The following is a 113,124-nucleotide window of genomic DNA, read 5'->3' as shown; positions in this document are numbered from 1 at the left end:
GGTGGACCTGAGACCAGCCGGCTATGACGCCGCGGAGGGACAAAACATGACCAGACTGCTCATCATCGGGCCGCCCGGATCGGGAAAAGGCACCCAGGCGGTGCACATTGCGCGGCATTTCAGCATCCCCACGGTGTCCACGGGCGATATCTTCCGGACCAACGTCAGCCAGGAGACGCCGCTGGGGGTGGAGGCTGCCAGGTACCTGGACGACGGCGCCTTTGTTCCGGACGAGCTCACCAACGCGCTGGTCAAGGACCGGCTCCAGGAGTCAGACCTGGAGCCCGGGTTCCTGCTCGACGGGTACCCCCGGACTGCCACCCAGGTTACGGAACTGGACAACATGCTTTCCTCCCGGAGCCAGCGGCTCGACGCCGTCGTGGAGCTCCGCGCACCTGATTCCGAACTCGAGCAAAGGATGCTCAAGCGGGCCAAGGAACAGGGCCGGAAGGACGACACCCTCGAGGTGTTCCGGCACCGGCTGGACCTTTATCACCGCGAAACACACGAGGTTGTTGCCGTCTACGCCGGCCGCGGCATGCTGGTCTCGGTTGACGGCAGCGGAGACCCAGATGCCATCACTGAACGGGCCATTGCGGCCGTCGAAAAGTTACTTGCAGAAGGAGTGGCACCATGAGGATTGCAGTGACCGGCGGAAGCGGAAAACTGGGGCGTCACGTGGTCCGCAGGCTCACCGAGGACGGCCACCAGGTTATGAACCTGGACCGCGCGGGGGACCGGAGCCCCGGACTGGTGGTGGTGGACCTGCGTAACTACGGCCAGGTCCTGGATGTCCTGCTGGGCGTGGACGACCGGCACGCTGGGTTCGACGCCGTCGTCCACCTGGGGGCCATCCCCGCACCTGGCATCATCCCTGACGCCGCCACCTTCGAGAACAACATGCTCTCCACCTACAACGTCTTCCAGGCGTGCAGGCGGGCAGGCATCAAGAAGGTGGTCTACGCCTCCAGCGAGACGGTGCTGGGACTCCCGTTCGACAGCGATCCGCCGTACATTCCCGTGGATGAGGAATACGCGGCCCGGCCCGAGAGCACCTACTCGCTGGTGAAGCACCTCGAGGAGCAGATGGCCATCCAGCTGACCCGGTGGGATCCTGAGCTAAGCATCACTGGTCTGCGGTTCTCCAACGTGATGGACGCCGGGGATTACGAACGGTTCCCGTCCTTCGATGCGGACGCCCGGGGGCGCAAGTGGAACCTTTGGGGCTACATCGACGGAAGGGACGGCGCGCAGGCGGTGGCCCGCGCCCTTGAAAATGCGCAGCCCGGTTTCGAGGCGTTCATCGTCGCGAACGCGGACACCGTCATGAGCCGTTCCAGCGCCAGCCTGGCCGCCGAAGTGTTCCCCAACGCCAAGGTGACCAAGGAGCTGGGCGAGCACGAGACCATGCTGTCCATCGACAAGGCGAGGCGCCTGCTGGGATTCGAACCCGAGCACACCTGGCGGACGTACCACTCGAACCGGACCACGCCCACGGAGGACTGAGCCGCTTTCGCAAGGCATTCCCGCAACTGGCCAAGGGTTTCCGCAGGATCCGGGCAGATTCCGTCATTGGCGGGTGGGGGCTCCTAAGCTTTTTGCAGGAGCGGTGTACCAGTTCCGCCCAGCCCCCTCTGCCCCGCTAGGACTCCCATGCGCACCCGACGTTTTGTGCTGCCCCGTGTAGCGCTGCCCGCAGTCATCACACCCCTCATTGCCGCCGTCATTCTTTCGGCGTCTGCCCTGCCGGCAGCGGCCGTTGACCGCTCCGGGAACGACGGCGGGGCAAAGAACCGCTACATCGTCCAGTACGCCGGGGAAGCCGATGTCCCTGCCGAGGTGGCGCGCTTGAAGTCCCAGGGCATCGGCGTCGGCCGGTCCTATTCACACGCCCTCCGTGGTGCCCAGGTCATGGCGACGCCGGCCCAGGCCGCGGCACTGTCCCGCTCCGCCGGCGTCGTGGCGGTGGAGATCGATGCTCCGGTCAGGATCACCGGGACTCAGCAGCCTGCACCGTGGGGACTGGACCGGGTGGACCAGCGGCCGCTGCCGCTCACTGGTACCTACACGTGGACGGCGGCGGGAGCCGGGACCAGCGTCTACGTGGTGGACACCGGGGTTCTGGCCGCCCACTCCGAGTTTGCCGGCCGGATTGCCGGTGGTTGGACTGCCGTGCCGGACGGACGCGGATCCGGGGACTGCAACGGCCATGGCACCCACGTTGCCGGGACCGTCGCCGGATCAACCTACGGGGTGGCCAAGGGTGCCACGATTGTCCCGGTGCGGGTGCTCGACTGCACCGGCTCCGGCTTCAACTCCGATGTGGTGGCCGGCCTGGACTGGATCGCTGCCAATCATGCTGCCGGAGCGCCCGCAGTGGTTAACCTCAGCCTGGGCGGAGCCGCCAGCGCCGCCGTGGACACCGCCCTGCAGGGAGTCATCAACGACGGCGTCACTGCAGTGGTCGCGGCAGGCAACTCCGCGGTGGACGCCTGCGCCGGCTCCCCGGCGCGGCTCCCCGCCGCCGTCACGGTAGCGGCCAGCGATTCCGCCGACCGCCAGGCGTCCTTCTCCAACTTCGGTACATGCGTGGACCTCTACGCGCCGGGCGTCGGCATCACCTCCGCTTCCTGGGCGTCAGCAACCGCAACCGCCTCCATGTCCGGGACGTCCATGGCATCCCCGCACGCAGCAGGGGCAGCAGCTGTCCTGCTGTCCCAAAACCCATTGCTAGCGCCCGCTCAGGTTGCGGCGGCGCTGAACTCGAACGCCACAACCGGCGTCGTCAGCGGTGCAGGAGCCGGAACCGCGAACCGGCTGCTCTACTCGGGAGGAACGGCGCCGGTTGTGCCGGCACTGCCGGCGCCCACTGTGACGTCCCGGACACCCGGTGCGAACGCGACGGCGGTGCCCGTGGGGACCAACGTGACAGCAACTTTCAGCGCCGCCGTCCAGGGGGTTGGCGCCGGAACCTTTGTGCTCCGGAACGCGGCCGGCACCGCCATTCCCGCCACCGTCAGCTACAACGCAACCACCAAAACGGCCACCCTCGATCCGGCCTCAGCGCTGGCCTCTGACGGCACCTTCACGGCTACCCTGGTGGGCGGCAGTTCGGCAATCCGGGATACCGCGGGCACCGCACTGGCGAGCACCAGCTGGACATTCCGCACCGGTCCGGCGCCGACAGTCACAGCCTTCACCCCTGGCAGCAACGCCCTCCTGGTCCGGCGGAACAACAACATTTCCGTCTCCTTCAGCGAGGCAGTCCAAGGTGTTGGCACCGCTACGTTTACGGTCAGGAACGCCGTCACCGGGGCAGTGGTTCCTGCCGCCGTGTTCCGCAACGGCACCACCAACCAGTGGATCCTTGACCCGCAGCAGACCTTGGCCGCCAAGACCAAATACACGGTCACGGTCACCGGCGGTCCCGCGGCGATCCGCGACCTCACCGGCAATCAGCTGGCCACCAGGACCTGGCAGTTCACCACCGGTTCGTTCTAGCGGACCAGTTCCGAAGGGCCAGGCAGGGAGTTCGACGGCGGCAGTTGGGGGGCGTCGTCGGACTTTCCCGGCTGCCGCGCTGGTGCGTCCTTGGCACCGACCGGGTGGTGCTCAGACCAGATGGTGCCCACTTCCTCAGCGAACTGTTCCACAATCCTGCTCATCGCCGCGTGTGCGGCGGCGGCCTCGCCGCGCTGGATGGCGCTGGCCACGTCCACGTGCAGCTGCAGTGCCTGGTGGTCCGGCAGGTGGGGCATCAGTCCATGCTGCGCGCGGCCGGTGAGGACCTCGGCCACCAGGTTCTGCAGCTGGGCAAACATGGCGTTGCCCGACGCCTTCAGGACAGCGGCGTGGAATTCGACGTCCAACCGGAGGAATTCCTCCTGGTCGCCGCGCTGGCCTGCCGCCCACAGCCGGGCCGCATGGGATACGAGGTCGCTGCCGGCATCCCAGGAGGCGCGTTCCGCCGCGAGGCGGGCGGCCTGCGGCTCAATCGCGCCACGGAGTTCATTGAGAGACTGAAGCTGTTCGAGCCGGCGGGAGGAAGCAAGCCGCCACCGGATCACCTGAGGGTCGTAGAGATTCCAGGCTTCCTCGGGCTGCACCACGGTGCCGAACCGACGGCGGGAGGCCAGCATGCCTTTGGACGCCAGCACCCGGGCTGCCTCCCGGACCACGGACCGGGACACCTTGTGCTGCGCCTCCAGCTCGTCCAGCCTCAGGACCGAATTCGGAGCGAAGTGGCCCTCAGCAATCGAGAGTCCCAGACTCTGCACCAGCGAACCGTGAAGGTCGGTTGGCGGCAGCGTCTTGGGGATTTTCATACATAAATCATACGGCTTAGCAAAAAGGGTTGTATATGTCTGCCTTATTTACCTATGATCGCTTCCAGAGCAGATGTAAAGATGCATTTGTATGCGGCTGGACAGTGACGTCAGCCCTGAAATGAGGGAGTCGTAATGAAGCGACGTTCAATAGTGAAGTACGCGGCAGCCGCCGCGGTGCTTTCGCTCGGGCTGACCGCCTGCAGCGGCAGCGGCAGCGAGGACGCCAAGGAATCCGGCACAGTCCGGGTCACGCTGGCTAACCACGTCTGGACTGAAGGCATCAAGGCAGCCATCCCGGAATTCGAGCAGTCCAGCGGCCTGAAGGTTGAACTGACCCAGCTCGGCGAAGACCAGCTCTCCGATCAGTACAACGTCAAGCTGAACGCCGGCAGCGACGAAATCGACGTCATGATGTACCGCCCGCTCCAGGAGGGCAAGGCGTTCGCGAAGAACGGCTACCTCGCTGACCTGACCGGCAAGGTTTCATCTGACGCCGCCTGGGACTGGAAGGACTACCAGGAGGGCCCCGTCAAGGCCACCACCGTTGACGGGAAGGTGGTGGGCGTCCCCATCATCACCGAACGCGAAGTGCTCTATTACCGCAAGGACCTCCTGCAGGCCGCCGGTCTCCAGGTGCCCAAGACCATGGAAGAGCTTGAGGCTGCGGCGAAGGCCATCAAGGCTTCTTCGCCGGACACCGCCGGCTTTGTGGCCCGCACCGGCAAGTCCGCCGCAGTCACCCAGTTCTCCAGCTTCCTCTTCAGCTTCGGCGGCGACTTCACCGATGCCAGCGGCAAGTCCACCGTCAATTCCGCTGCTGCCAAGGAGGCCTACGCCTTCTACGGCGGCCTGATCAAGAATTACGGCCCGGCCAACGTCAGCACGGACATGAGCTGGCCCGAGGCCATGGCAATCTTCACCCAGGGCAAGGCTGCCTTCTACACGGAGGCCGACTCGCTCTACAAGAACGCCACTGACCCGGCCAAGTCCAAGGTTGCCGACACTGTCGGTTTCGCGGCCCTGCCCGCCGGCCCGGCAGGTTCAAAGCCGTACAACATCCCGTCGTGGGGCCTGGCAGTGAACGAGGCCTCGGGCAACCAGGACAACGCCTGGAAGTTCATCCAGTGGGCCACCAGTAAGGAACGGACCCTGGCGGCGCAGAAGGCGGGCGTCCCAGGGCCCCGCGCCTCGGTCTGGGCGAACTCCGAAGGAACCTCCACCTACCCGAAGGACCTCGCCGAGGCCATTGCGGTTAGCGCCAAGAACGGTGTGGGCCATGACCGCCCGGAGGTTGTCACCGTAGGCAAGGCCCGCGAAATCGTGGGTGAGCCGATCGTTGCCTCCATCACCGGCGGGGATGCATCAGCCGCTGCTGACAGCGCCCACCAGGCCTTCCAGGAGTTCCTGGACAGCGAAAAGAAATAGTGCTGCAGGTGCCTCGGCGCCCCAGTGCATAGCCCGGCGGGACGGCATTGACTATGCCGTCCCGCCGCGGCCCCACTTCACCCCCCAACTCCTTAGGTGAACATGTCTGTAATGAACGCTCCCCGCAGCGCTCCTGCGCGCAGCGCCGGCCGCCCACCCAGCATGCGTGGGAACTTCTCCAACTGGTCCAACCGGCACCGCAAGTGGCTTTTTGCGGCCCCTGCGATGATCTTCGTCGGGGTCCTGATCGTCTTCCCCCTGGCCTGGACCCTCTACCTGAGCCTCACCGATTCGCAAGGGTCCGTCCGTGCCGCCACCGAGTTCATCGGCCTGCAGAACTACCTCACGGTCCTCTCCGACACTGAACGCTTCTGGCCCGCCGTCGGCCGTACCCTGTCCTTCACCGGCGTCGCGCTGGTGTGCGAGGTGGTGCTCGGCATGGGCATCGCGCTTCTTCTCTGGCGCCCCTTCCGTGGCGAAAAGTGGGTCCGGGTGGCCATCCTCCTTCCGCTGGTTGCCACTCCGGTAGCCGTGGGCATGATGTGGCGGCTGATCTTCGATCCCAACATCGGCTTCGCCAACCAGCTGCTGGGCATGATCGGAATCCCGCCACAGCCATGGCTCTCCGGCCAGGACACCGCGCTGGGGACCACCATCTTCATGGACGTGTGGCAGTGGACCCCGATGGTGGTGCTGATCCTGCTTGCCGGCCTGACCTCCCTCTCCGAAGAACCTGACGAGGCGGCCCGGGTGGATGGCGCCAGCGCGTTCCAGCGCTTCTTCTACATCACCCTTCCGCTCATGATGCCCACCGTGATTGTGGCCATCCTCCTCCGGGGCATTGACGCCCTGAAGACTTTCGACATCCTTTACGCCACCAAGGGCAAAGGCGGCGGTTCCTTCCACGAAGTGGAGACCCTGAACGTCTACGCCTACGGCCTGAGCTTTGACTACAACCAGTACGGGCTGTCCTCTGCGGTACTGATCCTCTTCTTCATGATCATCATCGGCACCATGTGGCTGCTGACCATGCGCAAGAAAGCGGTAAGCAAATGACCGTCCTGACCCCAGACCAGACCTCCGCCGGACAGCCCCAGGTGATCCGCCGCCGTCGGAAGCCCCTGGCCACACGCGCCTACAAGGTCTTCCGCGTCATAGCCCTGATCGCGGTGGTGCTTTTCCTGATTGCCCCGCTGGCCTGGATGCTGCTGGCCTCCTTCAAGACCAACGTGGACATCTACGACACCGGCAAGGCGCTGTTCTTCGCCCCGACGGGCGAGAACTACGCCAACGTGCTGCAGCGGAACAACTACTTCGTCTTCATCTTCAACAGCTTCTGGGTGGCCTTCGTCTCCACCGCGCTGTCCCTCATTCTCGGCGTACCGGCCGCCTATGCCATGAGCCGCTTCACCATGCACCGCTCGGCCCTGGTGGTCCTGATGGCCCGCGTCATCCCCGGCGTCTCCCTGCTGGTGCCGTGGTACTACGTGTTCTCCAACCTGCGGATGGTGGGGCGGTTCGAAGTACTGATCCTCAGCCACATGTTCGTTGCGCTTCCCCTGATCGTGTACATCATGATGAGCTACTTCGATTCCCTGCCGCTGGAGCTGGAGGAGTCGGCCCAGGTGGACGGACTCACCCCGATCGGCGCGTTCCGGCTCATTACGCTGCCGCTGTCCATCGCCGGAATGGCCACCGCCGGCATCCTGTCGTTTATCTTTTCGTGGAACAACTTCATGTTCGCCCTGGTGCTTTCCGGTTCCCGGACCAAGACGCTGCCCGTGGCCATCTTCGACTTCGTCTCGTACGCCAGCATCGACTGGGGCGGCCTCATGGCGGCCGCCACAGTGGTCACCGTCCCCATCATGATCATTGCGCTCTTCACGCAGAAATACATCGTCTCCGGCATGACTGCCGGCGCTACCAAGGGCTAGCCGGCATGACACTTATCAGCAGGATCGAAACCTTCCTCGTCGCACCGCGGTGGCTGTTTGTCCGGATCGAAACCGAGAGCGGGATCGTCGGCTGGGGCGAGGCAACCTGCGAGGGCCGCAGCGAAACGGTCCGCACCGCCGTCGAGCAGCTCTCCGAGGTGCTGATCGGCAATGACGCGCTCCGGATCGAGGACCACTGGCAGGTGATGACCAAGGGCTCCTTCTACCGCGGCGGCCCCATCCTGGCCAGTGCCGTCTCAGGCCTGGACCAGGCCCTCTGGGACATTGCCGGCAAGCACTTCAACACGCCCGTCCACCAGCTGCTCGGCGGACACGTCCGGGACCGGATCCGCATGTACGGCTGGGTGGGCGGGGACGAACCCAATGAGGTGGCGGACCAGATCAGCGCCCAGCTGGAGGTGGGACTCACCGCCGTCAAAATGAACGCGAGCGGCCGGATGAGCCCCATCGCCTCGGTGGCAGAGCTCGACGGCGTGGTCCGCCGGGTTGCCGCTGCCCGCGAGGTCCTCGGGGAACACCGGGACGTTGCGGTGGACTTCCACGGCCGCTTCAGCCTCGCCAACGCCCGCCGGGTGGCGCCGCTGCTGGAACCGTACCGCCTCTTCTTCCTGGAGGAACCGCTGGTCCCGGAAAATACGCACCTGCTGCGCGAACTGACCTCCTCCACCACCACGCCGGTATCCACCGGGGAACGGCTGTACAGCAGGCAGGAATTCCTGCCCGCACTGCAAGCCGGCATCGCCGTGGCCCAGCCCGACCTGTCCCACGCGGGCGGCATCACCGAGGTGCGGAAAATCGCCTCGCTGGCGGAAATCTACGAAGTCCAGCTTGCCCCGCACTGCCCGCTCGGTCCGCTGGCCCTGGCCGCGTGCCTGCAGGTGGGCTTTGCCACCCCCAACTTCCTCATCCAGGAGCAAAGCATCGGCATCCACTACAACAAGGGTGCCGAAGTCCTGGACTACGTGGTGGACAAATCCCCACTGAAGTTCGTGGACGGCCACATCGAGCGGCTGACCGGTCCCGGCCTGGGCATCGAAATCGATGAGGCCGTTGTGCGTGCGGCGGACAAGCGCGGCCACGCCTGGCGGGGGCCGGTTTGGCGCCACCCGGATGGAGCGTTCGCAGAATGGTGAACAACATGACTGACAGCACTGACGTGACGCCCGAAGGACTGCTGGCCGGAATCCGGGAGTCCCGCCTCGTGGGAATCGTACGCGGCACGGACGGGGCGGCCGCGGCGCAAGCGGCCCTGGCTGCGATGGACGAAGGATTTCGCTTCGTCGAGATCGCCCTGACCACGCCAGGAGCGCTGGCGGCGATCCGCGAGGTCCGCGCCGCCGCGCCTGCAGGTTGCTACGTTGGAGCGGGAACCGTGATGACGGTCCAGGACGTGGACAACGTGGTGGCGGCCGGCGGGCAGTTTATGGTCACGCCCTCGCTCGCCGAGTCCATCAAAGAATCAGCCGGGCGGAGTATCCCCGTTCTGGCCGGCGCCCTGACGCCCAGCGAGGCCTACGAGGCGATGAACCGCGGCGCCACCGCCGTCAAGTTGTTCCCGGCTTCCATTGGCGGGCCCGGCTACCTGAAAGCACTGCGCGATCCCTTTCCCGCCATCCCCTTCATCGCGGTGGGCGGGGTGGGCCTTGACGAAGCAGCCGGCTACTGGGAAGCCGGGGCAATCGCCGTCGGGCTCGGCGGGCCACTGTTCGGCGATGCCGGCTCCGGCGGTGACCTTGCCCCCATGCGCGGGCGGGCCCGCTCCTTTGTGGACCTGGCGGATTCCTTTGCCCGGCGGACCGCCGCGACGGGCGCGAGGTGAGCGCCGCCGTCGACCTCCTGACCTTCGGTGAGTCCATGGTTTCGCTCCGGTCAGGGGGCCCGCTGTCCGCAGGCGGCCGCCTGGACATGCATGTCGCCGGCGCGGAATCCAACGTTTCCGTGGGCGTAGCCCGTTTGGGCCACAGCGTCACGTGGGCAGGGGTTGTAGGCGCGGATCCGCACGGCGAATACATCCTGCGGCAGCTTCGCTCAGAGCGGATCGCCACGCAGCACCGCGTGGATGCCACCCGCCCTACCGGAGTTATGTTCCTGGAGCGCAGGACGGCGGACATCACCCGGGCGTTCTACTACCGTGCCGGTTCCGCAGGTTCCACGCTCAGCCGGGAGGACGTGGACCGGGCGTTAGCGGCCGGCCCGCGCGTGCTGCACCTGACCGGCATCACCGCCGCCCTCAGTCCGGAAGCCCGGCAGGCCGTCGAATATGCCGCTGAGCGGGCCGCTGCCAAGGGCATTGTGGTCTCGCTCGACGTCAATTACCGCAGCCGGCTGTGGTCGCGGGATGAGGCCCGGGCCGTGCTTCAACCCCTCGCACTGCACGCCAACATCCTGATAGCGTCCGACGACGAACTGGACCTTGTGGCCGCTGAGCCCCTCGGTGAAGGCAGCTCCGACGACGCCGAATCCACGATTGCCGCCTCGCTGCTGGAGCAGGGGGTCGGGGAAGTGGTGGTCAAGCGGGGTGCTGCCGGCGCCGTCGTCCACACCGCCGACGGCCGGATCGAGGCTCCCGCCGTCGCGGTGACCAGTATCGATACGGTCGGCGCCGGAGACGCCTTCACCGCCGGCTACCTTTCGGCACTGCTCGACGGCGGGGACGTTGCCTGCCGCCTGCAGCGCGCCGCCGTCCTGGGGGCTTTCGCCGTCAGCACCGCCGGCGACTGGGAAGGCCTGCCCAACAGGGACGAACTGTCCATGCTGGACACCACCGCCAGCGGGACCACGCAGCGCTAGCTGCCGGCTGGGTGCTGCCGGGTCAAGCCTGCACCTCAGCAAGTCTTGGCCATTGGCCTGCTCCAGGGTCCGGCGGGGGATAGGCTCTGTTTACTATTCGCTTGGGGGAGGACGGTCCAGTGCCAGTGCAACAGAGCCGGAACGTTGCCATTTTCCTTGACATGGAGAACCTGTTCGGCGGCTACGGCAATGATGTCGCGGCCGTTCCGCTCGCCCAAGTGATGCGCGATATCGAAGCTGAAGTGGCCCGCAGCGGGCTCGGGGGCGGAACAGCCCTTGCCCGGGCATACGCCAACTGGGCCAGGCCGGACATGGCCGGGTACCGGAGCCAGCTCCTGGCCGGCAACATCAAGCCGGTCCAGGTCTTCTCCTTCGACCACAGCAGCAAGAACGCCGCTGACATTGAACTTGTGGTTGACGCCCTGGAAGTTGCGGCAGACATGCCGTGGATCGAACTGTTTGTGATCGTCAGTGGCGACGGCGATTTTGTGCCGCTGATCCGCCGGCTCCACGCCCTGGGGAAGCGGTCCTTCGTGGCCACCACGTCCCAGCCGGCAGCGGGCATCGTCAACAGACTGCTGCCATCGGTGGCAGATTACTTCCACCGCATCGAGGTACCCCCGGCGCCCGCGGCAAACATCATTCCGGCGGTTGTCCAGGCAACTCCCAAGTCCTCAAAGGCAGCGGCCGCCAAGAAGACACCCGCCACGAAACCACCACCGGCCAAGAAAGCCCCAGCGGCCACGAAAAGCCCGTCGGCCAAGAAAGTTCCGGCCGCCCACCCCGAGCTCAAGCTGTACCAGGCCAGCGTCCACGACTTCGTGAAGAAGGACCCAACCTTGTGGGTCAACGGCCAGGTGAACGCCCAGCGACTCGGTACCCTGCTGCGCAAGCGATGGCCGGACATCACCTACAAGACGTTCGGCTTCGCCACGCTCACACGGTTTGTCGAGGAATCCTGCGGGTTAAAAACAATCAAGCCGGCGGCTGCGGGCGCCAGCAAGTAACGGCGACCAGCCGGCGCCGTAACGCAGAGCCTGCTCCCGGCTCAGACCTGCACCTGGAACTCCGTGTGCCCGTGCCGGATCCCGTTGATCTGCAGCTCAAGGGCGTGGACCCCGGCATGGTGCACCCTGGTGGTCATCTGCCGGAAGGCATGGCGCTTGGTCACAGAGCGGGTCTCACCGGCGGCAAGGGTCAGCGCCCCGATCTTGAAGACCTTGGGCGAGGTGGTGCCGTTGGCCTTCATGTAGTGGACCACGTAGTCCACCGCCAGCCTGGCATCCGCGGCTCCGGTATTGGAGATCTCGAAGTCGAACGCCAGCTCACCGGGCAGTGCCACCGAGTTCCGGTCCAGCCGCGGTCCGTTAACAGCCAGCGACGCAGGGGCGAACCCCAGCAGCGCCAGCGCACCGGGGTGGGCGTTCTTGATCATGGTCCGGAGGCCGTGCCTGACCACCGAGGCGGTGTTGCCGTCCGGGGCGGCAAGCCAGCGCTCCGCAGTGGCCACCACCAGGGCGGGGGCGTGCCGCGCCACGTCATTCAGATGGTTCGCCACAGAGCGCCGGACGAAATCCGAGGGATCGCGGTACAGGGCATCAAGCACCGGAATGGTGGACGCAGGAGCCAGGACGATTCCCGGAACCCGCACGGCCCAGGGCAGGTAGGGCCGCGTCCCCTCACTCGCCAGCCTGCGGACATGCTCATCGGGATGCCCGGTCCAGCCCTGGATCACCCGCAGTGAACGCACCAGGTCCCGGTCCAGCAGCCGCCGGATGGCGAATTCGCCGGTCAGCCTGGGAGTCAGCTCCGCCAGGAGGGCCAGGCAGTCTTCAAAAGCGCCGGCGGAGTCCGGCCCGGCACCTGTTTCCAGGGCAAGTGTGACAGCGGTTTCGGATACCGGCCAGATGATCCAACCCGTGAAACCCGCTGAGGCGAGGGCCGTCCGGAAGGTGCGTGCCGCCGTCGGGAATCCCGGCTCCGGCAGCAGCCGGATGTCCGCGAGCAGTGCGGCGCTGATCTTGTCCGTACGGGCGCGGAGGCTGAGCTCGTCCAACTCGGCGGCGGCAGCCGCAACATGCCCCCAGTGAGATCCCGGAGCGGCTTCGGCGAGCAACCGCGCCAGCATTTCCACATTTTGCCGGTTGATCAATTCATTCATCACGCCCATTCAGTCAGGCTACCCCGCAGGTTGGGAGGCCAATTCCGCGCAGACGGGATAATCTTCACCCTAAGCAAATCCTCAATGGTGCACGGAGCGGAAAAACACAGTGACAGAGCAGGCAGGACCACGCACGTCTGGCGATTCCGGAAAGAAGAATGCCCTCTGGCGTATCTTCCACAACAAGTTCGTCGTGGAGGAACGCTACATGGAACCGGCCGCGAGGAGCGGTCTGTACCGGACCTCGGTGATCCTGGTAGCCGTAGGTGTCCTGATGTTCATCGCCACGCTGGTGGGCGTGCTGGCCAGCAACACGGCGCCCTGGACCTTTGATGAATCGGCCCGCAACTGGCTGCTTTCGGTCAGGTCCGAGACGGTGACGGCCGTGATGATCTTCCTGGCCGTGGTGTTCGGTCCCGTGGCACTTCCCATCATTGTGCTGGTGGTGACAGTGGCCTGGGGGTTTGCTGCGAAACACGCGTGGCGCCCTATCCTCCTGGCTGCGGCCATGCTCACGGGCGTGGTGATTTCCCAGATCATCCTGCAGATCGTCCGGCGCTCGCGGCCGCCGGTGGAACAGATGCTCTTCGGCGCCGACCACACCTTCTCGTTTCCCTCGGGCCACGTGCTGGGGGCCTGTGACTTCCTGCTGGTGACAGCTTTCCTGGTTTTTTCCCGGCGCGAAAACCCCAAGGCTGCCGTTGTTGGCTTCGTGGGCGCGGGCGTCGGCATTATCCTGGCCGCGCTGAGCCGGCTCTACCTTGGCTACCACTGGACGAGCGACGCCCTCGCCTCGGTATCGCTGTCCCTGATGATCCTCGGTGGCGTCATTGCGCTGGATACGTGGCGGACCGCACGGATTCCGGGGGAGCGCATCACCGGCGAACTCTCCAAAGCGGACGCGCCGGGGGACTGAATGGCAACCGAGGCGGACGTCCGGAGGTTGTGCCTGGCCCAGCCCGGCGTGACCGAGCGAACCAGTTGGGACCAGCCTGCCTGGTTCGCCAAGACGCTGATGGCGCGCATCTGGGAGGAGGGCGTGCTGACGGTCAAGACTGCCGAGCGTGAGGCCCTGGCCGGCACTGATCCGGACACCTTCTTTTGGACGCCCCACCATGACAGATCGCCCCAGCTGGTGCTGGTCCGGCTGGCCAAGGTCACCGTTGAGGAACTTGGCGAACTGCTGGAGGACTCCTACCGGCTGGCCGGTGGCCGGGGCGCCTGAGGCCCCGGCGTGACCGGCCCGGGCCTGACCGCGGTCCGCGCTACTCCTCCGGCAGGGACCGCGCACGTCTGAGGGCGCGGTGCAGCCTGGCATTGGCGGCCTCAAGTTCCAGGACCCGGGCGACGCCGGCGAGGTTGAGCCCCTGTTCAAGCAGTTCCCCGATGTGCAGCAGCAGGGCGATGTCCTCATCGCTGTACCGGCGCGTGCCGCCGGAAGTACGGGTGGGAGTGAGCAAGCCACGGGTTTCGTAGAGCCGGATGTTCTGCTGGCCGGTCCCCGCCAACTGGGCCGCCACAGAGATGGCATACACCGGCCGGGCCGCCCGGGCTTGGGCTGTCCGGTCTGAAATCCCACGAACTGTGTCCACTCCAAATTCCTTCCCTGTGATGTTGCATCAGTCTCTCACGGGTGCTATAAAAAATCTATATCCACCACCATAGATAAGTGGTGTGGATATGGATACTGGATCAAAACTTCTACAAGAGGAGTGGAAAGATGATGTTGATGCGTACGGACCCGTTCCGTGAGCTGGACCGGCTCACCCAGCAGGTCTTCGGGACCGTTGCCCGGCCGGCTGCCATGCCCATGGACGCCTGGCAGGAAAACGGCGAATTCGTGGTGGCGTTCGATCTTCCGGGCGTCAAGCTGGATTCCGTGGACCTGAATGTGGAACGCAACGTGCTGACTGTCCGGGCGGAGCGCCAGGATCCCACCCAGCCCAATGTCGAGCTGGTGGCCTCCGAGCGTCCGCGGGGTGTCTTCAGCCGCCAGTTGATTCTGGGTGAGGCGCTGGATACGGACAACATCAAGGCCAGTTACGATCAGGGCGTCCTCACGCTCCGGATCCCGGTTGCGGAGCAGGCCAAGCCGCGCAAGATCGAGATCGAAACCAAGCAGGGATCCATGCACGAGATCCGTTCGTAGGTCCCGGACGCCGGGGCGCAGGCAGCCCGGGCTGCCTGCGCCCCGGGCCGTTACAGCACGGAACGTACCCCATGACCACCCAGCCCGACTACTACGCCGCCCTGCGGTTGAATCCCGCCGCTACGCAGCAGGAGATTTCCCGTGCTTACCGCGCGCTGATGCGGACCCACCACCCGGATGTCGACGCCGGAACCGCCGCGGGTGCGGATACCGGAACGGCAGCGGACCGCATCACACGGGACGCCGAACTGCTCCGGATCATGCAGGCCTTTGCCGTCCTGCGCGATCCCGTGCGGCGGGCTGCCTACGACAGCACCCTCGCGGGAGGGGCGGCAAGCGAGGGACGGGCGGCAAGCGCGGGAGGGGCCGCAACTGCCGGACCCCCACGCGAGGGCGGAGCCGCGATCGACATCCCGGTCCGAAAGGTGCACACCAGGGCAGCGCCCGCCGGGACCACCATCCGGATCATGCCGGTGCGCTGGGAAAGCGGTCCATGGATCTGAGCGTAAACCTGAGGCGGACTCCTAAGACACCAACAACACCGAGGAGGCGGACAAATAAAATGAGCGAGTGGCGCCGCTACGATTCCCACCTTATTCCGGCGTTCCATGAACGGTTCGAGCAGCGCTGGGGCACCGGCACGGCCCCGTTCCTGGACCCGGAAGCCCACGAGGAGCCGCTTCCCCGTGCCCAGTGGATCAACCCCGTCACCGGTGCTGCCCTGGCCGTTGTTCCCGTGTGGACAGCCGAGGAGAGGCAGCAGCGGTCCTTTGGGGTGTTTTACCTTCCGCCCGCCGGTGACATCTGGGTCCTCCGTCCCGGTTACACCGGTTACCTGGAACCGGCCGACGGCGAACCGGAACACCTGGTCACGCTGCGGAACGATGCCTACCGCAAGGCAGTGGCACACGCCAAGGAGTTCCTCTTCGGCTCGCAGTGACGGCTCGCAGTGACACCCGCAGTGACGGCTCGCAGTGACACCCAGTGACACTGGTGACGCTTCCGGTTCTGTCGCTTGCCGGAAACGCTCTTGCCGGACACGCGGGGGTCCTCCGCGAAGGAATTATGGGAGGATATGGACCTGATAAACCCGTGGTTTATGCACCCTGCGGGAAACGTTCCCTCCGTCATTAAGGGCTGACTTCATGCACATTACCGCCAAGGACCTGGCTGCCCGGATCCCCGCCGACTTCACCTTGGGGGTTGCCACCGCGGCCTTTCAGATCGAGGGCGCGCTGGACGAGGACGGCCGCGGCCAAGCCGGGTGGGATGTGTTCGCTGCCAAGCCCGGCGCCATAGTCGACGATCACAGCCCGGCAATCGCCTGCGACCATTACCACCGGATGCCCAGTGACGTTGCCCTGCTGAAACAGCTGGGTGTGGACTCCTACCGGTTCTCCGTTTCCTGGGCACGGATCCAGCCCACGGGCAGCGGAGCCGTGAACCAAAAAGGGTTGGACTTCTACGACCGGCTCCTGGACGAGCTGCTCGCCAACGGGATTTCGCCCATGCTGACGCTCTATCACTGGGATACACCGAAGGCGCTGGATGACGCCGGCGGCTGGATGAACCGGGATACCGCCTACCGGCTGGGCGAATTTGCCGCCATCGCCGCCGAAGCCTACGGGGACAGGGTGGCCCGGTGGTGCACCATCAATGAACCAGCCACCGTTACCACCAACGGCTACACCCTGGGGCTGCATGCTCCGGGCGAGGCCCTCCTGCTCAACGCCCTGCCCACCGTGCACCACCAACTGCTGGGGCACGGCCTGGCCGTGCAGGCGCTCCGGGCTGCCGGGGTTCCCGGCGGTATCGGCATAACCAACGTCTACTCGCCCATGGTCCCGAACTCGATCAACCCCCTTGACCGGATCAGTGCAGGCCTGATGGATCTGGCCCAGAACCGGCTCTATGCGGACCCCGTGCTGACGGGTAAGTACCCGGACCTTATCCGCGCCGCGAAGTTCTTCAGCTCCTTCGACCACCCGGACGAGGACATGGAGATCATCTCCCAGCCGCTGGATTTTTACGGACTGAACTACTACATGCCCACCAAAGTCGCCGTGGGGCCGGGCGAGGGTGCGGTGCCGGCAAGCATGGCCGAGGCCATGGGAAGCGACCTGTCCGCCGCCGGCAGCGGCGGGACGCCCTTCCACGTGGAGACCTGGCCTGAAGCGGACATCACCTCCTACGGCTGGCCGGTGAAGCCCGAGTACATGCGCGTGGCCCTGAAGGAGATGGCGGAGCGGTATCCGAACCTGCCGCCGGTGATCATCACGGAGGGCGGGGCGAGCTTCGAGGACATCACTGTGCGCGACAAGTCCACCAACACCACCTTCATCCCTGACGAGCGGCGACTGAAGTACCTTTCGGACCACATCGAAGCTGCCCTGGCGGCCACCGCTCCCGGCGGTGAGGCGGAGTCCATTGAGCTGCAGGGCTACTACGTGTGGTCGCTGATGGACAATTTCGAGTGGTCCGCGGGCTACAAGCAGCCGTTCGGCCTGCTCCACGTGGATTTCGAGACCCTCGAGCGGACGCCGAAGGCATCCTTCTTCTGGTACCAGGAGCTCATCGAGGAACGGAACCTCGCGGAAGCGGCGAACATCGCCCTCGCGCAGGCCATGGTGCCGGATGCGGGCGACCAAGAGGACACGGACCTGCCCGACGGCGACGTGACCGCCTTGGGTGCCACCGCCTAGTTAGGCGGCGGCAGCTGGGAGGGGCCTCCTAAAGGAGGTCCAGGACCTTGAGCTGCTTGGCCATGCCGGCGCCATCCGTCGAGTAGATCCACGGAACCATGGAAGTGGTGTGGTCTCCGTCCTCGGAGTGGCCGCCGGCGAAGACGGACTCGCTGACGGAGAGCTGCCGGATGGCGATGGCTGCCACCTTGTCCGCGTGCTCCAGGGCAAAACCGTTGTAGATCTGCTCGTCGTGCTGGCCGTTGTCGCCAATGAGCAGCCACCGCATGTCCGGGAATTCCTTCGCGAGGCGCTCAAGATTCTTGTGCTTGTGCTCCTGCCCGCTGCGGAACCAGCGGTCATGGGTCAGGCCCCAGTCCGTCAGCAGGAGTGCGCCGGCCGGGTACATGTTCCGGCCAAGGAAACGCGCAAGGGTGGGCGCGGCGTTCCACGGGCCCGTGGACAGGTAAATGACCGGCGCTTCCGGGTGTTCGATGGTCAGCCGGTCCAGCAGGACCGCCATGCCGGGCGTGGCCATGCGGGCCCGTTCGCTGAGCACAAACGTGTTCCACAACGCCAGGAACGGCCTCGGCAGGGCAGTCACCATGACGGTGTCGTCAATGTCGGACACAATTCCAAACTTGGCGTCGCTGTCGATGACCTGGATCAGCGTCTCCACGGGTTCTGTCCCCTCAGCACGCAGGAGCGCCGTATGCCAGCCGGGGGAGAGCTGAACGTCCACCACGGTATCGATGAGCCCGCCCCGGTCCGCCTTGACCCGGGCCACCACGCCGCCGATGGTGATCTCCACGTCCGTGTACTGGAGGGGGACGCCGGTAAAGGCCCGCCACCCGCGGACGTTCTGGGTGCCGTTGCGGGCTGCATGTTCGGCCTGACTGCCAGGTGCAGGCTTCTTTGTCAGCAGGACCCTGCCGAGCACGCGCACCCAGCTCGTGGAGCCGTAGCCCTGGTAGGCCACGGTTTGGGGCGCAAAGTTCCAACGTTTGGCCAGCCGGATGCGGACGCCGTTGACGACGTCGGAGATCCGGTGTGCCAGCCGGAACAGCTGGGTGCCGGTTGGCTGTGCCGTGTGCGGAAGGTTGTGCGGTGCGTTCTGGGGAGCCCTGTCCATGCTTACCACTCTGCCACAGCCAAGACGCTGGGCGGCAGGACGGCGGCATCCGCCTCCTTCCGTGACGTCAGCCGGCGCCGAGGATCCAGCGCAGGGTCTCGGCGTTCCGCACGGCGTTCCCGCCGCCGTCGTTATTGAAATACACGTAGACGTTCTGACCGGCGTTGGCCCACTCGCGGATGCGGTCCGCCCACCAGTGCAGGTCCGTGTCCGAGTAGGAGCCGCCGTACAGGTGCTGGTGGTCGGGGCCGTGCAGCCGGACGTAGACGAACGGCGCCGTGGTGCGCAGGATGCACGGCAGGTTGGCGCCGCTCATGATGCAGTAGGCAGCCTGGTGGCGTTCGAGCAGGGAATAGACGTCCTGATGGTCCCAACTGGGGTGCCGGAATTCCACGGCAACCGGGATCCACCACGGAAGTGCCGCAAGGAAGTAGTCCAGCCGGGCGTCGTCGCGCGCCATCTGGGGAGGGAGCTGGACCAGCAGCACCGCCCGTTTGTCGCCGAGTTCGTGCCAGCAGCGGGCAATACGCTCGATCCATACTTCCGGTGCGTACAGCTTCTTGCCGTGGGTCAGTCCACGGGGCGCTTTGACGGACAGCTGAAAACCGTCGGGCAGCCTGCGCCGCCAGCTGGCGAATGAGGTATCCCGCGGCCAGCGGTAGAAGCTGGCATTTAACTCAACAGTGCTGAAACGCGCAACGTAATGCTGGAGCCTGTCCCGGGCGGGAAGGCCGGGCGGGTACAGGACGTTCTCCCAATGGTCGTAGCTCCAGCCGGAGGTGCCGATGTGAATCGCCACGGTCAGCAGGGGTCCGGCGGCGTTGCGTGCTTCATGGTGTCTCCGGTGGTCAGGGCCGGCAATCAATTCAGGCTACACCGCCGGAGTTCACCATCCGGGGCACTCCATGTGGCACTGTATTGGAATGGCGCGGATAGAAGATTACGCAGTTGTAGGCGACCTCCACACCGGCGCACTGATCAGCACGGAGGGATCCATCGACTGGCTGTGCCTGCCGCGGTTTGACTCGCCGGCCTGCTTCAACGCCCTGGTGGATACCCCGGAGGCCGGGCGCTGGCTGCTGGCGCCGGAGGGCGGCGGCACCTGCACCAGGCGCTCGTACCGGGAGGGGACCCTGGTGCTGGAAACAGAGTGGGAAACGCCCGAGGGCACCGTCCGGGTCATCGACTTCATGCCGCCACGGGACGAGGTGGCGGACATCGTGCGGATCGTGGAGGGCGTGAGCGGCAGCGTCAGGATGCACGGCGAACTGACCTTGAGGTTCGACTACGGGCACATTGTTCCCTGGGTCCGGCGGGACAAGCACGGACTCCACGCCATCGCGGGACCGGACGCCGTCTACTTTGTCACCGATGCGCCTTTGCGCGGGGAAAACCTGCACTCCGTCAGCGACTTCACCGTGCAGGCGGGGGAGCGCGTTCCGTTCGTCCTGACGTGGGCTCCCAGCCACGTGGGCCGCCCCCACACCGTGGCAGCCGAGGAGGTGCTGAGCACCACGCTTGCCTTCTGGCGGGGCTGGGCTTCGCAGTGCACGGTCAAGGGTAAATACCAGGACGCCGTGGCACGTTCGCTGATCACACTCAAAGCCCTGACCTATGCTCCCACCGGCGGCATCGTCGCCGCCGTGACCACGTCCCTCCCGGAACAGATCGGCGGTCCGCGCAACTGGGACTACCGCTACTGCTGGCTGCGGGACGCCACCATGACGCTGCAGGCACTGTTGGCTGCGGGCTACACGGCGGAGGCGGCCGCCTGGCGTGACTGGCTGCTCCGTGCCGTGGCAGGGGACCCGGCCGATCTCCAGATCATGTACGGGATCCACGGCGAACGCCGGCTGCCGGAGATGGAGCTGCCGTGGCTTGCAGGGTACGAGAACTCCAAACCTGTGCGGATTGGCAACGGCGCCGCGGAGCAGCTTCAGCTGGACGTCTGGGGCGAGGTGCTGGACTGCCTGGCACTGACCCGGCACTCCCTGTTGAAGCACACGGACGAATCCTGGGATCTGCAGGTGACGTTGATGGAACACCTGGAAACGGTCTGGGACCAGCCGGACAACGGGCTCTGGGAGATGCGCGGGCCACGGCGCCATTTCACCCATTCCAAAGTGATGGCCTGGGTGGCCGCCGACCGCATGGTGAAGGGTGTGCGCGAGTTTGGGCTTCCGGGCCCGGCCGAACGCTGGGAGGCGCTCCGCGATACCATCCACCGGGAAGTGATGGCCAATGGCTTTGACTCCGTGCGCAACACCTTCACCCAGTCCTACGGGCGGCCGGAACTTGACGCCAGCCTGCTGCTGATTCCGCGGGTGGGCTTCCTCCCGGCTGATGATCCCCGGGTGCTCGGAACAATCGATGCGATCCAGCGTGAGCTTACGGAGGATGGCTTTGTCCTGCGCTACCGTCCCGCCGAAAGCGACGACGGCCTCCCGGGGGATGAGGGCGTGTTCCTCGCGTGTTCCTTCTGGCTGGTGGAGGCATTGTTGGGCGCAGGGCGTTCGGAGGAATCCGCAGCACTGTTCGAACGGCTGCTCGAACTCCGCAACGATGTGGGGCTCCTCAGTGAGGAATGGGGCGTGAAAGCAGGCCGGCAGCTGGGCAACACACCCCAGGCCTTCAGCCACTTTGCCCTGGTCACAAGCGCCCTTGAACTGCATCAGGATACGGTTCGCAGGAGCGATACCCCTATCCCCCCGGAGACGGAAAGGGTCGGGCAGTAAGGGTCTTGGGCCGAAGGGCCCTACTGCTCCGCGCAGGAAGTAAGTATACTTACTAAGACTGACGGGAAGCGCTCCAAAGAAGGCACAGCGCAGTGACTGATAGGGGTAAGTGCAATGGCCGGATATTTTGAACTGGTGGATGCGCCTGACGGCGGCTACAGGGTGAGAATGATGGATGGTTCCGGGAATTTGATGGCCATCTCTGTGACTTTTCCAACCAAGCGGGCGGCCGTAAAAGGTGTCGAACTGGCCCGCGAGATCGCTGGCACGGGCCTGATCAGGGATTGCAGCAGCAACGGCGCTGGAACTGTTATTCGGGATCGGGTCCGTCCGGCTTCCCCGAAGGACAAGGCTGCCGCACGCAGTAAGAAGCTTTCCGCCCGGGCTGCTGTCGGGTGACGGCCCAGCCGGGGATGCGACGGGCTATCCTCTTTGATGTTGACGGGACCCTGGTTGACTCCGCCTACCTGCATACGTTGGCCTGGTGGCAGGCTTTCCGGATGCGGGATTTTGACATTCCCATGGCGGCCATCCACCGGTGCGTCGGCATGACAGGCAGCCTCCTTGTTGACACCCTCCTTCCGCCGGACCGTAACCGGGATGCGGACGCCGAAATCCTCAGCAGCCACTCGGCGCTCTTCGCTTTGAACTGGCCGTCGCTGCGCGCATTGGACGGCGCAAAGGAACTGCTCGCAGAATGCCACGCCCGCGGGCTGGCAGTCGCCCTGGCGTCATCGGCCCGCGAGCCGGACCTTGCGGCTGCGCGGAAGGCGCTGGGTGCCGATGCGTTCATTGACGCCGCCACAGGCCCCGCTGACGCGAAGGCGAGCAAGCCTGCTCCGGACCTCCTGATTGCCGCGCTCAAGGCCGTTGGGGGCTCGGCGGCCGGCGCCGTCTACGTCGGGGACGCAGTGTGGGACATGAAGGCTGCCGTGGCCCTAGGGGTGCCGGCCATCGGAGTCACCTGTGGCGGCACCAGCGCGGCCGAGCTCCGGGAGGCCGGTGCGGCAGAGGTGTTCGCCGGTCCACGGGAGATCCTCGAAAACCTGGAGGGCAGTGCCATCGGCGCCCTGCTTGCACAGGCCTTCCCTACGCCACGCTGACGTTAGTCCTGCTTCCGGAAAATTCATCAGCCTACTTACGTTTTCTCACCGGACGGGTTAGCGTCGGACTACGGATAACCACCCCAACCCCATGGAAGGCAGGCTCATGAAGGCCCTCACCTGGCAAGGCAAACGTTCAGTCCGCGTGGAAGAAGTCCCGGATCCGGTGATCCAGGAACCCACGGATGCGATAGTGCGGATCACGTCCACAGCAATCTGCGGCTCGGATCTCCACCTCTACGAGGTGCTCGGTCCTTACATGCACAAAGGCGACGTGATCGGACACGAACCCATGGGCATTGTGGAGGAAGTGGGCAGCGGCGTCACCAACCTCCGCAAGGGTGACCGGGTGGTGGTTCCCTTCAACATCTCCTGTGGCCACTGCTACATGTGCAGCCAGGGCCTGCAGTCCCAGTGCGAGACAACCCAGGTCAAGGACAAGGGCTCAGGCGCCGCCCTGTTGGGTTTCTCAGAGCTGTACGGTTCCGTTCCCGGCGGGCAGGCAGAGTACCTTCGCGTGCCGCACGCGGACTACGGCCCGGTGAAGGTCGGGGCCGAGCTGCCGGACGAGCGGTACCTGTTCCTCTCCGACATCCTGCCCACCGCCTGGCAGGGAGTGGAGTACGCGGATGTCCCGCCCGGCGGCACCCTGGCGGTCTTCGGCCTGGGGCCGGTGGGCCAGTTCGCCGCACGGATCGGTGTCCACCGCGGTCTGCGGGTCATCGGTGTGGACCCGGTGCCCGAGCGGCGCGCCATGGCCGCCCGGCACGGCGTGGAAACGCTGGACTACAGCAAGGGCGTTGCCGACGAACTACGGGAGATGACGGCCGGCCGCGGTCCGGATGCGGTGGTTGACGCCGTCGGCATGGAAGCGCACGGCTCCCCTGTGGCCGGGTTCGCCCATCAGGCGCTCGGCCTGCTGCCGGACAAACTGGCCCAGAAGGCCATGGAGACGGCCGGCGTGGACCGCCTCGCTGCACTGCATACTGCCGTGGACGCGGTCCGGCGGGGCGGCACCCTTTCCCTCAGCGGCGTCTACGGCGGGCAGGCAAGCCCCATGCCGTTGCTGACCATGTTCGACAAGCAGCTCCAGGTGCGGATGGGGCAGTGCAACGTGCGGCGCTGGACGGATGATCTCCTGCCACTGGTGGAGGACGACGCCGATCCGCTGGGTGTCATGGATCTGGTCACCCACCGCTCGGGGCTTGATGGCGCCCCCGCGCTCTACGAGAAGTTCCAGAAGAAAGAGGACGGCTGCATCAAGGTGGTCCTCAACCCCGGGCAGTAGCGCAACAGATAGCGGCGGGTCAGAGCGGCAGCAGTGAAGACAGGTCCGCACGCAGGCCTGATGCTGCCACTTTGCCCGCCGCCACAGCCTCTGCCCAACCTAACTGGCCGGTGACCATCCCCAGCCAGGTGGCGGCGTCGCACTCAATCACGTTCGGCGGCGTGCCGCGGGTGTGCCGGGGACCCTCAACGCACTGGGTGACGCCGAACGGCGGCACCCGGACCTCCACGGAGTTCCCCGGTGCCCGCGAGGTGACTTCTTCGAGGGTGTACCGGACCGCCGTCGCGGTGACAGCCCGGGGGACTGCGCCCGACGGCGAGCCGGCAGCTTCCTGCCACGCGGCAAGCGCCGCTTTGCCCTCTTCGATGCCGATACGACGGCGCGCTATGGCCATGCGGGCGGAGTCCCCTTCCGGAAACAATCTCAGTAATCACTTGTGCAAACGCGAGTACTCCGGACGGAAGAAGTCGGGTAGCCGCGAAGTCAATTAGGGTAGCGCGAATACTGGCGGCGGAGTAATCCGTCCGGGCATTGTGGTTACAAGGCTCATCGCAGAGTCGGCAGCAGTGAATAGCCCGGCCCCCACAGTAGGGGCGATCCAACCAGGGCTTCCGCCACCGATTCGATGTGGCGGTCAGGACTGGCCGCCGGCGTCTCCGCCCGGCAGTCCCTCACTGACATCCACAACAGTAAGGGCCGCTCATGCCTCCCCTTCCCCTGGACTTCAACGATGCCTTCCGCAGCCTCACCGGCGGCAGCTTCAGCGAGTTCTACGCCGAAATTTCACCCTACTTTCCACTTGCAGTTGCCGGCATGATCGTCTGGGGCCTGTGGCTTTACAGGTTCATCCTCTCCCACCGCGCCGGCCCGATCGTCACAGACTTCCGCGCCTCGACGTCGGTGGTGGTGCCGTCCTTCCATGAGGATCCGGACATCCTGATGAGCGCCCTGGAGTCCTGGCGGGCCCAGAAGCCGGACGAAATCATCGTGGTCCTGGACGTCGAGGACCTGGACGCCTACCACCGGATCACCGCCCTGGGGGACGAGACCATCCGTCCGGTCCTGTTCCACCACGTGGGCAAGCGGTCCGCGCTGGGAGTGGGCATGCGGATGGCCCGGTTCGAGATCCTGGTGCTCACCGACTCGGACACGTGGTGGCAGCCGGGCCTGCTGGAGAACGTCCAGATGCCCTTCGAGGACCCCACCGTGGGGGCAGTGGGAACCCATCAGACCGTCTACCAGCGGGACACCAGCGTGTGGCGGCGGATAGCGGACTGGCTGGTCAACGTCCGGTACCTCGATTACGTCCCGGCGATGGGCCGCGCCGGTGCGGTGCCCTGCATCTCCGGCCGCACAGCCGTTTACCGGCGGAGTGCCGTCATGGGGCTCATCGAGCACCTGGAGAACGAATACTTCATGGGAAAGCGCTGCATTTCCGGCGACGACGGACGGCTCACCTGGCTGGTGCTGGCCTCCGGCTACAAGACCGTCCACCAGTCCTCAGCCCGGGCACTGTCCATGTTCCCCGCCAGTTTCCGGGCATTCATGAAGCAGCGCATCCGCTGGAGCCGGAACTCGTACCGGTGCTACCTCACCGCCATTGCCAAAGGGTGGCTCTGGCGGGTCCCGTTCGTGACCAAGGTGACCGTCCTCCAGATCATCCTCACTCCGCTGACCATGGGCCTAACCATGTTCTACCTCATCTTCAACCGGCTGGACCCCACACCCTTCGGCGTGGCAGCGGCAGCGTGCTGGCTCCTGCTGGGCCGGGGGATCCGGGGGATTTCGCACCTGCGCCGGCACCCCAAGGACATCCTGATCCTTCCCGTCCTGGCGGTCACCGTGATCCTGGTGGCTCTCCCCATCAAGCTCTACGCCTTCGCCACCATGAACAAACAGGGCTGGCTGACCCGCCATGCGGACCAGCTGGGCGGGGACGGGCAGGACGCTGCGAGCCTGACCACGGGTGAGGTGGCAGCATGAGGGCGGGCCGCGCGCTGGTGGTTGTTGCACTCACCGCCGCGTTGGCCACCGCAGGCTTCATCTACGCCGGAAACATCGGCAAGGGTGAAGCTGTGGATGCGGTGGGCCGCAACGAGATCGCGGACAACGGCAACGTCCAGGGGGTGCTGTATCCGGGCGATCCCGCCTCCGAGGCGCGCCTCGTGGAGCAGGAAGACGAACGCCTGGTGTACGTGCGGACCGTCGCGTCGGCAGCCCGCTGGCGGGTGGAAGGCCTGGAGGGTGCCTACCGGATCCGGACAGGTTCGAGCTACACGCTGGTCCTGCCCGCCCGGAACGAGGCCTACACCCTGGCCGACCTGCTGGCATTGGCGCCGCACGCGTTCCGCCTGCAGGATGGCGGGTCTTACCTGCTTTCCGAGAGCGTTGCTGTGCTGGCCGGCGCCACCCTCACCCTGGCTTCGCCGGACCCGGCCCGGGGCCTGGACATCCGGCTCGAAAGCGGCGCCCAGGGGTTCGCCTCCGTGGTGGCGCTGGGCGGGTCCCTCACCTTGGGCGGCTCTGAAGCCGCCAAGGTTTCCATCACCAGCTGGGACAGCACCAAGGGTGGCCCGGACAAGACCACCGAGGACGGGCGGGCCTACATCCGCGTGGTCGGCGGCCACGCGTCCTTCGCCCACTCGGACGTCTCCTATCTGGGATTCTGGAGCGGAAACACCGGCGGGCTGTCCCTCACCGGAACGGACGCCGTCGGGTCCTTCGGCGAGCAGCAGCCGGCGGCGGCACAGGCCCCGGAGGCAGACGGCGGAGCCCGGCTACTGCCGGAGGCCGAGCTGCAAAACCTCACCCAGGAATCGGCCCAGGACTACAGCGTGGTCACGGCGGGCATTGAAAACCTCCGGGTCGAAAACAACGCCTTCGGTCTTTTCGTGACCAACGCCCGGGATGTGGTGGTTAGGGACACCGTCATCTACGGAAGCCTGGTGGACGGCCTGGTCCTCCACCGGTTTGTCTCCAACGCCACCATCACCGGGACGTCCTCCTCCGGGAACGCGGTGGACGGGTTCAGCATCGGACGGTCCACCGAAAGCATCAGTTTCGAAAACATCCAGGCGAGGGAGAACGGCCGCAACGGGCTCTCCATGGACGGACGGCCGCTCGCCGACGGGCCTAACGCCGTAGGAACCGCCGTCGACGGCTACGGCGGCAACCAGGTCAGCGGCGGTTCATTCGACGAAAATGCCCGCTACGGGATCGAGGTGGTGGGCGGGGCTGGCCTGACCGTCCGGAACAACAGGCTCGCACGGAACGAGGTGGGCATTGTGGCAACGGACGGGGCCACGGACGTGACCATCGCCAACAACATCCTCCTGGACCAGACCAGGCAAGCCGTAGCGGTTCGGGAGGCCGGATCAAGGGCAGAGGTCACTGGCAACACCATCACCGGTGGGGATACTGGTATTTACGTCCGGGATGCAGGAGCCGTGGTGAAGGAGAACACCCTGAACAACATTTCCAATCACGGCATCACCTTGCTGGGCGATGTCAATGAAACCAATGTCGAGGGCAACTACGTCGCGGGCAACGGGTCCACAGCAATCTGGGCTGAAGATTCGGCAGGCGCCCTGCTGGGAGAAAATGACATCCTGGCCTGGGTGCCGGCCTACACGGTGGAGCGCGTGGTGAAGTCCGTCTTCCAGCCGCTGACCTTCATCTGGTTCCTGCTGGGGGCACTGTTGTTGGTGACCGCCGTGGCCCGCGGCAAGAACGCCGAACGTGTCCTCCGCAGCCCTTACGCCGACCACGTCCCGCTGACCTCGCTCAGCAGGGGAGTGGTGACGTATGACGACGTGAGGCAGCTGCAGTGACGGGCCGCCGGTTGGAGCCCCGCGTCTGGATCGCCCTCGTCTCCATGGTGCTGGTCATGCTGGTGGTTGTCTTCGCGGTGGTCAGTTTCCAGAACGCTGCGCCAAGGACTGATACTGCCCCTTCTCCGGGCCAGCAGGGGACGGCGGTCCCCTCGGGCGCAGCCGGCGGACCGGCGGCTGTTTCACCGGGCTGCCCGGCAGCGGGCGTGACAGTGACCACGGCGGCCGAACTGACGGCAGCCCTGGCTTCCCCGCAGCCCGGCGCCGTCATTCTCCTGGCAGACGGCGTCTACGTGGGCAACTTCGTGGGAACCGGGACCGGGACGGCAGAGCAGCCCATCACGCTGTGCGGTGGAAAGGGAGCAGTGCTCGACGGCGGCGGGCCGGAGGACGGTTACGTCCTGCACCTGGACCGGGTTGCCTATTGGACGCTACAGGGATTCACGGTCCGGAACGGGCAAAAAGGGGTGATGCTCGATGCGGCCACCCAGTCGGTCATCCAGGGCCTGGCGGTAGAAGGCACCGGTGACGAAGCAATCCACCTGCGCAGGTTCAGTTCGGACAACCGGGTGGTGGGCAACACCATAACCGGTGCCGGACTGCGGAAACCCAAGTTCGGCGAGGGCATCTACATCGGCACGGCCGAGAGCAACTGGTGCGACATCACAGCGTGTGAACCGGACAGGAGCGACCGCAACGAAATCCGGGAAAACACCATCTCCGGCACCACCGCGGAAAGCGTCGACATCAAGGAAGGGACCTCGGACGGGGCCCTGATCGGCAACAACTTTGAAGGTTCATCCATCCAGGAGGCCGACTCCTGGGTTGATGTCAAAGGCAAGGGCTGGCGGATAGAAAGGAACACAGGCAAGAACTCGCCCTTGGATGGGTTCCAAACACACGAGATCCTCGACGGCTGGGGCACCGGGAACGTCTTCCGGGAGAACACCGCCGAAGTCAACGGTCCCGGGTTTGGCTACTCATTGAAACCGGTGCGCGACAACGTGGTCGAGTGCAGCAACACTGCCTCCCAGGCGGAGCAGGGACTCTCCAACCTGCCCTGCACCAACTAGGGAACGTCCCCGGAAACCCGGAATTCTGCTCAATCCTCGCCTGACAAATAAGGAACGAGAAACCAATGCACACCATAGAGTCCTCCAGCGCGCCCAAAATCACGGTGATCGGTACCGGGTACCTCGGCGCAACGCACGCAATCTGCATGGCGATCATGGGCTTCGATGTCCTGGGCTTCGACGTCGACCACCACAAAATAGACCAGCTCCGGGCAGGCAAGGTGCCCTTTTTTGAACCCGGACTTCCGGAAAAGCTCGAGGAGGCACTGGCCTCCGGCCGGCTGAGGTTCACCACCGATCTGGATGATGTGGCCGAATTCGGCGATGTTCACTTCATCTGCGTGGGCACCCCGCAGGCTCCCAACTCGTCCGCGGCAAACCTCAGCTACGTGGAGTCTGCGTTCTCCGGGCTCGCTGCCCGCATCGGGCGCAAGGCACTGCTGGTGGGGAAGTCCACGGTCCCTATCGGCACGGCTGAGCGGCTCACGAGGATGGTTGCGGACATCTCCCCGCTGGGCGCCGAACTCGAACTCGCCTGGAACCCGGAATTCCTCCGGGAAGGTTTCGCGGTCCAGGACACCCTGCACCCGGACCGCCTGGTGTTCGGTGTGACATCGCCGTGGGCCGAAGAAATGCTGCGGCGTGCTTTCAAGCCACTGCTCGACGACGGGACACCCCTGATCGTTGCGGACCTCGCCACCGCGGAACTGGTCAAAGTGGCTGCCAATTCCTTCCTGGCCACCAAGATCTCCTTCATCAACGCCATGGCTGAAGTCTGTGAGGCCACCTCCGCGGATGTCAGCCTGCTGGCGTCCGCCCTGAGCCTGGATGACCGGATCGGCGGCAGGTTCCTCAAACCAGGGCTTGGTTTCGGTGGCGGGTGCCTCCCCAAGGACATCCGTGCCTTCAAACACCGCGCCGAGGAGCTCGGAGTGGGGCAGGCCGTCAGCTTCCTGGGCGAGGTGGACTCCATCAACAACCGCCGCCGCGTCCGCACGGTGGACCTGGTGCGGGAGCTCGCCGGCGGGAACCTCGAGGGGGTAAAGATCGCCGCCCTCGGAGCTGCCTTCAAACCCAATTCAGATGATGTCCGCGATGCCCCGGCCCTGGACGTGGCGCGGATGCTCTACCTCGAGGGGGCCATCGTTTCTGTCTACGATCCGGAAGCAAACGCCAACGCCCACCGGCTGTACCCGGACCTTAACTATGTGGGCAGCCTGGCTGCCGCCGTTGAGCAGGCGGACGTGGTGGCACTGCTGACCGAATGGGAGGAGTTCCGCGCGGCGGACCCGGACGATCTGGGGGTCCTGGTGCGCCACCGCCGCATTGTGGACGGACGGCACGCGCTCGATCCTGAGCGCTACACGTCGCGGGGCTGGGAATACCGGGCACTGGGGCGTCCTTACCAGCCGAGCATGGCTGCCGCCGTCGCGCCCATCCAGGACAGCGCGGCGTAACGGGCGCCTCAAACGGGGCCCACAGGAGGTCCGGGCCGCTGGCGGCGCGCAGTGGGCGCGTCGTCCAGTGGTCCGGGCGCCCTGCGGCTTAGCGGGCGCCCTGCGGTTTTTCGGGCGGCGTTCAGTCGGGCGGAGTTCAGCAGTCGGGCAGAGCTCAGTCGAGCGGCTTCAGTCGAGCAGGGCGGACACGGCCGGGCCCAGGCGGATCCTGCCCACCGGCTGGCCGCCGCCCATCACCGGGCTGACCACTTTTTCCAGGACGCTGGAGACACCGGGGATGTCCACCGCTCCGGCGGCGGCGAGCATGGTCAGTCCCACCAGGGACGTGGCTCGGATGTTGCCGTCCAGAATTTTCACGGCCACTGACACGCCCTGCGGGGTGGCCATGGCCAGCACACCTTCGGCTCCGATCTTGGCGAGGATTCCGAGCTCGTCCATGACCACGGTGTTATCCTCGCCGCGGCCCTGGACCGCCCACGGGTAGTCCAGCATGGATGTGGCGATGGTGGCCGCGCGGGCGTTGGAGTTCTTGTCGCCCGGCGCTTTGGCCAGCATGGAGAAGGCGCGTGCCAGGCCGGTCAGGGATACGGCAGCTACCGGGGCGCCGCAGCCGTCAATCCCCAGGTGCGCGATGCGTTCTCCGGTGTACTCCTCGATCACGCTGCGCACCCGTTGCTGCAGGGGATGGTTTGGCTCGAGGTAACTGTGCGTGTCCCAGCCGTTTTCGGTACAGGCCCACAGGAACGCCGCGTGTTTCCCGGAGCAGTTAAAGGCCAGTTTCGACTTGCCCCGTTCGGAGCGCACCAGCCAGTTGCGGGCTGTTTCGTCGTACGGCCAGGCAGCCGGGCACTGGAGGTGTTCCTCGGTGACGCCAGCGGCTTTCAGCATTCCCTCCGCAACGTCCATGTGGTCCAGGGATCCCGAGTGGCTGCCGCACGCCAAGGCAACCTGGGCGCCGCGCAACGGAACACCTGACTGCATGGAAGCCAGTGCCTGCAGCGGCTTCAGCGCTGACCTGGCAAAGATGGGGGTGGTGATGTCACCCAGTTCGGTCACCACCGTGCCGTCCGCTGCCAGCAGCACCGCGGAGCCGATATGCCGGGACTCCACAAACCCGCTGCGTTCGATGACGGCCAGTTCGACGGCGGAGTCCACGGTGAACGTGGCATGGGGGTTGTGCGGCATGAAGCCAGTCTAGGGGCCGGACCGCCCAATCCCCGGCTACTCCACGGTGACCATGACCGACTGCCAGCCGGACGCGCCGTCGGGCACCGGATCGGCCCGCTGGTCGGTCTGGACTTCGCCGGTGCCGTCCGTGGCGCGGACCTTGATGTAGTGCGGTCCGGGGGTGGCCTCCCAGGCGAAGGACCACTGGCGCCAGGTGATGAGGGACGCCTCGGTGGACAGGACTGCTTCGGCCCAGGGGTTGTTGTCGATCTGGACTTCAACCTTGGTGATGCCTCGGGTCTGGGCCCATGCCGTGCCGCCGATCGCCACGCGCCCGGCCGGCACCTTGGCGAAGGACTTCGGGACCTCCACCCGGGCCATCGTCTTGATCGGGCCGCGCTCGGACCAGCCTCGCTGCGTCCAGTAAGCCTTGCTGTCCGCGAACCGTGTGACTTCCAGGTCCACCACCCACTTGGTGGCGGAAACGAACCCGTACAGCCCGGGCACCACCATGCGCACCGGGTACCCGTGCTCCAGCGGGAGGGGCTCGCCGTTCATGCCGATCGCCAGCATGGCGTCGCGGTCATCCTGCAGTACTTCCAGCGGTGTGGAAGCGCTGAAGCCGTCGATCGACGTCGAGAGCACCATGTCCGCCCCGTCTTTGGGGCGGGCCCGCTTGAGGACCTCACGGATCGGCAGGCCGAGCCAGCGCGCATTTCCGGCCAGATTCCCGCCCACCGGGTTGGACACGCAGGTGAGCGTCACGTGCGATTCGATGAGATCGGCGTCGAGCAGGTCCTGGAAGGTGAGGCGGACCTCCTCCTCCACCAGGCCGTGGACCCGGAGCTCCCAGTCATCCACGTTGATTTCGGGAACGCTCAGGGCGGTGTCGATCCGGTAGAAGTCGCCGTTGGGGGTGATCCACGGCGTGACGCCGGGGGCGGGGGACTGGACGCCGGCGGGAACGGCCGCGGCCGGCTTCACCGGGGTGGGCAGCTGCAGGGCCTCCCGGGCCTGGGCGATGTTGCTGCGCGCGGCACTCAGGAGGCGTCCGCCGGTGGCAGCGATCCCGGCAGCGATGGCGGTGACTCCGGCGGCCGCGAAGAAGCGGCGCCGGCTGGTGGCTGGACGGCCGGGTTCCTTGGCGCCCGTGTCAGCAGGCGCTTCCGGCCAAGCCTTCAGCCGCCAGAGCGGGGCGATCAGCAGCCGGAGGACCACGAGCCCGGCCACCGTTCCCAGAACGGTGGGGACGGCGTCGAGCGGTTTGACGCTTGCCCGCGTGACCACGCTGGCCACGATCACCGCCCCCATGAACAGGACACCCGCCACGCCCAGCGCCCACTTCCGGTAGGCCGCCACGCCCAGCACGCAGGCCAGCAGGAAGATGGTCAGCCCCATGCCCACGAACAGCGCGGCCTTGTCATTGGTGCCGAACGTTGCGATGGCAAAATCCTTCATCCACGGCGGCGTGAAATCGATGAAGGTGGACCCCAGCGCGATCACGGGAGTGGCCCGCGCCGTAAAGAACGCCCCGATCAGCTCCGCGACGGAAAGTACGACGGCGGCCGCCACCACGCCGGCCAGCGCGGCCATGGCGGTGGGACCCTTGAGCCAGTTCTGAAGCTTCTTCATGCCTTGGGTTCGTAGCCGATGCCGCAAACGATCGCCGGGCAGGGACACAGCTTAGGAGCGGGCAGGGTGCACAAAGTACCCTTGGAGACTGTGAAGGTACTCGTCATCGGCCCCGGAGGCCGCGAACACGCCATTGTCCGCTCCCTGCTCGCCGACCCCAACGTGTCCGAGGTCCACTCTGCTCCCGGCAACGCCGGCATCAGCAAACTGGTCCCCACCCACAAGGTCGACGGGAATGATCCCGACGCCGTCGCGGCGCTGGCCACCAGGCTCGGCGTCGACCTCGTGGTGGTGGGCCCCGAAGCCCCGCTCGCTGCCGGGGTATCGGATGCAGTCCGTGAGGCCGGTATTCCTGTCTTCGGGCCCAGCAAGGCCGCGGCCCAGCTCGAAGCCTCCAAGGCATTCGCCAAGGAAATCATGGCCGAAGCCGGCGTGCCCACGGCCATGGCACTGGTGGCCACGAACGCGGAGGAAGCAGCCTCGGCGCTGGACACCTTCGGTGCACCGTATGTGGTGAAGGATGACGGCCTGGCAGCAGGCAAGGGCGTTGTGGTCACCAAGAATCGCGACGAAGCACTGGCACACGCCCAGGCCTGCTTCGACGCCGGCGGAACCGTGGTCATCGAGGAATTCCTGGACGGCCCCGAGGTCTCTGTCTTCGTGCTGTGCGATGGCCGCAACACCGTGGCGCTTTCCCCGGCGCAGGACTTCAAGCGCATCTTCGACAACGACGAAGGCCCCAACACCGGCGGCATGGGCGCGTACACCCCGCTCGAATGGGCGCCCGCCGGACTGGTGGACGAAGTCATCGATCGCGTCGCCCAGCCCACCGTCAAGGAGATGGCCCACCGCGGTACCCCGTTCGTGGGTGTGCTGTTCGTTGGCCTGGCCCTGACCTCGCGCGGCACCCGGGTCATCGAGTTCAACGTCCGCTTCGGCGATCCCGAAACGCAGGCGGTCCTGGCCCGGCTCAAGACCCCGCTCGGTGCGCTGCTCCTGGCAGCCGCGAAGGGCGAACTGGATAAAGCGGCGGAGCTGCGCTGGTCCAAGGAGACCGCCGTCGCCGTCGTCGTCGCGTCCGAAAACTACCCGGACAAGCCGCGCACCGGCGACCGCATCCGCGGCCTCAAGAAGGCGGAAGCCCTTGAGGGCGTGCACGTGATCCATGCGGGTACCGCGCTCGACGACGAAGGCAAGGTGGTCTCCGCTGGCGGCCGGGTGCTTGCGGTTGTTGCGCTCGGCACGGACCTCGTGGAGGCCCGGGAACGGGCGTACGACGGCGTGGAACTGGTTCAGCTCGAAGGCTCCCAGTTCCGGACCGACATTGGACGGAAGGCGGCCCGCGGCGAGATCAAGGTTGCGTCCACGGCAACCACATCGCTGCCCGTGACGAAGGCGAAGGCATAGCATGACCGAAAATATCCCGCAGCGCGGCTTCAACACCCCCACCCTGGATCTGCCGGGCTGGACGCACATCTACTCCGGCAAAGTCCGTGACCTCTACGAGCCGGCCGACGAAGCCATCCGCCAGCAGGTGGGGCAGGATTGCGTCCTGGTGGTGGCCAGCGACCGTATCAGCGCCTTCGATCACGTCCTGGAGAGCGAGATCCCGGACAAGGGCCGCATCCTCACCCAGCTGAGCCTCTGGTGGTTCGATCAGCTTGTCGTGGTCCACCACGTGCTGGGGTCCACCGTTGCGGACGGCGTGCCCGCGGCCGTGGAGGGCCGCGCAATGATCTGCAAGAAGCTGGACATGTTCCCCGTGGAGTGCATCGCCCGCGGCTACCTCACCGGGTCCGGGTTGCTGGAGTACAACGCCCACGGGACGGTCTGCGAAATCCCGTTGCCCGAGGGCCTGGTGGACGGGTCACGGCTGGAACAGGCCATCTTCACGCCCTCAGCCAAGGCCGAGGTGGGGGAGCACGACGAGAACATCTCCTATGACGACGTTGTGGCCATGGTGGGCGACGACATCGCCGGGCGGCTCAGTGAGCTGACCCTGAAGATCTACACGGCGGCCGAGAAAATTGCCCGCGAACGCGGCATCCTCCTGGCCGACACCAAAGTGGAATTCGGCTACGACGCAGTGTCCGGCGCCATCACCCTGGGCGATGAAGTCCTTACCCCGGATTCCTCCCGCTTCTGGGATGCAGCCACCTATGAGCCGGGCAAAGCCCAGCCGTCATATGACAAGCAGTATGTCCGCGACTGGCTGACCTCGGCCGAGTCCGGCTGGGACAGGAACTCGGACACCCCACCGCCAGCGTTGCCCGCGGACGTTGTGGCCCGCACCCGCAGCCGCTACGTAGAAGCTTACGAGAAGCTGACCGGCAAGGCTTTTTCCTAGCCGTCTTTTGAGTTGGCCGACCTTCGCGTCAGCCTGCTCCGGTCAGCTTGCTTTGGCGTTTTTCGCCGCGGCGGCCGACCGCTCCTGGGCGAGCCGGATCTCCAGGATCGAGTCCAGTGCCTGCTGGACCCTGTCCTGGGCCCCGGCTGAGCTGAAGTCCTTCTGAGCTTCGTGAAGATACACGAGGGCTTCGTCAGGTTCGCCGGCTGCCTTGAGGGATTTGCCCAGCAGGAGAGCTACCTCGCCCGCGGTGTGCTTGGCCAGCGAATCGGCCTCGGCATGGATCTCGCGCAACTTCTGGATGGCGGCGACGATATCCCCGGTGAGGTACAGCCAGCGGGCGCGGATGAAGGCGACCTCCAGCTCATCGCCTTTGGTGCCGTTGACGATGGAAAAGGCAAGTTCCGCTCGTTCAATGGAAGCCAATGTCTCCGGCTCCACAATCCCGGCTGAGAGCCGCACAGTTGCCGAGGCCTTGTTGAAGCGTGCCCACAGTTCAATGTCATTGGCTGGTGACAACAGTTTGGCCGCACGCTCGTGGTGTTTGACACCCTCGGTGTAGTCGTGGCGAATAAATGCGACGTTGCCGATCACCCAGGCCACTTCGCCCGCGAGTTGGGCCATCGCATTTTCGTCCACGTGCTCCGCCAGAACCTGGCAGTAGCGCCACGCCTCGTCCAGCCGGCCGCTCTCTGCCAGTGCACCGATGAGGATGCGGTGTGCCCCGATGGAGACCGTCGAACTTTGGGGCAGTTGGGATGAAAGGTTCACGGCTTCAAGTGCATGGTCTACTGCGAGGGACAGTTGGCCCTGGCGGTGGAACACTGCAGCAAGCATCTGCCGGGCCCTTACGCCGAGGCCCGCTGACTCCCTTGCCATGGGATGCTCCAGCAACCGCTCCACGATCTGCTGGCACTCCTGGAGGTCGCCGTGCTTGAGCAAGCATTCTGCTTGCATGTAGGTCATGTTCCACCAGGCGCTGGTGTTTTTCCCTTCGAGGGCAATTTGGGCCGCGTTGGCTGCATGGCTGGCGGCGAGCGGGTAATCTCTCAGGTCCCAAGCCTGCCGCGCGTAGAGGCCTGCCAGTACATACTCGGCGTCACTGACGGTGATTGGCTGGCTCCAGGCTTCCAGGGCTTTCGGCGCGAGTTCCAACCGGCGGGCCAGTTCCTCGATGACCTCGGCCGTAGGCTCCCTGCGGCCGGTTTCCAGGAGAGAAATGTAGCTCGGGGAATAGAGGTCCCTACCCAGTTCGGCCTGGGTCAGCCCACGTTCGAGCCGCTCTGCTCGGAGCTTCTCCCCGAATCCGTTGCCCACGGGAAATCCTCCTTATTCTGGACAGCATATGTACACAAAGCTTGACAGTCCCTGTGGAAGACATTTTACAATAGGTGTCAACAAGGACGTGCTGACTTTGTAACGAATCCGACTCGTATTGAGGACTACATATGTTTAAGAAGATAGCTGCGGCTGCCGTCCTGGCAGGCGCCTTGGCATTCTCCGCAGCGGCCCCGGCCGTCCTGTCCGCAGGTTCCGTATCTGACTCCTCAGGTGTATCGGCAGCAACCGGCATCTGGCCGGACCCGGCTTCCTCGAAGGCCGATAAGAAGGGCAAGGGCACTGCTTACACCACCTACACCGGCATCTGGCCCGACCCGGCCTAAGTAACCACTCAACAGGAGAAGCCCCGGTGCACGAGTCCCAAGCACCGGGGCTTTTCTGTGCCCTGACCGATGCGAAAAAGTGACAAAAAAGAGGGTCTTCCCGGGGAGACCCTCTTTCCTTTGGTCGGGATGACAGGATTTGAACCTGCGACCTCGTCGTCCCGAACGACGCGCGCTACCAAGCTGCGCCACATCCCGATCCGCTGCAAAAGCAACTTTACAAGAATAGCCGACGCCGGGCCTGGATGCGAAATCGGCGGCGCTGGTGTTCCCCCGCTTTGCCCAGCGACAGCGCGTATCCGACGGTGAACCGCCGACGTCGCCCCTCAAAGATGGGGAAACCCGGCGGGCACGGGGGACCGGATCCCTAGACCAGGGAGTCCTTCCAGGCGCCATGGAGGTCTGCGAACCGTCCGCCGCCGCCGATCAGGTCAGCCGGTGTGCCGTCCTCCACAATGCGTCCGTCGTGGACCACCAGGACGCGGTCAGCCGTTTCCACGGTGGAAAGCCGGTGCGCGATGATCAGCGCAGTCCGGCCGCCGGCTGTGGTGGATTCAGAACCCTCAGCCGACGCGGTGCCGCCGGCAGTAGGGCCAGGACCGACGGTGGACCGCAGCAGGCGCGCCAGGCCACTCTGGACCAGCCGCTCGGAAGGGATGTCCAGGGATGACGTGGCTTCGTCCAGGATCAGCACCGCAGGACGGGCCAGGAAGGCGCGGGCGAAACTGATGAGCTGCCGTTGACCTGAGGAGACCCTGCCACCGCGCTTGTTGACATCGGTGTCATATCCTTCCGGCAGTTCCGTGATGAATTCGTGGGCCCCCACGGCACGGGCGGCGTCTTCGATTTCTTCGCGGGAAGCTTCAGGCCGGCCAAGGGCGATGTTGTCCGCCACGGAGCCGCTGAACAGGAACGCCTCCTGGGTGACCATCACGATGTTCCGGCGCAGATCGGTGGTGCTGAGGTTCCGTAGGTCCACGCCGTCCAGCGTCAGGGAGCCCGCTGTGACGTCGTAGAAACGGGCAATGAGCTTAGCCAGCGTGGACTTGCCGGCGCCGGTCTGACCGACCAGGGCGACGGTCTGGCCGGCGACGATGTGCAGGTCCATGCTGGGAATGATGATGGGGCCATCGCCGTAGCGGAATTCCACGCTCTTGAAGTCGATGGTGCCCCGGGCATGCTGGAGGGTCACAGGATTTTTGGGCGGCCTGACCGTGGGAACCTCCTCCAACAGGCCGGACACCTTCTCCAGGGCAGCCTGGGCACTTTGGAAGGAGTTGTAGAACATGGCCATCTGGTCCACCGGCTGGAAGAACCGCTTGGTGGACAGGATGAGGGCCAGCAGGACGCCGACGGCCAGATCCCCGCCGAGTACCCGGAAGCCGCCGAACAGGAGCACCACGGCCACGCAGACGTTGCCGATCAGCACCAGGCCCGGCTGGAAGATGCCGTTCAGGTTGATGGACCGTACGGTGACCCGCCGGTAGTCATCCGAGTATTTGCCGAACTGTTCGGCGTTCTCGCGTTCCTTGCGGAAGGCCTTCACAGCACGGATCCCGGTCATGGTTTCCACGAAGTGCACGATCAGGCGCGCTGAAACCACCCGTGATTCGCGGAAAGCGATCTGGGAGTGCTTTTGGTACCAGCGGGCCAGGAAGTACATGGGTACGCCCGCTGCGAGCACCAGCAGTCCACTGCGCCAGTCGAGCGCGAAGACGGTGATGGCAGTGAAGACCATAAACAGCATGCCCGAGGCCAATGAGCTGACGCCGGAATCGAGGAGTTCGCGCAGGGCCTCCAGGTCCGAGGTCTGCCGGGCAATGATCCTGCCTGAGGTGTACTTTTCGTGGAATTCGAGGCTGAGCCGCTGGGTGTGCTGGAAGACCCGGACCCGCAGGTCCAGCAACATGGCCTGGCTGAGCCGTGCGGTGGCGGTGACGTACAAAGCGGTGAGTCCCGCCGTCGCGATAGCGGCAAGCAGGTACGCGACGCCGGTGAGCACCAGCGGCACGTTGTCCCCGGCACGCAGGGCCGGGAGGGCGCGGTCGATGCCGAACGCGATCAGCGCCGGCCCGGCGACGCGGGCGGCCTGCGAGAGGACCACCATGGCGATCGTCAGCCAGAACTTGAGGCGCACGGGACGGATCAGCACGGCAAGCAGGGCGAGCGACCGCCGTCGTACGGTCTTACTGTCGCTCTTGCTGAGGTGGGCGTTGTCCTCGTTGGCGGTGCCGAAGGTGGTGGTGGTCATCGCGTGATTTCCTCTGACTTTGAATCTGCCTCTTCCTCAAGCTCCGAAAGTTCCGAATCCAGGTCACGTGGTTCCCGGTCCAGGCTGGCGATGACGTAGCGGTAGTGGGGGCTGTTTGCCAACAGTTCGGTGTGGGTTCCGACGGCGGCGATCCGGCCGCCCTCGAGCAACGCCACCCGGTCGGCCAGGGCAACAGTGGACGGGCGGTGCGCCACGATCAGGGTGGTGGTGTCCTTCAGGACCGCTCGGAGCCGCGTTTCCACCAACTCCTCGGTGTGGACGTCAAGGGCGGACAGCGGATCATCCAGCACCAGGACGCGAGGCCGTGCTGCGATGGCACGGGCCAGGGCGAGCCGCTGGCGCTGGCCGCCGGACAGGCTCAGGCCCTCCTCGCCGATCAGGGTGTCCACACCCTCCGGGAGCGAGTACGCAAAGTGCGCCTGCGCCACGTCCAGGGCCTCGTCCAGGGCTTCATCGGTGCGGTCCTGCGCGCCCAGCAGCACGTTGTCGCGCACAGAACTTGAGAACAGCGTGGTGTCCTCGAAAGCTACGGCAACCAGGCGGCGGAGCTGCTCGACGTCGAACTCGCGCAGGTCCACGCCGTCGATGGTGATGGAACCGGCGGTGACGTCGTACAGCCGGGGCACCAGTTGGATCAGTGCGCTCTTGCCGCTTCCGGTGATGCCCACCAGCGCCATGGTTTCGCCTGGCCGGACGTCCAGGTTGATGTCCTTGAGGATGGGCTTGTCCGGGGCATCCTCAAAGGCGAAAGTGGCGTTGTTGAAGCTGAGGGCGCCCCTGAGCTGCGCGGGCTTTCGCGGCGACGCCGGGCTGGTGATGGTGTTTGCCGTGTCCATGACCTCGAAGTGCCGGTCCAGGGCTGTTTTGGCCGTGAGCGCCATGGCCAGCAGCATGCCGGAGAACTCCACCGGTGTGGCCATGACTGCGGCAGTGGCGAAGAAGGCCACCAGGGCGCCGATGCTCAGCTCGCCGCTGGCTACCAGCATCACACCGACCACCAGGCCTGCGCCGAGGGCCAGTTCGGGCAGCAGGGTGACCACCATGGTGAACGTGGCCTGATGCCGGGCTTTGGCGATCTCGGTCTGGCGGAGTTCCTCCGCCTGTTCGTTGAAATTCTCCAGGGCCTCGCGGCTCCGGCCGAACGCCTTCAGGACCCGGATGCCGTGGACAGATTCCTCCACCGTGGTGGCGAGATCGCCCGCCTGGTCCTGGCTGCGGCGGGCCACCTTGCTGAAGCGGGTACGGAAACGGAAGCTGAACGCCATGATTGGCACAGCTGCGGCCAGGAAGATCAAGGCCAGTTGCCAGCTCATGGAGAACATGACGGCGATGCCGATGATCACGGTCAGTGTGGTGACCACCAGCATGATGGCCCCGAACGCCATCCAGCGGCGCAGGAAGTTCAGATCCGTCATGGCGCGGGAGAGCAACTGCCCCGAACCCCACCGGTCATGGAAGGACACCGTCAGGTCCTGCAGATGCCCATACAAGGTCACCCGCATGTTCGTCTCCACGGTGGTGGCCGGGTTGATCACGAACTGCCGGCGGAGCGCCACGAGGACCGCCTCGGTGATACCAAGGGCAAGGATGACGACGGCGGCCATCCACACCGCGCTCGAGGCGCCGCCCGGTTTGAGCGACTCATTGACCAGGACACGGAGCACCTGGGGGATGGTCAGCGCAACGATGCTCGCCAGCAACGCACAGACAAGCCCCAGCACCAGGCGGGGGATAATCGGCTTGACGTGGGGGTAAAGACGGCTGATGGATCTAAAAAATGAGGTCTGCTTGGCCATGCCCGCTTCTCATACTCTAAAACGAATGTAGTTTCCCGTAGCAACTACCCTATGCCATGGAGTGAGAGGACTCACTCGCTACGGGATTATTCGCGTGAAGTAAGTGTCAGCAGGACAGCTTCGGGCTTGCAGGCGATGCGGATGGGAGCGAAACGGGAGGTGCCGATACCGCCCGAGACGTTCACCGGCGTCGTACGTCCGTTGCTTTCCCAGTCGTTCAGGCCCTTGGCCCGCCACGTGGGGAGATCGCAGTTGGACACCAGTGCGCCGTAGCCCGGGATGCAGAGCTGGCCGCCATGGGTGTGGCCGGCGAGGAGCAGGTCCGCGCCGTCCTGGGTGAAGTGGTCCAGCACACGCTGATACGGGGCGTGGATGACGGCGACGCGGAGGTGGGCGTTTTGGTCCTGGTTGCGGGTGCCCCGGGGCCAGCCGGCGTAGCGCTCCCGCTTCAGGTGCGGATCGTCCACGCCGGAGAAATCGAACCGGATCCCGTTGAGCACTATCGACTGGTGCCGGTTGGTGAGGTCAACCCAGCCGCCCATGCCGAACCCCGAGCGCAGCCGCGGCCAGTCCAGCTCGACCGGGTTGTGCTTCGCCCTGGACGGACCCAGCAGGTAGGTGGCGGGATTCTTCAAGGTAGGGGCGTAGTAGTCGTTGGAGCCCGGAACGAACACGCCGGGAAATTCCAGCAGCGGGCGCAGTGCCTTCAGCAGCGGGTCAACGCCCTTGGCATGGCTGAGGTTGTCTCCGGTGTTGACCACCAGGTCCGGCTTCAGCGAGGCCAGCGATTCGAGCCATTGCGCCTTGGTGTCCTGCCCGGGAACAAAATGGATGTCGCTCAGGTGCAGGACCCTGAACGGTGCCTGGCCCGCGGGCAGGATGGGCAGCGTTTCCTCACGCAGGACAAACTGGTTTTTCTCCCAGAGCCCGTAGCCGAACGCGGCGAGGCCGGCCGTGGTTCCGGCGGCGGCGGTGACGGCAAAGCCGCGCCCGATGTTCCGGGCGCGGCTGGCCAAAGCAGGGCTGAATGCCATCAGCGGCTAGTCCTTCTTTTCGCTGTTGCCCGGAGCAGGATCCGCCGAAGGCGCAGTGGTGGGCGCCGGTGCAGGGGCCGGCGCCGTGGCCGGTGATGACGGCGTGTTCGGTGTTGTCCTGGCCGGTGTCCCGTTCAGCATGTTGGAGGGCGGCGCAGTGAACGGATTCGTGCCGTACGCCGGTGCCACCTGGGCCATGTACTTGGAGAACATGGGCCCGGCGATCATGTAGCCGTCAATAGCCTTGTAGAACTTGCCGTTGATTGTCAGGTTCCGGCCCGGGCGGAGCTGGTCAGCCAGCGGGTCGCCGAACCACGCCGCGGTGGACACGCCGGTGGTGTAACCGACCACCCAGGTGGAGCCGTTGGAGTCGTTGGTGCCGGTCTTGGCAGCCACCGGGAAGTTGGTCTTGGTGGACAGGCGGGGCTGGATCAGGGAACCCGAGCCTCCGTTGAGCACCTCCTGCATCGCGTAGGCGACGCCTCGGGCAACCTCGGGCTTGACGGCGTCCCGGCAGCTGGTGGACTGCGCCGGAAGCTGCGCGCCGGTCTGGTCCGTGACCGAGGTGATGGCGATGGGCTCGCAGTACTTGCCGTCATTGGCGAACGTGGCGAATGCAGAGGCCATGGTCAGCGGGGCTGTCTGGGTGGAACCGATCAGGTTGGCCAGGGTGGTCATCTTGACCTTGGGGTTGGGGTCCTCAGCCGTGGGCAGGCCACCGTGGATACCCACGGCATCCACGATCTTCTGGATACCGCAGAGGTCAACCTGTGCCGCGGACGCGAACGTTGCGGTGTTGATCGAGTTCATCAGGCCGTAGAGGACGGTCATGTTCCGGTAGTAGCCCTCGTCGGAGTTCTGCAGGTCGAAGCTGCCGGAAACCCTGGCGTCATACCAGCCCACGGTGGGCTCCGGGCAGGTGTTCTTCCACGGGAAGTTCTGTGGATACCGGCGCACGGAAGCGTTGATGTTCGCGTTGATGGTCTTGCCCTCGTTCAGCCATTGGGCGAACGTAAAGGGCTTCATGGTGGAACCGGGCTGGAAACCGCCCAGGCCGTTGAGGTCGTTGCCGTCCTTGTCCAGTTTGTCCACGTTGAAGTTCTGGGTCTGGTTGAACTTGCCCTCAACCGGCAGGAAGGACGTGTTCTGCGCCATGTTCAGGATCTTGCCGCTGTTGGGCTGCACGGAGACGATCGAGGCGCCCCAGTTGTCCGGGTTGGCGCCGGCAGCAGCGTCCGATTCAGCCTGGGCAACGTTCTGCGCGTTGACGTCCAGCGTGGTGGTGATGGTCAGGCCGCCGCGGAACACAGCATTGGTGCGCTCTTCGAGGTCGGCACCATAGGCCGGGTTGTTCAGCAGGAGGTGGAGCACGTAATCACAGAAGTACGGCGCTGTGGTGGCGTAGGCGCAGCCCTGGCGGGAGGGTGTGACCTTCGTTTCCACCGGCGTGGCCACGGCGGCGTCGTAATCGGCCTGGGTGATCTTCTGCTGGTCCAGCATCAGGCTCAGTACCAGGTCGCGGCGCTGTTGGGCGTTCTCCGGGTTGTTGATGGGATCAAAGGCGGAGGGGCTGTTGACGAGGCCTGCCAGGAGGGCGGCCTGCGGAAGCGTCAGGTCCTTGGCGGTGGTGCTGAAGAAGAACTTGGACGCGGCTTCAATGCCGTAGGCGTCGCGGTTGAAGAAGACGATGTTCAGGTAACCCTCAAGGATCTGGTCCTTGCTGAATTCCTTCTCCAGGGCGATGGCGAGCTTCATCTCGCGGAGTTTGTCGCCCACGCCCTTGTTGACACCGTTGAGCTTGATGTCCTCGTCCTTGCCGGCCGCGGCGAGGTTGGAGTTCAGGACGTTGTTCACGTACTGCTGGGTGATGGTGGAGGCACCCTGCTTGTTCCCGCGGGCCGTGCTCACAAGGGCGCGGAGGATGCCCGTGGTGTCCACGCCGCCGTGCTCGGTGAACCGGCTGTCCTCGACAGCGATGACGGCGTCCTTCATGAACGGCGAGATCTGGTCCAGGGCTACCTTGGTGCGGTTTTCCTCGTAGAGGTTCGCGATCAGGCTGCCGTCCGCGGCGAGGATCTTGGTTGACTGGCTCGGCGGGTCAACCTGCAGCTCAGCCGGAAGGGTGTCGAAGAACTCGATCGAACCGCTTGCTGCACTGCCGGAGACGGCCGCAGCCGGAACCAGCAGGCCAGCCACCAGGACACCGCAAATAGCGCTCACGCCAAGGAAGACTAAAATCTTTCCGAGGGTAGTGGCTGTGTCGAAAATGGGGTTCTTACGAGTCACCATGTTTTCCACTTTACCGGCAAGGACTAGTCTTTCTTTCATGACCAAATGGGAGTACGCCACGATTCCGCTCATTATTCACGCCACAAAGCAGATCCTGGACCAGTGGGGAGAGGACGGCTGGGAGCTTGTGCAGGTCGTCACCGGACCTGACGGCAACGGCCTGGTTGCTTACCTTAAGAGGGAGAAGCAGTAGCAATGAGCACCCCCGCAGAAACCACTTCGGGCTCTACAGATTCACAGGATTCAACCCCGGTTGCAACGCCCGTTTCGGCCGTCGAGCAACGCCTCGCCGAACTGGGACTGACCCTGCCGGAGGTTGCAGCTCCGGTAGCCGCCTACGTACCTGCCGTGATTTCCGGCAACCACGTCTACACCTCCGGCCAGTTGCCGTTTGTGAACGGCAAACTTGAGGCCACGGGCAAGGTGTCCACCGGTACCGAAGGCTACGCCGAGGAGCCCACAGTGTCGCCCGAGGACGCCCAGCGCTTCGCAGCCATCTGCGCCGTGAACGCGCTGGCGGCCGTGAAAAGCGTCATCGGCGACCTCGACAGGATTACCCGGATCGTCAAGGTTGTGGGATTCGTCTCCTCCGATCCCACCTTCACCGGGCAGCCCGGTGTCATCAACGGTGCCTCCGACCTCCTGGGACGCGTCTTGGGCGAGGCGGGGCAGCACGCCCGTTCCGCCGTCGGCGTGGCAGTTTTGCCCCTCGACTCGCCGGTCGAGGTCGAACTGATCGCCGAATTCAGCTAGGACCGGTCGCTTCCTTTGCCTCAGCTCGCCCGACGCCTGTTTGTCCTCCCGCCAGATCTTGAAGGGGCGGCACGAAGCTGGATAGACCACGGTGAGCGGACCCCGCGTGCCGCCCGCTACGCTTCCTCCGTCATCCTGCTGCGCGATTCTCCGACGGGTCTGGAAACGTGGCTCGGCTACCGGCCGGGTTCCTCGCCGCTGGGGGTGCTTGCCTTCCCCGGCGGCTCGCTGGACGCGTCCGACGACGACGCCATCGGCTGGCTGGGCCCCTCACCCCAGTACTGGGCTGAGCAGATGGGAACGGCCGACGTCGGGCTGGCGCGGCGGCACGTGGTGGGCGCCATCCGCGAACTGTTCGAGGAAACCGGGGTGCTGCTGGCCGGTCCTGACATGTCCAGCACCGTGGAAGCCACGTCAAGCCAGGAGTGGATGCGTGCCCGCGTGGCCGTAGCCGATCAGGAGAAGACGTTCAGCGAGTTGCTGTCCAAGCGCGGATTGTATTTACGGACCGACCTGCTCAAGCCGCTGGTCAACTGGCGCAGCCCGGACTTCGCGCACCACCGGTTCGACACCCGCTACTTCGCCGCCACGGTGCCCATGAACCAGCAGCCCACGCTGCTGGAAAACAAGGGCGTGTGGGGCCGCTGGGTGTGCGCCACGAAGGTGATCGCCGAACGGGACACCACCAACCTCGGCGATGAAGTGGGCCAGGAAAACACCGTTGGCCTGACCCTGAGCCAACTCCTGGTGCCCGGGTCCGAGATCATGCTCGAGAAGATGGCCGCTGCGAACGGCTGCATCGCCTACCTCAGCTACAAGCGCAAGCCGCACGTCTACCAGCCGGCGCTCGTGGAAGAGGACGGCAAGCTGATGCTCGAAGTCGAAGCCGCGAAAACCGTAGCCGGCGATCCCCAGCGCGACCGCTAACCCCGGTCACCCAGTCTGTCGGCTGTCCGTCAGCCTTCCGCCGTCGCTTAGACACGACCCATAGGGGAACCTTCGGTCGCTGAGCGACCTCTGGATCCCGATGCGCTCCTACGCGAAAGACTGCCGCCCAGCGCAAACGCTCTGACTTAATTTTATGCCCGCCTTGGCCGCGCGCCCTGGGCAGCGGACGCAGAAAGGCCCGAGGTCCGGCATCCGGAAGCGTGCGTCAAAGCGACGAAGGAGCAGCACGCGGAGGATGTCGGCCTCGGGCCGGCAGACTAGCTCGTTTAGCGGGAGCGCTGGCGGAGGCGCTGCATGTCCAGGATGACCACGGCGCGGGCCTCGAGACGGAGCCAGCCGCGCTGCACGAACTCGGCCAGGGCCTTGTTGACCGTCTCGCGGGACGCGCCCACCAGCTGGGCCAGCTCTTCCTGCGTGAGCTCGTGGGCCACCAGGACGCCGTCAGTTGCCGGGCGGCCGAAGCGGTCGGCGAGGTCCAAAAGCGCTTTGGCAACGCGGCCGGGAACATCGGAGAAGACCAGATCGGACAGGGAGTCGTTGGTGCGGCGGAGGCGGCGGGCCAGGGCCTGCAGCAGCTGGGCCGAGACCTCCGGGCGGGTGCGCAGGAGGGCGTTGAGGCTCTCGTTCTTCAGGCCGGCCAGGCGGGTTTCGGAGACGGCCGTTGCAGTGGCCGTGCGGGGGCTGGGGTCAAACAGTGCCATTTCGCCGAACAGTTCACCCGGGCCCAGGATGGCGAGGAGGGATTCCCTGCCGTCGGGGGAGGTACGGCCAAGCTTCACCTTGCCGGAGACGATGAAGTAGAGCTGGTCCCCTTGATCGCCCTCGCGGAACACTGAGGCGCCGCGGGAAAGGTCCACCTCGGTCAGCTCATCCGTCAGCAAACGGAACGCTTCGTCGTCGAGCGTGGCGAAAAGGGGCGCTCGGCGCAGTACCTCGATGTCCATAAAATCTCCTGAATAAAAGTTTCGGCTGTGGCGCTTGTGCCATTGTTTCAGAATTTTGGCGGTTCTGTGACGTACTTGGCAGCCGATTCGCCGTGAAGCGCCGGTCCGGAGGCCTGTTTGAACTGCCGGAGGACGCTTACCTCACACTGCGTGGGCTTTTACGTAGGGCTGGCCCCGGTGCGGCGGGAATCCACAGAATAATGTCAGCCAGCGCCACTAGAATTGGGAGTCAACCGTAAATAAGGAGCCTTGGTGTTTGGCTTGACCGTTCTGGACCTGGTGCTGATCCTGGCCCTGCTGTCGTACCTGATCTATGGCCTGCGCAACGGGTTTCTGGTGACACTGGGCGGAATTGTGGGTTTTGCCGCAGGCGCCGTGGCCGCCTTTTTTGCCGTTCCGCTGGTCAGCGACTTTGTGGACGACTCCGGCTGGAGGCTCACCGCAATCGTGGCCGCCGCCGTCGTACTGATGGCCGTGGGGCACGGCACGGGGACCATGATCGGGCGGAAAATCCGCGGCGCCGTGCGGATCCGGCCGCTGCGCGCAGCGGACCGGCTTATAGGCGGCGCAGCCAATGTGGTGGTCTCGGCCTTGGTCATGTCCATGCTGGCTTTCAGCATCAGCTCCCTGGGCGTTCCGTTTGTTTCCCAGCAGCTGGCTGAGTCCAAGGTCATCCGGTACATCGACGGCCTGACCCCTGTTCCGCTGAAGGCCACCATGGCCCAGCTGCGTTCAACGGTGATTGGCAACGGAATTCCCACGCTGATCGAGGGGCTGGACCAGGCCCCGCAGGTAGCAGTACCGAACGCCAGCACCGATACCGCGGCACTGAACCGGGCCGCTGAATCCGTCCTGAAAATCGCGGGAACCGCCTACCAGTGCGGCCAGAACCAGACGGGCACGGGCTTTGTGGTTTCGCCGGGCCGGGTGGTCACCAACGCGCATGTGGTGGCGGGCGTGTCGGAGCCGGTTGTCGAGCTGGCCGGCGGCGGGGCGATGCCCGGGCGCGTGGTTTACTTCGACACCAAACATGACCTCGCTGTGGTGGCCGTTGATGGACTGAGGTCAGAGCCTCTGGGACTGACCACGGACCTTCCGGCGGGCAGCCCGGCCGCGTTCGCCGGGTACCCCCACGGCGGCCCGTTCATGTCCAAACCGGCAACGGTCCAGGACATCGCCTCGGTGCTGGTCCCGGATATCTACGGGAACAACCCGTCCCCCGAGGAGATCTACCGCCTGGCAGGTGACGTCCAGCCCGGCAACTCCGGCGGTCCGCTGCTGACCACGGACGGCCTGGTGGCGGGCGTAATCTTCGCCAAGGCAACCTCCGGCACCGAGATGGGGTTCGCCATCACCATGGATGACCTCTACCCGGTGGCGTCCCAGGCCGCGGGCATGAGTGCCCCTGTTTCCTCCGGGCAGTGCATCCAGAAGTAGGCACCCAAGGGGGAGCGGGCTACAGCGTTTCGCCCAGGTAGTCGATGGCCAGCTTGTAGCCGAACACGCCAGCTCCCACGATCACCGCTGCGCAGACCGGTGACAGGAACGAATGGTGCCGGAACTCCTCGCGCTGGTGCACATTGGTGATGTGCACCTCCACTGCCGGAACCTGCACGGCGGCAAGGGCGTCACGCAGGGCAACAGAAGTGTGGGTAAAGGCGCCGGCGTTGAGCACAATTCCGACGGCGGTGCCGCGGGCTGCGTGGATGACGTCCAGCAGGACGCCCTCGTGGTTTGACTGGACGCATTCCACGGTGAATCCGTGTGCCTCACCCGTGGCGGCGGCCAACTGTTCCACATCGGCAAGGGTGGAGGTGCCGTATTTTTCCGGTTCGCGGGTACCCAGCAGGTTCAGGTTGGGTCCGTTGATGACCAGGATGGTCCCGCGGCTGTCTTCGTTGGAAGTGGCTTCAGTCATGGGTGCAAATCTAGCGCCAGAGTCATTGCCACAAGAAACGCGGGGTCACTTCCTGCCCGTTTCGGGGCCTCAAAGTCAATGGGTCGTTGCAACTTTGGGGTCAAGCTGCGTTGGCGATGAGTTGGCGCATGCGTTGTTTGGGGGTCTCGAGGTCAAGTGTTGGGCGGGGCCGGTTGTTGAGTTTGTTGGCGATGGTTTCGAGGTCCGCTGCAGTGAAGCCGGAGAGGTCCGTGCCTTTTTCGAACCAGTGGCGCAGCAGCCGGTTGGTGTTCTCGTTGGTTCCGCGTTGCCAGGGTGAGTGTGGGTCGCAGAAGTAGACCCCCGCGTCCAGGGCCATCCGATGCGGGGGTACTGCACCATTTCGGTGCCGCGGTCCCACGTGACTGTTTTGACCAGCTGGTCCGGGAGTCGGCGCATCTGGGTGATCGTGGCATCGGCGACTTCCTGGGCGGTGTGCCGGGAGGGAAGGTGCAACAGGACCGTGTAGCGGGTGCTGCGTTCGACCAAGGTGCCGATGGCGCTGCGGCCGTCCTTGCCGATGATGAGATCGCCTTCCCAATGCCCTGGCACGGCCCGGTCAGCGGCTTCGGCGGGACGTTCTGAGATCTTCGGAGCGTCCTTGTAGTGCTGGCCGGCGGCACCCCGCGGCCGCTCACCGCGGGGCGTTCGTTTGCTCCGGCTGGTGCTCAGACACCGGTAGAGATCCTTGCGTAACTCGCCCCGACCCTGGACATAGAGGCTTTGGTAGATCGTTTCATGGCTGATCTGCATGCTCTCATCGTGACCGAAGGTCTGCTTCAGAACCAAGGACACCAGCTTCGGTGACCAGCCATCATCCATGGCGTCCTCTACGTATCTGGCCAGATCCGGGTTCTGAAGCCGGAAGGGTTTGGGACGCCTGGCCCGTTGATGGGAACGAATCTGGGCCACATCGGCCTGATACGTCCCATCAGCACACGTGTTCCGCTGGATTTCCCGCCACACCACCGACCTGTCCCTGCCGATTTCCCGGGCGATCGCTGCGGCCTTGACGCCCTCGCGGACCCGGATCATGATCACCGCCCGGTCCACCAAATCAAGCCGGTTCGAGCCCGGCTGAACAGCCGGCACCGGGCCGGACTCAACGCCACCGTCAACACCCATACGCATCCGCATCCCGCCAGTTTTATCCAGCCACCGTTGCGTATTACTGCGCCACACCCCAATCCGGGCAGACGCTTCCTTCACCGACACCCCCTTCCGCAGAAGTGAAAAGAATTCATCCTTCAGCGCATCGGGCGCCCGAAAACCACTCGGCATGGCAACCTCCAGAAATCAGATGTTGCAACGACCATATGATTTTGCCGGCCTCTGTTGGGCGTGAAGTGACCCCGCGTTGATGAAGGTTTCTTCATGCCCGTTTCATGAGTCCCTCATCAGGGCCTGTAAGCATAAAGGCATGCAAATGATTCGACGCATCGCAGTCCTGGCGGCCGTACTGGTCATTCCGGTGCTGCTCGCGGTGGCAGGCAGCCTCCTCGCCGCCCCCGCAGGCCCGCCTGACATCGATTCACAGCCTGTCCTGATGGAAGCCGGTCCGGACGGCAAGCCGGCCCCCGGGCTGGAACCTCCTGCGCCGCCGGCAGCCTCCGAGCCGGGCGTCCCGGCTCCAGCTGAGCCCCTGGCCCCGCCCGCGCCGGCGGAACCACCGGCCGCGCCGGCTCCCGCCGCACCGCCCCCCGCGGCTCCGCCGCCGGCGCAGGTACCGCCGGCGCCCGTGGCACCGCCGGTTGTGATTGAAGACGATGATGACGCGTTCGATGACGGGGACTAGATGATGAACCACACCACAGCCATGCGGGAACCGGCAGCCACCGAGCAACTTCCTGCCGTTGCTTCCACACCTCAGGTTCCTGCGCGCGCCCCCCGCACCCGTGCGGCGAACAACCGCCTCGGGTCCCGGGTTCCGGCACGCTGGCGGATCGCTGGATGGATTTTGCTGACGACGGCGCTGACGCTGCTGGCCGTTCTGCTGACAGTCCGCTCGTTGATGGTGAACCAGGCCCGGGGCCAGGCGCATCAGGCAATCGCGCAGGAGATGCAGGAATTCCGGGCCTTCGCTAAGGAAGGCGTTGACCCCACCACGGCCAAACCGTTCACGTCCATAGAAAAAATGCTCGAGAGGTATCTGAGCCGGCAATCCGCGGCGTCGGGAGAGGTCATCCTTGGCAGCGTCGGCCAGCGCGTGCTGTACACGCCCAGCGGGGCAATGGGTTCGCCGGATGCGCGCCACCAGCTGCCGGCTGACACGGCATTGCTGGACGCCATCCGCGCCGGGCAGGCCTCGGCCGGGATCGCAGAGACCCCTGCGGGTGAAATGCACTGGGCCCGGTTGCCTGTTGAGTCGGGCGCCGACACGGGATATCTGATCGTCGGCGATTACATGGCCCCCCGCGAGTCGCAGGTTGCCAGCACCACTGTGACGATCTTCTTCGTATCCCTCGGCGGGCTTGCTGTCACGGCAGGTATCGCGTGGCTGGTGGCTGGGCAGATCCTCGGTCCCATCCGTGAAGTGCGCCGGGTGGCGGCCGACATTTCAGAATCGGACCTGACCGCCAGGGTTCCGGTGCAGGGCAATGACGACATCTCCGCGCTGGCACTGACGTTCAACACCATGCTGGACCGGCTGGAAGCTGCCTACCGGACCCAGCGGGCCTTCGTCGACGACGCCTCCCATGAACTCCGGACGCCCATCACCGTCATCCGCGGCCACCTGGAACTGATGTCGGACAGCCCCGCGGAGCGCCAACGGACATTGGCGCTGGTCGATGACGAACTCGGCCGGATGGGCCGGATCGTCTCGGACCTGTTGCTGCTGGCCAAGGTGGACCGCCCCGGATTCACGCAGCTGCGGAGCACGGATGCTGCCGCCTTGCTGCTGGACATCGAGGCGAAGGCACAGACACTCGGGGACCGGGGCTGGCCCATCCTGGAAATCGCCGAAGGCCACATCAGCGTGGATCCGCAGCGGATCACCCAGGCTGTCCTGCAGCTGGCCACCAACGCCTGCCAGTACTCGGCGGAAGGTACCACAGTCCGGCTGGGATCACGCTTTGAGGGTTCGGGGCAGGAACGTGCCTTCTCGGTGTGGGTGGCAGACGAAGGGATAGGCGTGAACCGTGAGGAAGCGGCGCGCATCTTCGGCCGTTTCCATCGGGGCGAGGCTGCCCGCCGGGATGACAACTCGCGGCCCGGTGCCGGCCTCGGGCTGGCAATCGTGAGCAGCATCGCCGAGGCCCACCACGGGACTGCCTGGGTACGGAGCAACGAGGGGCAGGGTGCCACGTTCGGCATAACGGTACCCGCTCCTGAACAAGGGCCCAACGGCCATGCTGAACGGGATGAAGCCCCCGACAGGACCAGGGACGCGGCACTAGAGGCACCACCAGCTGACCAGCCACAGAAAGAGAAGCCATGAGCCGGATCCTGATTGCGGAAGATGACCGTCGGATCGCCGAGTTCATTGAGAAAGGGCTGCGCGCCGCGGCGTACACCTGCCTGGTGGTGGACGACGGCGCCTCCGCCCTCCTGCTGGCACGCTCCGGTGAGTTCGACATGCTGATCCTCGACATCGGTCTCCCCACCCTCAGCGGTTTCGAGGTGCTGGAGCGGCTCCGGGGCGAGGGGTCCAAGACGCCTGTCATCGTCCTGACCGCCAGCGATTCGGTGGCGGACACCGTGTACGGGCTCGAAAGCGGCGCCAACGACTACATGACCAAGCCCTTCCAGTTCGCCGAACTCCTCGCAAGGGTCAGGCTCCGCCTCACCGACGACGGCGACTCAACGCCGGTGATGAAGCTCAGCCACGGGGACATGGAACTGGATCTCCGCAGCCGGCGCGTCCGTTGCGGGGACAGCGACGCGGACCTCACGTCCCGCGAGTTCTCCCTGCTCGAGGTCTTCCTGCGGCACCCGCGCCAGGTCATGACCCGGGAACAGCTCATTTCACATGCCTGGGACATGGACTTCGACCCGGCATCGAACGTGGTGGACGTCTACGTGCGGGCGCTCCGCACCAAGATCGGCGCGGAGCGGCTGGAGACCGTGCGCGGCGCGGGATACAGGCTCAAATGAAAACCGTCTACTACGAATCCACGCCGTGGACAGCGGAGCCGGCCGTCAAGGTCCGCGGACCGTTCCACGGTGCGCTGCGCCCCGCCGCCCTGATCTCCGGATGCGTGGCGGCAGCAGCGATGACGGCCGTGTCATTGCAGGTGGGCCACGGATCGCTGGCCCCGGAGGCCGCCGTCGCGCTGTGCATTTTTATTGCCGCCGTCTGGTTCTGGATCTTCTCGGCTGTGGAGGACACATATGTCGCATTGGGCGCCGCCGTGGCCCTCGTTGTCAGCGGGGCAATGCCCACAGAGAGTCTGTTCGACGCCCTGGGCGAAGAATCGGTGTGGCTGCTCATGGCCGCATTCGTCATCGCCAGCGCCGTGGCCTCGACCGGGCTCGCAGCACGCGGCGCTGCGTTTGTTATCACCGGGGCACGCAGTGTGCGGCAGTTGGCGCACCTGGCAAGTCTGGGCCTGGTGGTCACTGCCTTCGCCATCCCGGCGACCTCCGGACGGGCCGCGCTGGCCTTGCCCATATTCCTCGCCCTGCGTGCGGCCCTGAAGGACCGGCCTGCCGTGGTCAAAATTCTTGCCATCCTGTTTCCCACAGTCATTTTGTTGTCCGCTGTCGCGTCCTTCCTGGGTGCGGGGGCGCACCTGATCACCAGCCAGGTGCTGCAGTCCGCCGGACACGAAGGCTTCGACTTCGCCTCCTGGCTGCTGCTGGGCCTGCCGCTGGCGCTGGTCTCCAGCATGCTGGCAACCGAACTCACCGTCCGGCTCTTCACGGAACGAACGGACCGGGAAGAGCCGCTGCGGGTGGATGCAGCCAGGCTCCAGCAGGGGAGCACCACCCGCCTTCGCGGTCCCCTGGACCTGGACGAACAGCGTTCCCTGCTGCTCCTGGGGGCAGTGGTGGCACTCTGGTGCACTGAACCCATCCACGGGCTGGAGCCCGCGCTGGTGGCGCTCATCGGCGCGTTGGTGGTGTGCTCGCCGCACTATGGTTCGGTGAAGCTGGGCGCGGCCCTCAAGAAGGTGCCGTGGTCCATGCTGATCTTCATGGCCGCCACCCTGGCACTGGGCGCCAGCCTGGTGACCACCGGAGCCGCGGCGTGGCTCGCTTCCTCCCTCTTCGCACCGCTGGCAGTGCTGGGAGCGTGGAAAGGCCCGGTTTTCGTGGTGGCCGTGGTGGTGGTCTCGGCCGGGGCGCACCTGGTCATCCAGTCCCGTTCCGCCCGGTCCGCCGTGCTGATCCCGGTGGTAGTGGCATCCGCGGGCTCCATGGGAGTGGACCCGGTGGCGGTTGCTTTCGCCTCCACCGCAGCGGCCGGTTTTTGCCACACGCTGACCAGTTCCGCCAAACCCGTAGCCATGTTCGCCGAGACGGACGACGTGGCGAACTATTCCCCGGCCGACCTGCTTCGGCTGTCGGCCTGGCTCGGACCGCTCAGCACTGCCTTGGTCCTGTTTTTCAGCTTTTGGGTGTGGCCCGTCCTGGGCCTGCCCCTCTTTCCCTCCCGCTAGCCCTATCAAAAGGTGGCCCTCATGGTTATGTCCATTCCCCAACGCATCCTGGTGGCTCCCTCCGGTTTCAAGGAGAGCCTGGACGCAGTCGAAGTTGCCGCGGCCATCGCGGCCGGCATCCGGCGGGTGATCCCCGGCGTCCAGGTCACCACTGTGCCCATGGCCGACGGCGGCGAAGGAACGGCCGCGGCGCTGTGCTGCGCCACCGGAGGCCGCATCGTCCGGCACCGGGTCACCGGCCCGGTGGGTGATCCCGTGGACTCGCACTTCGCCATGCTCGGCAAGGTGGACCGTCCCACCGCCGTCGTGGAGATGGCCGCCGCGGCCGGCCTGCGCCTGGTCCCCGCCGGACTCCGCGACCCGGGCCGCACCACCACCCGGGGGGTGGGCGAGCTCATCCTCGCCGCCTTGGACGAAGGAGCCGAGCGGATCATCGTTGGCTGTGGCGATTCGGGAACGTCCGACGGCGGTGCGGGCGCCTTGCGTGCGCTCGGCGCCCGGGTGCTGGACGCTGACGGCGTGGAACTGCCAGAGGGCGGTGCGGCTTTGGCCGACGCAGCACACCTGGATCTTTCCGGACTGGACAGCCGGCTGTCCGGCTGCAGCATTGACCTGGCGCTGAACCCTTATAACGTCCTCTGCGGTCCGCAGGGCGTGGCACGGGTGTTCGGTCCCCAGAAGGGCGCCTCACCGGACCAGGTTGAAGTCCTGTCAGCGGGGTTGGACCGGTGGGCGCAGTTGCTGGCTGATGCATCCGGCCGGCCGGAGAGTTACTTGCGCACCGGGCCCGGAACGGGAGCATCCGGCGGCCTGGGCGCGGGCCTCGCAGCACTCGGCGCCAACCTGGTTCCCCGCTTTGAGCTGCTGCTGGATTCCGGGCTGGCCGGAGTCGATCTTGATGCCCACATTTCCCGGGCAGACCTCGTGGTGACTGCTGAGGGAGCCATCGACTTCCAGACACCCCGGGGCAAGGTTCCGGCCGAGGTGGCCCGGCGTGCGCAGGCGGCAGGGGTTCCGGTGCTGGCGCTCGCAGGGTCCATCGGCAAGGACGCCACTGATGTCCACGCGGCCGGGATCGACGCGATCGCCGGCATCATCCCCATCCCCATGGATCTCGATACCGCCGTGGCTGAGGGCGCTACCTTGCTGCGCGAGGCGACGGAGCGGACGTTCCGGGTGCTGCTGCTCGGCTCCGCCATCTCTTCCAGGCTGGGCGATTCCAGGCAGGGCAACTCAGGGCAGGGGACTTCCCGGCTCGGTGACGCAGCCTGATCTGCCGGGCCAGGAGTGGACTGTTCCATCCCTGGCCCGGCAGTCATGCCCTACAGTGCGGTGAACTTCAGCAGCAGGGCGTGTTCCGGGTTGAGGATGGGCATCGGCAGGCCCACCTCGGCGAGGAACCGGCCGCCGGCAACCGCTCCGTCGGCAAGCCAGGCCGGGGGCCGGACCTGCGTGAAGGTGTGGGCATAATCGGCGTCACCGGGTGCCGGGAAGATGGCCTCCACCCGGTAGGAACGTTCCGGCTCCAGGCCGGGGATGGCGATCCGGCCGGTCTGCTCGGCGAACGAGGTGCGGGTGCTCACCAAGGCGAACAGCGCCGCCGTCGTACCCTGTTCCGTTCCGGCAGGGCCGGCGGGGGCCACCACACCGTGGAGCATCAGCGATCCGTCCGCAAGGTCCGCACGGACCATGCGTCCGGAGTGGATCAGGTCCCGGTGTTCCTTGTAGATCCCGATGAAGCGCTTGAGCTGCTCCCGTTCGGCGCCCTGGACCTCGCGGACGTCCCATTCCATGCCGAAGTGCCCGAACAGGGCGGTGATGGCGCGGAAGGACAGATCATGCGTGCGGGCGGTGGTGTGCGAAGTGGTGGGACCGACGTGCCCGCCCACCAGCTCCGGCGGGACCACCAGCCCGGTCCAGCGCTGGATGGTCTGCCGTTCCAGGGCGTCGTTGCAGTCCGAGGCCCAGATCCGGTCAGTGCGTTCCAGGATGCCCAGGTCAACCCGGGCACCGCCTGAGGAACAGCTTTCGATCTCGACGCCGGGGTGGGCCTTCTTGAGTTCGTCGAACAGGCGGTAGGCGGCCAGGGTCTGCTCGTGGACGGAGGACCGTCCGGCGTGGCCGTGTTCGAGCAGATCCCGGTTCTGGTCCCACTTGAGGTAGCTGATGTTGTTCTCACGCAGCAGTGCGTCCACGCGGTCGAAGATGTACTGCCACGCTTCCGGGTTGACCAGGTCGATGATGTGCTGGTTCCGCCATTCAAGCGGCAGGCGCCCGCCGTCCTTGTGCGATGCGGCGGCCGGCCCTGCGATCCACTCGGGGTGGGCGCGGGCGATGTCCGAATCGAGGTTGACCATTTCCGGTTCCACCCAGAGACCGAATTCCATCCCGCGGGAGGTCACGGCGTCTATCAGCGGGGTGAGGCCGTCCGGCCAGAGCGTTTCGTCCACGTACCAGTCGCCCAGGCCGGCGTGGTCGTCGCGGCGGCCGCGGAACCAGCCGTCGTCGAGCACAAAACGCTCCACGCCCAGCTCCGAGGCGGAATCTGCGAGTTCGATCAGGGTGGGCAGGTTGTGGTCGAAGTAGACCGCTTCCCAGGTGTTGAGCACCACGGGGCGGGCCTTGCCGGCAGGAGTGCCGCTGGTGCCGGTCTGTGCAGAAGGGGTGGGCAGGACGTGGTGCGGGCGGGACCGGAACCAGCTGTAGAAAGCCTCGCTGATGCCGTCCAGGCCGCGGTCCGAGTAGGCGGCGAACAGCGCCGGGGTGGTGTAGCTGGCGCCGGGTTCGAGGATGACCTCGGCCGGGCCCAGGAGCTCGGAGCCGCCGATCATGGTGCGGCCATCGCCGATGCTGTCCGCGAACTGTTCGTGGTTGCCGCTCCAGGCCAGGTGGGTGGCCCAGACCTTCCCGTGGCGGTTGCCGAACCCGGGCGTGCCTGCGGCGAAGAGCAGGGAGGAATCGTGCCCGGTGCGGCCGTGCCGTCCGGTCCGGACCCAGGTGCCCTGCTGGATGGACCGGCGCTGCGGGTGGTTTTCCCGGCACCAGCGGCCGGTCAGGTCAAGCAGTTCGGTGGCGTCCGGCGCCACGGGAAGGACCGTTGCCAGTTCGTCGAGCTGGTAGGGGGTAATGCCGTCGTTGGTGAGGGTGTGCCGCAACTCCACCAGGCCGCCGTCGTGCAGTGTCAGGGAGGACGAAACGGTGACGCCGGCGTCGGGATCAGACTGGAGCACGACGGCGGTGCTGCCCTGGGTGCCGGCTGTCACCGTGCGGAGGCGGGCCGAGAAGTCCAGGCCGGAGACGCCGTCGGCGATGCGGTGGCCGCGGAGGGCGGGGCGGCCGCGCCAGCTCGAGGACGCCTGGGGGAGGAGGCCGGCAGGCACGGTGGCGTCGATGGCGGAGTGCGGGACCGGTTCGCCGAGTATGGCCAGGTCCGGCAGGGTGCTGCCCAGGTCCGCGCCCCAGTGGATGACCTCGGCCTCCCCGCTGTCGAAGCTGATCACCAGGCTGGTTCCGGCGGAACGGAGGTGGAGGGGATCCATATAAAACACTGTCCTTCTGGGGATGGGGTACGAAAGTGTGGCTGCGCGCCGCGGGAAGTTGGAACGCCCGCGGCGCGCAGCCGGACTAGCTGGTGGGCTTACTTGAAGAGGGCGTTGACCTGTTCGTTGGCCTGCGTCAAGGAGCTGGCGGGCGCCTTGCCGGAGACCACGGCGTCCATGGCGGGCTCCATGATGCCCTTGACCTTGGCCGTGTTGTCCGTGATGGGGTACAGGAACGTGGTCTTGTTCTTGACGTGCTCGGTGAAGGCGCTGACATCCACGCCCTTGGCCTTGAACGCTTCGGCAGCCTTGTCAGAGGATGCCTTCAGCGCGGGGAAGACAACGGCCTTGGAAGCGACGACGTCCTGGCATTCGGCCGAGGCGAGGTATTCAACCCACTTGATGGAGGCGTCCTTCTTTTTGGTTCCGGCCCAGATCGAGTCGGCCAGGCCGTTGAACATGGAGGCACGCTCGCCTTCCGGGCCCACCGGGGTGGGGGCAATGCCCACTTCGATGCCCTTGTAGCCGGTGTACTGGCCGGTCATCCATGAACCGTGGGCGTTGATGGCGGACTTGCCCGCTGCGAAGGTATCGGCCATGGCCGCGCCAACAGTAGTCTCCAGCTTGGGCATGTAGCCCTTCTCGGCCAGCCCGGCGAACCACGCCATGCTCTCCTGGAACTTGGGGTCGTCGTAGTTGTACTTCGTGCCCCACGGGTTCTTGTCCGTGTGCGACCAGCCGGTGGTGTTGGTGAGGTAGCTCCACTCGGTCTGGCCCGAGGAATCGCCGCCGCCGTTCAGGCCCAGGCCGTAGACAGCAACGTTGTTCTTGTCGAAGCCGGCCTCGTCCCCACGCTTGCCGCTCTTGTCCACGGTCAGGTGGGCGATGACGTCCTCATAAGTGCCGCCGTCTTCCGGGTTCCAGCTGAGGGTCTTCATCTGCTCCTCGGTGACGCCTGCGCTGGCGAGCATGGCCTTGTTGTAGAACAGGCCGATGGTGTCCCAGTCCTTGGGCAGGCCGTAGCGTTTGCCGTCCTGGCCCACCCAGAGGTCCGCGAGGCCCTCGTTGTAGGCGGTGAGGTCCACGTTGTCCTTTTCGACGGCTTCGTCGATGGCCAGCAGCTGCTTGTTTTCGGCGAGCTCGCCGTAGCGGCCAAGGTGGTTGGTGAAGACGTCCGGAGCGGTGCCGCCCACAAAGCCGTTGGTGAGGGTGCTCCAGTAATCGTCCCAGCCGCGCTGGGTGATCTTGACCGTGGTGTCCGGGTTGGCCTTCGTGAAATCGTCAGCGCACTGCTGGTAGGCGGGGAGCTGGTTGGCGTCCCACAGCCAGTAACTGATCTCGCCCTTGGCCGCTTCCGCGGAGGACGATGAGCCGCTGCACGCGGAGAGGGAGAGGGCCACAGCTGCGGCGACGGCGACGGCGCCGAGAGTTTTCTTCATGGTGTTCTTTCCGTTCGGGATGGGGTTTCTGGGACGGGTAGGGCGGGAAGTGCTTATTTGATGCCGGAGAAGCCGATGGAGTTGACGATCTTCTTGCCAAAGGCGGCGAAGAGGATCAGGACCGGAAGGGCGGAAACCAGGACCGCAGCCATGAGGCCGGACCAGTCGGGGGCGCCCTGCGGGGACTGCGATTTGAAGACGCCGAGGCCCACCTGCAGGACACGGACGTCATCCTGGGAACCGACCAGCAGCGGCCAGAAGTATTCGTTCCACTGGCCGATGAAGGTCAGCAGCGCCAATGTGGCCAGGGGTGCTGCGGCGTTGGGCAGGACAATCTGGAAGAAGATGCGCAGGTGCTTGGCGCCGTCGAGCATTGCTGCCTCTTCGACTTCCCGGGACATGTTCAGGAAGAACTGGCGCAGGAAGAAGATGGCGAACGGCGTCATGAACACGTACGGCAGCACCATGCCGAGCATCGTGTTGAGCAGGTCCAGGTTCTTGATCAGCAGGAAGTTGGGCAGTGCCGTGAAAATCGGCGGGACCAGCATGGTGCCCAGGAACAGGCTGAACACAAAGTTCCGGCCCTTCCAGCGCAGCCGGGCAAAGGCATAGGCGGCCATCGCGCTGAAGAATACGGAACCGGCAGTGGTGATGGAGGAGAAGATGATGGAGTTCCGCAGGTAGAGCCAGAAATCGATGGTGGCACCGGAACCGCCCTCGGCAACGGCGTCGGCCGGGCTCTGCAGCCCGAACACCCGCAGGAAGGCGCCCCAGGTGAAGTCAGCCGGGAGCAGGCTGGCCGACTGGGTGGCCAGTGCGCTGTTGGTAGAGAGCGCGGTGCGCAGGACCCAGAGGAAAGGGACAACGGAGACCGCGATGGCCAGGACAAGGAGGGCCCAGGCCCCGGCGTTGCGGGGATTGAACGGACGACGGCGGCGTGTTGCGGCCGGCAACGGCGCGCGGCTGGTGGTGGTGGTCATGCGGGGCTCCTAGTCCAGGTCCGACTCGTTGCCCTTGAGGAACTTCATCTGAATGAAGGCCACCAGGGCGAGGATGAGGAAGAGAATGACGGCGATGGCGGATCCGTAGCCGAAGTCCGACTCGGTGAAGGCACGCTGGTAGATGTAGTACTGGATGACGCGGGTGGCGTTGACCGGGCCGCCGCCGGTGGTGACGGAGACGGTGTCGAAGACCTGGAACGAGCCGATCACGGTGACAACCAGGACCATGACCAGGACGGGGCGCAGCAGCGGAAGGGTGATCTTGCGGAAGGTCTGGAACGGTGAAGCGCCGTCGAGTTTGGCTACCTCATAGACATGGCCGGGGATAGCCTGCATTCCCGCGAAGATGAGCAGGGCCGTGTAGCCCATGTGCCGCCAGGTGTTGATCACGGCCTGCGTGGGAATGGCCCATTCCTCGCTGCCAAAGAACGCGACGCGGGGGAGGCCGGCCCATTCGATGAACTGGTTGACGACGCCGATCTGATAGTCGAGCATCCAGAACCACAGCAGCGCCGCGATGATGTTGGACATCATCCAGGGCAGCAGCAGGGCGCCGCGGATCAGCGTGGACTTCGCCACCTTGTTCATTAGGAGTGCCAAGCCGAGGGCCAGTGCGGTCTGGAGGACGATGTTGAGGAAAACGTACTGGCCTGTGACTGTCAGGGAATTCCAGAACAGCGGGTCTTTGGCGATGGCCGTGTAATTGTCCACCCCTACCCATTCCGGGTCTCCGAGGATGTTGTATTCCGTGAAGCTGAGGTACACGCCGCGGATTGTGGGAACAACGTAGAAAACGATGAACCCGATCATTGCCGGGGCGATGAAGAACAGTGCGATTTTGAGATCGCCGAGCTGGCGGAAACCGCCGCGCGGCGCCCGGGCCCCGGATTCGAGCGGGGCGATTCGCGTGTTTTTGGCAAGGGTGGTCATCTTCGACCCTTTCCTGACTGTGATGGAGGTAACAACTGGAAAGGAATCTACACGAGTAGATTGGTAATGGCAAGACCTGATTTCGGCCAGCACCCGTGCGGCTTTCTCCAGTTATTGGTCTATTGACTCGTGTAGATTCCGATGAAACACTGGGAAACCTGATGGATAGCGCTTGCCCGGATACGGTGTTCACGGAAGCGCGGTTCCCAGCCCCACGGAAAGAGAGACAATGACGTTTTCGCTCGGCGTAGTAGGAGTCGGCCAGTTCGGCGGCCAGTTCGCCCACCTTTTCAACCTCCACCCCGGCGTCAGTGCCGTGTACGTGGTGGATGAACTGCCGGAACGCGCAGCGGAGGCGGTGGACCGCTACCACCTGGCTGGATCAAAGGCGAGCTTCGAGGACCTCCTGGCCTCCGACGTCGACGCCGTGGCCATCTTCACCCAGCGCTGGACGCACGGGCCGCTGGTGGAGCAGGCCCTCCGTGCCGGCAAGCACGTCTACTCGGCTGTGCCCATGGCTGTCTCCGAGGAGGAAATCGCCTGCATTATCGACGCCGTCCGGGAGACCGGGCTGGTCTACATGATGGGGGAGACCAGCTACTACAACCCCGCCACGGTCTATGCGCGCCAGCAGCTTGCGGCCGGAAAGTTCGGCCGGATCTTCTACTCCGAGGGCGATTACGTCCACGACATGGACCTGGGCTTCTACGACGCCTACCAGTACAGCGGCGGTGACCGCTGGAAGGAAACGGCCAGCTACCCGCCCATGCTGTACCCCACCCACGCGGTGGGTGGAGTGCTGGGCGCCGTTCCCGCCCACGCTGTCAGCGTCAGCTGCGTCGGGGTCAAGGATGACCGGAATGATGGTGTCTTCGACAAGGAGATCAGCATGTTCGGCAACGATTTCTCCAATGCCACTGCCCTCTTTGAACTCAACGACGGCGGCGTGATGCGCACCAACGAGATGCGCCGGGTGGGTTACCCATCGCACATCCGGGAGTCCCGGTTCAGGTTTTTCGGGACGGAGGCCAGCTTCGAACAGCTCGCCAAAGTCACCGTCTGGCAGGACAAGGAAAACGTCCACGACATCTCCGAACAGTTCGAAACCCGGCCCAGTATGTCCCTGGACGACCCGTCGCTGGCCAACGTGGCACCGGAGTTGAGGGACGCCTTCGTCTCCGGCCTCTCTCCCGTCCATGACGCGGAACGGCTGCCGGCGGAGTTCCGTGGCGCCCCCAACGGCCATGAAGGCAGCCACCACTTCCTGGTGGATGACTTCGTCACGGCGGTCAACACCGGCACGCTGCCTCCGGTGAACGCCTGGGTTGCGGCCAGGTTCACGCTGCCCGGCATCGTGGCGCATGCGTCAGCCGTCCAGGGCGGGGAGCGGCTGCCCATCCGCGACTTTGGCGATGCCCCGGCCAACCGCTAGCTAGCATGGACACCATGACGACTCCCGTAGTGCAGGCCCCGCGCGGCCCGGTGACCCGTAAGGACGTTGCCCGGTATGCCGGAGTCAGCACCGCCGTCGTCAGTTATGTGGTGAACGGCGGGCCCAAGAAAGTAGCGCCGGCCACCGAAGCGAAGGTCCAGGACGCCATCCGCGTTTTGGGTTACCGGCCCAACGCGGCAGCCAGGGCCCTCAAGCTCGGGTCCAGCGAGACCATTGGCCTGGTCATCCCTGACAACAGCAACCCCTTTTTCTCCTTCTTTGCCCATGCTGTGGAGGATGCAGCCGCGGAACTGGGCTATGCCCTGGTGCTGAGCAACTCGGACGGAAACCTGGCCAAGGAGCGGCGGAACATCCGCAACCTGGCCGCCCGGCAGGTGGACGGTGTGCTGCTGGCCAGCGTGCTTTTCGAGCCCGACCTGGAGTCCTTGGAAACAGCGGACATTCCGTCGGTCCTGCTGAACCAGGAACGCGATGCGCCCGGGTTCAACAGCATCGGCGTGGACCTTGCCGCCGGCGCCCGGATGGCCGTGGAGCACCTGATCGGGCACGGCCATACCAACATCGGCCTGGCAATGGGCACCAACGTTTCCAGCAGCACTGACGGGCGTGAACTGGGCTGGCGGGAGGCGTTGCAGGCCGCGGGACTGCCGGAAGGCCCCATCGCGTACAGCGACTTCACCAGGCCCGGTGGCTACAGTGCCGGGCAGCGCCTGCTCGCGTCAGTCAACCGGCCCACGGCGATCTTTGCCAGCTCGGACATGCAGGCGATCGGCCTGCTGCGTGCGGTCCACGAAGCCGGCCTCGCCGTGCCCGGTGAGATCGCCGTGGCGTCCTTTGACGGTTCCCTGGAAGCCGAGTACTCGTGGCCGCCGCTGACCACCGTTGAGCAGCCTGTGGCCGACATGGCGGAGGCCGCCGTGGCAGCCTTGGTGGGCGCCGGCCGCGGCGAAAAGCCCCGGCACCGGATCTTCCCCACGAAGCTGCACATCCGCCAGTCCTGCGGCTGCCCCTGAACCAGAGGGCTGCTGCGGCGCATGCCTGAGTGGGTCGCTGCTGTTCGGCGCCTTAGCCTGCGATCCGGAGCCTGCCGGTCCGTTCGCCCAGGATCCGCCGGGCTTCGGTACTGAGGCCTGAATCGCTGATGACCTCGTCCGCCTCGTCCAGGGCGGCGATGGTGCTGATGCCCAGCGTGCCCCACTTGCTGTGATCGGCCAGGACCACCGTTTTACGGGCCGCAGCCACGAACGCGCGGTCCGTCTCGGCCTCCAGCAGGTTGGGGGTGGTGAAGCCTGCCTCGGCATCCATCCCGTGCACCCCCAGGAACAGCACGTCCAGGTGCAGCTGCTTCAGCGCCGCCGTCGCGATGGGCCCCACCAGGGCGTCCGACGGCGTGCGCTCGCCGCCGATCAGGATCACGGTGGATGCGTAGCGGGCTGAGCCTGCCGACGCGCCGTGGTGGAAAAGGTCGGCGATGCGCACCGAGTTGGTCACCACGGTGATCCGCGGACCGTTGACCAGTTCCTTGGCAAGGGCCCAGGTGGTGGTTCCGGCGCTCAGGCCCACCGCCATGCCCTCCTGGACCAGGCTGGCCGCCTCGAGCGCGATGGCCCGTTTCTCCGCGGTCAGCTGGGTGGACTTGAGTTCAAAACCGGGCTCATGCGTGCTCGCATCGCCGGGAAGTTTAGCGCCGCCATGAATCCGCTCCAGCCGGCCCCCTTCCTCCAGCAGCTCAATGTCGCGCCGCACAGTCATCAACGAAACGCCCAACTGCTGCGCCAAGTCGGATACGCGAACAACCCGCTCCCGCTGGACAGCCTCAACAATCGCTTGATGTCGCGCGGCAGGGAGCATCGGGGCGGGTCCTTCTCGGCAGGGGACAGAACTGCCACAAGTCTAGGGCGCACTCAACGGGAGGTGGGGCAATAGACAGGGAAGGGCGGTTATCCGGAAGCGTGCGTCAAAGCGAGGTACGAGCAGCACGCGGAGGATGACCGCCCTTCCCTGTCGGAGAAGCGAGTGGTAGCGGACCGACTACTTACGCAGTGACGCCGCGATCTGGGCCATAACGGTGTTGTCGGCCAAGGTGGTGGCATCCCCTACTTCGCGTCCCTCTGCGACGTCCTTGAGGAGGCGGCGCATGATTTTGCCGGAGCGGGTTTTCGGGAGTTCCGGGACCACGAGGATGGTCTTCGGTTTGGCGATCGGGCCGATTTCCTTGGCGACGTGGTTGCGGAGTTCGGCGATGATGGCGTCGCCGGTGTCCACGGCGTCGCCGCGGAGGATGACGAACGCGACGACGGCCTGCCCGGTGGTTTCGTCCGCGGCGCCCACCACTGCGGCTTCGGCGACCGTGGGGTGGGAGACCAGGGCGGATTCGATTTCCGTGGTGGAGAGCCGGTGGCCGGAGACGTTCATGACGTCGTCCACCCGGCCGAGGAGCCAGATGTCGCCGTCGTCGTCTTTTTTGGCGCCGTCGCCGGCGAAGTACATGGTCTCGAACCGGGACCAGTAGGTGTCCTTGAAGCGTTCCGGATCGCCCCAGATGCCGCGGAGCATGGCCGGCCACGGTTCACGGATCACCAGGAACCCGCCGTGGCCGTTCGGCACGGACTCGCCCATCTCGTCCACGACGTCCACGGCGATGCCGGGCAGCGGGGTCTGGGCGGAGCCGGGCTTGGTGGCAGTGACGCCGGGCAGCGGTGCGATCATCTGGGCGCCGGTTTCGGTCTGCCACCAGGTGTCCACGATCGGGGCGGGGTGTTCCTTCTTCTCGCCGTTCTTGCCGGCGTTGGCGCCGATGACGTTCCGGTACCACATCCACGCCTCGGGGTTGATGGATTCGCCCACGGAACCTAGGACCCGGATCGAGGACAGATCGAACTTGTCCGGGATCTCCCGTCCCCACTTCATGAACGTGCGGATGGCGGTGGGGGCGGTGTAGAGAATGGAGACCTTGTACTTCTCGATGATCTCCCACCAGCGGCCCTGGTGCGGGGAATCCGGGGTGCCCTCGTACATGACCTGGGTGGCGCCGTTGATGAGCGGGGCGTAGGCGACGTAGGAGTGGCCGGTGACCCAGCCGACGTCGGCCGTGCACCAGTACACGTCCGTCTCGGGGTGCAGGTCAAAGACTGCCTTGTGCGTGTAGGCGCCCTGGGTGAGGTAGCCGCCGGTGGTGTGCAGGATGCCCTTGGGCTTGCCGGTGGTGCCGGAGGTGTAGAGGATGAACAGCGGGTGCTCGGAGTCATGCCCGACGGCGGTGTGCTGGGTGGAGGCGGCGCCGACGGTGTCGTCCCACCAGTGGTCCCGGCCCTCGTGCCAGTCCACGTCCTGGCCGTTGCGCTTGACCACCACAACGTTCTGGACCGTGTGGCCGCTGCCGTCGCCCACGTGCGAGAGTGCATCGTCCACCGCGGTCTTGAGGGCACTGGGCTTGCCGCGGCGGTAAGTGCCGTCGGCTGTGACCACAAGCTTGGCCTCGGCGTCATCGATCCGGGACCGCAGGGCCTCGGCGGAGAACCCGCCGAACACCACCGAGTGCACCGCGCCGATCCGGGCGCAGGCCAGCAGCGTGATGACGGCTTCGGGAATCATGGGCAGGTAGACCGCCACCCGGTCGCCTTTGGCCACGCCGAGGGACTCGAAAGCGTTCGCGGCCTTTTTCACCTCTTCGGTGAGCTGGGCGTAGGTGTAGGTGCGGGTATCGCCGGGCTCGCCTTCGAAGTAGATGGCCACCCGGTCCCCGAGGCCGTTCTCCACGTGCCGGTCCAGCGCGTTGTAGGCAGCGTTGACCTCGCCGCCGACGAACCACTTGGCGAACGGCGGGTTGGACCAGTCAAGGGTCTTCTCGAAGTCCTTGCTCCAGGTGAGCAGTTCCCGGGCCTGCCGGGCCCAGAAAGCCGGGCGGTCAGCCTCGGCCTCAGCGTAATCGGCCGCGGTGACAACGGCGTCGGCAGCGAATTCCGGGGTCGGGGCAAAAGCACGGTTTTCCTGAAGCAGGTTTTCAAAAGCGTCACCCTGCTGGTCACCCTGCAGGGCGACGGCGGGTGCAGTGGCAGCTGCGCTGTTCTGGGACATGGTGAACCTCATCATTCATCGATCTTTACGGCGGCTCTGCCGTCACCGGACCGTGCCTGCCACCTGCGCGGCCGGCACACCCCGTCACGGTCATTCCGCGAAGAGCTGTTCCGAAATCAACCCTAATACTTCAGGAGTGTCCATGTGTGGGCGGTGTCACACCTGTGCCCTGAGCGGCATTTATTTAGCGGTGAATGGTTACCGGAGCCCCCACGCCGCGGGCCGCGCGCCGCCGATCAGCTAGTGATCAGCCATGACCTTGACTAGGCTGAGAAAAGAATTGTGACTTCCACGGAGCCACGCTAAGGAGAACAAAATGAACGAGCAAAGCTTCGGCCAAAAAGTTGGCCATGCAGCGGAAGGCAGTTCCGATACTGCCTCCGGCAATGGCGCAACAGCGGGCCCGCGGAAGCAGGAGGGCAAGGCCGGCACCACCAACCAGGCCGTTCTGGGCCCGTTCACATTGCGTGACCTGACGGTTTTCGCCGCCACCCTGATTCTGCTGGTTGCCTCGCTGCTGCCGGTGTTCTTCGGCCGGTTCAACCTCTGGAACGCGGGCAGCCTGTTCTTCCTGGGGCTTGGCATCGTGTTGCCGCTCATCGTGACGGCCCTGTTCGTTGCCCGCCGGCTCGCCCCTGCCACGAAGGTCCGGATCGGATCGCTGTCCGTGGACCAGTTCGCGTCAGTGGTGGCCTCCTTCGCGCTTGCCTTCTTCTTCGTTTCCGTGGCTGCGGCCTATGTTCCCAGCCTGCTGGTTGGCCTGATCGGTTCCGTGGTGCTGTTCGCCGCTACCGTGCTGAGCCGGTTCATTCCGTTTTTCGCCGGAGACTTCCTGGGCCGCGACGAGACCCCATCGCACGTGGTGGCACGCGACGCCGTCGCCCCGACACCAAGACCCCACACTCCCAAGGAACCCAAGCCTGCCGCCGCCGCAGCATCCGCAGGCGTTTCCGGCGACTCGAGGGCCTCTGTGTCCCCGGCTGCAGCGTCGGCCCGCGCGGCCACGGCGGCCCCGGCCACCGTCTCTTCTGCCCCCGAGGTAGAGGAATGGCCCGCTGCCGGTGACCCCAGCCTCTCAACCCAGGCGTCCGACGTCGTGCCTTCACAGGCTGCGGCGCCCGCAGCATCGTCTGCCCGGTCATCCTCTGGCGCGTCAGCGGTGTCCGCCGGCGGGCAGACCTCCGTGCCGGCCTCGGCCCAGGAGACCATGGCCGGTGACATTCCTGTGGCCGCCTCGGCGGCTACCGGCGCCGTGGCCGGCGCGTCGGGCGCTTCCACCGGCGCGGCTGCGCCGGCCGGCTCGAGCCGTGAGGACCTGGGCCATGATGCCCGCCGGAACCACGACGACGGCGCTGCACCCGCCGCTGCCTCCGCCCGACAGTCCGCGGCGGAACCTGCTGCGACGGCGGTGCACCAGCAGGTGGCGCCCCGGCAGGTGCGGAATGCGGAGCCCATCGGTGCCACTGTGGATCCGGCCAGCCGTCCCGAGGAGACCGATGACCAGCCCGCGCACGAGGCGTTCTGGTTCGCCGTTGCCCAGCACCGGACAGCCGTGGACCCCCGCACGGGTGCCCCTTCCTTCGTCATTGAACCGGGCGGCTGGGTGCTGGCACTGGAGGACCGGGGACACGAATTCCTCGTCCAGCACACCGACGGCCGGGTAGGCGTGCTCCGCGACCTCAGCAACATCGAGCGCGGCTAGCGGGTCCCGCGTGGCCACATCCGAGTCCCTGCTGGCGCTCAAGCGCCGGGCGCGGCGGATCAACCGGGTGTTGGCGGAGAAGTACCCGTACGCTCACGCGGAGCTTGATTTCCGGAACCCGTTCGAGCTCCTGGTCGCCACGGTCCTGTCCGCCCAGACAACGGATGTCACGGTCAACGCGATCACCCCGCTCCTGTTTTCGCGTTTCCCGGACGCCCGGCACATGGCGGAGGCCGACACCGCCGAACTCGAAGCCATCATCAAGCCCACCGGGTTCTTCCGGGCCAAAACCAGGAACCTGCTGGCCCTCGCCACGCGGCTGGTGGACGAGTACGACGGCGTGGTTCCCGGCAGGCTTGAGGATCTGGTGACCCTGCCCGGGGTGGGACGCAAAACCGCCAACGTGGTTCTGGGCAACGCTTTCGGCGTACCCGGGATCACGGTGGACACCCACTTCGGCAGGCTCGCACGGCGGTTCGGCTGGACCACGTCCGAGGACCCGGTGCAGATCGAATTTGATGTGGCCGAGCTGTTTGAACCCAGGGACTGGACCATGCTGTCCCATCGCGTGGTGTTCCACGGCCGGCGGGTGTGCCATTCCCGGAAGCCGGCATGCGGTGCGTGTCCGGTGGCCAACTGGTGTCCCAGCTACGGGCTCGGGGAGACCGATCCGGTGAAGGCCGCGAAGCTGCTGAAGTATGAGCTGGCGCCGGGCAGCGAACCCCTCCTGGAACGGCTGCTCGCCGAAACCCACCGCGCCGCCGAAATCCGGATGGAATCCCAAAGGCGGGTCCCGTGAGTGCCCGCCAGGACCTGATCCGGCTGGTGCAGCGATCGGAAAACGGCGATGTCACAGCCCCCAACACCCTCTGGGCGGCGTTGACCGTGGATGAGACCATTGCCCGCAAGGCAGCGGTCCTGATGCTTTTTGGCGTGCTGGACGATGTCCCGGCCGCTTCCGATGAACCCTTCGCCGCAGCGGATCTTGATGTCCTCCTGCTGGAGCGCGCCCATACGTTAGGCTCCCATCCCGGCCAGGTCGCCTTCCCTGGCGGCGGCATTGACCCGGACGAGTCCCCGGTTGCCGCTGCCCTGCGGGAAGCTGAAGAGGAGACCGGCCTGGACTCGGCAGGGGTGGAGGTCCTGGGCACCCTGCAGGAGCTCGGGCTCGCCCGGAGCAACTTCCTGGTGACGCCCGTTCTGGGATGGTGGGCCTCGCCGTCGCCCGTCCGTGTGGTTGACTACGGCGAATCGGCCCAGGTGTTCCGGGTCCCGGTCCGCGACCTGCTGGACCCGGCCAACAGGGTCACAGCCACGGTGAGCCGGGACGGCCGGACCTTCAGCAGCCCCGGCTTCGCCGTCAAAGGCGTGCTCGTTTGGGGATTCACCGGGATTATCCTGGACGGGCTCTTCGAGCAGCTGGGCTGGGCCGTCCCGTGGGACCGGACCCGCGTGCACCGGGTTGCTTTCTAGCAGAGCTATTTAGTCGCCATTCCGGCTTCAACTGCGGGCGTCCGGCCAGCCGCGCCGCGGCTAACCGGACGTCGTGGCTCAGCTGGTCTGCGGCGGCTGGCGAAGATCAACAACAATGCCGGTGGCCGCATTCTCACGCAATGCTTTGATGCCTTCCTTCACTGCGCTGAGGTGTTTGTAATCGGGCGACACTGCAACAGTGTTCCCGTGTGAATCAGTAAGCCTGAGCCGGTAGCACCCGTTGCTTACCCGGTGAATTTCGAATTTGCCCGCCATGTGCCGGACCCCCTAATTATGCGTCTTTGCATGTGTAGCTGAACCGTCTGCCTCAGTCGCTTCCCTTGACTGTAACTTCGCCTGCGTCGGCTCGGCCAGCTACTAGCGGGTAGGTTACGCCGCACTAACTGAACGCCCTTTACTTTGCGTTGTCATAGGAGTCCACCACCGCGACGCTCACCGGAAACTCCACCGGGATGGGGCCGAACAGGAGTTCCTTGGCGGCACTGGCTGCCTCCTCGATGGCGCGGACGCAGGCCGCAACCCCAGCCTCCGGTGCGTGAACCATTACCTCATCGTGGAGGAAAAAGACCAGTTCCGCCTGAACGGAAGACTCGGCACGCAGGGCGCGCAGCCGCCGTCGTAAGTCCGCCAGCCAGCAGGCCGCCCAGTCAGCAGCAGAACCCTGCACCACAAAGTTGCGGGTGAAGCGGCCCCGGGAGCGGGCGATCGCTTCGGCTCGGCGCTGTTCCTCGGCCGACGCCGACTGCTGGCTCCGGAACCACTGTTCCGACGGCGGCGGGCTGCTTCGCCCAAGCCTGGTGGTCACGGTGCCCCCGGCCTCGCCCTCGCGTGCAGCTTGCTCTACAAAGCCGACGGCGCGCGGGTAGGTCTTCGCCAGCTGCGGCATGAGCCGCCCGGATTCGCCAGTGGTGGCACCGTAGATCGCGCCGAGGAGGGCAACCTTTGCCTTGGCGCGGTCGCCGCCGAAGCCCTGCGCTGCGATGCCTGCATACAGGTCCTTGTCCCGCGCGGCCTCCGCCATTTTGGAGTCCTGCGCCAGCGCCACCAGGACACGCGGTTCCAGCTGGGACGCATCCGCGACGATGAGTTTGTAACCCGGAGCCGCATGGACGGCACCGCGGATCTGCCGCGGGATCTGCAGCGCTCCGCCGCCGCGGGAAGCCCAGCGCCCGGACACCACCCCGCCCACCACATACTCGGGCTGGAAGCGGCCGTCCGTCACCCACGCATCCAGCCAGGCCCAGCCGTTTGCTGTGTGGAGGCGGGACAGTTTTTTGTAAGCGAGGAGCGGTTCCATGGCCGGATGGCTGGATTCCTTCAGCTCCCACTGCCGAGTACTTTTCACCTCGATGCCGTTGCGGTGCAGGGCGCGCATCAGTTCCTGCGGCGAATCAGGGTTCAGCCCTGGGGAATTCAGCAGACCTTTGAGTTCGGTGTTCAGCGCTTCGAGTTTGGCGGGGCGGTGCCCCGGCTGCGGGCGGGGACCGAGGTGTTCGGCGAGGATCTGTTCGTGCAGGTCCTCCCGCCATGGAACGCCGGTGTGCTGCATTTCCGCGGCGATCATTGCGCCGGCCGATTCCGCGGCAAGCAGCAACTGGAGGCGTTTGCGTTTGTTCTCTTCGAGCGCGACGGCGGCGATGGCAGTCTGCTGGGCGGCATATTCGCTGCGCAGATCGGCCAGGGTGAGGCGCGGTGCTGCCCCGCGGACAGGGGCATCAAAGAGCGCGCCCTGATCTGCCGGCGGGGGTGGCGGCTGCAGGGAACGGGGCGGCTGCTGGGGATCGTCCAGGGTGACCTTCTCGGCGGTCAGGGCGTACTCGGTGTGGGCCGTGAACTGTGAATAGGCCAGAATGTTGCTGCTCAAACTCAGGTCGTAGCAGCGTTCCAGCTCCACTCCAGCCGCCAGCAGCGCGGGGTACCAGTCCTGGGTCCGGTGCCAGATCCAGCGCGGCGACGCCTCGCGCGGCCGGTTCTCCAGTTGACGTACGACGCCGGCCAGCTCACCGCCGCTGATCAGCCGCGGTTCGGGGCGGTCCGGGTGTGGAGCGCCGGCCTGCGTCAGCTGCTGGAGGGCTGCGCCGTTGGTGTGGGCAGCGAGCAGCAGATACATAGGTCCAATTCTGCCCTGTGGCAGCGGCAGTCCTGTGCGGAGGTTGTCCACATAGGGCGGTTGCCCCCTGTTTTCCCCGCCGCGGCCCGGTGGAGAGTTGCTCCATGAGCAGGCACCAGCAACAGCCATCCCCGTCCGAACGGCCACCATCCGGGCTGGCGCGTCCACACGGGCTGGCCGGCCCGCCCGGGCAGGCCGCGGCAGCAGGTGTTTCACCAGCCGGGCAGGCGGCCGGCGCTTGGCTGCCGGATCAGGCGGCCGCGGAGGTGCTGCTGGTGACCGGGTACGCGGTGCTCCAGGGCGAAGTGGAACAGATCGTAGCCGCCGCCGGTGGCCAGCTGCGTGTTGTGGAGGATGTGGCTGAGGCGGCCAAATACTGGGACGCCGCTGCCGCAGTGCTGGTGGGGAGCGATGTCCGGGAGCTACCGCCGCGCCGGCGGGCGCCGGCCGTGCTGGTGGGCCTGAACGGGGAAGGGGACAGCCTCTGGCACCTTGCAGCTGCCCTTGGTGCCGAGCGCGTGGCGGTGCTTCCTGACGCCGCAGCCTGGCTGGCCGAATACCTGAGCAGATCCCGTTCACCTGAAGCCGGCGGGCTGGTGCTTGGCATAACAGGCGGCTGCGGGGGAGCAGGGGCCACCACCGCAGCCATCTGGATCGCCCAGGCCGCGGCCGGACTCGGCGTGCGCGTCCTGCTGGTGGACGGGGATCCGTGGGGCGGCGGCCTGGAACTGGCGTTGGCCGCTGAGGAGACTCCGGGGCTGCGCTGGCTGGACCTTGCGGATGCGAGCGGCAGCATCGACGCCGGGCAGCTTTCCGATTCCCTGCCCGTCGCCGGAGGGTTTTCTTTCCTTTCCTGGCCCGGCAGCCGGGACCGTCCGGCGCCGGTGGACGCCACTACCATTGGCGGCGTGCTCGACGCCGCCCGGCGGGGCTATGAGCTGGTGGTGGTGGACATCGGCCGCGGTGCCGAGCCCGTGCACACTTTCGCCTGGGACTGCGACCGCATCCTGGTGGTGGTTCCGGCGCAACTCAAGGCTGCCGTGGCAACCGCACGGCTCCTCCAGGAACTTCCGCCCATTGAAGCGGCCCTCCTGGTGCGGGGCAAGGCCGGCGCAGCCCTGGACAGCGGGCTGATTGCCGGCGCTGTCGGGCTTGCGGTCCAGGGACGGGTTCCCGAGCTGCGCGGTGTGGTTGCGGCGGCAGAAAACGGGCGGCTCCTGGAGCTGGGCAAGCGGCGCAGCGTCAGGCATTTTGCCGCTGCGGTGCTGGATCTTTTCGACGATGAGATACCCGCGGGTGAACTGCTGTGAGTGCGCGGCAGCCACTCCCGCCGCCATCCGCCGGCAACCTGACGGGCCAGCGCCGCCGCCAGGCCCGGGTGCTCGATCCCCGGGTCCTGGACGCTGCCCTGCTGGAAACGGTCCGGGAATCCGTGATGTCCGACGCCGGGCCGGTCACCCCATCCCGCGTCGCCGCGGCGGTGCAGGCCACGGGGCGGCTGCTGGGGACAGCGGGGTCCCTTGCCGCGGTGGAACGGATCAGTGCGGAGCTGAACGGGCTCGGCCCGCTCCAGGAGCTGACCAGGGACGTCCAAGTGACTGACATCTTCGTCAACGCCCCGGACTCGGTCTGGATCGACCGGGGCAGGGGCATTGAACCGGCCGGGGTTTCGTTTTCGGGTGAGGCACAGGTCCGGGCTTTGGCGTCGCGGCTGGTGGCAGCCGGCGGGCGGCGGCTCGATGACGGCTCACCTTGCGTTGATGTCAGGCTCGACGGCGGCTACCGGGTCCACGCCGTGCTGCCGCCCATTTCAACAGCCGGAACCCTGCTGAGCGTCAGGATCCGGCGGGAACAGGTCTTCTCGATGGAAGAACTCCGTGCCGGCGGGATGTTCGGGACTGTGATGCAGGATGTCCTGGAACGCATTGTTGAGCAACGGCTGAGCTTCCTCATCAGCGGCGCCACCGGCTCGGGCAAGACCACGCTGCTGTCCACCCTGCTGGGGCTGTGCTCACCGGCGGAACGGCTCGTCCTGATCGAGGACGCCTCTGAATTGAACCCCGTCCACCCGCACATCGTGTCGCTGGAGTCCCGCCACGGAAACCTCGAGGGCGGCGGCGAAGTGGACCTGGGCGAGCTCGTCCGGCAGGCCCTGCGGATGCGGCCGGACCGGCTGGTGGTGGGTGAATGCCGCGGCGCGGAGGTCCGGGAACTGCTGACAGCCATGAACACCGGCCACACCGGTGGCGGCGGGACCATCCACGCGAACGCAGCAACCTCGGTACCGGCGCGGCTTACCGCCCTGGGCGCCTTGGCCGGTTTGGGGCCGGACGCCGTCCGGTTGCAGGCAGCCAGCGCCCTCGATCTCATCGTCCATGTGCAAAGGTCCCCCAGCGGCCGGCACGTCGGCTGCGTCGGTCTGCTGCAGGACGGTCCCGGTGGGCTTTCCGTGGTTCCGGCCCTCGAAAGCGGACGGGGACGGCTCACGCCGGGGCCTGGTTGGGAAGCGCTGTGCGGGCGGCTCGGAATGTCACCCGGTGTTAACACTGCCGTGGACGCTGTTGCATGAGCGTCCTGCTGGCCGCGCTTCTCGTGTCCGCTGCCGTCCTGCTCTTCCGCCCGCCGGGAGGGGCAACGGGCCGTTTCCGCCGGGCCGTGGGAATCACCGCACCGGTCCGCCCTGGCGGGGGTCGGTTAGGGCTGGTCCCGGCCGGTTCGGGGAATGTCAGCAATTTGGGTGGCGGCAGCTTGGGCGGGTTCAGCGGCTTCAGCGTCGGAGGTATCTTCGGAGGAGTCGCCGGTTCAGCGCGCAGGTCAGGGCGGCAGCAGGCCGGCCTCTCCCTGACACTGTTGGTCCAGCAGCTTGCCGCGCTGTTGAAGGGTGGGCGCACCCCCGCACGGCTGTGGGATGAATTATGGCTCGTCCACGCGGGCCGGATTGAAACCGGTTCCGGCGGCCCCTTTGCCGCCGCTTCGGCCCCGGACCGCGGGGGCCAGCCAGCCAGAGTCTCCGGCCCACAGGCAGTGGGACGTTCCGGTGCGAGCCTGAGCGGGGGTTCCTTGGTGATGCTTGGTGCCGTCAAGGCAGCCGCCCACCGGGGATCGCCGGTGTCCGCAGCGATCAGGAATTCTGTCCAGCAGGCCTTCCCGCGCAATGATGGCAGGGAATCCCGGATCTGGTGTGAGTTGGCTGCGTGCTTCGACATAGCCGAAGCCAGCGGCTGTCCTTTGGCCGATGTCCTGACACGGTTTGCTGCCCAACTCGAAGTCGAGGACGATGCCGAAGCCGCACGGCAAACAGCCCTTGCAGGACCCAAAGCGACAGTCACCCTCCTGACTTGGCTTCCGCTGATGGGACTGGGGCTGGGAATGGCCCTGGGCGTCGATCCCCTGGCCATCCTGGTCGGTACGCCGCTGGGCATGGCGGCCTTAGCAGCGGGAGTGGGACTGACCATCGCCGGACGAATCTGGTCCGCCCGTCTGGTTCGTGGAGCCGCCGGCGCCGCGGGGGCGGGGCCAGCGTGACGGCGGCGATTCTGCCCGGGCTGGCTCTCATCGTTGTTCTGGCCGCAGCTGCCTGGCTGGCTTTTTCCGGACCTGTGCGCGTGCGGCTGCGGCTGCTGGGACTGGACAGCCACCCAGACCGGGAGGTCGGCCGGGATGGGAGTCCTTGCGGCGGAAACCGCAGCGGCACCGGCGGCGAGGTCAACCACGATGGAAGGCATCAGGGTTTGCACGATCCGGCCATGATGCTGGAACTCGTAGCCGCGATGCTGGATGCAGGTTCAGGGATCGGCCGTTCGCTCGAACTGGTGGCCGCCTCGGCGTCACCGGACTACAGCAGTGCGCTGCGGCCAGTGGTGTCCGCGCTCGCCATTGGAGCTGACTGGGAGACGGCCTGGCGCAGTTCCGAGGTGCGGTTTCCCGAGATCCTGGAGCTGCGGGATGCGCTGGGGTTTGCCGCGCTGACCGGTGCGCCGTCGTCGGCCATCCTTTATGCACAGGCCGCCAGGCTCCGCCGGGAAAGGTTCCGTGCTGCTGAAAAGCGGGCGGCCTCGCTGGGGGTGAAGCTCGTCATTCCGCTGGGATTGTGCTCGCTGCCGGCGTTCATCTGCCTGGGGGTGGTCCCGGTCCTCCTGGCTCTGGTGCCCTCTGGGTAGTATCTGTGCTGCGGGCCGTCACCAGTGACGTCAATTTCCCGTGCGCCTGTCTTCGTCCCAGGGAGGCATCGTATCGAGCGACGGCGCATCGACCCCGTACTTGTGCTGAATGGCTTGACGGATACGCCTGTCTGCCTCGGCGGCCGCCTCAGAATCGTCCTTCCACGTTGAAGAGACACCGAAGACCTCAAAGACATCTTTTTCGCTGGCGCCGGCCCACCATTGGGGATCCTCGGTCTTGCCCAACCATTGAAGGATCTGTTCCCGCTCACGCTCGTACTGGCCCATCACCAGTGCAATTTTTTCGACCGGGCCCCTGCTTTGCTGTTCGAGCCGCATGTTCCGCATGAAGGCCAGCACCTCCCCCTGCTGGCCGATGACCTGCAGCCTTTCCAGGAGCGTGCGTTCGTCCCCGCGGTCCTTCTTGTTTTCCTCGCCCATGGCCAAAGCGTAGTTCCCGTGCCCGAATCAGCGGCGGTGCCTGGCCGGACGTTGCCTCCGTCCTTTCCTCCACATCCGGTTTCTTCCCGCAGTTTTCCACTTACCAAACGCCTGCCCTTACCGGTGGTGGCGCAGCCGGGAAGAGTCGGATCAGCCGGCAACTCAGCCGGATCACAGAAGGGGAACACCATGACCATCGTCAACCGATATTGCGTTGAATGCCACACCGAATCACCCCTGGCCAACGGGGGGCTGACCTCAGGATTGTCGAGCGCGGGCGGCCCAACGGCAGATTCAATGAGCACCGGATCAACCGTCACCGGACCAGCTGACCATGCACGGGCCCCCGCGGGGGAGGACAGCAACGTGGTGGAGTTCCAGACCCGGGCGGACAGGGCCGGGAAGCGCAGCACTTGGCTCCTGGGGTCAGAAGCGGGCATGGCCACGGCAGAGTACGCCATCGCAACCCTGGCTGCTGTGGGCTTCGCAGGCCTGCTGGTCTTCATTCTCCGCAGCGACGAAGTGCGCGGGTTCCTGCTGACGCTGATCCGCACGGCGCTGGCCCTGCCGTGAGCCGGGCGCCGGCAGCGCCACCCCCGGACGCTGGCCAGCAGGCTGAGGTGGGCTTGGCTGAGGTCACCAGGTCCAGCCGGGCCAGCCGGGCCAGCTGGCCCGGGCACGGCGGCGGCGGGCCGGGGAGTGCCCGTGGCGCCGTGACGGCTGAGTTCGCGGTGGCCCTGCCGGCGGTCCTGCTCCTTTTGGCACTGCTGCTTGCCGGAGCCGCCGGCGGTGTCACCCAGCTCCGGCTGGAGGAGGCAGCGCGGGCAGGTGCGAGGGCACTCGCCCGCGGAGAAGACCCGGCGGCAGTCGAGGGGATCGTCAGGACCTTGGCCGGGCCGTCGGCCACGGCGTCCGTTGCAGCGGACGGCGAGTGGCTGAGCGTCACTGTGGCCGACAGGGTGGGTGGCCCGCTCGGGGCAACCGTTCCCTGGACGCTGACGGCCAGGGCCACCACCCGCAACGAAACACCGGCCGCCTCGTGGGCTCCGAAGCTCAAACAGGGGTCATTCCTGGCGCTCTCAGCACAGCCGGAACACTCACGCACTGCGCGGTCGACTTTCACCCAGACCGTGGCCGGGGCGGGGACATGAAAGGCAAGCACCGGGACCATCCGGACCAGCGGGACCACCCGGAAGGCCAGCACCCGGACCACCCGGATCGCCAGGATAGCCCGGACCACCCGGAGCGCGGCTCCGGAACCGTCCTTGCAGCCGGACTGGCGATGGTTGTCATCATGGCCATGGTCCTGATGCTGCTTCTGGCACAGTCCGCCGTCATGGCCAGCAGGGCAGCGGCAGCAGCGGACCTCGCCGCCCTTGCCGCTGCCGATGCCCTGCGTGGCCTCACCTCGGGGGAGCCCTGTGCCGTCGCGGCCGCTGTGGCCGCCCGCCACGCTGCCACTCTCGTCAGTTGCAGCGAGGGAGCCGGCCAGACTGTCGAGGTCCGGACGGAGCTGATTGCACGGACCATGCTCGGTCCCGCCAGTGGTCAGGCCCGGGCCGGACCGCCGCCCTGAACCGCAGCCGGACTGAGCGCCCGGTCGTGCTGGGGTCTAAGGGGGGAAAGCTCCGCCTGCTGGGGAGGTTCTTCGCTGGCATCCTTGAGCAGGACGTCGATGAGTGTGATTGCCGCGGCCTTGTCCAGCGGGTTGTTCTTGTTTCCGCATTTGGGGGACTGGACGCAGGACGGGCAGCCCGATTCACACTCGCAGGCTTTGATGGCGTCCCGGGTTGCCGTCAGCCATACCTTCGCTTTGTCGAACCCGCGCTCGGCGAATCCGGCCCCGCCAGGGTGTCCGTCGTACACAAAGATGGTGGGCACTCCTGTGTCGGCGTGGATGGCCGTGGACACTCCGCCGATGTCCCAGCGGTCGCTTGAGGCCACCAGCGGCAGGAGGCCGATCGCTGCGTGTTCGGCGGCATGAAGGGCACCCGGGAACTCCGCCTCGATGAGTCCGGCGCCGGTCAGGGACCTGTTCTCCACCACAAACCAGACAGCCTTGGTGAACAGGTCCCGGGCGCCCAGCTCCAAAGGCTCCTCGCCCAGGACCTCGTTCGAGACCATGGCCTTCCGCTGAAAGGAAACCACCTGCGTTGTCACTTTCACATCACCGAAATGCACGGCCACGTCGCCCCAGTGCGCCGTCCGCTGCGTTTCGAGGACCTCGATCTGCGTTACATCCCGGGCGGTGGTGTAGTAGTCGGGGTTGGCCCGGCGGACCACCACACAGTGTTCGTCCTCGTTCAGGTCCTCCACCACATAGCTGTCGCCCTGATGGACGTAGACCGCCCCGGTGTGGGCCTGGTAGTGCGTCTGCGGTGAGTCCATGGTCCCCAGCAGGGAGCCGGTATCGGCGTCCACGATGCTTACCGGCCCTCCGCCGTCGGCCCTGAGGTTCACCATGGCGGCAGCGCTCTGGGAATGGGTCCAGAACCAACCGGCCGGCCGGCGGCGCAGATAGCCCTGGGTCACCAGCTGCCCCAGTAGCTTCTCGGCCGTACCACCAAAAAGGCCGAGTTCTCCCACGCCAAGCGGCAGCTCCGCCGCGGCGGCACAAAGATGCGGCCCCAGCACATACGGATTGGAAGGATCGAACACCGTTGCCTCAACCGAGACGTCGAAAATCGCCTCCGGGTGGTTCACCAGGTAGGTGTCCAGCGGATCATCGCTGGCCACAAAGGCGGCGATGGCATCCTGGCCTGCCCGCCCGGCCCGACCGATCTGCTGGAACAGCGAAGCCCGGGTTCCCGGCCAGCCGGCCACCAGGACGGCATCCAGCCCGGAAATGTCGATCCCCAGCTCCAGCGCGGACGTACTGGAAACGCCCAGAAGCTCGCCGGACCTCAGGGCCTTCTCCAGCGCCCTGCGCTCCTCGGGCAGGTAGCCGGACCGGTAGGCGGCAACACGTTGCGGCAGGCTGGGGTCCACTTCGTCCAGCAGGCGCTTGCTGATGGACGAGATCGTTTCGGCACCGCGTCTGGATTTGATAAAGGCGATGGTCCGGATCCGGGACGAGACCAGGTTGGCCAGCAGATCGGCCGTTTCTGCCACTGCGGTGCGGCGTTGTGGGGCCCCATTCTCGCCTTTAAGGTCCATGAGCGCCGGCTCCCAGAAGGCCACGGTAGTGGAGCCGTGCGGTGAGGAGTCCTCCGCGACCGCCCGGACAGGTGCGCCGATCAGCCGCCCGAAGGAGGTGGCGGGTTCCGAAGCAGTGGCAGACGCCGCGATGAACACCGGTTCAGGGTGGGAGGTTCCGGCACCGTAGTAGGCGCAGATCCGGCGCAGCCTGCGCATCAGATTGGCAACATGGGAGCCGAAGACTCCCCGGTAGCTGTGGGCTTCATCCACGATCACGTACCGCAGCCGCCGGAAGAAGCCGGCCCACCAGGCATGGTTGGGCAGGATGCCGAAGTGGAGCATGTCCGGGTTCGCGAGGATGAAGTTGGCGTGGTCCCGGATCCAGCGGCGCGATGCGGGGTCGGTGTCGCCGTCGTACGTCTCGGCACGCACGGTGGGCAGCTTCAGGGCCCGGATTGCTGCAAGCTGGTCCGCGGCGAGGGCCTTCGTCGGCGAAAGGTAAAGGGTGACGGCGCCGTCATCGTGGATCTTCCCCGGTTCCGCCAGCACGCGGAGCTCGGAGCGGTGGATGGCGTCCAGTGCCGGCAGCTGGTAGGCGAGTGATTTACCCGAGGCGGTGCCCGTGGCAATCACCACGTGCTCGCCGCCGTGGGCAAGGTTGGCGGCCTGGATCTGGTGCCGGTAAGGCTCGTGGATGCCCAAGGTGCCATAAGCGGACACGACATCCGGGTGGGCCCAGTCCGGCCACGGCTCGTGGACCGCTTTACGGGCGGGGATGGTCCGGACATGACGCAGCTGCTCCGGGTCCGGGCCGCGGCCCAGCAACGGAATCAGGGAGTCATGGGGGTTCACCCCAACATTCTTTCACCCGCCGAAAAATCGAGGGTCAGCCAGCCCGCACTTTAGGAACCTCGGTCAGGGATTCAGCCCACGGAGAGGTCAGTGCCCTCGTCCGAGAGTGACAGCATCAGGACCCGGCAGACGGTTGACCAGCCGAGGTGCGAATACAGTTTCTGACCGTCAATGGAGGCCAGCAGCAGGCCGTTCTCCACATCCGGTCCGATTGCCTGGGCTGCCAGCGCTTTCATGATGAAGCTGCCCAGGCCCCGGCGTTGGAAGGCGGGTTCGGTAACGATCTTGTCGAACACCGCCGTGCCGTCCACCACAAACACCCTCCCGCTGGCGGCCACGGTATCGCCGGAGCGGACCACAGCATGGTGGACGCCATCCAGTTCCGAGGTCACCAGTTGGAGGTCGTCGTCCGAAAGCCAAGGATCTTCAGTGTCCTGGGTTTCCATGTCGACGATCATCATGGCCTGCGACGCGGAGGTGATATTCAGCGTGTGTTTTTCGGCCAGCTGGGTGTACCGCAGGACGTCGTTGGTGAGGATGGTCAGCACCCGGGTGGGGGCTTCAGCGGTCTTCGCGGCCAGGGCTGCGAACTCGGCGTCGGAGGGGTCGTGGGCGAAGTATTCCCATTCCCCGGTGGTGTCGGCCCGCAGGACTGCGGGGAAGCGGCCTTCAACTGAGGTTTGGTAGCCGCGGCAACCTGCCCAACCCGCTACCCAGACTTCAAGAAGGTTCGTGATGTTTCCAACCAAGGCGTCCGGACTCATGTGATGAGGGTATTCCAGCCCCGTCACAAGCAACAGGGGTTCTGTGGGCCGATCTGACTTGCTTATGCAATCGTGACCCGGCAAGACTGGCCGGATGCCCGCGGAACATGAACGGCAAAGCCAGTACCCTTAAATACGTGGCTTTGAACCGAATTGTGCTTTTTTACGGCTTTACCCCCATCGCTGACCCGGATGCGGTGCGGCTCTGGCAGCGCGCCCTCTGCGAAAAACTGGGGCTGACCGGGCGCATCCTGATCTCCAAGGACGGCATCAACGCCACGGTTGGCGGAGAGCTCAGTGCGGTCAAGCAGTACGTCAAAACCACCCGTGAATATAAGGGCTTCCACGGCATCGACGCGAAGTGGTCCGACGGCGGCGCAGAGGACTTCCCGCGGCTGAGCGTGAAGGTCCGGGACGAGATCGTCTCCTTCGGCGCCCCCGGCGAACTGAAAGTCGACGGGAACGGCGTGGTGGGCGGCGGCACCCACCTCAAGCCCGAGGAACTGCACGAACTCGTGGATGCCCGGAAACAGGCCGGCGAAGACGTGGTGTTCTTCGACGGCCGTAACGCCTTCGAAGCCCAGATCGGCAAGTTCAAGGACGCGATCGTCCCGGATGTCGCCACCACGCACGATTTCATCAAGGAACTCGACTCCGGCAAGTACGACGCCCTCAAAGACAAGCCTGTAGTCACCTACTGCACCGGCGGGATCCGCTGCGAGGTGCTCTCCAGCCTGATGGTCAACCGCGGCTTCAAGCAGGTGTACCAGCTGGACGGCGGGATCGTCCGCTACGGCGAGACCTTCAAGGACCAGGGCCTGTGGGAGGGCTCCCTCTACGTCTTCGACAAGCGCATGCACCTGGAATTCAGCGAGGACGCCAAAACCATCGGCCAGTGTGTCCGCTGCTCCGCGCCCACCAGCAAGTTCGAGAACTGCTCCAACCTCAGCTGCCGGACCCTGACGCTTTATTGCGCCGACTGCGCGTCCAGCCCCGAGACACTGCGCTGCCCCGAAGGCTGCGCGGCCTAACCGGCCGAGAGGCTGGGCTGGCGTGAGCGGCCTGGGAGACTAAGCCAGCCTGAGCGGCATGGGTATCCCGGGGGCCTCAGAGCCGGCTGATCCGGTACGCGAAGTTTGCCGCTGAGCGTGCTTCCACCCGGAAAGTCAGCGCCGACTCCGCCGAGAGGTACACCACCTCTTCCCGCACTGCCCCGCAGCGCAGGCTGAGATCCACCACGGTGATGGCGTCGGTGCGGACCGTGAAGCTCACGCGCCGCTGACTCCGGCAGAGCAAGGCCATGGCATAGGTCCCGGCCGGCAGCGAAGCGGTGGTCCCGTTGTGGACTTCCTGCGCCTGCAGCAGCCCATAGCCCCGGTGCGCGGCCTCCGGGCTGGCCCCCATCTGGGACCTCTCCAACCAGGCGTTCAGCCCAGCCTCACCTACCGGATCCCGCCGCCAATATTCGGAAGACGGTGCGGCCCGGGTGACAACAGGGGCCGGCGTGATGTCCTGGGCGGGCCGCCAGCCGTCGTCGTACGTGTATTCACATCCAGTGAGCGCCGCGGCGGCCAACAGGGCTCCCGTTGTCCAGCGTACGACGGCGGACCGAACCCGCGTGCGCGGGTGAAGCTTCCGGGGCGGGAGGAACCCCGGACGGGCTTTCGCATGATGGCGCGGAGGCGCCCCCGGCATGGCGGGCATACTCCGACTGTAGGCCCGTTTCGGGCGCCAAAACAGAGCTGCCGGCCCCGTGCTGAAAGGAGGGGAGTACGGGGATCAGCCTGCCGCCACCAAGCGGTAGGCGTAGATGAGGGGTGCGTCCAGGCTGGAGGCGCTGAACTCCAGGGGGCCGCTTTCGGTCAGGGTGATCTTCTTGGATTCGCGGGTTCCGTAGCAGGCAGCGCCGAGGTCGGCCAGTTCCTTGCCTGAAGACCGGACCGCGAGGAAGGCCTTGCCGCCGCCTTCGCAGACGAGGGTTAGCGTGTAGCTGCCCGCCGGTACCTCCGCCGTCCGGTCCACGGGCTGGGCGTTGAGGAGCTTTCCGGCGTCCTCGGCCACCGTGCCGCTGGCCGGCGGCAGCGCGGTGGCTTTCCAGGACGGCACCTCCGCGTTCTCCACGGAGACCTGGGCGCTGCAACCGGAGACGGCCAGCAGGGCAGCGGCGGCCGCCGCCACGGAGAGGGCACGTGGCCGGAAAGGAGAACGGAAAGCCATGCCTCCAACCTACCCGCGACTTCCCGCCCGGCCCTCACCCGGCAATCAGCTCCGGCACCTCGCCCCGGTGCAGCGCGAGATACACCCTGTCCCGCAGCGCGTTGGCCTCCTGGTCCGTCAGCGTCCGGTCCAGCGGCTGAAGCACCAGCCGCAGCAGCACGTTCACCTGCCCGGCCCGCATCCGGAGGCGCTCGACGGCGGCCGGCGGCAGCTCCGCCGTCGGCGTCACTGCTTTCACCTCCAGAGCCGCCAGGACGTCCGCGTCTGCCCCCAAGGCAGTGCGGGCCAGGTCTCCGAGGAGTTCGACGTCGGCATCGGCCTCCGCGTCCAGCACCAGGGAGAGGTCGCGCCGGATCTCCGGCATGGCGGAGACGGGACGGTACGGCGACAGGTCCAGCATCTGCGACTGGACGTCCGGATGCCCCGAGCGGAGCAGGCGGATGTCCGAGATCCCCTTCCTCAGCATCAGCGCCCGGTCCAGCCCCATCCCGAGGGCCAGGCCCGCCCACCGCCTGGGATCAAGGCCCGAGCCGCGCAGGACGCCGGCGGCCACGAGCCCGCACTCGGCCAGCTCCAGCCATTCGCGCCGGCCGTCCGGTTGCGTTACCAGGACGTCCAGCTGCCGTCCCGCGGCCGTGTAGCTGTGCCGGGCCGGGGTTGAGCGCCACTGTACGTCCGGGTGCTCGGCCGGGGGCAAAACCGCCTCCACTACGGCAGCCATCATCGCGTCCAGGTCTGAAGGCCCCAGCAGCCCCCGTGCCTTCAGCCGCCAGAGATCCACCTGGTGCGGGGCGCCCACATGGGTGCGGTCGATCGCATCGCGGCGGTACACCAGGCCCGGCAGCACGTGCAGCCGGTCGTAGTGGCCCAGCTCGCCGCGGAGCGAATCCAGCAAGGCGGGAATGCCGGCGGAGGTGTGGCTGCGGAGCATCACGGTGGGGCTCACATGGCGTGAATAGCGCGAATCCCTGGTGACGTCGTCAGGCGAGTATCCCAGCCGGTCGTAATTGTCTGCGGTGGCCACCAGCGGGTTGAGCCGGTGGGTCAGCGACTGCACGCCCCACAGGCGTTCCAGGCCGGCCACCACATCGGCAAGGAGCAGCTCCATGGCGTGCGGGCCGGCGTCGGGATCGGACAGGTCCCGCAGGGAAAGGGCGGTGTTGAGTTGGGTCAGCGAAAGGTAAGTCTTCATGTCAGGGGTCCTTAGGTGCATCAGGTTCGGGAGGGGGAAATCACCCTCAACCGCTGAGCCGGACGGACCCCGGCAGCTCCAGTCAGGCGCGCGATGGGAAGCCCGTGCGGCCGGAAAGCGGCCGAGGGCTGATAAATCGCTGCTGGATTTGCATGGGTCCATAGTACGCCGGGGCGGCAGGGTGCGTGGGAAAGCTTGGAGCCGGGCTCAGGCTGAAGCGCTTGACGTTGACGCTACGTCAAGATCTATCGTGGAGGTATCGGCCCGGGCGGAACTGACCCCGCGGAACAGGCTCCGCGGAACTGACCCCGCGGAACAGGCCCCGCGCAACAGACCCAGGAAAGGAGGAGCGCATGGACTGGTCCATCCAGGAGATCGCCCGGATCGCCGGCACCACCAGCAGGACGCTGCGGCACTATGACGGGATCGGCCTGCTCAAGCCCAGCCGTACCGGCCACAACGGCTACCGCTACTACAACCAGGCGGCGCTGGTGCAGCTCCAACGCATCCTCCTGCTGCGCGGCCTGGGGCTGGGCCTGCCGGTGATCAGCCAGGTGCTCGACGACCAAACGGACGCCGCCAAGGCCCTCGCCGTCCACCTGGAATGGCTCACGCAGGAACAGGACAGGCTGGCGCGCCAGATCGCGTCGGTCACGCAAACCATCGAAGCAGTGAAAGGAGGTGGCGAAATCATGGCAGAGGACATGTTCAACGGTTTCGACCACACGCAGTACAAGGACGAAGTGGAGGAGCGCTGGGGCAAGGACGCCTACGCACGCGGCGACTCGTGGTGGCGGGGGATGAGCGCGGATGAGAAGGCCGCGTGGAAGCAGCGCTCGCAGAAGCTGGGCGCGGACTGGATCGCCGCCGCTACGGGGGGAATTGCCCCGGACAGTGCCGAGGCGCAGGCCATCGCGAAGCGGCACGTCGAGTGGCTCACGGGCATCCCGGGGACCCCGACGGCGGACGCAGCGGACGCGGTGGACTCTGCCGGCGCAGCCGGAGCTTCAGGGGGCGAGTCCCATGTGAAGGAGTACGTCGCCGGGCTCGGCGAAATGTATGTGGCTGATCCCCGCTTCGCCAGGAATTACGGCGGCGCCGAAGGGGCGGCCTTCGTCCGGGATGCGCTGAAGGCCTACGCGGAGCGGAACCTGTAGCAGCCTGGGGCGTGGGGCAGCCGCCAATAGACTTGACCGGTGACTGACTCCACGCTTTTCCTGGCCGGCAACACCCCTGATGCTCCCCGGAGTGATCTCCCGGACCTGCTTGCAGCGCTCGCCGCGGACCTGCGGCGGGTGGAATACACGCTCGACGGCGTGGCGGGGCTCCTTGGGGAATCGGCCTACCTTGCGTTGAACCGGGACCAGCTCATCCCGGCGCTGCTGGCCACCGAAAGGGCTCTCGACGGGGCACGTGCAGGCGGTGACCCTGCCGGTGGTGACCCTGCGGGCGGTGACCCTGCCGCCGCGGCGCTCGCCGCCGTCGTCCGTCTCTGGCTCCTGGCTGAACCGCAGGCGCGGGCCACGCTCGACGCCGCCCTGCCGGCGATCGGTGCCGACGGTCTGGTGGCGCTGGGGCTGGTGGAGCCCGTGCCCGGCCCTGCGCTTGGTGACCCCTCGGGGCCGGACTCTTCGGGGCAGGACCTGTTCCAGGCCAGGGCGGATCTTCGGCCCTATGGCTGGGACGCCAACGAGGACGGCAGCGGGGGCGCCGAACTCTGGGTGGCGAGCGATCTCGCCGCCCACCAGCAGGCCGGCGTCCTGCGGCACGATCACGTGCTGGGCATCGGGCAGGCGTCCACCACCCTGGTTCAGACCACGGTCCGCCGGCACGTGAGCAAGGCGCTTGACCTGGGGACGGGCTGCGGCATCCAGTCCTTCCACCTGCTGCACCACGCCGAGCACGTCACCGCCACGGACATCTCCGCGCGGGCGCTGGCCTTCACCCGCTTCAACCTGCTGCTCAATGCTGAGGCCCTGCATCTTGACCCTGCGCGCCTGGAGGACCGGGTGAGCCTGCGGCTGGGGTCGCTGCTGGACCCCGTGGCCGGCGAGGAGTTTGAGCTGGTGGTCTCCAACCCGCCGTTCGTGATCACGCCGCGGACCCTCGGCGAGGAAGCATCCGGGCAGTTCACGTACCGGGACGGCGGCCTGCCCGGCGATGAGATTGTGTCCTCGCTGGTCCGGGACCTTCCGTCGGTCCTGGCCCCGGGCGGAACAGCCCAGTTATTGGGCAACTGGGAGGTCCCGGCGGGCGCGGCCTGGCCTGAACGGCCGCACAGCTGGGCCAGTGCGGACACGGACGCCTGGTTCATCCAGCGCGAGCAGGTGGGGCCGGAGCAGTATGCCGAAACGTGGCTGCAGGACGCCTCCGAATCCCGCGACCGCCAGCATTACAAGGATGCCTACGCTGCGTATCTGGCCGATTTCGCGTCCCGGAACGTGGCCGGAATCGGTTTCGGGATGGTCTGGCTGCGCCGGCCGCCGGGTTCCGGTCCCAACACGGAACTCATCAGCCGCTACGAGGAAATCACGTACCCCATCGAGCAGCCCATCGGGCCTCACCTGGGCGCCGCCGTCGAACGTTCCGATTGGCTGGCCGCCAACAGCCTGGCGGACGCGCACCTGCTCGTGGCTGACGACGTCACGGAGGAGCGCCATCAGCGCCCCGGCGCCGAGCACCCGGGTGTGATTCTGCTGCGCCAGGGCGCCGGGCTGCGCCGCACGAATCTGCTCAGCACGGAGCTGGCCGGTTTTGTCTCCGCGTGCGACGGCGATCTGTCAGTGGGGCAGATCATCGGAGCCCTGGAAGCGCTGCTGGGCGGGAGCCTGGCAGGGGAGGAAGGGTTCGACGCCGAGGCGTTCCGGAGCGGGTTGCTCACCGAAGTTGCCAACCTGGTCCGCGATGGTTTCCTGCTGCCGGCGGAGTTTTCGGAGTAGCCGGATTGGGGCCGCGGAAAGGCCGTAATCGCGGCGTTGGGACGGTCCAAATGACCCGGACGTTTTCCACATGAATACGCACTATTGACCAAAATATGGTGAACTAGGCCAATATGGGCTCATCTGCCCCAGCAACCTTTTTCTGTAGGAGCACCGTGCCAAGCAAGGCCAAAACAGGCAAGAAACTCGTGATTGTGGAGTCTCCGGCCAAGAGCAAGACCATCGCCAAGTACCTCGGCGAGGGCTTCATCGTCGAGGCCTCCATTGGTCACATCCGGGATCTGCCGCAGCCGTCCGAGCTCCCCGCAGAACTGAAGAAAACCTCGGTGGGCAAGTTCGCCGTCGACATCGATAACGACTTCAAGCCGTACTACGTGGTCTCCGCCGATAAAAAGAAAAAGGTGACTGAGCTCAAGGCCGCGCTCAAGGACGCCGACGAACTTTATCTCGCAACCGATGGGGACCGCGAGGGCGAGGCCATCGCGTGGCACCTGCTGGAAGTACTCAAGCCCAAGGTCCCGGTCTACCGGATGACGTTCGGCGAAATCACCAAGGAAGCCATCCAGCGCGCCATGGGCAACCTGCGCGATGTTGATTCGGCTTTGGTCGATGCCCAGGAAACCCGCCGCGTACTGGACCGCCTCTACGGCTACGAAATCTCCCCGGTCCTGTGGCGCAAGGTTGCCCGCGGCCTGTCCGCCGGCCGAGTCCAGTCCGTGGTCACCCGCATGGTGGTGGACCGCGAACGCGAACGCATGGCCTTCAAGGCTGCCTCCTACTGGGACCTGACGGGCCAGTTCGGCGCCGGGTCCGGATCCTTCAAGGCGAAGCTCGCTTCTGTTGACGGCTCCAAGGTTGCCAGCGGCCGTGACTTCAACGACGACGGCGTACTCACCGCCCGCAACGCCGTCCACCTGAACGAGGAACTCGCCACCTCGCTGGCCGCTGGCCTCCAGGATGCGGACTTCCGCGTCCGGTCCGTGGACACCAAGCCCTACACCCGCCGTCCCGCCGCGCCGTTCACCACCTCCACGCTCCAGCAGGAGGCCGGGCGCAAGCTCCGCTTCTCCTCGAAGAGCACCATGCAGGTGGCCCAGCGGCTGTACGAAAACGGCTACATCACCTATATGCGTACCGACTCCTCGGCGCTGAGCGACGAGGCCGTCAAGGCAGCCCGCCGCCAGGCCTCCGAGCTGTACGGCCCCGAGTACATCCCCGCGTCCCCCCGCGTGTACTCCAGCAAGGCCGCGAACGCGCAGGAAGCCCACGAGGCCATCCGCCCCGCCGGTGACTCGTTCCGCACCCCCGCCCAGGTTGCCAAGCAGCTCTCCGGCGATGAGTTCCGCCTGTACGAGCTGATCTGGAAGCGAACCGTCGCCTCCCAGATGGGCGACGCCAAGGGCTCCACCGCCACCATCCGCCTGGGTGCCGTGGCCACGGACGGCCGCGACGCTGAATTCTCGGCTTCCGGTACCGTCATCACGTTCCCCGGCTTCCTTGCCGCCTACGAAGAAGGCAAGGACGAGAGCCGCGGCGACGACGACTCCGAAGAAGCCCGCCGGCTGCCGAACGTTGCCAAGAATGATGCCCTGACGGCGTCGGACATTGTTGCCGTGGGCCACGAGACGTCTCCGCCGCCGCGCTTCACGGAAGCTTCGCTCACCGCCGAGCTGGAGAAGAAGGGCATCGGCCGCCCCTCCACGTACGCCTCCACCATCTCCACCATCCAGGACCGCGGTTACGTCCGGAAACAGGGTTCCGCGCTGGTGCCGAGCTGGATCGCGTTCTCCGTGATCCGCCTGCTCGAGCAGCACTTCCACGACTACGTTGACTATGAGTTCACCGCGGACATGGAAGGTGACCTGGACAAGATCGCCAACGGCCAGGCCGTGGGCTCTGCCTGGCTCAAGCACTTCTACTTCGGTGAAGACGCCGATCCCGGGCTGCTGAGCATCGTCAACAACCTGGGCGATATCGATGCCCGGGAAATCAACTCCATTCCCATCACGGATGAGATCACGCTGCGGGTGGGCAAGTTTGGCCCGTACCTGGAAAGCTCCGCCGCTGTGGTGGATCCGAAAACGGGCGAAATCGTTGAAAACTCGCGTGCCAACGTGCCCGAGGACCTGGCTCCGGATGAGCTGACGGCGGCGAAGGCCATCGAGCTGATGGAAACGGCTGCACCCGAAGAACGCGTCCTGGGCGCCGATCCGCACACCGGCCACACCGTCGTCGCAAAGAACGGCCGCTACGGCGCCTATGTCACCGAAGTCATCCCGGAGATGACCGAGGAGCAGATCGCCAACCAGCCGGTTGAGTATTACAAGAACGGCAAGCCCAAGCCGCCGAAGAAGCCCGTCAAGGCCAAGCCGCGCACCGGATCGCTGTTCGCGTCCATGACCGTAGACTCGGTCACCCTGGATGAGGCGTTGCAGCTCATGAGCCTTCCGCGGGCTTTGGGCGAGGACGCCGAAGGCAACCTCATCACGGTACAGAACGGCCGGTTCGGCCCGTACCTGAAGAAGGGCACGGACTCCCGCTCGATCGGCTCGGAAGAGGAAATCTTCACCATTACGCTGGAACAGGCACTGGAGATCTACTCCCAGCCCAAGCAGCGTGGTGCCCGCGCCGCAGTGCCGCCGCTGGCCGAGTTCGGTCCTGACCCGGTATCCGAGAAGAACATTGTGGTGAAGGAAGGCCGCTTCGGTCCTTACATCACTGATGGCATCACCAACATCACCGTGCCACGCGCCACCTCGCTGGAGGAACTGACCCGGGATCAGGCCGTTGAACTCCTCGCCGAGAAGCGCGCCAAGGGCCCGGTCAAGCGCACCACGACGGCCCGCAAGGCGCCGGCGAAGAAAAAGGCTGCAGCCAAGAAGTAACTCAGGCCCGGGATGGCAGTCCCCGGAATTGCGGTGCCGGGCACAACGTGGTCGAGTAGAGGTATGACTGAACAGCCCGCCACAGCCGATACCACGCCGCTGAACGACCTCGAAGAGAAGCTGGCCCAGGGCGGCCAGCCCGATGCCAGCCCGGTGGACGTCATCCTGTCCTTCCTCAATAGCGAGGTCTACGTCATCAGCACCGACGGCATCGAGGGGGAGGACTCCCAGGTGGAGCCCCTCGTGCTGGCGAACGCCGACGGTGATCCTGTCCTTGCCGTGTTCTCCCATCCCAGCCGGGTGGACGAGCAGTACCTGGAGGCGGCTCCGAACGTCCTGGGCACCCAGGGCGCGGCCATCATCGCCAACATCGGCGACGAGCTGGGTATGGTGATCAACCCCGGGGCCGCGTTTGGCTTCGAGATCAACCCCGAGGGCGTTGCCAACATCAAGCGCGACTTCAAGCGTGCCGACGAAACGCCCGACGGCGCCCCCGGAGACCCCTCCGCCAACTGATATCTGCGGGCTGGTTTGGGTTTGACAGGCCGCAGCGGGGAATAATGGCAGGATGCGGCTAGGCGTCCTCGATATCGGGTCCAATACTGTCCACCTCCTCCTGGTGGATGCCCACCCTGGCGCGCGCCCGGTACCCTTCGCGTCCCACAAGCGGCCGCTCTCCCTGGTCCAGTACCTCGACGCCGATGGCAACATCACCGACGAGGGGCAGCATGAGCTGATCGAATTTGTCCTGGAAGCCTGGGAGTTCGCCGCCAAGCACAAGGCCGACGACTTGCTGGCCTTCTGCACCTCGGCCATCCGCGAGGCCACCAATGGTCCGGCTGTGCTGGCACGGGTCAAGCACGAGACCACTGTCACCCTCCAGGAACTGACCGGCAGCGAAGAAGCATCCATGACCTTCTTCGCCGTGCGCCGCTGGTACGGCTGGGGCGCAGGTCCCATCCTGAACCTGGACATCGGGGGTGGCTCCTTCGAAATGGCGTTCGGCCAGGACGAACTGCCCGAGGTGGCCACCTCTGTCCCGCTGGGCGCCAGCAGGCTGACCCGGGACTGGCTTGCCGAGGACCCGCCGTCGGCCAAGAGCGTCAAGGAACTCCGGCGCTATATCCGGGCCACACTGGCTCCCGCGGTAAGGCAGTTCGACGGCCTGGGGCGGGCGAACGTGGTTGCCGGGACGTCCAAGACCTTCCGGTCCCTCGCCAGAATCGCCGGGGCAGCCCCCAGCGCGTCCGGCCCCTACGTGAAGCGGGCGCTGGACGGCACGGATCTGGGTGTTTGGGCGCAGCGCATCTCTGCCATGAAGTCCGAGGACCGGCTGTATCTGCCGGGAGTTTCCGAAGCCCGTGCACATCAAGTGCTCGCCGGGGCCTTGGTGGCGGAAGCAGCCTTGGAGATGTTCCAGTTCAAGAAAATCAAGATCTGCCCGTGGGCGCTGCGCGAAGGGCTGATCCTGCGCCGGCTCGACCAGCTGGTTTTCGCGGGTCCGCTGAGCGGTAGCCCGCAGGCCGAACCGGAGCGGCAGGCCATCGGGGCCGCGCCCGCCTGAGCTGTCTGGGCAGCGGACCCCACGCGGCTCAGTCCGCCGGCTCAGGCGCGCCCGTGGTGCGGTCCGCCTGTTAAACGCGAAAGCACCGGCATCGCCAGCAGGAAAATGGGGGAAAACCTGCTGCCAACCACCGGTGCCTCGGGCAAACATCCCCATGCTTGCCGCATCACTCGCACCCTCAATGAGGTAATAACTACGTTAGGCCGCCAAGTTGTGTATAAGCTGCGGCCAACATGGGAGCCACCTGTGAATGCGTTTTGCCGGGTTCCCGCTGGATGGATCCGGTTTCGAGAGCCCAAGGCGAACTGCAATGATGGACCCATGAGCAACCGAATCGCCTTCCTGGGCTGTGGATCCATGAACGAAGCCATCCTTTCCGGACTCATCAAGGCCGGAACCGACCCCGCAGACATCGTGGCCACCGTCAGGCGGGCGGAGCGCGCGGAGGAGCTGGCCGTACGGCATCACGGCATCACCGCCATCGCGGGGGAGGAGGAGCCGGACAACAACAAGCAGGCCGCCAAGGGCTCCGCCGTCGTGATTCTGGGCGTCAAGCCGGTAGGCATCCAGGAGCTCGCCCGGGAAATCAGCAGTTCACTGTCCCCAAAGACCATCGTCGTCAGCGTCGCCGCGGCGGTCACCCTGGCCCAGCTGGAAGCTGCCCTCCCGGCCGGTCAGCCGGTGATCCGGAGCATGCCCAACACGCCCGCCAAGCTGGGCCGCGGAGTCATCTCCGTCTCGCCTGGAACCAACTGCACCCCCGAGCAGCTCCAGCAGGCCAAGGACGTCTTCCGCGGCGCCGGAACCGTGGTGGAGGTGCCTGAGGAACAGGTTGACGCGGTCTCGGCCATCAGCGGCTCGGGCCCGGCCTATGCGTTCTACCTCGCCGAGGCCATGGCCGCGGCCGGTGTGGAGCTGGGCCTGGATCCCAAGCTGTCGGTGCTCCTGGCCCGCGAGACAGTCGCCGGCGCAGGCCTGATGCTGGCTGAGCCTGGCGCCGATCCCTCAGCCCTGCGCATAGCTGTGACCAGCCCGAAGGGCACCACGGAAGCCGCCATCGCAACGTTCAACGAGCAGGGCCTTCCGGCCATCATCGCCGCCGGCGCCCGCGCGGCAACAGAGCGCGCAGCGGAGATCACCAAACAACTGGGCTGACCAGGACCCACCACCGCAGGGTTCCCCGGCCGAGCTTGCGAGGCCAGGCTGCGGTTGGGGATTACGGCCGGGCGGCGAACCGTTCCAGCAGGTCAACGTGGCCGGACACGATCAGCATGTCGCGCGCGGACACTTTGGTTTCGGGGCGCGCATAGGTGAAGTCCTCGCCCGGGGACTTGACGCCCACAATGGTGACGCCGTACTTGGACCGGACCTTTGACTCATCCAGGGTGAAGCCCACCGTTTCGCGCGGCGGGTACATCTTCACGATGGCGAAGTCGTCGTCGAACTCGATGAAGTCCAGCATCCGCCCGGACACCAAATGCGCGGCGCGGACGCCGGCGTCGGCCTCGGGGTAAATCACGTGGTTGGCGCCGATCCGGGTGAGGATCTTGCCGTGCGAGGGCGTGATGGCCTTGACCCACAGGTGCTCGATGCCCAGATCCACCAGGTTCACGGTGATCAGCACGGAGGATTCGATGGACGTTCCAACGCCCACCACCGCCGAAGTGAACTCCTGGGCGCCGAGCTGACGCAGGGCATCGATGTTGGTGGCATCCGCCTCCACCACGTGGGTCAGGAGCGGTGCCCATTTCTGCACCAGCGTGCGGTCGCGTTCGATCGCCAGCACCTCGCGGCCCTGCTTGACCAACTGCTCGGCCGTGGAAGAGCCGAAGCGGCCCAGCCCGATCACCAGCACCGGCGCGTTGTGGGCGGGGCGGTTGGGGGCGCCTGGGGAATTAGCCAATGATGGGCCTCTCTTCCGGGTAGTGGTACAGCTGGCTGCGCTGGCGCAGGGCAAGGCCCGCGGCAAGGGTCACGGTGCCCACGCGGCCGGCGAACATCAGGGCAGTAAGGACGTAAACGCCCGACGGCGGCAGCTCGGCGCTGAGATTCGTGCTCAGCCCCACCGTGGCAAAGGCGGAAATGGTTTCGAAGAGCACCCGGTCCAGGGACGCGCCGCTGATCTGCAGGAGCAGGAACGCGGAGACGGAAACCAGCGTTGCGCCGGCCACAATCACGGAAATGGCCACCCGCATTGCGCCCTGGGGGATGGTGCGGCCGTAGACCTTGACGTCGGCGTCGCCGCGGGCCTCGGCAACGATCGCAAGGAACATCACGGCAATCGTGGTGACCTTGATGCCGCCGGCAGTGGACGCAGAGCCGCCGCCGGCGAACATCAGCGCGTCAGTGAGCAGCATGGTGGTGGATTCCATGTGGTTCTGGTCCACAAGGTTGAAGCCGCCGGACCTGGTCATGACGGAGGCAAACAGTGAGTGGGTGATTTTGTCGCCCAGGTCCATGTGGCCGATGGTGCGGGAGTTGTCCCACTCCATGAGCCCCCAGAGGAACGTTCCGGCGAACAGCAGGATGAAGGACACCTGGATGGTCAGTTTGGTGTGCAGGTTCCATTTGTTCCAGTTGAGCCCGTTTTGCTGCAGGACCATGACCACGGGGAAGCCCAGGCTGCCCAGGAAGACGCCCAGCATCAGCGGAACCAGGATCCACAGATCGGTCTCGTAGGGCACGATCCCGTCTGAATGCGGCGTAAAGCCTGCGTTGTTAAAGGACGAGATCGCGTAGAAAATGCCGTGCCATACCGACTGCCAGAACGGTTCGCCCAGCGTCATGAAGCGGGGGATCAGCGCCAGCGCCAGGACGCCTTCGATCACCACTGAGGTGGTGATGACGATCCGCAGAAGCGTACCCACCTCGCCCAGACGGCCGGCGTTGTTCATGGCTTCCTGGGCAATGAGCTTGCCGCGGACGCCAAGCCGTTTGCTGACCATCAGGGCCAGCAGGGAGGCGAGCGTCAGGGTTCCCAGGCCGCCCACGAAGATGCCAATCAGGATGACCAGTTGGCCGAAGAATGACCAGTGCACCGCCGTCGAAACCACCGTCAGGCCGGTGACACACACGGCGGAGACCGCCGTGAACATTGCCTGGTGCAGCGGGGTGGCAGTGTTCGCGGCGGAGGAGACGGGCAGCGAGAGGATGAACGTGAAAACCAGGCACACCGCAGCGAAGACTGTCAGGGCGAGCCGGGCCGGCGAGGTGTTGGCAATGTCGTCGATAAAGTCGCGCAGCCGCGCGAACATCCACAGGCCTTCGCGCTCCGGTGCCGTGGGATGCCAGGGGGCCGGGTTCCGGGGCCTCGACTGGCGTTGGGACATGGGTGGCTTTTCCTCGGTTGAAACTGTTTCCTCCAGTAGTAAACCACTAATGCCCGCGTAATGGCCGGGCCTGCGCGGCGGCAGGACCGGGTAGCCTGTGATTGATGACATATCTGCCCGGTCTCAGCCAGCCCGCACCTCCGACGACGGTGGTGTGGAATTCTGCCATGACCGCCTACAACTTCGGCCCAGGCCACCCCATGGCGCCCGAACGGATGGACCTCACCGCGCGCCTGGCCGTGAGCCTGGGCTTGTTCGACCTGGGCCACGTTACCGTGGCGGCTCCGGAGGTAGCCTCGGACGCCGAACTGGAGTCCGTGCACTCTCCTGAGTTCGTCGCAGCCGTCCACCGGGTCAGCGAAGATCCGGCGAGGCCCGATGAAGCCCGCGGCCTGGGCACCGATGATGACCCCGCGTTCGCCGGCATGCACGAAGCCGCCGCAAGGCTGGCCGGAGGATCACTGCTTGCAGCCATGGCCATCCTGGACGGCACAGCCCTTCACGCCGTGAACTTCGGCGGCGGCCTGCACCATGCCGCCCGCGAGCGGGCCAGCGGGTTCTGCATCTACAACGACTCCGCACTGGCCATCCAAAAGCTGCTGGACGGCGGCGTCCCCCGGGTGGCATATATCGACATCGACGCCCACCACGGGGACGGAACGCAAAGCATCTTCTGGGATGACCCCCGGGTGCTGACCATCTCCATCCATGAATCAGGGCTCACGCTTTTCCCCGGGACCGGCTTCGCGAACGAGATCGGCGGTCCGGCGGCCGAGGGTACGGCCGTGAACGTGGCTCTGCCTTCAGGCACAGGGGACGCCGGCTGGCTGCGGGCCTTCCACGCGGTGGTGCCGCAGCTCATTGGAGCGTTTGAGCCGGCGGTGATTGTCAGCCAGCACGGCTGCGACTCGCACCGCCATGACCCGCTGGCCCACCTGCAGATCAGCGTGGACGGCCAGCGTGAAGCAGCCTCGGCCATTGGAAACCTTGCCACCCGGCATTGTGAGGGCCGCTGGATCGCCACCGGCGGCGGCGGGTACAGCGTGACCGACGTCGTCCCGCGCTCGTGGAGCCACCTGATCGCCATCGCCTCCGGCCGGCCGGTCCCGCTGCGGACTGAGGTCCCTGAGGAATGGCGAGCCTATGTGCTGGCGAAATTCGGCCGGGACGCACCCCGCCTGATGGGCGACGACGTCGAACTCTGGTGGCGGTCCTGGGAAGTCGGGTTCGATCCGAACGACGCCGTGGACCGGACAGTCATGGCCACCCGGAAGGCAGTCTTCCCGCTGCACGGGCTGGATCCCTGGTTCGACTGAATTCCCCGTCCGCCGATACCGATCAGTTCCGGTCTGACAGCGAAATAGTTGATGCCTTGCGGCGTATATGTCGCTAGGGTGGGAGGCATGGTGACAGACGACGTATTTGCCGTCATTGCGGAAGCAACCCGGCGCGATATTTTGGTATCCCTTCGCGCGGGGGACAAGGCGGTAGGGGAACTGGTGGAAGAACTGGCGGCAAGCCAGCCCACCATCTCCAAACACCTCAAAGTCCTGCGAGAAGCCCAGCTTGTCAGCATGCGGGCGCAGGGCCAGAAGCGCTATTACGCGCTGAACCGCAAACCCCTTGAAGGTATCGCGAGCTGGCTGGAAACGTTCGACGTCGGCCCGGCAGCCGACGTCGCTTCCTCACCCGTCGCCGGCTCACCCGCCGCCGCTACATCCGCCGCCGCCCCCGAGGCAGACAGCGCAGCAGACACCCGCAGCGCACCCGCTGCTGCTCCATCCGTACCGGCCGACGACGCCCTGGCCGCCGTGCTGGAGCGCGAAGGCGCAGAGCTGAGCCCCGCCGTCGTCATTCCGGGCGGAACCTCAGCGCCACTCAGCGACGACACAGTGCCGCAACAGATCGGCCGCACCGTGGGGCGTGCTGCCACCAAGGCCGCCGATCTGCTGGCCAACCTGCCGAAGTTCGGCCGGAAGAAGTAGCTTCCGTTACTTGTTGAGCAGCCGGACGTGGTCCGGCGTCAGTTCGGAGATGCTGCTGACACCCAGGAGCGCCATGGTGCGGGCCATGTCCTTCTCGAGGATCTGCAGCGTGCGGTCCACACCGGCCCGGCCACCGGCCATGAGGCCGTAGAGGTAGGCGCGGCCGATCATGGTGAAGTCGGCGCCCAAAGCCAGTGCGGCAACGATGTCCGCGCCGCTCATGATGCCGGTGTCCAGGATGATGGCGGCGTCCGAGTTGTCCTTGGTGAAGGCTTCCTTGACCTCGGGCAGCAGGTGGAACGGGATGGGAGCGCGGTCCAGCTGGCGGCCGCCGTGGTTGGACAGGACGATGCCGTCGGCGCCGTGGTCCACCACCTTGCGGGCGTCCTCAACGGTCTGGATGCCCTTGACTACGAGCTTGCCCTTCCAGGTTTCACGCAGCCAGTCCAGGTCCTCGAAGGTCAGGGTGGGATCAAACATGGAGTTGATCAGATCCGCCACGGTTCCGGTGTAGCGGGAGAGCGAGGCGAAAGTCAGCGGCTCGTGCGTGAGGAAGTTGAACCACCAGGCCGGGCGGTAGGACGCATCCAGCACGGTCTTGACGGTCAGCGCCGGCGGGATGGTCATGCCGTTGCGGACGTCGCGGAGGCGGGCACCGGCCACGGCGGTGTCCACGGTGACCATCAGGGTGTCGTTGCCGGCCTTGGCGGCGCGTTCGATCAGTTCGAGGGAGCGGTCACGGTCCGTCCAGAGGTAGAGCTGGAACCAGTTGCGGCCGTTCGGGGCGGCGGCGGCGACGTCCTCGATGGAAGCCGTGCCCATGGTGGAGAGCGTGTAAGGAATCCCGGCGGCTTCGGCAGCCTGCGAACCGGCGTATTCACCCTCGGACTGCATCATCCGGGTGAAGCCGGTGGGGGCGATGCCCACGGGCAGGCGGGAGGGCTTGCCCAGAATGTCGGTGGTCAGGTCGATGCTGGAGACGTTGCGGAGGATTCCGGGCCGGAACTCGATGTCCAGGAAGGCCTCGCGGGCGCGGCGCAGGGTGATCTCTTCTTCCGCGGCGCCGTCCGTGTAGTCGAAGGGAGCCTGCGGAGTGCGGCGCTTGGCGATGTCCCGCAGTTCCCAGATGGTGCTGGCGCGCTTGAGCCGCGCTTCCTTGCTGAACTCGGGCTTCTTGAACTGCATCAGCGGAGCCAGGTCCGCGTACTTGGGGATACGGCGCTTGAGTGCTGCGGGCACGGCCGGCGCTGTGGAGCGCGGTGCCGGGGTGGCGGCCGGGAGATCCGCGGCGTCCGGAGCCGGGGTGATCTCGGGGTTGTTCGGCTGGATCGTGTGGGTCATGGCTTCCTCCGTTGGCTGGCCGGCGCAGTCAGCTGCCGCTGCTGTGGTCTAACCACACTGTAGGCCATGTGGTCCAACCACATCAAGTAGCATGGCCATATGCGTACCCACCAGCTTGTCCTGCACTGGATCGAGGGCCAGCTCTCCGAGGGCAAATTGGCGGTCGGAGGGCGGCTTCCCCCGGAACGGACCCTCGCCGAGCAGCTGAAGGTTTCCCGCACCTCGGTGCGCGAGGCGATCCGCATCCTGGAGGCCATGGGCGTTGTCCGTGCCGGCGTCGGCTCCGGTCCTGAGGCCGGAACGGTGGTCATCTCGGACCCGACGGCGGCGCTTGGCTCGGCGCTGCGGCTCCACGTTGCAACCCAGCACCTGCCCGTATCGGACATCGTGGAGACGCGCGTCCTTCTGGAGTCCTGGGCAGTGGCCCGGGCCAAGGCTGACGCACCCCAGCTGGAACTTGCCGCCGCGCTCCTTGACGAGATGGACGCCGTCGGACGTTCCGCCCAAACCGCGGACGATTTCCTGGCCCTGGACGTGAGGTTCCACCTTGCCCTGGCCGATGCCGCAGGCAACGCCGTGGTCAGCGCCATGATGGGCTCCCTGCGTGAGTCCATCCAGGGCTACGCCGCCCGGCTGACCGGCAATCTCCCCGATTGGGATGCAACAGCGTGCCGCCTCGGGGCCGAGCACCGGGAGATCCTGGCCGCCATCCGGAACGACGACGGCGAACGGGCGGCCAAGCTGGTGGCTGCCCATATCGAGGGGTACTACCGGGAGGCCGGCGTCTAGGCTCTCCGGGCAACGGTTCCGTAGGTGGGTCCGGCGCAGCCGTGGGTACCTTAGCCGTTGTGGACTTCAGCCGCGGGTACCGCAGCCGTGGGTGCCCTGCCTTCAGCCGCGGGTGCCCTGCCTTCAGCCGCGGGTGCCTCAGCCGTGGGCGGCGGTGCGGGGCGCCTTGGCCGGGCCGCTGCTGGCCCGGATCTCCAGCCGCGGCTGGTACCGGCTGCCAGGGGCATCGTTCTCTTCCTTGCGGATCAGCGCACGCAGCTGGTGCCATGCCTGCTGCCCCAGCTCCGTAATGGGCACGGCGGCGGTGGTGAGCGTCGGCGTGGTGTAGCGGGCGAAGGGGATGTCGTCGAAGCCCGTGACGGAGATGTCGCCGGGAACGTCCACCCCGCGTTCGTGGAGTCCGCTCATCAGGCCCATGGCCACGAGGTCGTTGAACGCAAGGATGCCGGTGGCGCCGCTGTCCAGCACGGCATCCACGGCTTCGTGCCCGGTATCGAAGTCCGAGCCGCCCTCCAGCATCAGGACCTCCACCTGCGGGTTGGCTGCCTTGAAGGCCTCCAGCCCCTCGAGCCTGAGCCCGTTGGAGGCGCTGCGGGGCGGGCCGGCCAGGAATGCCAGGCGGGTGTGGCCCAGGTCCACGAGGTGCCCGGCGAGGTCCTGGACGCCCTGCCCGTAATCCACCACCAGGCTGGGGACGTCCGCAGCTGTTGTGGTCCGGTTGATCAACACCAGGGGGTGCAGTGAGGGGACTATTTCCTCAAGTTCGGCATCGGTCATGCGCGGGGCGCACAGAACCAGGCCGTCGCACCGGCGGCGTGCCTCACCGGCAAGGATGGCTTCCTCGCTGGAGACCTCAAAGGAATCCGCGATCAGCACACGGTAGCCGTCCTGCGCCGCCGCCCGACTCAATCCGCGGAGGATGGCCTGGAACGTGGGGTTGGCCAGGTCCGGGACAACAATGCCGATGGTATCCGTTTTCCCCAGTGCGAGGCTGCGGCCCACCGGGTTGGGCTGGTATTTCAGTTCAGCCGCAGCCGCCCGCACCCGCGCCGCAATTTCGGGATCCACCGTGAAGTTGCCGTTCATCACGCGGGAAACGGTGGCGTGCGAAACGCCGGCTTTCACCGCCACTTCCGCGATGCCAATCCTGCCGGTTGCCGATCTCCTGACCATGGCCTGCCTTTCGTAAGTCCCCCGGGCCATTCTGCCGCCAGGGGGCTGGCGATGTTCACAGCAGATGGCGGTGTTGTGGGAAAAGCATATAACGCCGCGGGAAAGCGATTTCTATCCGCTGGCCCAAAGATCGACGAGTTTTGCGGGCGGTGGTCAGAAAACGCTTACTCGCACGGAGGACAAGGGTTGACGGGAACGTGGTGCTCTTGGTACAAATCATATAACGAACCGAGAAAACGCTTTCTCGCGCGAGTTCCAGAAACTGACCCAAAGCACCACCACGAACGGCCTGAATCCGGCCGAGTTTTGAGCTTTCGAAAGGGACCCCTCATGGTCAACACAGCCGAATCGAGTTCTGCTACCGCCGCCTTCGCTGCAACGGTGGAGCCGGACGCCCAAACCAAGGCACGCATTGCCCTCATCGGCACCGGCGGACGCTCCGAGATGTACATCCGTGCCATCTTCGGCAAGCACTCGGACACCGCGGAACTGATCGCCTTCTCAGACGTGAACCCCGGCCGTGTGGAGTTCTACCAGAAGCTCATCCAGGAACTTGGTGCGCCGGGTCCGGTCGCCTCATTTGAGCCAACAGACCTCACTGCGTTCATCCAGGCCAACAACATCGACCGCGTCGTGGTGACCACGCCTGACTACACCCACGCCGATTACATTGTGGAGGCACTCGAGGCGGGCGCCGACGTCGTGGTCGAAAAGCCCCTCACCATCGACGCCGAGGGCTGCCGCCGCATCACCAAAGCCGTGGAGGAGACCGGCCGCAACGTGGTGGTCACCTTCAACTACCGCTACTCACCGCGGAACAGCGCGCTGAAGGAAATCATCCAGAGCGGCGTGATCGGCAAGGTCACCTCCATCGATTTCAGCTGGGTCCTGGACACCGTCCACGGCGCCGACTACTTCCGCCGCTGGCACCGCGAAAAGAAGAACTCCGGCGGCCTGCTCATTCACAAGGCATCCCACCACTTCGACCTCGTCAACTGGTGGATCAACGATGTCCCGGAGCGCGTGTTCGCCTCCGGCGGCCTCAAGTTCTACGGCGACAAGAACGCCGCCGAACGCGGCCTCGGCCCGCGTCCCGAACGTGGAACGCCCGACGCCGATGCGCCGGCTGCCGCGGAAAAGGACCCGTTCACGCTGGACCTCCGCGAGGATGAGCGGCTCAAGGCGCTTTTCCTCGACAACGAGCACTACGACGGCTACCGCCGCGACCAGGACGTGTTCACCGGCGGCATCACCATCGAGGACAACCTGGCACTCGTGGTGGAGTACCACGGCGGTCCCCGCCTGAGCTATTCCCTGAACGCCCACAGCCCGTGGGAAGGCTACCGCGTGGCCGTCAACGGCACCGAAGGCCGTGCTGAACTCGAAGTGGTGGAGCGCGCCTCTGTCTTGAACAGCACGGACAAGAAGACCGTGGTTGACCCGAGTGCCACCCCCATCGAGGAAGAAGACGCCATCCGCCGCAACGGCGAACGCCTGGTGGTCCAGCGCCACTGGGAAGCAGCCTACGAGGTGCCCATCGTCAACGGCGAGGGCGGCCATGGCGGCGGCGACGAACTCCTCCTCTCGGATCTCTTCAACGGCCCGGGCGAGGACCCGCTGGGCCGCCCGTCAGGCTATCTCGACGGCCTGCGCTCAGTCTCGGTGGGCATTGCCGGCAACCGTTCGCTGGAGTCATCCCTCCCCGTCCGCATCGAAGACCTGGACCTCGGCGCCGACCTTCCCGCGGCGCCTGAGTCCTTCCCGGACAGTCCACGGATCTCAGACCTGAAGGAAACACTATGAGCAGGATTTTTGTCACCGGCGGCTCCGGCCGGCTGGGACGCAGCGTTGTGGCGGGCCTCGCCGAAGCGGGCCACGAGGTCATCTCGGTGGATCGGGACGCGCTCCCCGCGGACCAGTTGCCCGCCGGCGTCGTGCAGGAAACCGGGGACCTGCTGGCCCCCGGCGAGGCGCTGCGCCTCCTGAAGGAGACCACGCCCGACGCCGTCATCCACCTCGCCGCGATCGCCGTCCCGTTCAGTGCACCGGAAGACGTCATTTTCGCCACGAACACCCGCCTGGCGTATGCCGTGATCAGCGCGGCCACCGAACTGGGGATCGGCAGGATCATCACGGCGAGCAGCCCCACGGTTCTGGGCTATGGGTCGCCGGCGGGGTGGCTGCCGGACAGCTTCCCGCTGGACGAGCGCACCACGCCGAAGCCTTGGAACGCCTATGCGCTGTCCAAACTGATCGCCGAGCAGACCGTTCAGATGTTCGCGGCGGCGCAGGGTTCGAAGATCCGGTACGCCGCCTTCCGCCCGTGCTACGTCATCTCGCCGGAGGAATGGGAGGGTGCGCCCACCCAGCAGGGCCACACCCTGGCCGAACGCCTGGCTGACCCCGCCCTTTCCGCACCGGCCCTGTTCAACTACGTGGACGCCCGCGACGTCGCAGACTTCCTGGACGTGCTCCTGCAGAAGATGGACTCAATCCCCAACGGGGAAACCTTCTTCGTGGGGGCGGCAGACGCGCTGGCCAGCGCACCGCTGGCCGAACTGATGCCCCGCTTCCTGCCCGGCAGCGAAGCGCTGGCCGCCGGCCTGACCGGCACCAGCCCTGCCTTCTCCATCGCCAAGGCCCGCGAATTGCTGGGCTGGGAGCCCAGGCGCAGCTGGCGGACCGAACTGAAGACAACCACCACCCTCAACGACGAGCCGTCCGCCACCCTGGTCACAGCCGGTGCCGGATCCAAGGAGACATCATGAAATTCGACGGCGTACTGTTCTTCCCCGTTACCCCGTTCACGCCGGAAGGCACCGTTGACGTGGAGCTTCTCAAGGAGCACATCGGTTCGCGGCTCCCGTTCGGTCCCGGCGGCGTGTTTCCCGCGTGCGGCACGGGCGAATTCCACGCGCTGAGCATCGATGAGGTGCGCACCGTGGTGACTGCCGCCGTCGAGGCCGTAGCCGGAAAGGTTCCCGTGGTTGCCGGAGCCGGCGGGCCGCTGGGCCACGCCATCGCGTGTGCCCGGATCGCCGAGGAAGCGGGCGCCGATGCGCTCCTGGTCCTGCCGCCGTACCTGGTCACCGGTCCCGCCGACGGCCTCGTGGCGTACATCGAGGCAGTGGCGGACGCCAGCAGCCTGCCCGTCATCGTGTACCACCGCGGAAACGCCAAATTCACCGCCGCCTCCATGACCCGCCTCGCCGCCAACCCCAAGGTGATCGGCTTCAAGGACGGCCTGGGCGATGTGGGCCTGGCCCAGGAAATCGTCACCGCCGTCCGCGCCACCGGACGCGAGGACTTCGCCTTCTTCAACGGCCTGCTGACTGCCGAGCTGACCCAGGGCGCCTACCGCGGCCTGGGCATCCCGCTCTACTCCTCGGCCGCCTTTGCCATGGCACCGGAGATCGCCAAGGCCTACTACGACGCCTACATCTCCGGCGACGAGGACCGCCGCAACGCCCTGCTTGAAGGCTTCTACGCTCCGCTGGTGCGCCTCCGTGACCAGACCCCCGGCTTCGGCGTATCGCTCGTCAAGGCCGGCCTGCGGCTCGGTGGAATGGCTGTCGGTTCGGTCCGTCCGCCGCTGGTTGACCCTACGGAGGAGCAGTTGGTCCAGCTGAAGTCCATCCTGGCCAAGGGCTACGAGCTGGCCGGCCGCTGATGAGTGCGCCCGCGCTCGCTTCCGTCAGGACCGCACCGCTGATCACCGGCCTGACCACGCGGCTCCTGACCGTCCCGCTGCTGCGCAGCTGGGGAGTGGAGGCGCCGGAAAACCATGTGATTGTTACGGAAATCCAGACGGACGACGGCGGCGCGGGGCACGGTTTTTCGTGGACGCCCACCATCGGCCCACAGGCCGTCAAGGCACTGCTTGACTACGACATCGCGCCCTTCATCACGGGGCTTCCCGCCAACCCCGAGACGGTCTGGGACGCTCTGTGGAAGCGGCTGCACGAGGCCGGCGGCGGGGGACTGACCACCATCGCCATGGCTGGCGTGGACCTGGCCCTTTGGGACCTCCAGGCACGCCGGGCGCAGACCTCGGTCACCGGGCTGCTGGGGCAGCGGCAGGAGTCCGCGGAGGTGTACGGCTCCGGCGTGAACCTGCACTACACGCTCGAGGAGCTGGTGGCGCAGACCGAACGCTGGGTCGCCGCAGGCCACCGGGCGGTCAAAATCAAGGTGGGCAAGCCGGACATCCGCGAGGACGCCGAGCGTGTGGCGGCAGTCCGGTCCGTACTCGGCCCGGACCGCAAGCTGATGATCGACGCCAACCAGCGGTGGGATCTGCCCACCACCTTCAAAGCCTTGGACGTGCTGGCGGAGTTCGGACTGGAGTGGCTGGAGGAGCCCATCCGCGCGGACGACCTCTGGGCCTACCGCCGGCTGCGCAAGCATTCACCGGTACCCATCGCCCTCGGCGAAAACCTGCACACCATCTACCGCTTCCGCGATTTCATTGAGGCGGAGGCGGTGGACATCATCCAGCCCAACATCATCCGCGTAGGCGGCATCACGCCGTTCCGCCGGATCGTGGAGCTGGCCCGGACCAACAGCATCCGCGTCATGCCGCACCTGCTGCCGGAGCTTTCAGGGCAGCTCGCCCTCACTCTGGCGGAGGCTACGCTGGTGGAGGACGTGGAGGATGCGTCCTTCGAACAGCTGGGCATCCTGGCCGGGCCGTCGCCCGTCCACTTCATCAACAGCCGCGCTACGCTGACGGACCAACCGGGGCTGGGCTTCCTCTTCACGGACACACCCGGAGCCTGAGGCTCGCTTCCAGATTATGACCGCTGATACGACGAACCCCGACGAAATACAGGTACCCCAGTGACTACTGCAACCCTTTCACTTTCAGAACTCACAGCAGCTGCAACGCAGGCGGCCGCCATCTCGGCCAACGCCTCGGATGCCGACCGCGCAGCCTGGCTCACCGCCGTCGCCGACGCCATGGACGCCAACGTTGCCGAACTTGTTGAGATCGCCGATTCAGAAACCAGCCTCGGCATCGTTCGGCTGACCGGTGAGGTGGCCCGCACCTCCGGCCAGCTCCGGTTGTTTGCCCGCGTGATCACTGAAGGCTCCTACCTCGAGGCAATCATTGACCACGCGGATCCGTCCGCCACCCCGCCCAAGCCGGACCTGCGCCGCATCCTGCGTCCCATCGGCCCGGTGGCTGTCTTCTCCGCATCCAACTTCCCGTTCGCCTTTTCCGTGGCCGGCGGCGATACCGCCTCCGCCCTGGCTGTTGGCTCCTCGGTGATCGTCAAGGCCCACTCGGGCCACTTGAAGCTGTCCGAGCGCACTGCCGAGGTAGTCACCGAGGCCCTGCGGTCCGCGGGTGCCCCGGACGGATTGTTCGCCCTGGTGAGCGGCCGCGAGGTGGGCACTGCGCTGGTCCAGGATCCCGCCATCAAGGCTGTCGGCTTCACCGGGTCCATCCCGGGCGGCCGGGCATTGTTTGACCTCGCAGTATCCCGGCCCGATCCGATCCCGTTCTACGGCGAGCTGGGCAGCCTGAACCCGGTAGTCATCACCGCTGCGGCCCTGACGGAACGTTCCGGCCAGCTCGCAGCGGGACTTGCGGCGTCATTCACGATGGGCGCAGGCCAGTTCTGCACCAAACCCGGGCTGGTGTTCATCCCCGCGGGGACCGGATTTGCCGCTGAGTTGGCTGAGGCCAGCAAGGACAAGCTTGCGGCGCCCATGCTCACCACCCGGATCTCCGACGCCTACCCGGATGGCCTGCGCAGCGTGGCTTCGCTGCCCGATGTGACCATTGTCAGTGGCTCCGCGGACCAGGACGCCACCCGCGACGGCGCCGCACCCGTGGTGTTCTCCACCTCCGCCGCCAACGTCCTGGCCCGCCCGGACGAGCTGCTGGAAGAGTGCTTCGGGCCCACAACGCTGCTGATCGAATACAAGGACCAGGAGGAGCTCACGGCCGTCCTGGCCAAGGTTCCCGGCAGCCTGACCGCCACGGTCCACGCCCAGCCGGGCGAGGACATTACCGCCCTCGTTGAGCAGCTGTCCGGCCTCGCTGGCCGGGTCCTGTTCGACGGCTGGCCCACCGGCGTCGCAGTGAACTGGGCACAGCAGCACGGTGGCCCGTACCCGGCCACCACGTCGCTGTTCACCTCGGTAGGCGCGACGGCGGTCCGCCGCTTCCAGCGCCCGGTCGCCTACCAGGACGCGCCGGAATCAATCCTTCACCCGGCCCTGCGCGACAGCAACCCGCTGGGCATCCCGCGCCGCGTGGACGGCGAGCTCCGCCTCCCCTAGCAACGCTCTCGCACTTGATGTCGCTTAAACCGCGACGCTCTTGCAGTTGATGTCGCTTAAACCGAAACGCTCTTGCGGTTGTTGCCGAAAGTAAGGCAACAACTGCAAGAGCGTTTGGCGTTTCGGGTCAGGATCTGCCAGAGCGTGGGGGGAGAAAGGCGCATGAGGTGAGAGAGCGTTGGCCAAAGACCTGCATTAGGTGAGAGAGCGTTTTTCTCTAGAGCTGGAGGGTGGCCGGGCGCCGGAGGCCGTTAACCGTGGCAGTGGGCCAGCGCTCGTCCACGGTCAGAACCGTGAGCCCGGCCTCGGTGACCTGCACGGTGTCTTCGACCTTCACTCCCGGACCCGACGGGTTCCACGTGAACGGCTGGTTGACCACCACGGTATCGGTGACGGCGTCCGTGACGCGGGGGTCGCGGCCGGCATAACCTGCGGGACCGCCCTGGTGGTGCTGCTCCCACTGCTCCGCGCCGAAACCGTGACGGACGTAAGCAGTCTGGATCTCCCCGAAGATGCTGTCCAGCCGGGCGCCCGGAACCGTCGCACCGAAGATGTCCGCCTCAACCGCTGCGATGCGGGCCTCGGCGTCGATCTCTTCGGGAGTGCCGGCGTCGAACCTTACCCAGCGGGTGATGTTGGCAACCAAGCCGTCCCGGCGGGCACACACCACGGCCATGGCGCGGCGGCCGAGCGGCGCGTGCGTGGCCAGCGGGTGGCGGAAATCGCTGCGGGAACTGCCGTTGCACAGGAGCACCAGCGGTTCCGCGCCTGCGGCAACCACCCGGCCGGCCAAGGCGGCTGCGAGCTCGAACTCGGTGGTTTCAGGCCGGGCTGTGGACAGCACATCGGTCATGATGCCTGCCAGTTCCGCGCTGAGATGGGCATACCTGGCGCTCTCGGCAGGGAGGAGCTGCTGCCGCGCGGCCCTGAGTTCGGTGGCCACCGCAGCTTCCGCCAAGGGAGTGCCGGCTGATCCCGCGGGTCCGGTGGAACGTCCGACGGCGGCAGCGGCCTCGTGGAGGTTGCCGTACCACGGCACTGAATGCAGGGTGACGCCGGCGGGGAGCTCTTCGGCGGCCATGCGGCCCGCCTCGTTGTTGAAGGTCACCAGATGGTCGCCGTCGCGGTCAACTAGCACTGCGGCGATGGGATCGCCGGCAAGGCTGATGTGGACGCGGCTGCCGTCCAGATACCAGGTCAGGGCTGTGTGGGTGGTCAGGAGCAGTGAATCCCGTTCCTGGGCGTCGAGGATGTCCAGGACGCGGCGCCGCTTGATCTCGCGGTCGGCCGCCGAGGCCGGCGCTGTCCGTTCGCCGCTGGCTGCGTCCAGCGGTGCCTCCAGCGGGAGCCGTTCCCCTAGCGGGAGTGGCGAGGCTGCGGTGGTGGTGGTCTGGCTCATGACTGGTCCCCCTGTGTTTTGATCAATGTCTCTATGTCTTGTGTGCTCAAAAATCCGTCGGCGATGAATACTGTGATGCTGCGGCGCACCGGTGTGCCGGGTTCGGCAATTACGGGCGCATCCCACGCCAGCGACTGGCCAACACCCGGGTAGCCGTCCACCCTGACGAACCATGGATCCGTGGCGTCCTCCGCGGCGACGAAGACGAGCGTGGCGGCGCCGCCGGCAGCGGCACCTGCTCCAGTGCCGCCGTCGGGCGTTCCCGAGCCGCCGGGGGTTACTGGGCCAAAGTTGCCCGACCAGGCGAGCCACGGCGTGACACTCCCGTGGACGGCGGCCTCGCCCGTAAGGGGTGTGCCAGCGGAACCGGGCGCCCAAACCGTGGCGCCCGAACATTCCGGCAGGCGCCAGAAGAACCCGCCATAACCACCTTGGTCGCGGCCATTGGAACCGGGGCTGCCCAGGCTCACTGGGCGATCGCCCGCGGGGGAGAGCGCGAAGCCGAGCGTCAGGCGCCAGGCACCGGGACCGGCCGGAGCCCACGTCCAGCGGCGCTCCTCGGTCAGGACGGGAGCGCCGCCGGGGCCGTTCCAGGAGAGCGTCTCGGCCAGTTCGCCGGCGTGCCCGGAACCGCCGACGCCGGAACCGCCGTCGTTCTCGAACGGTTCGCCCGTACGGACGATGCTGCCGTGATCCGGCCGCCAGACGTATTCGCCCGCCGCTCTGGTGTAGGTCCTGCCGCCCCAAAAGTTGACGCCGTCCACGTCCTGCAGGGCCACGCCCACGCCCAGATGCCATACGTGGTCCAGCGGCTGGTGGTCGGTGACGACCGTTCCGGCGAGAGTGCGGACGGGGTGGAGGTAGGGGCGGGGTGAGGAGACGGCGCGGATGTGACTGCCGTCTTGGTACTCCGCCACGGCCTGCCCGGCAAGGTCAAAAGTCCGTGCCGGCGGCAGTTGGCGGGCCCATTGCACGCCAAGCTCGGCAAACGTGGCCTGTGCCTTCGCCGCCCTTTCAATCAGTTCAGGGATGCCGTTGACGACGGGGTGGGCGTCGTCGCCTTCACCCTCCCAGCTGAGGTGCTCGGCGCTGATTTCCTGCGGGTCGGGTGCAGTGCGGATGGCTTCCAGGACTGAAGTGAAACCACCCGTATCGGCCAAACCGCACAGCAGGGGAACGCCGGTGGCCCGGGCCGCGAGCAGGTTCTCCAGCAGGTCAGTCCGCCCGAAGGTTTCATGGCGTTCGCCGGCCGCGGTGGTGGTGACCACCTCGTCCTCGGTGTAGAAGAAGGTGATCTCGCCCAGTGTGCCGTGGACCGTCACGGAGGGTTTCCGCTGCTCCGGTGCGCAGAGCGTCAGGCCGCACAGCAGGGTCTGCCCGGCGGCGGTCCGGACGCGGATCACGGAGGTGTCGTCGCTTTGGGTGTTGTGGGCGCGGTAGAGGTCGGTCTCCACTGAGGCGACATCCGCGATCGTGTGGGCGCCGGCCATGTGCAGCCCCGTGGCCACCGCGTGCGCCAGGGCGTTCGTGGCCACGCCGTCCACAACATCCGTGCCGTCCAGGCTGCGCTTGCCCGCCCAACGGGACCGTTTGAAGTAGCCCTTGGACCGCACCCACATGCCTTGCGCGCTCAGGCCCAGGACATCGCCGATTTCGCCGGACGCGATGGCCTCACGGATCGCAGGCAGGGCAAGGGATCCCAGGCTTTGGAAACCCACTTGGACAAGATTCCCTGAGGCTTCTGCCGCAGCCGCCACCTCCTGGAATTGGGCCAGGGAAGCCACCGGAGGCTTTTCCACATAGACGTCACAGCCTGCAGCCAGCGCAGCCAACGCCATGGGAGCATGTGTCTGGATGGGGGTGGCCAGAATGACAACGTCAGGGGCCGTTCCGGAGACCAGCAGCTCATCCAAGACAGTGAAGACCGCCACGGAACTGCCCAGTCTGCCGTCCTGCGGCGGATGCGGATCGGCGACGGCCACCAGCTCGACGGCGCCGGCCGCCTCCAGCCGGGCGAGGTTGGCCAGGTGCCGCTCGCCGAAGCCGTGGACACCCACCAGGGCGATGCGCGGCCGGGCAGCCGGAGCATCGTCCGGTCCGGCGGTCGAGCGCGGTTCTGCGGTGCCCTCTGCTGTGAAGGCGGATTGCTGGGTCATTGATGGTCCTCGGTGCCTAGGGTGTGGGGACGGTGGAATGGGTCTGGACGGAGGTGCCGGCACCCAGGGTCCCGGCCAAGTACGTGATCGCTTCATCCTGCATCCCTGCGGTGAAGACGTGCCCGCCCGGCCAGAAACGTCCTGCGTAGCTGTCCGGGTGGAGTGAGGCCAGGATCCTGTGGGCGTCGCGCATGCCGGCCTCCGGGAAGAGCTGGTCAGCAAGGGCGTATTGCACCAGGAACCCGTCCGCCCCGGATCTGGCCGTGAGCTCCGGCCAGTCTCCCAGCTTCCAGAGCCCAGGCGTCTGCAGCAGCCAGGAATGCGCATCCAGATACGCGGGCAGCAGGGATTCACACGTGGTCATCATGCAGGTCACCACATAGTTTCTGATCCTTGGACTCAGCGCCGCCAGGGTCAGGGCCCTGCCGCCGCCGCCGGAAAATCCGATGCAGCCCAACCGCCCGGGATCCACGCCGGGGAGCGAGGCAAGAACGTCCAGCGCCGCGAGATCGTCGTGGGCAACCATCCCGGCCAGGCTGGTTCCGAGCAGGCCGGCCGTTTTGGCTACGGTGTCCTCGTGGTAGCCGGCCGCGGCGTTGTACAGTTCCGCGTCGGAAGGTACGACGCCGTCCTCCCGCCACTGCGACTTTCTCGCCTCCAGAGCGGAGGCAGTCCGCCACGGCGGCTCGGAGAGGTCAAAGCGCCGGCTTCCCCATGCAAACGTGTCGTGGGCCAGCACAGCGAAGCCCGCCCTTGCTATCTCGGCAGCGAGGGCGCGGCCGTCATAATGGCCCGCTCTGGCCTCGGCCGCAGACGGGTGTGTCAGGGGAAGTTCCACCAAGCGGTCCGCCCCGCCGAACTTGTTTCCGCCGTGGCAGTGCAGGGCGAGCACGCCCGGCAGCGGTCCGGAACCTCCGGCCGGGCGCACCAGCCAGCCCGTAGTACGGGGGCCGAATCCCAACTGCCAGCTGAGCTGGGAGGTGGTGACGCCGTCGTACGTTTCCTCCCAGTGGACGGTGACGTCCGTTGGGGAAGCCTGTGCCGGAACACCCAAGGCGTCCGAAAGTTCCTGCGCACCGGCCGTGGCCGTCTGGTACCGCGGCTGGTTCCGGACAAAGCGGGGCCAGTCCTCGTAGCCGGCGATGGCGCTGGGCCGGGCCGGCTGGTCTGCTGTTCTCACTGGCCTGCCTGAGGTTCGAAGGGCGGATGACGTGGTGCGGCTGCGGGACGCGCTCGGCGTTGATCGAGCGGTCCCGTTCTAGAAAACGCTTTCTCAAAAACTAACAAAGGGCTGTACACGAGTCAAGAAACCGTTTACTTTGGTACGGAGCCGCTTTCTTCAACGTCCCGCTGGACGGTGGCATCTCCGGACCGCTGCTGCAACGATAACCCGTTGCAGGGCGCGGCAGGAGTTTGCACCACAGGCAGTGCGTTGCACCGATCGCCCCGGCGATCACCCAGACGTGGATGGCCACGATGACCAAAGGAGACCACATGGCCGCTGAACCCAACCACAGGACGCCTTGCCCGGCACGCTTGCCGGCGCCGGCGGGCCTGCTGCGTGAAATGGAGATCCCGCTATGAGCGCGATCAGTGAACTCAGTACGCTCAAGCGCCGTAAGGGGCCGATGAGTGCTGCGGAGAAGAAGGCCAACGGCCGGGATAACAAGGCCGCGTATATTTTCCTGTTGCCGTGGCTGGTGGGTCTGGTGGCGATCACCATCGGGCCGATGCTGATGTCCCTGTACCTGTCCTTCACGGATTACAACCTGCTCCAGCCGCCGGAATGGACGGGCCTGGATAACTTCATCAGGATGTTCGGCGACGCCCGGCTTCATAACTCCCTGGGTGTCACGTTCACTTACGTGCTGGTCGGTGTTCCGCTGCAGTTGGGCGTGGCTTTGCTGATCGCGCTGGTCCTGGACAAGGGCATCCGCGGGCTGCCGTTCTACCGTTCGGTGTTCTACCTGCCCTCACTGCTGGGCGGTTCGGTGGCCGTGGCGATCCTGTGGAAGCAGATCTTCGGCACCACCGGCCTGGTCAACCAGGTCCTGGCAATATTCGGGGTCCAGGGCCCGGGCTGGATCTCGGACCCGAGCACGGCGCTGGGCTCGATCATCCTGCTCCATGTCTGGACGTTCGGCGCCCCGATGATCATCTTCCTCGCTGGCCTGCGGCAGATCCCGGTGATGTATTACGAGGCCGCCAAGGTTGACGGCGCCACCACACTCCAGCAGTTCTGGAAGATCACCCTGCCGATGCTGAGCCCGAT

At 66.2% G+C, this 113,124-nt stretch carries 100 protein-coding genes, 1 tRNA gene and 1 pseudogene; 64 read left to right on the top strand and 38 right to left on the bottom strand.

Annotation, left to right across the window (positions count from 1 at the left end):
* The first annotated feature begins 46 nt into the window (after positions 1-46).
* From ACP7AX_RS11725 to ACP7AX_RS11715, 3 genes are all read left to right on the top strand, one after another.
* Positions 47-637, top strand: a complete 591-nt coding sequence (locus tag ACP7AX_RS11725; protein WP_426226611.1) for an adenylate kinase — start codon at positions 47-49, stop codon at positions 635-637.
* A complete protein-coding gene (locus ACP7AX_RS11720; protein ID WP_426226610.1) occupies positions 634-1,506 on the top strand; it encodes an NAD-dependent epimerase/dehydratase family protein in 873 nt (290 codons plus the stop codon). Before ACP7AX_RS11725 ends, ACP7AX_RS11720 begins: the two co-directional genes overlap by 4 nt.
* 147 nt (positions 1,507-1,653) lie before the next feature.
* Entirely contained in the window at positions 1,654-3,501 is a 1,848-nt protein-coding gene (locus tag ACP7AX_RS11715) for a S8 family serine peptidase (RefSeq protein ID WP_426226609.1), read from the top strand.
* Here the strand turns inward: ACP7AX_RS11715 and ACP7AX_RS11710 are convergent.
* The gene (locus ACP7AX_RS11710; protein ID WP_131684415.1) at positions 3,498-4,325 is read right to left on the bottom strand and encodes an FCD domain-containing protein; all 828 of its coding nucleotides are present in this window, start codon (positions 4,323-4,325) and stop codon (positions 3,498-3,500) included. The genes ACP7AX_RS11715 and ACP7AX_RS11710 overlap by 4 nt on opposite strands.
* Positions 4,326-4,460: 135 nt before the next feature.
* On the opposite strand from ACP7AX_RS11710, the gene ACP7AX_RS11705 reads away from it, so the two are divergent.
* The 7 genes from ACP7AX_RS11705 (at position 4,461) to ACP7AX_RS11675 (ending at position 11,505) form a co-directional block, all read left to right on the top strand.
* Positions 4,461-5,753, top strand: a complete 1,293-nt coding sequence (locus tag ACP7AX_RS11705) for an extracellular solute-binding protein (protein ID WP_131684416.1) — start codon at positions 4,461-4,463, stop codon at positions 5,751-5,753.
* 111 nt (positions 5,754-5,864) lie between these two features.
* Positions 5,865-6,809 (top strand): carbohydrate ABC transporter permease, encoded by a 945-nt coding sequence (locus tag ACP7AX_RS11700; RefSeq protein WP_426226608.1) that lies wholly within the window; start codon positions 5,865-5,867, stop codon positions 6,807-6,809.
* Positions 6,806-7,687: a carbohydrate ABC transporter permease gene (locus ACP7AX_RS11695; RefSeq protein WP_426226607.1), complete on the top strand. Its 882-nt coding sequence runs from the start codon at positions 6,806-6,808 to the stop codon at positions 7,685-7,687. Before ACP7AX_RS11700 ends, ACP7AX_RS11695 begins: the two co-directional genes overlap by 4 nt.
* Before the next feature lie 5 nt (positions 7,688-7,692).
* Entirely contained in the window at positions 7,693-8,841 is a 1,149-nt protein-coding gene (gene dgoD, locus ACP7AX_RS11690) for a galactonate dehydratase (protein WP_426226606.1), read from the top strand.
* A 5-nt stretch (positions 8,842-8,846) separates the two neighbouring features.
* Positions 8,847-9,527 carry a bifunctional 4-hydroxy-2-oxoglutarate aldolase/2-dehydro-3-deoxy-phosphogluconate aldolase gene (locus ACP7AX_RS11685; protein WP_426226605.1) on the top strand — a complete coding sequence of 227 codons (681 nt, stop codon included), beginning with the start codon at positions 8,847-8,849 and terminating at the stop codon, positions 9,525-9,527.
* Positions 9,524-10,498 carry a sugar kinase gene (locus ACP7AX_RS11680; protein WP_426226604.1) on the top strand — a complete coding sequence of 325 codons (975 nt, stop codon included), beginning with the start codon at positions 9,524-9,526 and terminating at the stop codon, positions 10,496-10,498. The genes ACP7AX_RS11685 and ACP7AX_RS11680 overlap by 4 nt, the downstream gene beginning before the upstream one ends.
* 119 nt (positions 10,499-10,617) lie before the next feature.
* On the top strand, positions 10,618-11,505 hold the full coding sequence (locus tag ACP7AX_RS11675; protein ID WP_426226603.1) for an NYN domain-containing protein: 888 nt from the start codon (positions 10,618-10,620) through the stop codon (positions 11,503-11,505).
* A 41-nt stretch (positions 11,506-11,546) separates the two neighbouring features.
* On the opposite strand, the gene ACP7AX_RS11670 is transcribed toward ACP7AX_RS11675, so the two are convergent.
* The gene (locus ACP7AX_RS11670; RefSeq protein WP_426226602.1) at positions 11,547-12,668 is read right to left on the bottom strand and encodes a DNA alkylation repair protein; all 1,122 of its coding nucleotides are present in this window, start codon (positions 12,666-12,668) and stop codon (positions 11,547-11,549) included.
* Between the two features lie 100 nt (positions 12,669-12,768).
* Between ACP7AX_RS11670 and ACP7AX_RS11665 the strand changes: the two genes are divergently transcribed.
* Positions 12,769-13,575 (top strand): phosphatase PAP2 family protein, encoded by an 807-nt coding sequence (locus tag ACP7AX_RS11665; protein ID WP_426226601.1) that lies wholly within the window; start codon positions 12,769-12,771, stop codon positions 13,573-13,575.
* Positions 13,576-13,884 carry an MmcQ/YjbR family DNA-binding protein gene (locus ACP7AX_RS11660; protein WP_131684421.1) on the top strand — a complete coding sequence of 103 codons (309 nt, stop codon included), beginning with the start codon at positions 13,576-13,578 and terminating at the stop codon, positions 13,882-13,884.
* Between the two features lie 40 nt (positions 13,885-13,924).
* Here ACP7AX_RS11660 and ACP7AX_RS11655 read toward each other — a convergent pair whose 3' ends face one another.
* Positions 13,925-14,251, bottom strand: a complete 327-nt coding sequence (locus ACP7AX_RS11655) for a MerR family transcriptional regulator (protein WP_426226600.1) — start codon at positions 14,249-14,251, stop codon at positions 13,925-13,927.
* A 131-nt stretch (positions 14,252-14,382) separates the two neighbouring features.
* Here ACP7AX_RS11655 and ACP7AX_RS11650 point away from each other — a divergent pair, with 131 nt between their 5' ends.
* The 4 genes from ACP7AX_RS11650 (at position 14,383) to ACP7AX_RS11635 (ending at position 17,510) form a co-directional block, all read left to right on the top strand.
* Positions 14,383-14,808 (top strand): Hsp20 family protein, encoded by a 426-nt coding sequence (locus ACP7AX_RS11650; RefSeq protein ID WP_131684515.1) that lies wholly within the window; start codon positions 14,383-14,385, stop codon positions 14,806-14,808.
* Positions 14,809-14,879: 71 nt separating this feature from the next.
* Entirely contained in the window at positions 14,880-15,311 is a 432-nt protein-coding gene (locus tag ACP7AX_RS11645) for a DnaJ domain-containing protein (RefSeq protein WP_131684422.1), read from the top strand.
* Positions 15,312-15,370: 59 nt separating this feature from the next.
* Positions 15,371-15,748, top strand: a complete 378-nt coding sequence (locus ACP7AX_RS11640) for a hypothetical protein (protein ID WP_131684423.1) — start codon at positions 15,371-15,373, stop codon at positions 15,746-15,748.
* 205 nt (positions 15,749-15,953) lie between these two features.
* Complete coding sequence (locus ACP7AX_RS11635; protein ID WP_131684424.1) at positions 15,954-17,510, top strand: GH1 family beta-glucosidase; 1,557 nt, start codon at positions 15,954-15,956, stop codon at positions 17,508-17,510.
* A gap of 28 nt (positions 17,511-17,538) precedes the next feature.
* Here ACP7AX_RS11635 and ACP7AX_RS11630 read toward each other — a convergent pair whose 3' ends face one another.
* Both ACP7AX_RS11630 and ACP7AX_RS11625 read right to left on the bottom strand, forming a co-directional pair.
* Positions 17,539-18,621: an App1 family protein gene (locus ACP7AX_RS11630; RefSeq protein ID WP_426226599.1), complete on the bottom strand. Its 1,083-nt coding sequence runs from the start codon at positions 18,619-18,621 to the stop codon at positions 17,539-17,541.
* A gap of 67 nt (positions 18,622-18,688) precedes the next feature.
* On the bottom strand, positions 18,689-19,420 hold the full coding sequence (locus tag ACP7AX_RS11625) for a DUF72 domain-containing protein (protein WP_131684426.1): 732 nt from the start codon (positions 19,418-19,420) through the stop codon (positions 18,689-18,691).
* A gap of 124 nt (positions 19,421-19,544) precedes the next feature.
* On the opposite strand from ACP7AX_RS11625, the gene ACP7AX_RS11620 reads away from it, so the two are divergent.
* From ACP7AX_RS11620 to ACP7AX_RS11605, 4 genes are all read left to right on the top strand, one after another.
* Complete coding sequence (locus tag ACP7AX_RS11620) at positions 19,545-21,356, top strand: glycoside hydrolase family 15 protein (protein WP_426226598.1); 1,812 nt, start codon at positions 19,545-19,547, stop codon at positions 21,354-21,356.
* 114 nt (positions 21,357-21,470) lie between these two features.
* Positions 21,471-21,755 (top strand): hypothetical protein, encoded by a 285-nt coding sequence (locus ACP7AX_RS11615; RefSeq protein ID WP_131684428.1) that lies wholly within the window; start codon positions 21,471-21,473, stop codon positions 21,753-21,755.
* Between the two features lie 14 nt (positions 21,756-21,769).
* Complete coding sequence (locus tag ACP7AX_RS11610) at positions 21,770-22,459, top strand: HAD family hydrolase (protein ID WP_426226597.1); 690 nt, start codon at positions 21,770-21,772, stop codon at positions 22,457-22,459.
* A 106-nt stretch (positions 22,460-22,565) separates the two neighbouring features.
* Entirely contained in the window at positions 22,566-23,747 is a 1,182-nt protein-coding gene (locus tag ACP7AX_RS11605) for an alcohol dehydrogenase catalytic domain-containing protein (RefSeq protein WP_131684430.1), read from the top strand.
* 19 nt (positions 23,748-23,766) lie between these two features.
* Here ACP7AX_RS11605 and ACP7AX_RS11600 read toward each other — a convergent pair whose 3' ends face one another.
* Positions 23,767-24,141, bottom strand: a complete 375-nt coding sequence (locus ACP7AX_RS11600) for a sterol carrier family protein (protein ID WP_131684431.1) — start codon at positions 24,139-24,141, stop codon at positions 23,767-23,769.
* Positions 24,142-24,449: 308 nt separating this feature from the next.
* Here ACP7AX_RS11600 and ACP7AX_RS11595 point away from each other — a divergent pair, with 308 nt between their 5' ends.
* The 4 genes from ACP7AX_RS11595 to ACP7AX_RS11580 all read left to right on the top strand — a co-directional run bounded on the left by ACP7AX_RS11595 (position 24,450) and on the right by ACP7AX_RS11580 (position 30,107).
* Complete coding sequence (locus ACP7AX_RS11595; protein ID WP_131684432.1) at positions 24,450-25,730, top strand: glycosyltransferase; 1,281 nt, start codon at positions 24,450-24,452, stop codon at positions 25,728-25,730.
* Entirely contained in the window at positions 25,727-27,577 is a 1,851-nt protein-coding gene (locus ACP7AX_RS11590; protein WP_426226596.1) for a right-handed parallel beta-helix repeat-containing protein, read from the top strand. Before ACP7AX_RS11595 ends, ACP7AX_RS11590 begins: the two co-directional genes overlap by 4 nt.
* The gene (locus ACP7AX_RS11585) at positions 27,574-28,650 is read left to right on the top strand and encodes a hypothetical protein (protein WP_426226595.1); all 1,077 of its coding nucleotides are present in this window, start codon (positions 27,574-27,576) and stop codon (positions 28,648-28,650) included. The genes ACP7AX_RS11590 and ACP7AX_RS11585 overlap by 4 nt, the downstream gene beginning before the upstream one ends.
* A 65-nt stretch (positions 28,651-28,715) precedes the next feature.
* The gene (locus ACP7AX_RS11580; RefSeq protein WP_426226594.1) at positions 28,716-30,107 is read left to right on the top strand and encodes a UDP-glucose dehydrogenase family protein; all 1,392 of its coding nucleotides are present in this window, start codon (positions 28,716-28,718) and stop codon (positions 30,105-30,107) included.
* 168 nt (positions 30,108-30,275) lie between these two features.
* Here ACP7AX_RS11580 and ACP7AX_RS11575 read toward each other — a convergent pair whose 3' ends face one another.
* Together ACP7AX_RS11575 and ACP7AX_RS11570 are read right to left on the bottom strand one after the other, a co-directional pair.
* Positions 30,276-31,292, bottom strand: coding sequence for an asparaginase (locus ACP7AX_RS11575; RefSeq protein ID WP_131684435.1), 1,017 nt, complete (start codon positions 31,290-31,292; stop codon positions 30,276-30,278).
* Positions 31,293-31,328: 36 nt separating this feature from the next.
* Positions 31,329-32,906 (bottom strand): molybdopterin-dependent oxidoreductase, encoded by a 1,578-nt coding sequence (locus tag ACP7AX_RS11570; protein ID WP_131684436.1) that lies wholly within the window; start codon positions 32,904-32,906, stop codon positions 31,329-31,331.
* 90 nt (positions 32,907-32,996) lie between these two features.
* Between ACP7AX_RS11570 and purD the strand changes: the two genes are divergently transcribed.
* Both purD and ACP7AX_RS11560 read left to right on the top strand, forming a co-directional pair.
* Positions 32,997-34,313, top strand: a complete 1,317-nt coding sequence (purD, locus tag ACP7AX_RS11565) for a phosphoribosylamine--glycine ligase (RefSeq protein ID WP_131684517.1) — start codon at positions 32,997-32,999, stop codon at positions 34,311-34,313.
* A gap of 1 nt (position 34,314) precedes the next feature.
* On the top strand, positions 34,315-35,253 hold the full coding sequence (locus ACP7AX_RS11560) for a phosphoribosylaminoimidazolesuccinocarboxamide synthase (RefSeq protein WP_426226593.1): 939 nt from the start codon (positions 34,315-34,317) through the stop codon (positions 35,251-35,253).
* A gap of 42 nt (positions 35,254-35,295) precedes the next feature.
* Here ACP7AX_RS11560 and ACP7AX_RS11555 read toward each other — a convergent pair whose 3' ends face one another.
* Positions 35,296-36,570: a helix-turn-helix domain-containing protein gene (locus ACP7AX_RS11555; protein WP_426226592.1), complete on the bottom strand. Its 1,275-nt coding sequence runs from the start codon at positions 36,568-36,570 to the stop codon at positions 35,296-35,298.
* 131 nt (positions 36,571-36,701) lie between these two features.
* Here ACP7AX_RS11555 and ACP7AX_RS11550 point away from each other — a divergent pair, with 131 nt between their 5' ends.
* Positions 36,702-36,917, top strand: a complete 216-nt coding sequence (locus ACP7AX_RS11550) for a hypothetical protein (protein ID WP_426226591.1) — start codon at positions 36,702-36,704, stop codon at positions 36,915-36,917.
* Between the two features lie 121 nt (positions 36,918-37,038).
* Here ACP7AX_RS11550 and ACP7AX_RS11545 read toward each other — a convergent pair.
* From ACP7AX_RS11545 to ACP7AX_RS11525, 5 genes are all read right to left on the bottom strand, one after another.
* A tRNA-Pro gene (locus tag ACP7AX_RS11545) sits at positions 37,039-37,115 on the bottom strand.
* A 169-nt stretch (positions 37,116-37,284) separates the two neighbouring features.
* A complete protein-coding gene (locus ACP7AX_RS11540; protein ID WP_426226590.1) occupies positions 37,285-39,168 on the bottom strand; it encodes an ABC transporter ATP-binding protein in 1,884 nt (627 codons plus the stop codon).
* Positions 39,165-40,985, bottom strand: coding sequence for an ABC transporter ATP-binding protein (locus ACP7AX_RS11535; RefSeq protein WP_426226589.1), 1,821 nt, complete (start codon positions 40,983-40,985; stop codon positions 39,165-39,167). Before ACP7AX_RS11535 ends, ACP7AX_RS11540 begins: the two co-directional genes overlap by 4 nt.
* Before the next feature lie 86 nt (positions 40,986-41,071).
* A complete protein-coding gene (locus ACP7AX_RS11530) occupies positions 41,072-42,019 on the bottom strand; it encodes a metallophosphoesterase (protein WP_426226588.1) in 948 nt (315 codons plus the stop codon).
* Between the two features lie 6 nt (positions 42,020-42,025).
* Positions 42,026-44,308, bottom strand: coding sequence for a transglycosylase domain-containing protein (locus ACP7AX_RS11525; RefSeq protein ID WP_426226587.1), 2,283 nt, complete (start codon positions 44,306-44,308; stop codon positions 42,026-42,028).
* Positions 44,309-44,345: 37 nt separating this feature from the next.
* Between ACP7AX_RS11525 and ACP7AX_RS11520 the strand changes: the two genes are divergently transcribed.
* From ACP7AX_RS11520 to ACP7AX_RS11510, 3 genes are read left to right on the top strand one after another with little or no spacing between them, the layout of a single operon-like run.
* Positions 44,346-44,501 (top strand): DUF4177 domain-containing protein, encoded by a 156-nt coding sequence (locus ACP7AX_RS11520; RefSeq protein WP_011693223.1) that lies wholly within the window; start codon positions 44,346-44,348, stop codon positions 44,499-44,501.
* A gap of 2 nt (positions 44,502-44,503) precedes the next feature.
* On the top strand, positions 44,504-45,061 hold the full coding sequence (locus tag ACP7AX_RS11515; protein WP_426226586.1) for a RidA family protein: 558 nt from the start codon (positions 44,504-44,506) through the stop codon (positions 45,059-45,061).
* Between the two features lie 15 nt (positions 45,062-45,076).
* Entirely contained in the window at positions 45,077-45,988 is a 912-nt protein-coding gene (locus ACP7AX_RS11510) for an NUDIX hydrolase (RefSeq protein WP_131684445.1), read from the top strand.
* 287 nt (positions 45,989-46,275) lie between these two features.
* Here ACP7AX_RS11510 and ACP7AX_RS11505 read toward each other — a convergent pair whose 3' ends face one another.
* On the bottom strand, positions 46,276-46,953 hold the full coding sequence (locus tag ACP7AX_RS11505; RefSeq protein ID WP_011693220.1) for a Crp/Fnr family transcriptional regulator: 678 nt from the start codon (positions 46,951-46,953) through the stop codon (positions 46,276-46,278).
* A gap of 252 nt (positions 46,954-47,205) precedes the next feature.
* Between ACP7AX_RS11505 and ACP7AX_RS11500 the strand changes: the two genes are divergently transcribed.
* The gene (locus tag ACP7AX_RS11500) at positions 47,206-48,390 is read left to right on the top strand and encodes a MarP family serine protease (protein WP_426226585.1); all 1,185 of its coding nucleotides are present in this window, start codon (positions 47,206-47,208) and stop codon (positions 48,388-48,390) included.
* A 19-nt stretch (positions 48,391-48,409) separates the two neighbouring features.
* On the opposite strand, the gene aroQ is transcribed toward ACP7AX_RS11500, so the two are convergent.
* A complete protein-coding gene (aroQ, locus tag ACP7AX_RS11495) occupies positions 48,410-48,871 on the bottom strand; it encodes a type II 3-dehydroquinate dehydratase (RefSeq protein WP_426226584.1) in 462 nt (153 codons plus the stop codon).
* A 100-nt stretch (positions 48,872-48,971) separates the two neighbouring features.
* Positions 48,972-50,170, bottom strand: a pseudogene (locus ACP7AX_RS11490) (IS30 family transposase).
* A gap of 139 nt (positions 50,171-50,309) precedes the next feature.
* Between ACP7AX_RS11490 and ACP7AX_RS11485 the strand changes: the two are divergent.
* The 5 genes from ACP7AX_RS11485 to ACP7AX_RS11465 are packed head-to-tail and all read left to right on the top strand — an operon-like array spanning position 50,310 to position 55,764.
* Positions 50,310-50,684, top strand: a complete 375-nt coding sequence (locus ACP7AX_RS11485) for a hypothetical protein (protein WP_426226583.1) — start codon at positions 50,310-50,312, stop codon at positions 50,682-50,684.
* Positions 50,685-50,687: 3 nt separating this feature from the next.
* Positions 50,688-52,328 (top strand): sensor histidine kinase, encoded by a 1,641-nt coding sequence (locus ACP7AX_RS11480; protein WP_426226582.1) that lies wholly within the window; start codon positions 50,688-50,690, stop codon positions 52,326-52,328.
* Positions 52,325-52,984: a response regulator transcription factor gene (locus ACP7AX_RS11475; RefSeq protein WP_426226581.1), complete on the top strand. Its 660-nt coding sequence runs from the start codon at positions 52,325-52,327 to the stop codon at positions 52,982-52,984. Before ACP7AX_RS11480 ends, ACP7AX_RS11475 begins: the two co-directional genes overlap by 4 nt.
* Complete coding sequence (locus ACP7AX_RS11470) at positions 52,981-54,492, top strand: SLC13 family permease (protein WP_426226580.1); 1,512 nt, start codon at positions 52,981-52,983, stop codon at positions 54,490-54,492. Before ACP7AX_RS11475 ends, ACP7AX_RS11470 begins: the two co-directional genes overlap by 4 nt.
* Before the next feature lie 21 nt (positions 54,493-54,513).
* Positions 54,514-55,764 (top strand): glycerate kinase, encoded by a 1,251-nt coding sequence (locus tag ACP7AX_RS11465; RefSeq protein ID WP_426226579.1) that lies wholly within the window; start codon positions 54,514-54,516, stop codon positions 55,762-55,764.
* A 50-nt stretch (positions 55,765-55,814) separates the two neighbouring features.
* On the opposite strand, the gene ACP7AX_RS11460 is transcribed toward ACP7AX_RS11465, so the two are convergent.
* The 4 genes from ACP7AX_RS11460 to ACP7AX_RS11445 all read right to left on the bottom strand — a co-directional run bounded on the left by ACP7AX_RS11460 (position 55,815) and on the right by ACP7AX_RS11445 (position 61,401).
* Positions 55,815-58,031, bottom strand: coding sequence for an alpha-galactosidase (locus ACP7AX_RS11460; RefSeq protein WP_426226578.1), 2,217 nt, complete (start codon positions 58,029-58,031; stop codon positions 55,815-55,817).
* 98 nt (positions 58,032-58,129) lie between these two features.
* Positions 58,130-59,470 carry an ABC transporter substrate-binding protein gene (locus tag ACP7AX_RS11455; protein ID WP_426226577.1) on the bottom strand — a complete coding sequence of 447 codons (1,341 nt, stop codon included), beginning with the start codon at positions 59,468-59,470 and terminating at the stop codon, positions 58,130-58,132.
* Positions 59,471-59,523: 53 nt separating this feature from the next.
* Complete coding sequence (locus tag ACP7AX_RS11450) at positions 59,524-60,450, bottom strand: carbohydrate ABC transporter permease (protein ID WP_426226576.1); 927 nt, start codon at positions 60,448-60,450, stop codon at positions 59,524-59,526.
* Positions 60,451-60,459: 9 nt separating this feature from the next.
* Positions 60,460-61,401, bottom strand: coding sequence for an ABC transporter permease subunit (locus ACP7AX_RS11445; protein ID WP_131684454.1), 942 nt, complete (start codon positions 61,399-61,401; stop codon positions 60,460-60,462).
* Between the two features lie 229 nt (positions 61,402-61,630).
* Here ACP7AX_RS11445 and ACP7AX_RS11440 point away from each other — a divergent pair, with 229 nt between their 5' ends.
* Positions 61,631-62,833 carry a Gfo/Idh/MocA family protein gene (locus tag ACP7AX_RS11440; RefSeq protein WP_426226575.1) on the top strand — a complete coding sequence of 401 codons (1,203 nt, stop codon included), beginning with the start codon at positions 61,631-61,633 and terminating at the stop codon, positions 62,831-62,833.
* A gap of 14 nt (positions 62,834-62,847) precedes the next feature.
* Positions 62,848-63,867 (top strand): substrate-binding domain-containing protein, encoded by a 1,020-nt coding sequence (locus tag ACP7AX_RS11435; RefSeq protein WP_131684456.1) that lies wholly within the window; start codon positions 62,848-62,850, stop codon positions 63,865-63,867.
* A 52-nt stretch (positions 63,868-63,919) separates the two neighbouring features.
* Here ACP7AX_RS11435 and ACP7AX_RS11430 read toward each other — a convergent pair whose 3' ends face one another.
* Both ACP7AX_RS11430 and acs read right to left on the bottom strand, forming a co-directional pair.
* Positions 63,920-64,705 (bottom strand): DeoR/GlpR family DNA-binding transcription regulator, encoded by a 786-nt coding sequence (locus ACP7AX_RS11430; RefSeq protein WP_426226574.1) that lies wholly within the window; start codon positions 64,703-64,705, stop codon positions 63,920-63,922.
* A gap of 180 nt (positions 64,706-64,885) precedes the next feature.
* On the bottom strand, positions 64,886-66,931 hold the full coding sequence (gene acs, locus ACP7AX_RS11425) for an acetate--CoA ligase (RefSeq protein WP_426226573.1): 2,046 nt from the start codon (positions 66,929-66,931) through the stop codon (positions 64,886-64,888).
* Between the two features lie 316 nt (positions 66,932-67,247).
* On the opposite strand from acs, the gene ACP7AX_RS11420 reads away from it, so the two are divergent.
* From ACP7AX_RS11420 to ACP7AX_RS11410, 3 genes are read left to right on the top strand one after another with little or no spacing between them, the layout of a single operon-like run.
* Positions 67,248-68,633 (top strand): hypothetical protein, encoded by a 1,386-nt coding sequence (locus ACP7AX_RS11420; RefSeq protein ID WP_426226572.1) that lies wholly within the window; start codon positions 67,248-67,250, stop codon positions 68,631-68,633.
* 10 nt (positions 68,634-68,643) lie between these two features.
* A complete protein-coding gene (gene nth, locus ACP7AX_RS11415; protein ID WP_426226571.1) occupies positions 68,644-69,432 on the top strand; it encodes an endonuclease III in 789 nt (262 codons plus the stop codon).
* Positions 69,429-70,106: an NUDIX domain-containing protein gene (locus tag ACP7AX_RS11410; protein WP_131684461.1), complete on the top strand. Its 678-nt coding sequence runs from the start codon at positions 69,429-69,431 to the stop codon at positions 70,104-70,106. The genes nth and ACP7AX_RS11410 overlap by 4 nt, the downstream gene beginning before the upstream one ends.
* Before the next feature lie 78 nt (positions 70,107-70,184).
* On the opposite strand, the gene ACP7AX_RS11405 is transcribed toward ACP7AX_RS11410, so the two are convergent.
* Both ACP7AX_RS11405 and ACP7AX_RS11400 read right to left on the bottom strand, forming a co-directional pair.
* Positions 70,185-70,382 (bottom strand): DUF1508 domain-containing protein, encoded by a 198-nt coding sequence (locus tag ACP7AX_RS11405; protein ID WP_131684462.1) that lies wholly within the window; start codon positions 70,380-70,382, stop codon positions 70,185-70,187.
* 139 nt (positions 70,383-70,521) lie between these two features.
* Positions 70,522-72,237: a bifunctional 3'-5' exonuclease/DNA polymerase gene (locus ACP7AX_RS11400; RefSeq protein ID WP_426226570.1), complete on the bottom strand. Its 1,716-nt coding sequence runs from the start codon at positions 72,235-72,237 to the stop codon at positions 70,522-70,524.
* 104 nt (positions 72,238-72,341) lie between these two features.
* Between ACP7AX_RS11400 and ssd the strand changes: the two genes are divergently transcribed.
* From ssd to ACP7AX_RS11380, 4 genes are read left to right on the top strand one after another with little or no spacing between them, the layout of a single operon-like run.
* Complete coding sequence (gene ssd / locus ACP7AX_RS11395; RefSeq protein ID WP_426226569.1) at positions 72,342-73,547, top strand: septum site-determining protein Ssd; 1,206 nt, start codon at positions 72,342-72,344, stop codon at positions 73,545-73,547.
* Entirely contained in the window at positions 73,544-74,806 is a 1,263-nt protein-coding gene (locus tag ACP7AX_RS11390; protein ID WP_426226568.1) for a TadA family conjugal transfer-associated ATPase, read from the top strand. Before ssd ends, ACP7AX_RS11390 begins: the two co-directional genes overlap by 4 nt.
* Entirely contained in the window at positions 74,803-75,762 is a 960-nt protein-coding gene (locus ACP7AX_RS11385; protein WP_426226567.1) for a type II secretion system F family protein, read from the top strand. The genes ACP7AX_RS11390 and ACP7AX_RS11385 overlap by 4 nt, the downstream gene beginning before the upstream one ends.
* Entirely contained in the window at positions 75,759-76,397 is a 639-nt protein-coding gene (locus ACP7AX_RS11380; protein WP_426226566.1) for a type II secretion system F family protein, read from the top strand. The genes ACP7AX_RS11385 and ACP7AX_RS11380 overlap by 4 nt, the downstream gene beginning before the upstream one ends.
* Positions 76,398-76,427: 30 nt before the next feature.
* On the opposite strand, the gene ACP7AX_RS11375 is transcribed toward ACP7AX_RS11380, so the two are convergent.
* A complete protein-coding gene (locus tag ACP7AX_RS11375) occupies positions 76,428-76,838 on the bottom strand; it encodes a hypothetical protein (protein ID WP_426226565.1) in 411 nt (136 codons plus the stop codon).
* 297 nt (positions 76,839-77,135) lie between these two features.
* On the opposite strand from ACP7AX_RS11375, the gene ACP7AX_RS11370 reads away from it, so the two are divergent.
* Genes ACP7AX_RS11370 through ACP7AX_RS11360 form a run of 3 tightly spaced genes read left to right on the top strand, consistent with a single transcriptional unit; the run spans position 77,136 to position 78,414 of the window.
* Positions 77,136-77,411: a DUF4244 domain-containing protein gene (locus tag ACP7AX_RS11370; RefSeq protein WP_426226564.1), complete on the top strand. Its 276-nt coding sequence runs from the start codon at positions 77,136-77,138 to the stop codon at positions 77,409-77,411.
* 53 nt (positions 77,412-77,464) lie between these two features.
* Complete coding sequence (locus ACP7AX_RS11365) at positions 77,465-77,989, top strand: TadE family type IV pilus minor pilin (protein WP_426226563.1); 525 nt, start codon at positions 77,465-77,467, stop codon at positions 77,987-77,989.
* Positions 77,986-78,414, top strand: coding sequence for an Rv3654c family TadE-like protein (locus tag ACP7AX_RS11360; RefSeq protein WP_426226562.1), 429 nt, complete (start codon positions 77,986-77,988; stop codon positions 78,412-78,414). Before ACP7AX_RS11365 ends, ACP7AX_RS11360 begins: the two co-directional genes overlap by 4 nt.
* Here ACP7AX_RS11360 and ACP7AX_RS11355 read toward each other — a convergent pair.
* Together ACP7AX_RS11355 and ACP7AX_RS11350 are read right to left on the bottom strand one after the other, a co-directional pair.
* On the bottom strand, positions 78,387-80,828 hold the full coding sequence (locus ACP7AX_RS11355; protein ID WP_426226561.1) for a DEAD/DEAH box helicase: 2,442 nt from the start codon (positions 80,826-80,828) through the stop codon (positions 78,387-78,389). The two genes, ACP7AX_RS11360 and ACP7AX_RS11355, sit on opposite strands and share 28 nt — an antisense overlap.
* Positions 80,829-80,899: 71 nt before the next feature.
* Positions 80,900-81,592, bottom strand: a complete 693-nt coding sequence (locus ACP7AX_RS11350) for a GNAT family N-acetyltransferase (RefSeq protein WP_131684471.1) — start codon at positions 81,590-81,592, stop codon at positions 80,900-80,902.
* Positions 81,593-81,729: 137 nt separating this feature from the next.
* Between ACP7AX_RS11350 and ACP7AX_RS11345 the strand changes: the two genes are divergently transcribed.
* Positions 81,730-82,623 (top strand): rhodanese-related sulfurtransferase, encoded by an 894-nt coding sequence (locus ACP7AX_RS11345; protein WP_426226560.1) that lies wholly within the window; start codon positions 81,730-81,732, stop codon positions 82,621-82,623.
* Between the two features lie 76 nt (positions 82,624-82,699).
* Here the strand turns inward: ACP7AX_RS11345 and ACP7AX_RS11340 are convergent, their stop codons facing one another.
* The 3 genes from ACP7AX_RS11340 to ACP7AX_RS11330 form a co-directional block, all read right to left on the bottom strand.
* A complete protein-coding gene (locus ACP7AX_RS11340; RefSeq protein ID WP_426226559.1) occupies positions 82,700-83,296 on the bottom strand; it encodes a hypothetical protein in 597 nt (198 codons plus the stop codon).
* A 75-nt stretch (positions 83,297-83,371) separates the two neighbouring features.
* Positions 83,372-83,809, bottom strand: coding sequence for a hypothetical protein (locus ACP7AX_RS11335; RefSeq protein ID WP_426226558.1), 438 nt, complete (start codon positions 83,807-83,809; stop codon positions 83,372-83,374).
* Positions 83,810-83,843: 34 nt separating this feature from the next.
* Entirely contained in the window at positions 83,844-85,001 is a 1,158-nt protein-coding gene (locus tag ACP7AX_RS11330) for a hypothetical protein (protein ID WP_426226557.1), read from the bottom strand.
* A gap of 353 nt (positions 85,002-85,354) precedes the next feature.
* Between ACP7AX_RS11330 and ACP7AX_RS11325 the strand changes: the two genes are divergently transcribed.
* The 6 genes from ACP7AX_RS11325 to proC all read left to right on the top strand — a co-directional run bounded on the left by ACP7AX_RS11325 (position 85,355) and on the right by proC (position 93,544).
* Complete coding sequence (locus tag ACP7AX_RS11325; RefSeq protein ID WP_426226556.1) at positions 85,355-86,158, top strand: MerR family transcriptional regulator; 804 nt, start codon at positions 85,355-85,357, stop codon at positions 86,156-86,158.
* A gap of 39 nt (positions 86,159-86,197) precedes the next feature.
* Positions 86,198-87,940 carry a DUF7059 domain-containing protein gene (locus ACP7AX_RS11320; protein WP_426226555.1) on the top strand — a complete coding sequence of 581 codons (1,743 nt, stop codon included), beginning with the start codon at positions 86,198-86,200 and terminating at the stop codon, positions 87,938-87,940.
* 155 nt (positions 87,941-88,095) lie between these two features.
* A complete protein-coding gene (topA, locus tag ACP7AX_RS11315) occupies positions 88,096-90,825 on the top strand; it encodes a type I DNA topoisomerase (RefSeq protein WP_426226554.1) in 2,730 nt (909 codons plus the stop codon).
* A 63-nt stretch (positions 90,826-90,888) separates the two neighbouring features.
* On the top strand, positions 90,889-91,341 hold the full coding sequence (locus ACP7AX_RS11310; RefSeq protein WP_426226553.1) for an SseB family protein: 453 nt from the start codon (positions 90,889-90,891) through the stop codon (positions 91,339-91,341).
* Between the two features lie 52 nt (positions 91,342-91,393).
* Positions 91,394-92,389 carry a Ppx/GppA family phosphatase gene (locus ACP7AX_RS11305; RefSeq protein WP_131684479.1) on the top strand — a complete coding sequence of 332 codons (996 nt, stop codon included), beginning with the start codon at positions 91,394-91,396 and terminating at the stop codon, positions 92,387-92,389.
* Positions 92,390-92,710: 321 nt separating this feature from the next.
* Positions 92,711-93,544, top strand: a complete 834-nt coding sequence (gene proC, locus ACP7AX_RS11300) for a pyrroline-5-carboxylate reductase (RefSeq protein ID WP_426226552.1) — start codon at positions 92,711-92,713, stop codon at positions 93,542-93,544.
* Between the two features lie 61 nt (positions 93,545-93,605).
* Here the strand turns inward: proC and ACP7AX_RS11295 are convergent, their stop codons facing one another.
* Entirely contained in the window at positions 93,606-94,244 is a 639-nt protein-coding gene (locus ACP7AX_RS11295; protein WP_426226676.1) for a potassium channel family protein, read from the bottom strand.
* Between the two features lie 40 nt (positions 94,245-94,284).
* Entirely contained in the window at positions 94,285-95,718 is a 1,434-nt protein-coding gene (locus ACP7AX_RS11290) for a TrkH family potassium uptake protein (RefSeq protein ID WP_426226551.1), read from the bottom strand.
* A 104-nt stretch (positions 95,719-95,822) separates the two neighbouring features.
* Between ACP7AX_RS11290 and ACP7AX_RS11285 the strand changes: the two genes are divergently transcribed.
* The gene (locus ACP7AX_RS11285; RefSeq protein ID WP_426226550.1) at positions 95,823-97,034 is read left to right on the top strand and encodes an acetoin utilization protein AcuC; all 1,212 of its coding nucleotides are present in this window, start codon (positions 95,823-95,825) and stop codon (positions 97,032-97,034) included.
* Positions 97,035-97,121: 87 nt separating this feature from the next.
* Positions 97,122-97,703, top strand: coding sequence for a metalloregulator ArsR/SmtB family transcription factor (locus ACP7AX_RS11280; protein WP_131684484.1), 582 nt, complete (start codon positions 97,122-97,124; stop codon positions 97,701-97,703).
* Between the two features lie 6 nt (positions 97,704-97,709).
* Here the strand turns inward: ACP7AX_RS11280 and ACP7AX_RS11275 are convergent, their stop codons facing one another.
* The gene (locus ACP7AX_RS11275) at positions 97,710-99,044 is read right to left on the bottom strand and encodes an alpha-hydroxy acid oxidase (RefSeq protein WP_426226549.1); all 1,335 of its coding nucleotides are present in this window, start codon (positions 99,042-99,044) and stop codon (positions 97,710-97,712) included.
* Between the two features lie 99 nt (positions 99,045-99,143).
* Here ACP7AX_RS11275 and ACP7AX_RS11270 point away from each other — a divergent pair, with 99 nt between their 5' ends.
* Positions 99,144-99,833, top strand: coding sequence for a FadR/GntR family transcriptional regulator (locus tag ACP7AX_RS11270; RefSeq protein ID WP_426226548.1), 690 nt, complete (start codon positions 99,144-99,146; stop codon positions 99,831-99,833).
* 138 nt (positions 99,834-99,971) lie between these two features.
* On the opposite strand, the gene ACP7AX_RS11265 is transcribed toward ACP7AX_RS11270, so the two are convergent.
* The gene (locus ACP7AX_RS11265; RefSeq protein ID WP_426226547.1) at positions 99,972-101,006 is read right to left on the bottom strand and encodes a LacI family DNA-binding transcriptional regulator; all 1,035 of its coding nucleotides are present in this window, start codon (positions 101,004-101,006) and stop codon (positions 99,972-99,974) included.
* 330 nt (positions 101,007-101,336) lie between these two features.
* Here ACP7AX_RS11265 and ACP7AX_RS11260 point away from each other — a divergent pair, with 330 nt between their 5' ends.
* Genes ACP7AX_RS11260 through ACP7AX_RS11240 form a run of 5 tightly spaced genes read left to right on the top strand, consistent with a single transcriptional unit; the run spans position 101,337 to position 107,297 of the window.
* Positions 101,337-102,809: a Gfo/Idh/MocA family protein gene (locus tag ACP7AX_RS11260; RefSeq protein WP_426226546.1), complete on the top strand. Its 1,473-nt coding sequence runs from the start codon at positions 101,337-101,339 to the stop codon at positions 102,807-102,809.
* Positions 102,806-103,774: an NAD-dependent epimerase/dehydratase family protein gene (locus tag ACP7AX_RS11255; RefSeq protein WP_426226545.1), complete on the top strand. Its 969-nt coding sequence runs from the start codon at positions 102,806-102,808 to the stop codon at positions 103,772-103,774. Before ACP7AX_RS11260 ends, ACP7AX_RS11255 begins: the two co-directional genes overlap by 4 nt.
* Positions 103,771-104,676: a 5-dehydro-4-deoxyglucarate dehydratase gene (locus tag ACP7AX_RS11250; protein WP_426226544.1), complete on the top strand. Its 906-nt coding sequence runs from the start codon at positions 103,771-103,773 to the stop codon at positions 104,674-104,676. Before ACP7AX_RS11255 ends, ACP7AX_RS11250 begins: the two co-directional genes overlap by 4 nt.
* The gene (locus tag ACP7AX_RS11245; RefSeq protein ID WP_426226543.1) at positions 104,676-105,785 is read left to right on the top strand and encodes a mandelate racemase/muconate lactonizing enzyme family protein; all 1,110 of its coding nucleotides are present in this window, start codon (positions 104,676-104,678) and stop codon (positions 105,783-105,785) included. Before ACP7AX_RS11250 ends, ACP7AX_RS11245 begins: the two co-directional genes overlap by 1 nt.
* A 60-nt stretch (positions 105,786-105,845) precedes the next feature.
* Entirely contained in the window at positions 105,846-107,297 is a 1,452-nt protein-coding gene (locus tag ACP7AX_RS11240) for an aldehyde dehydrogenase (NADP(+)) (RefSeq protein ID WP_426226542.1), read from the top strand.
* A 217-nt stretch (positions 107,298-107,514) separates the two neighbouring features.
* On the opposite strand, the gene ACP7AX_RS11235 is transcribed toward ACP7AX_RS11240, so the two are convergent.
* Genes ACP7AX_RS11235 through ACP7AX_RS11225 form a run of 3 tightly spaced genes read right to left on the bottom strand, consistent with a single transcriptional unit; the run spans position 107,515 to position 112,032 of the window.
* Positions 107,515-108,696 carry a M24 family metallopeptidase gene (locus ACP7AX_RS11235; RefSeq protein WP_426226541.1) on the bottom strand — a complete coding sequence of 394 codons (1,182 nt, stop codon included), beginning with the start codon at positions 108,694-108,696 and terminating at the stop codon, positions 107,515-107,517.
* On the bottom strand, positions 108,693-110,852 hold the full coding sequence (locus tag ACP7AX_RS11230; protein ID WP_426226540.1) for a DUF6807 family protein: 2,160 nt from the start codon (positions 110,850-110,852) through the stop codon (positions 108,693-108,695). Before ACP7AX_RS11230 ends, ACP7AX_RS11235 begins: the two co-directional genes overlap by 4 nt.
* A 16-nt stretch (positions 110,853-110,868) precedes the next feature.
* Positions 110,869-112,032, bottom strand: a complete 1,164-nt coding sequence (locus tag ACP7AX_RS11225; RefSeq protein ID WP_426226539.1) for an acetylxylan esterase — start codon at positions 112,030-112,032, stop codon at positions 110,869-110,871.
* Positions 112,033-112,432: 400 nt separating this feature from the next.
* Here ACP7AX_RS11225 and ACP7AX_RS11220 point away from each other — a divergent pair.
* Positions 112,433-113,124: carbohydrate ABC transporter permease (locus tag ACP7AX_RS11220; RefSeq protein ID WP_426226538.1), on the top strand; the 692-nt coding region annotated here is incomplete at its 3' end.

The sequence above is a fragment of the Pseudarthrobacter sp. DSP2-3-2b1 genome (assembly GCF_049895945.1).
Taxonomy (GTDB): Bacteria; Actinomycetota; Actinomycetes; order Actinomycetales; family Micrococcaceae; genus Arthrobacter.
Note: the sequence above shows the minus strand (reverse complement) of the source record. Positions and strands in the feature narration are given on the sequence as shown.

Coding starts and splice junctions, on each gene's coding strand:
- ACP7AX_RS11475 (WP_426226581.1), top strand. CDS start 52,325: ATGAGCCGGATCCTGATTGCGGAAGATGACCGTCGGATCGCCGAGTTC.
- ACP7AX_RS11505 (WP_011693220.1), bottom strand. CDS start 46,953: ATGGACATCGAGGTACTGCGCCGAGCGCCCCTTTTCGCCACGCTCGAC.
- ACP7AX_RS11670 (WP_426226602.1), bottom strand. CDS start 12,668: ATGGGCGTGATGAATGAATTGATCAACCGGCAAAATGTGGAAATGCTG.
- ACP7AX_RS11305 (WP_131684479.1), top strand. CDS start 91,394: ATGCGGCTAGGCGTCCTCGATATCGGGTCCAATACTGTCCACCTCCTC.
- ACP7AX_RS11480 (WP_426226582.1), top strand. CDS start 50,688: ATGAACCACACCACAGCCATGCGGGAACCGGCAGCCACCGAGCAACTT.
- ACP7AX_RS11570 (WP_131684436.1), bottom strand. CDS start 32,906: ATGAAGAAGCTTCAGAACTGGCTCAAGGGTCCCACCGCCATGGCCGCG.
- ACP7AX_RS11435 (WP_131684456.1), top strand. CDS start 62,848: ATGACGACTCCCGTAGTGCAGGCCCCGCGCGGCCCGGTGACCCGTAAG.
- ACP7AX_RS11645 (WP_131684422.1), top strand. CDS start 14,880: ATGACCACCCAGCCCGACTACTACGCCGCCCTGCGGTTGAATCCCGCC.
- ACP7AX_RS11330 (WP_426226557.1), bottom strand. CDS start 85,001: ATGAAGACTTACCTTTCGCTGACCCAACTCAACACCGCCCTTTCCCTG.
- ACP7AX_RS11700 (WP_426226608.1), top strand. CDS start 5,865: ATGAACGCTCCCCGCAGCGCTCCTGCGCGCAGCGCCGGCCGCCCACCC.
- ACP7AX_RS11695 (WP_426226607.1), top strand. CDS start 6,806: ATGACCGTCCTGACCCCAGACCAGACCTCCGCCGGACAGCCCCAGGTG.
- ACP7AX_RS11610 (WP_426226597.1), top strand. CDS start 21,770: ATGCGACGGGCTATCCTCTTTGATGTTGACGGGACCCTGGTTGACTCC.
- ACP7AX_RS11650 (WP_131684515.1), top strand. CDS start 14,383: ATGTTGATGCGTACGGACCCGTTCCGTGAGCTGGACCGGCTCACCCAG.
- ACP7AX_RS11460 (WP_426226578.1), bottom strand. CDS start 58,031: ATGGATCCCCTCCACCTCCGTTCCGCCGGAACCAGCCTGGTGATCAGC.
- ACP7AX_RS11515 (WP_426226586.1), top strand. CDS start 44,504: ATGAGCACCCCCGCAGAAACCACTTCGGGCTCTACAGATTCACAGGAT.
- ACP7AX_RS11485 (WP_426226583.1), top strand. CDS start 50,310: ATGCAAATGATTCGACGCATCGCAGTCCTGGCGGCCGTACTGGTCATT.
- ACP7AX_RS11250 (WP_426226544.1), top strand. CDS start 103,771: ATGAAATTCGACGGCGTACTGTTCTTCCCCGTTACCCCGTTCACGCCG.
- ACP7AX_RS11290 (WP_426226551.1), bottom strand. CDS start 95,718: ATGTCCCAACGCCAGTCGAGGCCCCGGAACCCGGCCCCCTGGCATCCC.
- ACP7AX_RS11280 (WP_131684484.1), top strand. CDS start 97,122: ATGGTGACAGACGACGTATTTGCCGTCATTGCGGAAGCAACCCGGCGC.
- ACP7AX_RS11540 (WP_426226590.1), bottom strand. CDS start 39,168: ATGACCACCACCACCTTCGGCACCGCCAACGAGGACAACGCCCACCTC.
- ACP7AX_RS11640 (WP_131684423.1), top strand. CDS start 15,371: ATGAGCGAGTGGCGCCGCTACGATTCCCACCTTATTCCGGCGTTCCAT.
- ACP7AX_RS11525 (WP_426226587.1), bottom strand. CDS start 44,308: ATGGTGACTCGTAAGAACCCCATTTTCGACACAGCCACTACCCTCGGA.
- ACP7AX_RS11440 (WP_426226575.1), top strand. CDS start 61,631: ATGACGTTTTCGCTCGGCGTAGTAGGAGTCGGCCAGTTCGGCGGCCAG.
- ACP7AX_RS11265 (WP_426226547.1), bottom strand. CDS start 101,006: ATGGTCAGGAGATCGGCAACCGGCAGGATTGGCATCGCGGAAGTGGCG.
- ACP7AX_RS11405 (WP_131684462.1), bottom strand. CDS start 70,382: ATGGCGGGCAAATTCGAAATTCACCGGGTAAGCAACGGGTGCTACCGG.
- ACP7AX_RS11720 (WP_426226610.1), top strand. CDS start 634: ATGAGGATTGCAGTGACCGGCGGAAGCGGAAAACTGGGGCGTCACGTG.
- ACP7AX_RS11580 (WP_426226594.1), top strand. CDS start 28,716: ATGCACACCATAGAGTCCTCCAGCGCGCCCAAAATCACGGTGATCGGT.
- ACP7AX_RS11575 (WP_131684435.1), bottom strand. CDS start 31,292: ATGCCGCACAACCCCCATGCCACGTTCACCGTGGACTCCGCCGTCGAA.
- ACP7AX_RS11600 (WP_131684431.1), bottom strand. CDS start 24,141: ATGGCCATAGCGCGCCGTCGTATCGGCATCGAAGAGGGCAAAGCGGCG.
- ACP7AX_RS11285 (WP_426226550.1), top strand. CDS start 95,823: ATGACATATCTGCCCGGTCTCAGCCAGCCCGCACCTCCGACGACGGTG.
- ACP7AX_RS11550 (WP_426226591.1), top strand. CDS start 36,702: ATGTTTAAGAAGATAGCTGCGGCTGCCGTCCTGGCAGGCGCCTTGGCA.
- ACP7AX_RS11635 (WP_131684424.1), top strand. CDS start 15,954: ATGCACATTACCGCCAAGGACCTGGCTGCCCGGATCCCCGCCGACTTC.
- ACP7AX_RS11705 (WP_131684416.1), top strand. CDS start 4,461: ATGAAGCGACGTTCAATAGTGAAGTACGCGGCAGCCGCCGCGGTGCTT.
- ACP7AX_RS11595 (WP_131684432.1), top strand. CDS start 24,450: ATGCCTCCCCTTCCCCTGGACTTCAACGATGCCTTCCGCAGCCTCACC.
- ssd (WP_426226569.1), top strand. CDS start 72,342: ATGAGCAGGCACCAGCAACAGCCATCCCCGTCCGAACGGCCACCATCC.
- ACP7AX_RS11255 (WP_426226545.1), top strand. CDS start 102,806: ATGAGCAGGATTTTTGTCACCGGCGGCTCCGGCCGGCTGGGACGCAGC.
- ACP7AX_RS11370 (WP_426226564.1), top strand. CDS start 77,136: ATGAGCACCGGATCAACCGTCACCGGACCAGCTGACCATGCACGGGCC.
- ACP7AX_RS11420 (WP_426226572.1), top strand. CDS start 67,248: ATGAACGAGCAAAGCTTCGGCCAAAAAGTTGGCCATGCAGCGGAAGGC.
- aroQ (WP_426226584.1), bottom strand. CDS start 48,871: ATGACTGAAGCCACTTCCAACGAAGACAGCCGCGGGACCATCCTGGTC.
- ACP7AX_RS11275 (WP_426226549.1), bottom strand. CDS start 99,044: ATGACCCACACGATCCAGCCGAACAACCCCGAGATCACCCCGGCTCCG.
- ACP7AX_RS11360 (WP_426226562.1), top strand. CDS start 77,986: ATGAAAGGCAAGCACCGGGACCATCCGGACCAGCGGGACCACCCGGAA.
- ACP7AX_RS11455 (WP_426226577.1), bottom strand. CDS start 59,470: ATGAAGAAAACTCTCGGCGCCGTCGCCGTCGCCGCAGCTGTGGCCCTC.
- ACP7AX_RS11530 (WP_426226588.1), bottom strand. CDS start 42,019: ATGGCATTCAGCCCTGCTTTGGCCAGCCGCGCCCGGAACATCGGGCGC.
- ACP7AX_RS11685 (WP_426226605.1), top strand. CDS start 8,847: ATGACTGACAGCACTGACGTGACGCCCGAAGGACTGCTGGCCGGAATC.
- ACP7AX_RS11230 (WP_426226540.1), bottom strand. CDS start 110,852: ATGACCCAGCAATCCGCCTTCACAGCAGAGGGCACCGCAGAACCGCGC.
- ACP7AX_RS11465 (WP_426226579.1), top strand. CDS start 54,514: ATGGTTATGTCCATTCCCCAACGCATCCTGGTGGCTCCCTCCGGTTTC.
- ACP7AX_RS11260 (WP_426226546.1), top strand. CDS start 101,337: ATGGTCAACACAGCCGAATCGAGTTCTGCTACCGCCGCCTTCGCTGCA.
- ACP7AX_RS11310 (WP_426226553.1), top strand. CDS start 90,889: ATGACTGAACAGCCCGCCACAGCCGATACCACGCCGCTGAACGACCTC.
- ACP7AX_RS11375 (WP_426226565.1), bottom strand. CDS start 76,838: ATGGGCGAGGAAAACAAGAAGGACCGCGGGGACGAACGCACGCTCCTG.
- ACP7AX_RS11245 (WP_426226543.1), top strand. CDS start 104,676: ATGAGTGCGCCCGCGCTCGCTTCCGTCAGGACCGCACCGCTGATCACC.
- ACP7AX_RS11445 (WP_131684454.1), bottom strand. CDS start 61,401: ATGACCACCCTTGCCAAAAACACGCGAATCGCCCCGCTCGAATCCGGG.
- ACP7AX_RS11725 (WP_426226611.1), top strand. CDS start 47: ATGACCAGACTGCTCATCATCGGGCCGCCCGGATCGGGAAAAGGCACC.
- acs (WP_426226573.1), bottom strand. CDS start 66,931: ATGTCCCAGAACAGCGCAGCTGCCACTGCACCCGCCGTCGCCCTGCAG.
- ACP7AX_RS11470 (WP_426226580.1), top strand. CDS start 52,981: ATGAAAACCGTCTACTACGAATCCACGCCGTGGACAGCGGAGCCGGCC.
- ACP7AX_RS11335 (WP_426226558.1), bottom strand. CDS start 83,809: ATGGCTTTCCGTTCTCCTTTCCGGCCACGTGCCCTCTCCGTGGCGGCG.
- dgoD (WP_426226606.1), top strand. CDS start 7,693: ATGACACTTATCAGCAGGATCGAAACCTTCCTCGTCGCACCGCGGTGG.
- ACP7AX_RS11325 (WP_426226556.1), top strand. CDS start 85,355: ATGGACTGGTCCATCCAGGAGATCGCCCGGATCGCCGGCACCACCAGC.
- ACP7AX_RS11605 (WP_131684430.1), top strand. CDS start 22,566: ATGAAGGCCCTCACCTGGCAAGGCAAACGTTCAGTCCGCGTGGAAGAA.
- ACP7AX_RS11615 (WP_131684428.1), top strand. CDS start 21,471: ATGGCCGGATATTTTGAACTGGTGGATGCGCCTGACGGCGGCTACAGG.
- ACP7AX_RS11660 (WP_131684421.1), top strand. CDS start 13,576: ATGGCAACCGAGGCGGACGTCCGGAGGTTGTGCCTGGCCCAGCCCGGC.
- ACP7AX_RS11400 (WP_426226570.1), bottom strand. CDS start 72,237: ATGTATCTGCTGCTCGCTGCCCACACCAACGGCGCAGCCCTCCAGCAG.
- ACP7AX_RS11620 (WP_426226598.1), top strand. CDS start 19,545: ATGGCGCGGATAGAAGATTACGCAGTTGTAGGCGACCTCCACACCGGC.
- ACP7AX_RS11385 (WP_426226567.1), top strand. CDS start 74,803: ATGAGCGTCCTGCTGGCCGCGCTTCTCGTGTCCGCTGCCGTCCTGCTC.
- proC (WP_426226552.1), top strand. CDS start 92,711: ATGAGCAACCGAATCGCCTTCCTGGGCTGTGGATCCATGAACGAAGCC.
- ACP7AX_RS11340 (WP_426226559.1), bottom strand. CDS start 83,296: ATGCCCGCCATGCCGGGGGCGCCTCCGCGCCATCATGCGAAAGCCCGT.
- ACP7AX_RS11520 (WP_011693223.1), top strand. CDS start 44,346: ATGACCAAATGGGAGTACGCCACGATTCCGCTCATTATTCACGCCACA.
- ACP7AX_RS11590 (WP_426226596.1), top strand. CDS start 25,727: ATGAGGGCGGGCCGCGCGCTGGTGGTTGTTGCACTCACCGCCGCGTTG.
- ACP7AX_RS11560 (WP_426226593.1), top strand. CDS start 34,315: ATGACCGAAAATATCCCGCAGCGCGGCTTCAACACCCCCACCCTGGAT.
- ACP7AX_RS11450 (WP_426226576.1), bottom strand. CDS start 60,450: ATGACCACCACCACCAGCCGCGCGCCGTTGCCGGCCGCAACACGCCGC.
- ACP7AX_RS11235 (WP_426226541.1), bottom strand. CDS start 108,696: ATGAGCCAGACCACCACCACCGCAGCCTCGCCACTCCCGCTAGGGGAA.
- ACP7AX_RS11350 (WP_131684471.1), bottom strand. CDS start 81,592: ATGAGTCCGGACGCCTTGGTTGGAAACATCACGAACCTTCTTGAAGTC.
- ACP7AX_RS11270 (WP_426226548.1), top strand. CDS start 99,144: ATGCGTACCCACCAGCTTGTCCTGCACTGGATCGAGGGCCAGCTCTCC.
- ACP7AX_RS11430 (WP_426226574.1), bottom strand. CDS start 64,705: ATGCTCCCTGCCGCGCGACATCAAGCGATTGTTGAGGCTGTCCAGCGG.
- ACP7AX_RS11715 (WP_426226609.1), top strand. CDS start 1,654: ATGCGCACCCGACGTTTTGTGCTGCCCCGTGTAGCGCTGCCCGCAGTC.
- ACP7AX_RS11535 (WP_426226589.1), bottom strand. CDS start 40,985: ATGGCCAAGCAGACCTCATTTTTTAGATCCATCAGCCGTCTTTACCCC.
- ACP7AX_RS11710 (WP_131684415.1), bottom strand. CDS start 4,325: ATGAAAATCCCCAAGACGCTGCCGCCAACCGACCTTCACGGTTCGCTG.
- ACP7AX_RS11630 (WP_426226599.1), bottom strand. CDS start 18,621: ATGGACAGGGCTCCCCAGAACGCACCGCACAACCTTCCGCACACGGCA.